At 71.5% G+C, this 80,807-nt stretch carries 78 protein-coding genes and 1 pseudogene; 38 read left to right on the top strand and 41 right to left on the bottom strand.

The window, feature by feature from the left end; translation table 11 throughout:
• Positions 1–169: 169 nt before the first annotated feature.
• Together AAW13_RS23110 and AAW13_RS23105 are read left to right on the top strand one after the other, a co-directional pair.
• Entirely contained in the window at positions 170–1,354 is a 1,185-nt protein-coding gene (locus AAW13_RS23110) for a hypothetical protein (protein WP_052768563.1), read from the top strand.
• Positions 1,355–1,560: 206 nt separating this feature from the next.
• Entirely contained in the window at positions 1,561–2,325 is a 765-nt protein-coding gene (locus AAW13_RS23105; RefSeq protein ID WP_046729827.1) for an SDR family NAD(P)-dependent oxidoreductase, read from the top strand.
• Here AAW13_RS23105 and AAW13_RS23100 read toward each other — a convergent pair.
• From AAW13_RS23100 to AAW13_RS23090, 3 genes are read right to left on the bottom strand one after another with little or no spacing between them, the layout of a single operon-like run.
• Positions 2,312–2,938 carry a TetR/AcrR family transcriptional regulator gene (locus AAW13_RS23100; protein WP_046729826.1) on the bottom strand — a complete coding sequence of 209 codons (627 nt, stop codon included), beginning with the start codon at positions 2,936–2,938 and terminating at the stop codon, positions 2,312–2,314. The genes AAW13_RS23105 and AAW13_RS23100 overlap by 14 nt on opposite strands.
• Positions 2,939–2,981: 43 nt before the next feature.
• Positions 2,982–3,311, bottom strand: coding sequence for a branched-chain amino acid transporter permease (locus tag AAW13_RS23095; RefSeq protein ID WP_046729825.1), 330 nt, complete (start codon positions 3,309–3,311; stop codon positions 2,982–2,984).
• Complete coding sequence (locus AAW13_RS23090) at positions 3,304–4,065, bottom strand: AzlC family ABC transporter permease (RefSeq protein ID WP_046729824.1); 762 nt, start codon at positions 4,063–4,065, stop codon at positions 3,304–3,306. Before AAW13_RS23090 ends, AAW13_RS23095 begins: the two co-directional genes overlap by 8 nt.
• Before the next feature lie 62 nt (positions 4,066–4,127).
• Here AAW13_RS23090 and AAW13_RS23085 point away from each other — a divergent pair, with 62 nt between their 5' ends.
• Entirely contained in the window at positions 4,128–4,586 is a 459-nt protein-coding gene (locus AAW13_RS23085) for an Lrp/AsnC family transcriptional regulator (RefSeq protein WP_046729823.1), read from the top strand.
• Positions 4,587–4,797: 211 nt separating this feature from the next.
• Here the strand turns inward: AAW13_RS23085 and AAW13_RS23080 are convergent, their stop codons facing one another.
• A complete protein-coding gene (locus tag AAW13_RS23080) occupies positions 4,798–5,460 on the bottom strand; it encodes a PH domain-containing protein (protein WP_046729822.1) in 663 nt (220 codons plus the stop codon).
• Positions 5,461–5,821: 361 nt separating this feature from the next.
• Between AAW13_RS23080 and deoC the strand changes: the two genes are divergently transcribed.
• Genes deoC through AAW13_RS23065 form a run of 3 tightly spaced genes read left to right on the top strand, consistent with a single transcriptional unit; the run spans position 5,822 to position 9,147 of the window.
• Complete coding sequence (gene deoC, locus AAW13_RS23075; RefSeq protein WP_046729821.1) at positions 5,822–6,775, top strand: deoxyribose-phosphate aldolase; 954 nt, start codon at positions 5,822–5,824, stop codon at positions 6,773–6,775.
• Between the two features lie 20 nt (positions 6,776–6,795).
• Positions 6,796–8,253, top strand: a complete 1,458-nt coding sequence (locus AAW13_RS23070) for an aldehyde dehydrogenase family protein (protein ID WP_046729820.1) — start codon at positions 6,796–6,798, stop codon at positions 8,251–8,253.
• On the top strand, positions 8,254–9,147 hold the full coding sequence (locus AAW13_RS23065) for an aldehyde dehydrogenase family protein (RefSeq protein ID WP_046729819.1): 894 nt from the start codon (positions 8,254–8,256) through the stop codon (positions 9,145–9,147).
• Between the two features lie 19 nt (positions 9,148–9,166).
• Here the strand turns inward: AAW13_RS23065 and AAW13_RS23060 are convergent, their stop codons facing one another.
• Positions 9,167–9,562, bottom strand: coding sequence for a hypothetical protein (locus AAW13_RS23060; protein ID WP_046729818.1), 396 nt, complete (start codon positions 9,560–9,562; stop codon positions 9,167–9,169).
• 127 nt (positions 9,563–9,689) lie between these two features.
• Between AAW13_RS23060 and AAW13_RS23055 the strand changes: the two genes are divergently transcribed.
• Positions 9,690–10,334, top strand: coding sequence for a uridine kinase family protein (locus AAW13_RS23055; protein ID WP_240528700.1), 645 nt, complete (start codon positions 9,690–9,692; stop codon positions 10,332–10,334).
• A 285-nt stretch (positions 10,335–10,619) separates the two neighbouring features.
• Here the strand turns inward: AAW13_RS23055 and AAW13_RS23050 are convergent, their stop codons facing one another.
• Positions 10,620–11,366: a SigE family RNA polymerase sigma factor gene (locus tag AAW13_RS23050; protein WP_046729816.1), complete on the bottom strand. Its 747-nt coding sequence runs from the start codon at positions 11,364–11,366 to the stop codon at positions 10,620–10,622.
• A 250-nt stretch (positions 11,367–11,616) separates the two neighbouring features.
• Between AAW13_RS23050 and afsQ1 the strand changes: the two genes are divergently transcribed.
• The 5 genes from afsQ1 (at position 11,617) to AAW13_RS23025 (ending at position 15,484) form a co-directional block, all read left to right on the top strand.
• Positions 11,617–12,294, top strand: coding sequence for a two-component system response regulator AfsQ1 (gene afsQ1, locus AAW13_RS23045; RefSeq protein WP_177232965.1), 678 nt, complete (start codon positions 11,617–11,619; stop codon positions 12,292–12,294).
• Positions 12,291–13,883: a sensor histidine kinase gene (locus AAW13_RS23040; protein ID WP_046729814.1), complete on the top strand. Its 1,593-nt coding sequence runs from the start codon at positions 12,291–12,293 to the stop codon at positions 13,881–13,883. The genes afsQ1 and AAW13_RS23040 overlap by 4 nt, the downstream gene beginning before the upstream one ends.
• Entirely contained in the window at positions 13,883–14,485 is a 603-nt protein-coding gene (locus AAW13_RS23035) for a hypothetical protein (protein ID WP_046729813.1), read from the top strand. Before AAW13_RS23040 ends, AAW13_RS23035 begins: the two co-directional genes overlap by 1 nt.
• Positions 14,486–14,639: 154 nt before the next feature.
• Complete coding sequence (locus AAW13_RS23030; protein WP_046729812.1) at positions 14,640–15,191, top strand: VanZ family protein; 552 nt, start codon at positions 14,640–14,642, stop codon at positions 15,189–15,191.
• Positions 15,192–15,286: 95 nt separating this feature from the next.
• Positions 15,287–15,484, top strand: a complete 198-nt coding sequence (locus AAW13_RS23025) for a PspC domain-containing protein (protein ID WP_046729811.1) — start codon at positions 15,287–15,289, stop codon at positions 15,482–15,484.
• Between the two features lie 94 nt (positions 15,485–15,578).
• Here AAW13_RS23025 and AAW13_RS23020 read toward each other — a convergent pair whose 3' ends face one another.
• Together AAW13_RS23020 and AAW13_RS23015 are read right to left on the bottom strand one after the other, a co-directional pair.
• Complete coding sequence (locus AAW13_RS23020) at positions 15,579–15,932, bottom strand: hypothetical protein (protein ID WP_046729810.1); 354 nt, start codon at positions 15,930–15,932, stop codon at positions 15,579–15,581.
• 151 nt (positions 15,933–16,083) lie between these two features.
• Positions 16,084–17,241 carry an adenosine deaminase gene (locus tag AAW13_RS23015; RefSeq protein ID WP_046729809.1) on the bottom strand — a complete coding sequence of 386 codons (1,158 nt, stop codon included), beginning with the start codon at positions 17,239–17,241 and terminating at the stop codon, positions 16,084–16,086.
• A 123-nt stretch (positions 17,242–17,364) separates the two neighbouring features.
• Here AAW13_RS23015 and AAW13_RS23010 point away from each other — a divergent pair, with 123 nt between their 5' ends.
• Positions 17,365–18,129 (top strand): alpha/beta hydrolase family protein, encoded by a 765-nt coding sequence (locus AAW13_RS23010; RefSeq protein ID WP_071659654.1) that lies wholly within the window; start codon positions 17,365–17,367, stop codon positions 18,127–18,129.
• Positions 18,130–18,202: 73 nt separating this feature from the next.
• Here the strand turns inward: AAW13_RS23010 and AAW13_RS23005 are convergent, their stop codons facing one another.
• Complete coding sequence (locus AAW13_RS23005; protein WP_046729807.1) at positions 18,203–19,156, bottom strand: LysR family transcriptional regulator; 954 nt, start codon at positions 19,154–19,156, stop codon at positions 18,203–18,205.
• Positions 19,157–19,218: 62 nt separating this feature from the next.
• Between AAW13_RS23005 and AAW13_RS23000 the strand changes: the two genes are divergently transcribed.
• Both AAW13_RS23000 and AAW13_RS22995 read left to right on the top strand, forming a co-directional pair.
• A complete protein-coding gene (locus tag AAW13_RS23000; RefSeq protein ID WP_046729806.1) occupies positions 19,219–20,487 on the top strand; it encodes an MFS transporter in 1,269 nt (422 codons plus the stop codon).
• A gap of 267 nt (positions 20,488–20,754) precedes the next feature.
• Positions 20,755–21,768 carry a sigma-70 family RNA polymerase sigma factor gene (locus AAW13_RS22995; RefSeq protein ID WP_046729834.1) on the top strand — a complete coding sequence of 338 codons (1,014 nt, stop codon included), beginning with the start codon at positions 20,755–20,757 and terminating at the stop codon, positions 21,766–21,768.
• On the opposite strand, the gene AAW13_RS22990 is transcribed toward AAW13_RS22995, so the two are convergent.
• Positions 21,652–22,038, bottom strand: a complete 387-nt coding sequence (locus AAW13_RS22990; RefSeq protein ID WP_071659653.1) for an STAS domain-containing protein — start codon at positions 22,036–22,038, stop codon at positions 21,652–21,654. The two genes, AAW13_RS22995 and AAW13_RS22990, sit on opposite strands and share 117 nt — an antisense overlap.
• A gap of 162 nt (positions 22,039–22,200) precedes the next feature.
• Here AAW13_RS22990 and AAW13_RS22985 point away from each other — a divergent pair, with 162 nt between their 5' ends.
• Positions 22,201–23,121 carry an AEC family transporter gene (locus AAW13_RS22985; protein ID WP_046729805.1) on the top strand — a complete coding sequence of 307 codons (921 nt, stop codon included), beginning with the start codon at positions 22,201–22,203 and terminating at the stop codon, positions 23,119–23,121.
• A gap of 127 nt (positions 23,122–23,248) precedes the next feature.
• On the opposite strand, the gene AAW13_RS22980 is transcribed toward AAW13_RS22985, so the two are convergent.
• From AAW13_RS22980 to AAW13_RS22945, 8 genes are all read right to left on the bottom strand, one after another.
• Positions 23,249–24,526: a thymidine phosphorylase gene (locus AAW13_RS22980; RefSeq protein ID WP_206306264.1), complete on the bottom strand. Its 1,278-nt coding sequence runs from the start codon at positions 24,524–24,526 to the stop codon at positions 23,249–23,251.
• Between the two features lie 76 nt (positions 24,527–24,602).
• Positions 24,603–25,001, bottom strand: a complete 399-nt coding sequence (locus AAW13_RS22975) for a cytidine deaminase (protein ID WP_046729803.1) — start codon at positions 24,999–25,001, stop codon at positions 24,603–24,605.
• Complete coding sequence (locus AAW13_RS22970; RefSeq protein WP_046729802.1) at positions 24,998–26,260, bottom strand: ABC transporter permease; 1,263 nt, start codon at positions 26,258–26,260, stop codon at positions 24,998–25,000. The genes AAW13_RS22975 and AAW13_RS22970 overlap by 4 nt, the downstream gene beginning before the upstream one ends.
• Positions 26,260–27,381 carry an ABC transporter permease gene (locus tag AAW13_RS22965; protein ID WP_046729801.1) on the bottom strand — a complete coding sequence of 374 codons (1,122 nt, stop codon included), beginning with the start codon at positions 27,379–27,381 and terminating at the stop codon, positions 26,260–26,262. The genes AAW13_RS22970 and AAW13_RS22965 overlap by 1 nt, the downstream gene beginning before the upstream one ends.
• Positions 27,378–29,078, bottom strand: a complete 1,701-nt coding sequence (locus AAW13_RS22960) for an ATP-binding cassette domain-containing protein (protein WP_046729800.1) — start codon at positions 29,076–29,078, stop codon at positions 27,378–27,380. Before AAW13_RS22960 ends, AAW13_RS22965 begins: the two co-directional genes overlap by 4 nt.
• A 273-nt stretch (positions 29,079–29,351) precedes the next feature.
• Positions 29,352–30,398 carry a BMP family lipoprotein gene (locus tag AAW13_RS22955; RefSeq protein ID WP_046729799.1) on the bottom strand — a complete coding sequence of 349 codons (1,047 nt, stop codon included), beginning with the start codon at positions 30,396–30,398 and terminating at the stop codon, positions 29,352–29,354.
• A 244-nt stretch (positions 30,399–30,642) separates the two neighbouring features.
• A complete protein-coding gene (locus AAW13_RS22950) occupies positions 30,643–31,674 on the bottom strand; it encodes a BMP family lipoprotein (RefSeq protein WP_046729798.1) in 1,032 nt (343 codons plus the stop codon).
• 346 nt (positions 31,675–32,020) lie between these two features.
• Complete coding sequence (locus AAW13_RS22945) at positions 32,021–33,238, bottom strand: M20 family metallopeptidase (protein WP_046729797.1); 1,218 nt, start codon at positions 33,236–33,238, stop codon at positions 32,021–32,023.
• A gap of 261 nt (positions 33,239–33,499) precedes the next feature.
• Between AAW13_RS22945 and AAW13_RS22940 the strand changes: the two genes are divergently transcribed.
• Entirely contained in the window at positions 33,500–34,156 is a 657-nt protein-coding gene (locus AAW13_RS22940; protein ID WP_046729796.1) for a class I SAM-dependent DNA methyltransferase, read from the top strand.
• A 251-nt stretch (positions 34,157–34,407) separates the two neighbouring features.
• A complete protein-coding gene (locus AAW13_RS22935; RefSeq protein WP_046729795.1) occupies positions 34,408–34,641 on the top strand; it encodes a DUF6480 family protein in 234 nt (77 codons plus the stop codon).
• 134 nt (positions 34,642–34,775) lie between these two features.
• Here the strand turns inward: AAW13_RS22935 and AAW13_RS22930 are convergent, their stop codons facing one another.
• Together AAW13_RS22930 and AAW13_RS22925 are read right to left on the bottom strand one after the other, a co-directional pair.
• Complete coding sequence (locus AAW13_RS22930) at positions 34,776–35,864, bottom strand: glutamate--cysteine ligase 2 (protein ID WP_046729794.1); 1,089 nt, start codon at positions 35,862–35,864, stop codon at positions 34,776–34,778.
• 123 nt (positions 35,865–35,987) lie between these two features.
• Positions 35,988–36,659 carry a DUF4097 family beta strand repeat-containing protein gene (locus AAW13_RS22925; RefSeq protein ID WP_046729793.1) on the bottom strand — a complete coding sequence of 224 codons (672 nt, stop codon included), beginning with the start codon at positions 36,657–36,659 and terminating at the stop codon, positions 35,988–35,990.
• 230 nt (positions 36,660–36,889) lie between these two features.
• On the opposite strand from AAW13_RS22925, the gene AAW13_RS47455 reads away from it, so the two are divergent.
• A complete protein-coding gene (locus AAW13_RS47455; protein WP_046729792.1) occupies positions 36,890–37,624 on the top strand; it encodes a helix-turn-helix domain-containing protein in 735 nt (244 codons plus the stop codon).
• An 84-nt stretch (positions 37,625–37,708) separates the two neighbouring features.
• On the opposite strand, the pseudogene AAW13_RS46910 reads toward AAW13_RS47455, so the two are convergent.
• Positions 37,709–37,902, bottom strand: a pseudogene (locus AAW13_RS46910) (hypothetical protein); the annotation flags it as partial.
• Here AAW13_RS46910 and AAW13_RS47815 point away from each other — a divergent pair.
• Positions 37,880–38,269, top strand: a complete 390-nt coding sequence (locus tag AAW13_RS47815) for a DUF397 domain-containing protein (protein ID WP_420855486.1) — start codon at positions 37,880–37,882, stop codon at positions 38,267–38,269. The pseudogene AAW13_RS46910 and the gene AAW13_RS47815 overlap by 23 nt on opposite strands.
• A 21-nt stretch (positions 38,270–38,290) precedes the next feature.
• Here the strand turns inward: AAW13_RS47815 and AAW13_RS22905 are convergent, their stop codons facing one another.
• Genes AAW13_RS22905 through AAW13_RS22890 form a run of 4 tightly spaced genes read right to left on the bottom strand, consistent with a single transcriptional unit; the run spans position 38,291 to position 43,066 of the window.
• Positions 38,291–39,433 carry a hypothetical protein gene (locus AAW13_RS22905; RefSeq protein WP_046729791.1) on the bottom strand — a complete coding sequence of 381 codons (1,143 nt, stop codon included), beginning with the start codon at positions 39,431–39,433 and terminating at the stop codon, positions 38,291–38,293.
• A 46-nt stretch (positions 39,434–39,479) separates the two neighbouring features.
• On the bottom strand, positions 39,480–40,415 hold the full coding sequence (locus AAW13_RS22900) for an N-acetylneuraminate synthase family protein (protein ID WP_046729790.1): 936 nt from the start codon (positions 40,413–40,415) through the stop codon (positions 39,480–39,482).
• Positions 40,416–40,430: 15 nt separating this feature from the next.
• Positions 40,431–41,681, bottom strand: coding sequence for an acylneuraminate cytidylyltransferase (locus tag AAW13_RS22895; RefSeq protein WP_046729789.1), 1,251 nt, complete (start codon positions 41,679–41,681; stop codon positions 40,431–40,433).
• 59 nt (positions 41,682–41,740) lie between these two features.
• The gene (locus tag AAW13_RS22890) at positions 41,741–43,066 is read right to left on the bottom strand and encodes a DUF6716 putative glycosyltransferase (RefSeq protein ID WP_046729788.1); all 1,326 of its coding nucleotides are present in this window, start codon (positions 43,064–43,066) and stop codon (positions 41,741–41,743) included.
• A 198-nt stretch (positions 43,067–43,264) separates the two neighbouring features.
• Here AAW13_RS22890 and AAW13_RS22885 point away from each other — a divergent pair, with 198 nt between their 5' ends.
• The gene (locus AAW13_RS22885; RefSeq protein WP_046729787.1) at positions 43,265–44,242 is read left to right on the top strand and encodes a glycosyltransferase family 2 protein; all 978 of its coding nucleotides are present in this window, start codon (positions 43,265–43,267) and stop codon (positions 44,240–44,242) included.
• Positions 44,239–45,573 carry an alpha-2,8-polysialyltransferase family protein gene (locus AAW13_RS22880; RefSeq protein ID WP_046729786.1) on the top strand — a complete coding sequence of 445 codons (1,335 nt, stop codon included), beginning with the start codon at positions 44,239–44,241 and terminating at the stop codon, positions 45,571–45,573. Before AAW13_RS22885 ends, AAW13_RS22880 begins: the two co-directional genes overlap by 4 nt.
• A gap of 133 nt (positions 45,574–45,706) precedes the next feature.
• Here AAW13_RS22880 and AAW13_RS22875 read toward each other — a convergent pair whose 3' ends face one another.
• Entirely contained in the window at positions 45,707–48,025 is a 2,319-nt protein-coding gene (locus AAW13_RS22875; protein ID WP_046729785.1) for a glycosyltransferase, read from the bottom strand.
• On the bottom strand, positions 48,022–49,482 hold the full coding sequence (locus AAW13_RS22870; RefSeq protein WP_046729784.1) for a glycosyltransferase family 29 protein: 1,461 nt from the start codon (positions 49,480–49,482) through the stop codon (positions 48,022–48,024). The genes AAW13_RS22875 and AAW13_RS22870 overlap by 4 nt, the downstream gene beginning before the upstream one ends.
• Before the next feature lie 262 nt (positions 49,483–49,744).
• Between AAW13_RS22870 and AAW13_RS22865 the strand changes: the two genes are divergently transcribed.
• Together AAW13_RS22865 and AAW13_RS22860 are read left to right on the top strand one after the other, a co-directional pair.
• On the top strand, positions 49,745–50,854 hold the full coding sequence (locus tag AAW13_RS22865; protein ID WP_071659652.1) for an acyltransferase family protein: 1,110 nt from the start codon (positions 49,745–49,747) through the stop codon (positions 50,852–50,854).
• 190 nt (positions 50,855–51,044) lie between these two features.
• Positions 51,045–51,956: a class I SAM-dependent methyltransferase gene (locus AAW13_RS22860; RefSeq protein ID WP_046729783.1), complete on the top strand. Its 912-nt coding sequence runs from the start codon at positions 51,045–51,047 to the stop codon at positions 51,954–51,956.
• A 99-nt stretch (positions 51,957–52,055) separates the two neighbouring features.
• On the opposite strand, the gene AAW13_RS22855 is transcribed toward AAW13_RS22860, so the two are convergent.
• Complete coding sequence (locus tag AAW13_RS22855) at positions 52,056–52,706, bottom strand: TetR/AcrR family transcriptional regulator C-terminal domain-containing protein (protein ID WP_046729782.1); 651 nt, start codon at positions 52,704–52,706, stop codon at positions 52,056–52,058.
• 71 nt (positions 52,707–52,777) lie between these two features.
• On the opposite strand from AAW13_RS22855, the gene AAW13_RS22850 reads away from it, so the two are divergent.
• Complete coding sequence (locus AAW13_RS22850; protein WP_046729781.1) at positions 52,778–54,157, top strand: FAD-dependent monooxygenase; 1,380 nt, start codon at positions 52,778–52,780, stop codon at positions 54,155–54,157.
• An 85-nt stretch (positions 54,158–54,242) separates the two neighbouring features.
• Here the strand turns inward: AAW13_RS22850 and leuE are convergent, their stop codons facing one another.
• Together leuE and AAW13_RS22840 are read right to left on the bottom strand one after the other, a co-directional pair.
• A complete protein-coding gene (gene leuE, locus AAW13_RS22845; protein ID WP_046729780.1) occupies positions 54,243–54,896 on the bottom strand; it encodes a leucine efflux protein LeuE in 654 nt (217 codons plus the stop codon).
• Positions 54,897–54,941: 45 nt separating this feature from the next.
• Positions 54,942–56,522, bottom strand: coding sequence for an acyl-CoA mutase large subunit family protein (locus AAW13_RS22840; protein WP_046729779.1), 1,581 nt, complete (start codon positions 56,520–56,522; stop codon positions 54,942–54,944).
• A gap of 95 nt (positions 56,523–56,617) precedes the next feature.
• On the opposite strand from AAW13_RS22840, the gene AAW13_RS22835 reads away from it, so the two are divergent.
• Positions 56,618–57,508: a L,D-transpeptidase family protein gene (locus tag AAW13_RS22835; RefSeq protein ID WP_046729778.1), complete on the top strand. Its 891-nt coding sequence runs from the start codon at positions 56,618–56,620 to the stop codon at positions 57,506–57,508.
• Between the two features lie 231 nt (positions 57,509–57,739).
• Here the strand turns inward: AAW13_RS22835 and AAW13_RS22830 are convergent, their stop codons facing one another.
• From AAW13_RS22830 to AAW13_RS22820, 3 genes are all read right to left on the bottom strand, one after another.
• Complete coding sequence (locus tag AAW13_RS22830) at positions 57,740–58,867, bottom strand: hypothetical protein (protein ID WP_046729777.1); 1,128 nt, start codon at positions 58,865–58,867, stop codon at positions 57,740–57,742.
• The gene (locus AAW13_RS22825) at positions 58,867–59,529 is read right to left on the bottom strand and encodes an RNA polymerase sigma factor (protein ID WP_046729776.1); all 663 of its coding nucleotides are present in this window, start codon (positions 59,527–59,529) and stop codon (positions 58,867–58,869) included. Before AAW13_RS22825 ends, AAW13_RS22830 begins: the two co-directional genes overlap by 1 nt.
• 339 nt (positions 59,530–59,868) lie before the next feature.
• Positions 59,869–60,300, bottom strand: coding sequence for a tautomerase family protein (locus AAW13_RS22820; protein WP_079178921.1), 432 nt, complete (start codon positions 60,298–60,300; stop codon positions 59,869–59,871).
• 38 nt (positions 60,301–60,338) lie between these two features.
• Between AAW13_RS22820 and AAW13_RS22815 the strand changes: the two genes are divergently transcribed.
• Complete coding sequence (locus AAW13_RS22815) at positions 60,339–61,409, top strand: DUF4331 family protein (RefSeq protein ID WP_046729775.1); 1,071 nt, start codon at positions 60,339–60,341, stop codon at positions 61,407–61,409.
• Positions 61,410–61,446: 37 nt separating this feature from the next.
• Here AAW13_RS22815 and AAW13_RS22810 read toward each other — a convergent pair whose 3' ends face one another.
• The 5 genes from AAW13_RS22810 to AAW13_RS22790 all read right to left on the bottom strand — a co-directional run bounded on the left by AAW13_RS22810 (position 61,447) and on the right by AAW13_RS22790 (position 66,780).
• Complete coding sequence (locus AAW13_RS22810) at positions 61,447–62,919, bottom strand: DHA2 family efflux MFS transporter permease subunit (RefSeq protein ID WP_046729774.1); 1,473 nt, start codon at positions 62,917–62,919, stop codon at positions 61,447–61,449.
• A 75-nt stretch (positions 62,920–62,994) separates the two neighbouring features.
• Complete coding sequence (locus tag AAW13_RS22805; protein WP_071659651.1) at positions 62,995–63,375, bottom strand: hypothetical protein; 381 nt, start codon at positions 63,373–63,375, stop codon at positions 62,995–62,997.
• A gap of 136 nt (positions 63,376–63,511) precedes the next feature.
• The gene (locus AAW13_RS22800; RefSeq protein WP_046729773.1) at positions 63,512–64,069 is read right to left on the bottom strand and encodes a hypothetical protein; all 558 of its coding nucleotides are present in this window, start codon (positions 64,067–64,069) and stop codon (positions 63,512–63,514) included.
• A 166-nt stretch (positions 64,070–64,235) separates the two neighbouring features.
• Positions 64,236–65,000: a DUF4328 domain-containing protein gene (locus AAW13_RS22795; RefSeq protein WP_052768562.1), complete on the bottom strand. Its 765-nt coding sequence runs from the start codon at positions 64,998–65,000 to the stop codon at positions 64,236–64,238.
• 130 nt (positions 65,001–65,130) lie between these two features.
• Positions 65,131–66,780, bottom strand: a complete 1,650-nt coding sequence (locus AAW13_RS22790; RefSeq protein ID WP_071659650.1) for a beta-N-acetylhexosaminidase — start codon at positions 66,778–66,780, stop codon at positions 65,131–65,133.
• 155 nt (positions 66,781–66,935) lie between these two features.
• Here AAW13_RS22790 and AAW13_RS22785 point away from each other — a divergent pair, with 155 nt between their 5' ends.
• The 9 genes from AAW13_RS22785 to AAW13_RS22745 all read left to right on the top strand — a co-directional run bounded on the left by AAW13_RS22785 (position 66,936) and on the right by AAW13_RS22745 (position 73,452).
• Entirely contained in the window at positions 66,936–67,484 is a 549-nt protein-coding gene (locus AAW13_RS22785; RefSeq protein WP_046729771.1) for a 2-oxo-4-hydroxy-4-carboxy-5-ureidoimidazoline decarboxylase, read from the top strand.
• Between the two features lie 192 nt (positions 67,485–67,676).
• Entirely contained in the window at positions 67,677–68,057 is a 381-nt protein-coding gene (gene sdhC / locus AAW13_RS22780; protein WP_071659649.1) for a succinate dehydrogenase, cytochrome b556 subunit, read from the top strand.
• Positions 68,058–68,062: 5 nt separating this feature from the next.
• A complete protein-coding gene (locus AAW13_RS22775; protein ID WP_046729769.1) occupies positions 68,063–68,545 on the top strand; it encodes a succinate dehydrogenase hydrophobic membrane anchor subunit in 483 nt (160 codons plus the stop codon).
• Positions 68,546–68,564: 19 nt separating this feature from the next.
• Positions 68,565–70,319 (top strand): succinate dehydrogenase flavoprotein subunit, encoded by a 1,755-nt coding sequence (sdhA, locus tag AAW13_RS22770; RefSeq protein WP_046729768.1) that lies wholly within the window; start codon positions 68,565–68,567, stop codon positions 70,317–70,319.
• Positions 70,319–71,098 (top strand): succinate dehydrogenase iron-sulfur subunit, encoded by a 780-nt coding sequence (locus tag AAW13_RS22765; protein ID WP_046729767.1) that lies wholly within the window; start codon positions 70,319–70,321, stop codon positions 71,096–71,098. The genes sdhA and AAW13_RS22765 overlap by 1 nt, the downstream gene beginning before the upstream one ends.
• A gap of 191 nt (positions 71,099–71,289) precedes the next feature.
• Complete coding sequence (locus AAW13_RS22760) at positions 71,290–71,700, top strand: VOC family protein (RefSeq protein ID WP_046729766.1); 411 nt, start codon at positions 71,290–71,292, stop codon at positions 71,698–71,700.
• A 94-nt stretch (positions 71,701–71,794) separates the two neighbouring features.
• Positions 71,795–72,202: a hypothetical protein gene (locus tag AAW13_RS22755; protein ID WP_046729765.1), complete on the top strand. Its 408-nt coding sequence runs from the start codon at positions 71,795–71,797 to the stop codon at positions 72,200–72,202.
• Positions 72,199–72,699, top strand: coding sequence for a thiol-disulfide oxidoreductase DCC family protein (locus AAW13_RS22750; RefSeq protein ID WP_240528697.1), 501 nt, complete (start codon positions 72,199–72,201; stop codon positions 72,697–72,699). The genes AAW13_RS22755 and AAW13_RS22750 overlap by 4 nt, the downstream gene beginning before the upstream one ends.
• 9 nt (positions 72,700–72,708) lie before the next feature.
• Positions 72,709–73,452, top strand: coding sequence for a TetR family transcriptional regulator (locus AAW13_RS22745; protein WP_046729764.1), 744 nt, complete (start codon positions 72,709–72,711; stop codon positions 73,450–73,452).
• On the opposite strand, the gene AAW13_RS22740 is transcribed toward AAW13_RS22745, so the two are convergent.
• The gene (locus AAW13_RS22740) at positions 73,453–75,864 is read right to left on the bottom strand and encodes an MMPL family transporter (protein ID WP_046729763.1); all 2,412 of its coding nucleotides are present in this window, start codon (positions 75,862–75,864) and stop codon (positions 73,453–73,455) included. It lies immediately after the preceding gene.
• Between the two features lie 175 nt (positions 75,865–76,039).
• Here AAW13_RS22740 and AAW13_RS22735 point away from each other — a divergent pair, with 175 nt between their 5' ends.
• Positions 76,040–76,729 carry a response regulator transcription factor gene (locus AAW13_RS22735; protein WP_046729762.1) on the top strand — a complete coding sequence of 230 codons (690 nt, stop codon included), beginning with the start codon at positions 76,040–76,042 and terminating at the stop codon, positions 76,727–76,729.
• Complete coding sequence (locus AAW13_RS22730; RefSeq protein WP_046729761.1) at positions 76,726–78,159, top strand: sensor histidine kinase; 1,434 nt, start codon at positions 76,726–76,728, stop codon at positions 78,157–78,159. Before AAW13_RS22735 ends, AAW13_RS22730 begins: the two co-directional genes overlap by 4 nt.
• Positions 78,160–78,190: 31 nt before the next feature.
• Here AAW13_RS22730 and AAW13_RS22725 read toward each other — a convergent pair whose 3' ends face one another.
• Positions 78,191–79,744, bottom strand: coding sequence for an ABC transporter substrate-binding protein (locus AAW13_RS22725; protein WP_046729760.1), 1,554 nt, complete (start codon positions 79,742–79,744; stop codon positions 78,191–78,193).
• Between the two features lie 222 nt (positions 79,745–79,966).
• Positions 79,967–80,807: metallophosphoesterase (locus AAW13_RS22720; protein ID WP_143145034.1), on the bottom strand; the 841-nt coding region annotated here is incomplete at its 5' end.

Raw genomic sequence — 80,807 nt, 5'->3', positions numbered from 1 at the left:
CCCCCGGCCCCTCCCCCGGCCCCGCCCCCGGCCGTCGTACGAGTCCGGGGCACCCCATCGGGTGATTTCCCGTCAGTAGGTGACCCGGGCTGCACGTGCGGCCCCGGCGGCCGGGAAACGGTGGAGCGGTAACGCCCGCGCCAACAGCCGTCGTACAGGAGCCGCCGCCGTGTCCTCGACCGCCCCCGACACCGTCCCCAGCGGGCACATCCCGGGCACCCGACGACCCGGCCCGCCGTCCGCGACGGCCCCGCGCCCCGCCCTGCGCCGGGCGGCCCCCGCCCTGGCCGGGTATCTCGCCGTCCGGTTCACCGGCCTGGCGTTCCTGGCCGTCTGGGCGCACCGGCGGCACCACGGGATCTGGCCGATGCTGGCGACGCAGTGGGACTCGCGCTGGTACCTGGGCATCGCGGACCACGGGTACGCGCACGCGCTGGGCGTCGCCTACGACCACAACAACCTCGCCTTCTTCCCGCTCTACCCGCTGCTGGTCAAGGCGGTCGCGGCGGTGACCCCGGGGACCCGGGCCAGTACCGGCCTGGCGCTCGCGTGGCTGGCCTCGCTGGCCGCCGCCTGGGGGGTGTTCGCGGTGGGCGACCGGCTGGCCGGGCGCCGGACGGGGGTGCTGCTGACCGTGCTGTGGGCGGCGTACCCGGTGGGTCTCGTCCAGTGGATGGGCTACACCGAGTCGCTTTTCACGGCGTTCGCCGCGTGGACGCTGTACGCGGTGCTGGCCGGGCGCTGGTGGTGGGCGGCGGCGGGCGCGGTGCTCGCCGGGCTGACCCGGCCGACCGGGATCGCGGTGGCCGCGGCGGTGACGGTGACCGCCCTGTTGTCGCTGCGCACCCGTTTCTCGGCGCGGGCGCTGGCCGCGGCGCTGGCCGCCCCGCTCGGCTGGTGCGCGTACGTCGGCTGGGTGGGCGCCAGGCTCGGCCGCTGGGACGGGTACTTCGCCGTGCAGCGGATGTGGCACAACGAGGTGGACGGCGGTGCCCAGACCGTGCGCTGGCTGCGGCAGCTGTTCGGGCAGGTGTCGCGACCGGAGCTGTTCCTGGTCGTGGTGAGCGTGACGATGCTGGTGTCGGTGGTGCTGTTCGGGTGCGCGGTGGCCGACCGGCAGCCGGTGCCGCTGCTGGTGTTCGGCGGGGTGCTGCTGCTGATCGTGCTGACGAGCGGCGGGGTGTACTTCCCGCGCGCCCGTTTCCTGCTCCCCGGTTTCCCGCTGCTGCTGCCGCTCGCCGGGTATCTCGCCCGCGCCTCCCGGCGCCTGCGGGTGCTCACGCTGACGGCGGCGGTGCTGGGGTCGGCGTACTGCGGGGCCTACATGCTCCTGGTGTGGCCGAGCGCGCCGTGACGGGCCGGCCGGAGGGCACCTCCGGTCACCGCCCGTCAGCCGCGCCGGCCACGGGCGGCCGGGGTGCACCCGCGCCGGCAGGACGGCGCCCCGGCGGCCTTCCCTCCCGGCGGGCCCGGCGGGCAGTTTCTGGACTTGCTGGTCCATTTTTGTCGGCGCACAGTGGGCCGCGTCCGAAGGAAATCGCGTGACGCGGAGGGTTGATCATGTCCGGGCGACTTGTGGGAAAGACCGCGCTGGTGACCGGTGCCACCAGCAACATCGGGCGGGCGATCGCGGAGGCGTTCGCCGGCGAGGGGGCGCATGTCGTCGTCTCGGGGCGGAGTGCCGGGCGGGGCACGGAGGTGGTGGACGGGATCCGCGCCCTCGGCGGACGTGCCGACTTCGTACGGGCCGACCTGGACGGCAGCGCCGATGCCTCGCGGGCGCTGGCCGAGGAGGCGGCGCGGGTTCTGGGGGGTCGTATCGACGTGCTGGTCAACAACGCCGGCATCTACCCCGGCGACGTGACCGCCGCCACCGACGAGAAGACCTTCGACCAGGTGTACGCGGTCAACGTCAAGGCCCCGTTCTTCCTGACGGCGGCCGTCGCGCCCGCGATGGCGGAGGCCGGGGGCGGGGCGGTCGTCAACCTGGGGTCCTGGATCGTGCGGCTGGGCGTGCCCGTCGGCGCGCTGTACAGCTCCACGAAGGGGGCCATGGAGACGCTGACCCGGGCCTGGGCGGCGGAGTTCGGTCCGCAGGGGGTGCGGGTGAACGCGATCTCGCCGGGTGTGGTGCTGGCGGCGGACGCCGAGGACGCCGGTGTCGCCGAGGTCATGATGAAGGGGACGCCGGCGGGCCGGATGGGCACGCCGGCGGAGATCGCGAGCGCGGCGGTGTACCTGGCGGCCGACGAGTCGTCGTTCGTGCACGGGATCGTGCTCGACGTGGACGGCGGCCGTACGACCGCGGCGGTCATCGCGGCGTAGCCGCCGGGGCGGGGTCCAGATCGCGCCGCAGGTCCGCGATGCCCTGGTCGAGGGCGGCCCGCAGGTGGTCGGAGCGTCCCGTCGACAGCAGGATGGACACGCCACCCTGGATCGCGGCGAGCAGGGCGGCGGCCCGCGCGTCGACGTCCGCACCGGCCTCGGCGCCGCTGTTCGCCCGTGTCGCGCGGATGCCCGCCGCCAGGCTCTCCTGCCACTGCCGCATCAGCTCGACGACGATCGCCCGCGCGCCCGGCGTCGAGCGCCCGACCTGGAGGAACAGCGACCCGAGCGGGCAGGTGTCACCCTGCGCCTCGTAGCGGGCGACCACCACGTCCCGCCACCGCCGCCAGTCCTCCCAGGAGTCGAGGCGGCCGAGATACGGCTGCTGGTCCTCCAGCACCTGCTCCGCCTCGAACCGCGCGACGGCGAGCAGCAGTTCGTCCTTGCCGTCCGGGAAGTAGTGGAAGAGCTGGCTCTTGCTGGTGCTGGTCCGCGCCATGACGTCGTCGAGGGTCACGGAGCCGACACCCTGCACCCGCAGCAATTCGGCGGCTCCCTCGACGATCCGGCGCCGGGTGGCCTTCCCCTTGGCCGTCAGTTCCTTGCGCTGCATCGCCCGCCCTCCGCACAGTGGACCGTGCGGTCCACTGTAGGACTCAGCCGGCGAAGAGGGTGCTGGCCAGGGCCACGCTGACGACGGTGCCGCCGACGATGCTCAGCAGGGCGTTGCGGCGCCACAGGTGCAGGCCGACGGTGGCCGCGAGCGCGGCCAGGGGCGCGATGCCGCGGGCCTGGGTCAGCGGCAGGTCGCGCAGGCAGTAGACGAACAGGATCACCATGACCCCGGCGGGCATCCGGGCGCCGAGGTACCGCACGGTCCGGCTGGCCCGCAGCGAGGCCAGGACGGTGAAGGGCAGCGCACGCAGCGCCCAGGTGACGGCGGCCGAGACGGCGACCGCGGACAGCAGGTACCGGGTGTCAGGCACGGGATTCCTCCTCGCGGCTCCGGTCCGGTCCCGTACGGCGCCGGTCCGGTTCCACGCGGCTCCGGACCAGCAGCGCCACCGTGAACAGGGTGAACGCCGCGAGCAGCAGCTGACCGGGCAGGACCACCCGCGCGACCAGGGCGCTGAGCAGCGCGAGCACCGGGGTGGGCAGGTCGCCGCGCCGGTCCCGGACGGCGTCCAGGGCCAGGACGGCGAAGAGGGCCGTCATGGCGAAGTCCAGGCCGGTGACCCGGTCGGGCACCACCGAGCCGAGCAGCGCTCCCGCGGTGGCGCCGCCGACCCAGTACAGCTGCATGAACAGCTGGAGCCACAGGATGCGCGCGCCGGACCAGGACCGGGCCCGGTCACCGGTGGTCAGGGCGTAGGCCTCGTCGGTCAGGGCGAAGGTGCCGTAGGCCTTGCCGAGCCGCCCCGGCACCCGGTCGAGGGGGAAGGACAGCGCGTAGAACACGTGTCGTACGTTGACCAGGAAGGCGGTCAGCGCGACCGTCGCCAGCGGGGTGACCGCGACGGTCAGGCCCACGAGCAGGAACTCGAACGAGCCCGCGTAGACGACCGCGGTGAACAGGCTCGCACACCACCAGGGCAGGCCGGCGTGGGTGATGACCACGCCGAAGGCGAGGCCGAGCGGCAGCAGGCCGAGCCCCACGGAGGCGGAGTCCCGCAGGGCCGCGAGCGCCTGGGGGACGGGGCGAGAGGTCTCGGCCACGGCGGCGACCGGCAGTGTGTGCATGCTGAAATTTTAGAAGAATGTTCGCCACATATGGTTACCGGTTATTCGCCTAGGCTGACTTCATGAGCAACGAAGTACAGCTGGACGCGATCGATCGGGAAATTTTGTTTCACCTGCGCCAGGACGGCCGGCTGACCAACGTCGAACTGGCCAAGCGGGTCGGCCTGACCCCGCCGCCGTGCCTGCGCAGGCTGAAGCGGCTGGAGGAGACAGGTGTCATCAGCGGCTACCGCGCCGTCGTCAACCCGGAGGCGGTCGGCCGGGGACTCGAGGTCATGATCGACATCGAGGTCTCCGCGAACGACCTCAGGACCATCGAGACGCTGGAGGAGACGCTCTCCTCGTACGAGGAGGTCGTCGAGTTCCGCCGGATGTACGGGCGCCCCGACTACTTCCTCCGCGTCGCCGTCGCCGACGACGCCGCGTACAGCGCGTTCCTCACCGGCAGACTCACCGGCCTCCCCGGCATCCTGCGCGTCGAGTCCCACCTGACGATGAAGAAGATCAAGACCGACGACTGACCCACCACCGCGCGCGAGCCGCCTCCGCCCCTCAGCCCCGCACGGCCCCACAATCCCGCAGCCCCACAGCACCCCGTACGGCCCCACAATCCCGCACCACCCCGCACGGCCCCACAATCCCGCACGGCCCCGCAGCCCCGCACGGCCCCGCAGCCCCGCACGGCCGGCCCCGCGTGGCCTCGCAGCCCCGCACGGCCCCACCCGGCAGCCGCTACCCCACCGCCAGCAGGATCGCCAGCAGCACCGCTCCCGCCACGGCCGGCGCGGCCACCTCGTAGGCCCAGCGCACCGTCACCTCGCCCCGCGCCGACTCCGCCGCCGACCGGCTCTCCAGCAGCTGCCGCAGTTCGTCCATGATCTGGTCGGCCTCCGCGCGCACCGGCCCGCCCGCGCCGTCGGTGTCCCGCACCGTCCGGAACCCGGCGCCCACCCCGACGGACCGCGGTCCCGCGGCGGCCGTCCGGCCGCGCTGCGCGTCCGCCTCGGACTTCGCCGTCCGGCGCGCCGCCCTCTTGCGGCCGCGCAGCGAGACGGGGATCGCCCACAGCTGGTACTTCGCCCCGGAACTGGCGACCACCTCGTTCGAGAAACCCGAGCGCAGGGCGGCGATCTCCGCCCACGGCAGGGTGATCACCCGGAACGGGTTGCGGATCCGCAGCCGGTCCTCGCCCGCGAACACCGCGGGGCGCAGGGTGAAGGCGGCCACCAGCGGCACGAGGAGGATCATCATGGCCAGGGCGAGCCAGGGGGTACGGCCGTGCCCGCGGATCAGCGCGTCGATGCCGAGCCAGCCGATGATGGCGAGCAGCAGTACGCCACCTACCAGGGCCATGGGCGAGCGGTAGGTGCGGTCCTTGACGAGGGGCGTGGTCATGCCGCCGATTCTGCCTCAGCCGCGCACGGCAGCGCGGTGGGGGCGTCGCCTCGGTGCACGCGTGTGGGCCGCGCGCGGGCGGTCGCGCGGTTCCTCCCCCAGCTTTCGGCCGCCCCGGTGGCGCCCCAGCCTTCGGCCGCCCCGGTGGCGCCCCAGCCTTCGGCCGCCCCATGGCGCCCCAGCCCTCGGCCGTCGCGCGGTTCCTCCCCCAGCCCTCGACCGGCCCCGTGGCGCCCCCGGCCTTCGGCCAGCCGGGGCACCCCCAGCTCCCCTCCGGGACCCCGGTCCGCCCGGTGGTGAGAAGAACCGTTCCCTCGGGGTGTACAGCCGCTACGCGCGTAGATATGCTCGGCTGGTGACCATGCCCACCACCGCACCCCACGCACTTGCTGACGTCACCGCGTCCGACAGCACGCTGCGCCGCTTCCTCCACGGGCTGCCCGGCGTCGACGCGGTCGGCCTGGAGGCGCGCGCCGCCTCGCTCGGCACCCGTTCGATCAAGACCACCGCGAAGGCGTACGCCATCGACCTCGCCATCTCGATGGTCGACCTGACGACGCTGGAAGGCGCGGACACCCCGGGCAAGGTCCGGGCGCTCGGTGCCAAGGCGGTCCGCCCGGACCCCACGGACCGTACGACCCCCGCCACGGCCGCCGTCTGCGTCTACCCCGACATGGTGGCCACCGCCAAGGAGGCGGTCGCCGGCTCGTCCGTCAAGGTCGCCTCGGTCGCCACCGCCTTCCCCGCGGGCCGCGCGGCCCTGCCGGTGAAGCTCGCCGACGTGCGGGACGCCGTGGCCGCGGGCGCCGACGAGATCGACATGGTCATCGACCGCGGCGCGTTCCTCGCCGGGAACTACCGCAAGGTGTACGACGAGATCACCGCCGTGAAGGAGGCCTGCGGGGCCGCCGCCCGGCTCAAGGTCATCTTCGAGACCGGCGAGCTGTCGACGTACGACAACATCCGCCGGGCCTCCTGGCTCGGCATGCTCGCGGGCGCCGACTTCATCAAGACCTCCACCGGCAAGGTGGCGGTGAACGCGACCCCGGCGAACACCCTGCTCATGCTGGAGGCCGTGCGCGACTTCCGGGCGCAGACCGGCGTCCAGGTCGGCGTCAAGCCGGCCGGCGGCATCCGGACCAGCAAGGACGCGATCAAGTTCCTCGTCCTGGTCAACGAGACCGCGGGCGCGGACTGGCTGGACAACCACTGGTTCCGCTTCGGTGCCTCCTCGCTCCTGAACGACCTGCTGATGCAGCGTCAGAAGCTGGCCACCGGCCGCTACTCCGGCCCCGACTACGTGACGGTGGACTGATCACCATGGCCAAGGAAAAGATGACCACCGCATTCGAGTACGCACCGGCGCCCGAGTCCCGCTCCGTCGTCGACATCGCCCCGTCCTACGGCCTGTTCATCGACGGCGAGTTCACCGAGGCGGCCGACGGCAAGGTCTTCAAGACCGTCAGCCCGTCGACCGAGGAGGTCCTCGCCGAGGTCGCCCAGGCCGGCGAGGCGGACGTCGACCGCGCCGTGCGGGCCGCCCGCAAGGCGTTCGAGAAGTGGTCCGCGCTGCCGGGCTCCGAGCGCGCCAAGTACCTCTTCCGCATCGCCCGGATCATCCAGGAGCGCTCGCGCGAGCTCGCCGTCCTGGAGACCCTCGACAACGGCAAGCCGATCAAGGAGACCCGCGACGCGGACCTCCCCCTGGTCGCCGCGCACTTCTTCTACTACGCGGGCTGGGCCGACAAGCTCGACCACGCCGGGTACGGCGCGAACCCGCGGCCGCTCGGCGTCGCCGGCCAGGTCATCCCCTGGAACTTCCCGCTCCTGATGCTGGCGTGGAAGATCGCCCCGGCGCTGGCGACGGGCAACACGGTCGTCCTCAAGCCGGCCGAGACCACCCCCCTGTCGGCCCTGTTCTTCGCGGACATCTGCCGCCAGGCGGGCCTGCCCAAGGGCGTCGTCAACATCCTCCCCGGGTACGGCGACACGGGCGCGGCGCTCGTCGCCCACCCCGACGTCAACAAGGTCGCCTTCACCGGCTCCACCGCCGTCGGCAAGGAGATCGCCCGGACCGTCGCGGGCACCCGCAAGAAGCTCACCCTGGAACTGGGCGGCAAGGGCGCCAACATCGTCTTCGACGACGCCCCCATCGACCAGGCCGTCGAGGGGATCGTCACCGGGATCTTCTTCAACCAGGGCCAGGTCTGCTGCGCGGGCAGCCGCCTGCTCGTCCAGGAGTCGGTCCACGACGAGCTGCTGGACTCCCTGAAGCGGCGCCTGTCCACGCTCCGCCTCGGCGACCCGCTGGACAAGAACACGGACATCGGCGCGATCAACTCCGCCGAGCAGCTGGCCCGGATCACCACGCTCGCCGACCAGGGCGAGGCGGAGGGCGCCGAGCGCTGGTCCCCGGCCTGCGAACTGCCGTCCGCCGGCTACTGGTTCGCCCCTACGCTCTTCACGAACGTCACCCAGGCGCACACCATCGCCCGCGACGAGATCTTCGGCCCGGTCCTGTCGGTGCTCACCTTCCGCACCCCGGACGAGGCGGTGGCGAAGGCCAACAACACCCAGTACGGCCTCTCCGCCGGCATCTGGACGGAGAAGGGCTCCCGGATCCTGGCCGTCGCGAACAAGCTGCGCGCGGGCGTCGTCTGGTCCAACACGTTCAACAAGTTCGACCCGACCTCACCGTTCGGCGGTTACAAGGAGTCGGGCTTCGGCCGCGAGGGCGGTCGTCACGGCCTGGAGGCGTACCTCGCCCCGTCGAGCCCGGAGGGCGAGCGATAAATGAACGCAGTTGACCGACTCAGTGTGCTGAAGACCTACAAGCTGTACGTCGGCGGGAAGTTCCCGCGTTCCGAGAGCGGCCGGGTGTACGAGGTGACGGACCCGAAGGGCAACTGGCTGGCCAACGCGCCGCAGTCGAGTCGTAAGGACGCCCGGGACGCGGTCGTGGCCGCGCGCAAGGCGTTCGGCGGCTGGGCCGGGGCCACCGCCTACAACCGGGGCCAGGTCCTCTACCGCGTCGCGGAGATGCTGGAGGGCCGCCGGGACCAGTTCGTGCGCGAGGTCGCGGACGCCGAGGGCCTCGGCAAGTCCAAGGCGGGCGCCGTCGTGGACGCGGCCGTCGACCGCTGGGTCTGGTACGCGGGCTGGACCGACAAGATCGCCCAGGTGGTCGGCGGGGGCAACCCGGTCGCGGGGCCCTTCTTCAACCTCTCCTCCCCCGAGCCGACCGGCGTGGTGGCCGTGCTGGCCCCGCAGGAGTCGTCCTTCCTGGGCCTGGTGTCCGTGCTCGCGCCGGTGATCGCGACCGGCAACACGGCGGTCGTCGTCGCGAGCGAGAAGTCCCCGCTGCCGGCCCTCTCGCTGGCCGAGGTGCTCGCCACCTCGGACGTGCCGGGCGGGGTCGTCAACGTCCTCTCCGGCCGTACGGCGGAGATCGCGCCGCCCCTCGCCGCCCACCAGGACGTCAACGCGATCGACCTCGCGGGCGCCGACGAGGGGCTGGCGAAGCAGCTGGAGATCGCGGCGGCCGACAACCTGAAGCGCGTACTGCGTCCACAGGCTGTGGACAACTGGACGGCGACGCCGGGGACCGACCGCCTGACGGCGTTCCTGGAGACGAAGACGGTCTGGCACCCGACGGGGTCGCTGGGAGCGTCCGGCTCCTCGTACTGACGCGCACGGAAGCGCCCCGTCAGCCCCCCAGGACCTGCCCCACCACCGGCAGTTCCCCGACTGACGGGGCCTGCGCCACAGGCCCCGTCAGCATCTTGGAGGTCAGCGGCTTGAAGTCGGCCAGCTGGGTGCCGACGCCGTTGTCCAGGGGATCTACGCCCGTGCCCGCGAGGGGGTTCGGCTTCAGGCCCGCCACCGGTCCCGTGACGTACGGCAGCAGACCGCCCACCGCGGTCAGCGCCGCCTGCGGGTCGGCGGGGCCGACGGAGGCGGGCCGGCTCCGTACCGTGTCCTGCGCGCCCTGAGGCGCCGCGGCGGCCGTCGCGGCGCCCGCGCCGAGCGCGACGGAGGCGGTCGCGAGAGCGACCAGCGCGCGCTGGGCGGTCGGGTTCGGGTGGGACGCGTGTCGGGCCATCGGTGGTGCCGCCTTCGGGTGCTCAGGGTGACAGGGTCGGCACACAGGGTAGTTGAGGTGTGAGTCACGCTCCAAAGCCGACCCGCGGGGTCGGCAGGACGCCCCCCATGCGTCAAACTGGTGTTCCGTGAGCATTCATCCTCCGCCCCCCGCCCGCGTCGTGCTGCTGTGCGGCCCCTCGGGTTCGGGCAAGTCCCTCGTCGCCGCCCGTTCCGGGCTCCCCGTGCTGCGTCTCGACGACTTCTACAAGGAGGGCGCCGACCCGACCCTGCCGCTGGTGGCGGGGAGTTCGGACATCGACTGGGACCACCCGGAGTCCTGGGACGCCGAGGTCGCGGTCGAGGCCATCGGCCGGCTGTGCGCGACGGGTTCGGCGGGCGTGCCGGTGTACGACATCGCGCTCAGCGCCCGCACCGGGGAGGAGACCCTGCACATCGGCCGCACCCCGCTGTTCATCGCGGAGGGCATCTTCGCCGCCGAGATCGTGCAGCGCTGCCGCGAACTGGGGCTGCTGGCCGACGCGCTGTGCCTCAGCCGGGGTCCGGTGAAGACCTTCCGGCGCCGTTTCCTGCGCGACCTCAGGGAGGGCCGTAAGTCGGTGCCGTTCCTGCTGCGCCGCGGCTGGCGGCTGATGCGCGCCGAACGCACGATCGTGGCCCGCCAGGTGGCACTGGGCGCGCACCCGTGCGACCGCGACGAGGCACTGACCCGGATGGCCGCGGCAGCGGTGGGCCGGCAGACCCGGGACCGGACCCAGGCACCGGCCGCGTGACGGCCGTGTCCTGGCGGTAGAAGAAAAGCGGGCCGCAGAAGAAAAGCGGGGGTAGAAGAAAAGCCGGAGTAGAAGAAAAGCGGGACTGGACGGACCCCCCGGCCCTCCAGTCCCGCTTCCCCCGTCGCTCCGCCGAACACCCCCGTGTCCCCCGTGGCGGAGCTCCCCCGTGCTTACCCCGCGAGTCCCCCCGGACCCGCTTTCCCCCGTGGTCCCCCCGGACCCTCCCCCGGGCCCCTGTCTCCCCCGGTTTCCCCGTCGGGATCCCCCCGGATCCCCTTACCTTCAGGCGACGAGCTCCCCGAAGGCGTTCTCCTCGTCACGGCCGAAGCTGAGGACCTCGTCCTCGCGCAGCCGGCGGAGCGACCGCCAGATGCTGGACTTCACCGTGCCGACACTGATGTCGAGGATCTCCGCGATCTCCGGGTCCGTGCGGCCCTCGTAGTAGCGCAGGACCAGCATGGTGCGCTGGAGTTCGGGGAGCCGGGCGAGCGCCTGCCACAGGACGGCGCGCAGCTCGGTGCCGCTCATCGCGTCCGTGTCGCCGGGCGTCTCCGGCAGTTCCTCGGTCGGGTACTCGTTGAGCTTGCGGCGCCGCCAGGCGCTGATGTGCAGGTTGGTCATGGTCCGCCGCAGGTAACCGCCGACGGCCGCCTTGTCGCTGATCCGCTCCCACGCCCGGTACGTCGAGAACAGCGCGCTCTGCAACAGGTCCTCGGCCTCGAAGCGGTCGCCGGTCAAGTGGTAGGCGGTCGCGTACAGAGAGGCGCGGCGCTCCTGGACGTAGGCGGTGAACTCCGCCTCGGTCAGCGAGCGGCGCTCCCCCGTGTCCTCCCCGTATGCGGAGCCCCCGGTGCCCCCGCGCGGCTCCCCCGTGCCGCCGTCGACCACCGTCATGTAACCGGTGTGCTGACGCCCGGTGCCGCGAGCGCACCCCCGCCCGCTCACGGCACCGGACTTCTCGGAACCCCGGTGCACGTCGTGCAGACGCGTGATCACTGCGCTGGTGCTGTGACCGATCAGCGTGTTCATCTCGCGCCCCCCGTCGTGGACTTCCGGTAGTTCGGTCTGCCAGGCTCCGCGCCGCCCGCTCGCTTGCCTGTGCCGAGAACTCTGCCGGGCCACCTTCACGGCCGTATCCGCCGACTGTCACAGACCTGTCACAGGGGTCCGGCACAGAAGGGCCACAGCGGTCGCACAGGGGACGGGGCTACGGAGGTTTCCCGGCAGCTCCGAGCAGTACAGGTCGTACGACGGGGCCCTCATGGGCCAGAATGAGCCCGTGCCTTCCCTGTTGCTGATCGAGGACGACGACGCCATCCGAACGGCCCTGGAGCTCTCACTGACGCGCCAGGGGCACCGGGTGGCCACCGCTGCGACCGGTGAGGACGGTCTGAAGCTGTTGCGCGAGCAGCGGCCCGATCTGATCGTCCTCGACGTCATGCTGCCCGGGATCGACGGGTTCGAGGTGTGCCGGCGCATCCGGCGCACGGACCAGTTGCCGATCATCCTGCTGACCGCGCGCAGCGACGACATCGACGTGGTGGTCGGGCTGGAGTCCGGCGCCGACGACTACGTCGTCAAGCCCGTCCAGGGGCGGGTGCTGGACGCGCGGATCCGGGCCGTGCTGCGGCGTGGCGAGCGGGAGTCCACCGACTCGGCGACCTTCGGCAACGTCGTCATCGACCGTTCCGCGATGACCGTGACGAAGAACGGCGAGGACCTCCAGCTCACGCCGACCGAGCTGCGGCTGCTGCTGGAGCTGAGCCGGCGGCCGGGGCAGGCGCTGTCCCGGCAGCAGCTGCTGCGGCTGGTCTGGGAGCACGACTACCTCGGTGACTCCCGGCTGGTGGACGCCTGCGTGCAGCGGCTGCGCGCCAAGGTGGAGGACGTGCCCTCGTCCCCGACCCTGATCCGTACCGTGCGCGGTGTCGGCTACCGCCTGGACGCCCCTCAGTGACGGACCGGCACGAGGGTTTCCGGGGCTGGGCCTCGGATCGCAGGGGAGCCGTGTCCCGGCTGCGCTTCACCAGTCTGCGGCTGCGGCTCGTCGTGGTCTTCGGGCTCGTCGCGCTGACCGCCGCCGTGTCCGCGTCCGGCATCGCGTACTGGCTCAACCGAGAGGCCGTGCTCACCCGTACCCAGGACGCGGTGCTGCGCGACTTCCAGCAGGAGATGCAGAACCGGGCCGGGGCGCTGCCGGTCCACCCCACCCAGGACGAACTCCAGCGCACGGCCGGGCAGATGGCCAACAGCAGTCAGCGCTTCAGCGTGCTGCTGGTCGGCGAGGACGCGAACGGCAAGGTGGCGTACGGCAATTCGGGCGGGCTCAGCGGGTTCGCGCTGGACGACGTGCCCGACTCGCTGCGCAAGGCCGTCGACAAGCAGCAGAAGGTCACCGAGAACAACCGGTCGGCGTACCACCTCTACTGGCAGCGGGTCGTGGACCACGGGACGCCGTATCTCGTCGCCGGGACGCGGCTGATCGGCGGCGGCCCGACCGGCTACATGATGAAGTCCCTGGAGCCGGAGGCGAAGGACCTCAACTCGCTGGCCTGGTCGCTGGGCATCGCGACGGCCCTGGCCCTGATCGGTTCCGCGCTGCTCGCCCAGGCCGCCGCCACGACCGTGCTGAAGCCGGTGCACCGGCTGGGCGTCGCCGCGCGGCGGCTCGGCGAGGGCAAGCTGGACACCCGGCTGCGGGTCTCCGGCACCGACGAACTCGCCGACCTGTCACGGACGTTCAACGACGCGGCGGAGGCGCTGGAGAAGCGGGTCGACGACATGGCGGCGCGCGACGACGCGTCCCGCAGGTTCGTCGCCGACATGAGCCACGAGCTGCGGACCCCGCTCACCGCGATCACCGCCGTGACGGAGATCCTGGAGGAGGAGCTGGAGGCGGAGTCCGGGTCGATCGACCCGATGATCGAGCCCGCCGTCCGGCTGGTGGTCAGCGAGACGCGCCGGCTCAACGACCTCGTCGAGAACCTGATGGAGGTCACCCGCTTCGACGCCGGCACGGCCCGTCTCGTCCTCGACGACGTCGACATCGCCGACCAGATCACCGCCTGCATCGACGCCCGCGCCTGGCTGGACGCGGTGGACCTGGACGCCGAGCGCGGCATCCACGCCCGCCTCGACCCGCGCCGCCTCGACGTCATCCTCGCCAACCTGATCGGCAACGCCCTCAAGCACGGCGGCTCACCGGTGCGGGTGTCGGTGCGCATGGAGCAGCAGGAGGGCGGGGATCTGGTGATCGCCGTACGCGACCACGGGCCCGGTATCCCCGAGGACGTGCTGCCGCACGTCTTCGACCGGTTCTACAAGGCCAGCGCCTCCCGGCCGCGCTCCGAGGGCAGCGGTCTCGGCCTGTCCATCGCGACGGAGAACGCCCGTATCCACGGAGGCTCGATCACCGCCGCCAACTCCCCCGAGGGCGGCGCGGTCTTCACGCTCCGGCTGCCCCGGGACGCCTCGGCGCTGACCGAGGAGACCAAGGACGCCGGTGACGCGGGGAACGCCGGGGTCGCCGGAGAGAAGGGCGTCTGATGCAGGTACGGAGACTCGTGGGCGTCGCCGCGCTCGCGCTGACGCTCGCCGGGTGCGGGATCCGGGCGACCGAGGTGCCGACCGACTTCGGCGGGGCGCCGTCGCGGGTGCCGTGCTCCATGTCCCAGCCCGACCTGCCGGCGCAGACCTCGCAGGGGGTGCCGGTGCAGGTGTTCCTGCTGTGCGGGGCCTCGCTGGTGACCGTCGACCGGGCGGTGCGTGTGCCCGACGGCACGGCGGACGCCAAGCGGCGGGTGATCGTCGCGCAGGGCCTGCTGGACCAGCTCGCCGAGACGCCGTCGGCCGCCGAGAAGGACGCGGGCTACACGACGTACGTGCGCGGCGGGATGAGCGTCGGCGGACCGCGGCGCGGGGACCCGGACGACACGCTGCGGCTGAGCACCTCGCCGCCGCAGCTGACGTCGTACGCGCTGGCCCAGATCGTGTGCACGTTGTCCGACTCGGCGGCCGCGGAGGGCGACGGGTCGGTGATCCTGGGCGGGCCGGGGACGGAGCCGTTGCTGCGGTACGCGTGCACGGACGCGGTGCGGAACTCTCCGAGCGGGAACCGGCCGCCGTCCACCGAGGTCGCTTCCGGGTGAGGGGGGCCGGGGCGCCTCACGGGGTGCCGCCTGGGGTTGTGCGGCGAGTGCGGGTGGCGGGTGGCTGTTCGCGCAGTTCCCCGCGCCTCTGAAGGAGCGCTTCGGTTGCCCTTTTTCCGGAACCGTTCGGGTGCGCGGGGGCGTCTTGGGGGGCGTGCAGCGTCAAGGGTTCATCGGCGGCAGCGCCGCGATCCGGGTCCGTGTGGCAGGGGGTGTCCTCCTTGCCGCACACCTCGCGTTCGTCGCCTGGCTGATGCTGCGCCCGCTGGACGTGCCCTGGGTGATGCCCGCCAACCTGCACCCGTTCGCCGGCATCCGGGCCGACCTGGCGCTGGGCCCGCGGGAGGCGGCGCACCGGATCGGTGAGGGGCTCGCGCTGCTGGCGCCGCTGGGTGTGCTGCTGCCGGCGGTGCACGGCCGGCTGCGGGTCTCCCCGCTCGGTTCGCTGGTCGCCACGGCGGCCGCGGCCGCCCTGATCTCGCTGGGCATCGCCCTGTTGCAGACGGGGGTGCCCGGGCGGGTGGTGGACGTCGACTCGATTCTGCTGAACACCGTGGGTGTGGTCGTCGCGCACCTGGCGGTGGTTCCGGCGTCCCGCGCCCTGCTCCGCCGCAGGGACCGGCGGGAGCGGCCGTCCGCCGTCCTCCAGGAGGACGCGGCTCAGGGTCGTACCCCGACGATTCCCAGGGTCGGGATCGCTCCGTAGAGCGACGCTTCGACCCGGTTCGGCTCCGTAGCGTAGTGGGCAGACGAGAGGCCGTACGGGCCGACTCGCACCGGACGCTCACGAAGGAGCCGCAGATGTCCAGCCTCGCCCGCCCCACCCACGGCCGCATGATCGGCGGAGTGTGCGCCGCGCTGGCCCGGCGCTTCGGCACCTCCGCCACGACGATGCGGGTGATCTTCCTGCTGTCCTGCCTGCTGCCGGGTCCGCAGTTCCTGCTCTACATCGCCCTGTGGATCCTCCTCCCCTCCGAGGAGAAGGCCGCCGCCTGGTGACACCGCCTGGTGACACCGGGGAGCTGACGCCGTCGGGGCGCGCCGGAGGAGTCCGGGGCGCCCCGACGGCGTTGCCGTCCGGCTGGGGAGAGGATCAGCCGAGCGGAATCCCGTTGACCGGCAGGCCGTGCGTGGGCAGGCCCTGCACCGGCAGTCCGCCGAGGAGTCCGGCGGCGGGCTTGGTCGGGCCGCCGGCGAGCACCTGCCGGACGGCCGGCTGGACGGCGGTCAGGCCGGTACCGAGGGCGTTCTGTCCCTGCGCCATGGCCTGCCCGGCACCCGGCAGCGCCTTGGAGACGTTCTCGGCCGGCAGCGTCTTGGTGACGGTGTCCAGGGCCTGGGAGGAGTCCGGGACGGCCGGGGCCGCGTTGGCCGCGCCCGCGCCGACAGCGGCGAAGGCGGCACCGAGGGCGGCGACACCGAGGGTCTTGGCAGCAGACTGCTTCATCGTAAATGCGTCCTTGGAATGCGGTGACGGGGATCGACTACAAGCCGAGCGGTCCACGACCGTAAACACGGCCCACCACCCGCCGCAAACACCGAAATGCGGACGGCTTGTGAAAGCCCGTCCGCATTCCGCGCCCCGCCCCGATGCCCGGTCAGCCCTCCGAGTCGGCAGAACCGCTGGTGGAGGCGGTCCCCCGGAACAGCCATTCGGATTTCAGCTCTGCATATCCGGGCTTCACCACGTCATTGATCATGGCGAGGCGTTCATCGAAAGGAATGAACGCTGATTTCATCGCATTGACGGAGAACCACTGGAGGTCGTCGAGCGTGTAGCCGAACGCCTCGACGAGATGCTCGAATTCCCGGCTCATGCTGGTGCCGGACATGAGCCGGTTGTCCGTGTTGACGGTCGCGCGGAAGTGGAGCCGGCGGAGCAGTCCGATCGGATGGCCCGCGTAGGAGTCGGCGGCCCCGGTCTGGAGGTTGGAGCTGGGGCACAGCTCCAGCGGGATCCGCTTGTCACGGACGTAGGAGGCGAGCCGGCCGAGCTTGACCGTGCCGTCCTCGTGGACCTGGATGTCGTCGATGATCCGCACGCCGTGCCCGAGCCGGTCGGCGCCGCACCACTGGAGGGCCTGCCAGATGGACGGCAGCCCGAAGGCCTCGCCGGCGTGGATGGTGAAGTGGTTGTTCTCGCGCTTGAGGTACTCGAAGGCGTCGAGGTGCCGGGTGGGCGGGTGGCCGGCCTCGGCACCGGCGATGTCGAAGCCGACCACGCCCAGGTCCCGGTAGCGGTTGGCGAGTTCGGCGATCTCCAGCGAGCGGGCCGCGTGCCGCATGGCGGTGAGCAGGGCGCCGACCCGGATCCGCCGGCCGCTCTCCCGCGCCAGCGCCTCGCCCTGCCGGAAGCCCTCGTTGACGGCCTCGACGACGTCCTCCAGGGTCAGCCCCTGTTCCAGGTGCTGTTCCGGGGCGTACCGCACCTCGGCGTAGACGACGCCGTCCTCGGCGAGGTCCTCGGCGCACTCGCGGGCGACGCGGACCAGCGCGTCCCGGGTCTGCATCACGCCGACGGTGTGCGAGAAGGTCTCCAGGTAGCGCTCCAGGGAGCCCGAGTCGGCGGCCTCACGGAACCAGATGCCGAGCTTGTCCGGGTCGCTCTCGGGGAGTTGGGAGTAGCCGGTCTCCCGGGCGAGGTCGGCGACCGTACCCGGACGCAGGCCGCCGTCGAGGTGGTCGTGCAGCAGAACCTTGGGCGCCCGGCGGATCTGCTCCGGCGTCGGGGTGTTCGCGGTGCTCTGGCTCGTCATTTCCGCACTCTAACTCCTACGCGCGTAGATCGCCCGGTGGTCGGCTGTTTCCCGTTCCGTCGATACCCAACGGTGACCCCACGGACGGGTCAAGTGCACCGCGTCTTCTGACACTGTTCTGTCATGGCACAGCAAGCGACCCCGGTGCGAACGGCCAGACTGGGCAGGGCAGTCGGCCAGGAGCCGACGACGGTGACCGGAGCGGTCCTGCTGCTCCCGGGCGGCGAGGAGAACTCCGCCCGCAAGCCGTCCCCCGTATGGGCGACGACCCTGGTACGCGCGCTCGGCCGCCGGCTCGCCCGCGACGGCCGCGACGAGGGGCTCGCGGCGCATGTCGTCCACTACCGCTATCGCGGCTGGAACGGCAGCGAGGCGCACCTCGCCGGCGACGCCGACTGGGCGGCCGACGAGGTGGTACGACGGTACGGCGACGTGCCCGTCTGCCTGCTGGGCGTCGGGATGGGCGGCCGGGCGGCACTGCGGGCGGGAGGCCACGAGGCCGTCAACTCCGTCGTGTCCGTCGCCCCCTGGCTGCCGGAGACGGACATGGCGGCACCTGAGGAACCGGTTCGGCAGCTGGTGGGCCGGCGGGTGCTGGTCGTACACGGCACGAACGACGAACGGACCGATCCGGAGCTGTCGTTCCGGCTGGCGGCACGGGCGAAGAAGGCCAACCGGGAGGTGTGCCGGTTCGAGGTGCACTCCGACGGCCACGGGCTGCACCAGCACCGGGACGAAGTCCTCGCTCTCGCTTCGGACTTCGTCATGGGGGCGTTGTACGGGCACGCGGTGTCGCGGCCGGTGGAGGACGCGTTGGCGGCGCCGCCGCCGATCGGGCTGCGCATGCCGCTTGCCGCGGGCTTCGGCCGGTCGCTCCGCAAGGGCTGATGAACCGTTTCGGGGTGCGGGTCGTGTGTGCCTGGTCGCGCGGTTCCCCGCGCCCCTGAGGGAGCGCTGTCCCCTAGGCGGGAAGCAAGCTGCCCCTTCTGGAGAGCAGGAACTTCTTGAAGGCGGCCACCGGCGGGGTGTCCGGGTGGCCGTCGAGCCATGCCACGCCGATCTCCCTCGCCGCCCTCGGGGCCGTGACCGTCAGTTCCGCGACTCCCGGGCGGGGGAAGACGGGGGGCGGGAGGAGGGCCACCCCCAGCCCCGCCGCGACCAGGCCCCGCAAGGTCTCCGCCTCCTCGCCCTCGAAGGCGATCCGCGGTCTGAAGCCCGCCTCCGTGCAGAGGTCGTCGGTGATGCGGCGCAGGCCGTAGCCCGGTTCCAGGGTCACGAAGGTCTCGTCGGCCGCCTCGGCGAGGCGGACCCGGCGCCGGGCCGCCAGACGGTGGTCCGCCGGGACCACCAGGCGGAGTCTCTGTTCGTCCAGGCGGCGGGCCACCAGATCGGGCGCGTCCGGGACCGGAGAGGTGAGGCACAGGTCGAGCTCCCCCGCGCGAAGCTTCTCGATCATCGCCTCGCCGTAGTTCTGGACGAGGCTGAAGCGGATGCGGGGGTGGTCGACCCGGAACGCCTGGAGCAGGCCGGGAACCGTCTCCGCGCCCATGGTGTGCAGGAAGCCGAAGGCGACCTTGCCGGTGGTGGGGTCGGCGTCGGCGCGTACCTCGTCGGCGGCGCGCTGCACCTCGCCGAGGGCGCGTTCGACCGAGGTGAGGAAGGTACGGCCGGCGGGGGTCAGGGAGACGGTGCGGCCGTGCCGGGTGAAGAGGTCGACGCCGAGGTCGTCCTCCAGGCGGGCCATCGCACGGGACAGGGTGGACTGGGGGACGCTCAGTTCCTGCGCGGCCCTGGTGACGTGCTCGGTGCGGGCCACGCCGGCGAAGTACGCGAGGCGGGGAGCCAGCAACATCGTCATGTCTTCTGTGTCACTGGACGGTGACAGGCGCGCGGCTGACCTCTGCTGATGCTCCATGGGAACGATTATGACGATTCCATGCATTGGACGGATGAAGAGGGGGTCCGTACGTTCGAGGCATGTCTCCCGCCAGTACCGGGGCGTCCATCACCGTGGGCGCCGTCCCGTCCGTCCCCGCCGCCGACTCCCGTCTGACCCCGGGCGGTCCCGGCTACCGCCGGATGAGCTTCGCGCTCTTCCTCGCCGGTGTCGCGACCTTCGCCCTCCTCTACTCCACCCAGGCGCTGCTGCCGCTGATCTCCGACGGCTTCGGGGTCAGCGCGAGCGACGCGAGCTGGACGGTGGCGGCGGCGACCGGCGGTCTGGCGCTGTTCGTCATCCCGATGAGCGCGCTCTCCGAGCGTTTCGGCCGTCGTACGGTCATGACCGGCTCGCTGGCGGTGGCGGTGACCGTCGGCCTGCTGGTCCCCTTCGCGCCCTCGCTGGGCGTGCTGGTCGTGCTGCGCGGCGTCCAGGGCGCGGCGCTGGCCGGTCTGCCGGCCTCCGCGCAGGCCTATCTGGCCGAGGAGGTCCGCCCGAAGGCGCTGGTCACGGCGATCGGCCTGTTCGTCGCGGGGAACAGCGTCGGCGGGATGAGCGGCCGGGTCATCACCGGCTGGGTGGCACAGGAGTGGGGCTGGCGGACCGCCGTCGGCACCATCGGCGTGATCGCCGTCGGCTGCGCGGTCGCCTTCCGGCTGCTGCTGCCCGCGCCGCGGCACTTCACGGCGGGCTCGCTGCACCCGCGCCGGCTGCTCGGCACGGTCCGCGACCACCTGGCGAACCCGCTGCTGCGCCGCCTGTACGCGATCGGCGCGCTCTTCATGACCGTCTTCGGCGGTGTCTACACGGTGATCGGCTACCGCCTGACCGAGGAGCCCTTCTCCCTCCCCCAGGGCATCATCGGCTCGATCTTCCTGGTCTACCTGGTGGGCACGGTCTCCGCGTCGACGGCCGGGCGTCTGGTCGGCAGGCTCGGCCGCCGGGGCGCCCTCTACCTGGGCGGCGGCACGACGGCCACGGGTCTGCTGCTGTCCCTGGCCGACTCGCTCCCGCTGGTCCTGCTGGGCCTGGTCCTGATCACCGCGGGCTTCTTCGCGGGCCACGCGGTGGCCTCCTCGGCGGTCAGCCACACGGCGACCCACGGCCGCGCCCAGGCCTCGGCGCTCTACCAGTCCGCTTACTACATCGGCTCCAGCGCGGGCAGCACGGTCGGAGCGCTGGCGTTCCACGCGGAGGGCTGGTCGGGCACGGTCGGCATCGGCCTCCTGGCGATAGCGGGCGTGGTGACCATCACGGTCCTGGGCTCGGTGGCGGCCCGCCGCAGTGTGATGGCCAACGCCCACTGACCGCCACCCCGCACGAAAGCACCCCACACGAAAGCGCCCCGCAGGGAAGCGCCCCGCGCTGGAGCGCCCCAAAGGGGCGCGGGGAACCGCGCGACCGGCCCCCACCGCGCCGCACCCGCCACCGAACCCCGCACCTCATCCCCATAGGCGACCCACTCCCACCTGCACGTTCTGCGACTTCGGGCGCCGTTGTCAGTCCCCTGCGCTAGCTTTCAAGTGCTGGAGCGCGAAGGCGCGCGAAAAAGCCACGTGGGGTGGGTGGACGGCATGACCGACAGCACGGCGACCGCGGAACTGGACGTCGCACTGGAGAAGCACCGGACCGAACTGACCGGCTACTGCTACCGCATGCTCGGTTCGTCGTTCGAGGCCGAGGACGCCGTCCAGGACACCCTGGTGCGGGCCTGGCGCAGCTACGACAAGTTCGAGGGCCGTGCCAGCCTCCGGTCGTGGCTGTACCGGATCGCGACCAACGTCTGCCTGGACATGCTGAACGCGGGCAACAAGCGGGCCCGGCCGATGGACCTGAGCGAGTCGACACCGCTCGCCCGGGCGGCGCTCTCCCCCCGGCCCGACAACACCTGGCTGGAGCCGGTGCCCGACGCCCGCGTGCTGCCCACCGTGGACGACCCGGCGGAGGCGGCCGTGGCCAAGGAGTCCATCCGGCTGGCCTTCATGGCCGCGCTCCAGCAGCTGCCGCCCAAGCAGCGGGCGGTGCTGATCCTGCGCGAGGTGCTGGCCTGGAAGGCGAGCGAGGTCGCCGAACTGCTCGGCACCACGGTCGCGTCGGTGAACAGCGCCCTCCAGCGGGCCCGGGCCACGCTGGCGGAGCAGCAGCAGTCGGGTGCCGGGGCCGAGGTGTCCGACGCGCTCGACGAGGAGCAGCGGAAGCTCCTTGAGCGCTATGTCGCGGCTTTCGAGGGGTACGACATGACGGCGCTGACGGCACTCCTCCACGAGGACGCCATCATGACGATGCCGCCGTTCGACCTGTGGCTCACGGGTCACGACGACATCGCCGGCTTCATGACCACCATCGGCTCGGCCTGCGAGGGTTCACGCCTGTTCCCGGTCCAGGTCAACGGCCTGCCCGGGTTCGCCCAGTACAAGCCCGACCCGGACACCGGCGGCTGGACCCCGTGGTCGATCCAGGTCCTGGAGATCTCAGCCGGACGGCTGACCGGGTTCCACTTCTTCCTCGACACCAAGCGCTGGTTCCCGCTCTTCGACCTCCCTCTCCACCTGGATGCGGAGTCCGACGAACCGGAGCAGGGAGCGTAGGGCGGGATCGGGGTCCCGCAGCCGGATCCGGCCGCCGGCCCGGCGGGCGGTCAGCTCCAGCCGGGCCAGCAGGTCGACGACCGCGAGGCCCGGCGGTCCGAGGCCGCCGACGTCGCAGACGACGACCCGGGCCCTGCCGCCCCGCAGCAGCGCCCGCACGTCGTCGCAGAGCCCCGGCACCTCGTCCCTGGCGACGGGGCCGGACAGCGTCAGTACGGCGGGGGTCACGGCATCCACGAGCGGTAGACCGGGGACGGTCTGACAACTCATCGGTGAGTCCCGCGCGGCCGCGCGCGGCCCGCGCAGATCACAGGGATCGCAAGGATCACAAGGTTGACCTGCACCTGACTTGCACCAGAGGGTCAGGTGTATGCGCCACAGACCAGCACCCGCCCGGACACCCGACGGCCTCGCGCCCGCCCTGGGGGCGCGGTGCAAGGGGTACTGAGCGGCTTCGCGGTGATCGCGATCGTGATCGCCGTCGGTTATCTCCTCGGCCGTGGCGGCCACCTCGGTGCGAACGGCCGCGAGGTCCTCACCAAGCTCGCCTTCCACGTCGCCTCCCCCGCGCTCCTGTTCACCACTCTCGCGAAGGCCGACCTGGCGGTGATCTTCTCCAGCCGCCTCCTGGTGACGGCCCTGTCCACGGCAGCGGCGGCGGGCGCGTTCACGGCGGTGGGTGTCGTACGGGGCTGGGGTGTGGGCCGTACGACGATCGGCGCCCTGTGCTCCAGCTACGTCAACTCCGGCAACCTCGGCATCCCGATCGCGGTGTACGTGCTGGGCGACGCGTCCCTGGTGGCCCCGGTACTGCTGTTCCAGGTGGTGCTCCTGACCCCGGTCGCCCTGACGGTCCTCGACCTGTCGGGCGCGGGCGAGAAGGGCCCCTGGTGGCGCCGCCTGCTGACGCCGCTCCGCAACCCGATAGCCGTCGGCTCCCTCACCGGCGTCGTGGTCTCGGGTCTCGGGATCCACGTGCCCGGCCCGGTCATGGACCCGCTGACCCTGATCGGCAACATGTCCGTCCCGGCGGTCCTGCTGGCCTTCGGCATCTCCCTGCGGGGCAGCACGCTCCCCGGCCGGGGCCGCGACCGCCACCCGGTGTTCCTGTCGGTGGCCCTGAAGGCGGTGGGGCAGCCGCTGGCCGCCTGGGTCCTGGCGTCAGCCGTCTTCGACCTGCACGGGGCGCCCCTGCTCGACGTGACGGTGACCTCGGCACTGCCGGCCGCCCAGAACCTGTACACGTACGCCGGCACCTACCGGGTCGGCGAGGAACTGGCCCGCGACTCGATCCTGCTGTCGACGGTGCTGTCGGTACCGGTACTCGTCGTGGTGGCGGCGCTGCTGGGGTGACGGACCGGTCGGTCGACGGGGAACCCACCGGCGTCGACCGTGACGCCGAACGGGACCGGCGCAGGTCCGCCGGTCCCGTTCATCCGATCGAGCCGTGACACCGGCGGCCTCCGGCCGCGGGTCCTGGTCAGGCGATACGTTCCAGGACCACCGGCGACGCGGTGAACTCCGTGCCGGCCGGCGCGATGTCGTAGGAACCCTCGACCGCCTGGAGTGCGTACTCGAAGCGCTCCGGGGTGTCCGTGTGGAGGGTGAGGAGGGGCTGGCCGGCGGTGACCGTGTCGCCGGGCTTGGCGTGGAGTTCGACGCCCGCGCCCGCCTGCACCGGGTCCTCCTTGCGGGCGCGGCCCGCGCCGAGGCGCCAGGCGGCGACGCCGACACCGTAGGCGTCGAGGCGGGTGAGGACGCCCGCGGCGGCGGCCTTCACCACGTGCTGCTCCTTCGCCACCGGCAGCGTCGCGTCCGGGTCGCCGCCCTGGGCCGCGATCATCCGGCGCCAGACGTCCATCGCCGAACCGTCGGCCAGCGCCTTCGCCGGGTCGGCGTCGCGGATGCCCGCCGCGTCCAGCATCTCCCGGGCCAGCGCGAGGGTCAGCTCGACCACGTCCGAGGGGCCGCCGCCGGCGAGCACCTCCACCGACTCGCGGACCTCCAGGGCGTTGCCCGCCGTGAGGCCGAGCGGGGTGGACATGTCGGTGAGGAGCGCGACCGTCTTCACGCCGTGGTCGGTGCCGAGGCCCACCATCGTCGAGGCCAGCTCGCGGGCGTCCTCGATGGTCTTCATGAAGGCGCCGGTGCCCACCTTCACGTCGAGGACCAGGGAGCCGGTGCCCTCGGCGATCTTCTTCGACATGATCGAGGAGGCGATCAGCGGGATCGCCTCGACCGTGCCGGTGACGTCACGCAGGGCGTAGAGCTTCTTGTCGGCGGGGGCCAGGCCGTCGCCCGCCGCGCAGATCACCGCGCCGGTGCCGTCCAGCACCGACAGCATCTCCTCGTTGGAGAGCAGGGCGCGCCAGCCGGGGATCGACTCCAGCTTGTCGAGGGTGCCGCCGGTGTGGCCGAGGCCGCGGCCGGAGAGCTGCGGGACGGCCGCGCCGCAGGCGGCGACGAGGGGCGCCAGCGGTAGCGTGATCTTGTCGCCGACGCCGCCGGTGGAGTGCTTGTCGGCGGTCGGGCGGGACAGCGAGGAGAAGTCCATGCGCTCGCCGGAGGCGATCATCGCGGCGGTCCAGCGGGCGATCTCGCGGCGGTTCATGCCGTTGAGGAGGATGGCCATCGCGAGCGACGACATCTGCTCGTCGGCCACCTCGCCGCGCGTGTACGCGTCGATGACCCAGTCGATCTGCTCGTCGCCGAGCTCACCGCGGTCCCGCTTGGTGCGGATGACGGAGATGGCGTCCATGGCCATGACGTTCCCTTCGGAGCATTGCGAAGCGCACGGCCCCTCCGCGCGGACGGGCGGGAGGGGCCGTACGGGGTTACTTGGTGAGGTGGGCCGGCCCGAAGGCCTGGGGCAGCATCTCGGAGAGGGGCAGGACGCCCTGAGGGGTGTCCAGGAGGAGGTCCGGGCCGCCGAACTCGTAGAGCAGCTGGCGACAGCGGCCGCACGGGACGAGGAGCCCGCCCGTGCCGTCCACGCAGGTGAAGTGGGTGAGCCGGCCGCCGCCGGTGCGCTGGAGCTCGGACACGAGGCCGCACTCGGCGCACAGCCCCAGGCCGTACGACGCGTTCTCCACGTTGCAGCCGGACACCGTGCGGCCGTCGTCCACCAGGGCCGCGACCCCGACCGGGAAGCCGGAGTACGGGGCGTAGGCGTGGGACATGGCCTCCCGCGCCTCGGCCCGCAGGGATTCCCAGTCGAAGGCGGCGGCGGTCACTTGCCCTGTCCCTTCCGGTACGGCAGGCCGTCCGCCTTGGGCATCCGCAGGGACTGCGCGGACAGCGAGAGGACCAGCAGGGTCACGAGGTACGGGGTCGCGGTCACGAGCTGACGCGGGACCTCGTTGGTGGAGGCGTACCAGACGAACATCAGGACCGAGACGACGATCGTGATGACGGCGGGGACGTACTTCTTGCGCCAGGCCTGGTAGGCCGCGCCGGCCACCAGCAGGATGGCGATCAGCAGGATCAGCGCGTGGACGTTCACCGTGCCGCCGCGCAGGTTGAGGCTGTCGGTGTAGCCGAACAGGCCGGCGCCGAGGGCGAGGCCGCCCGGCATCCAGTTGCCGAAGATCATCGCCGCGAGACCGATGTAACCGCGGCCGGCCGTCTGGCCGTCCAGGTAGACGTTCGAGGCGACGATGGAGAGGAACGCGCCGCCCAGGCCGGCGAAGCCACCGCTGATGATCACCGCGATGTACTTGTACTTGTAGACGTTGACGCCGAGGGACTCGGCCGCGACCGGGTTCTCGCCGCAGGACCGGAGGCGGAGGCCGAAGGCCGTGCGCCACAGCACCCACCAGGTGACCGGTACCAGGGCGACCGCGACGACCGTCAGCGGGGACAGGTCGGTCAGCAGACCGCCGACCAGGCCCGCGATGTCGGAGACCAGGAACCAGTGCTTCTCGTTGAGCGTGTTCAGCCAGTCCGACAGGCCGGGGACGCTGAAGGTGCCCAGTGAGTCGATCGGCGGGGACTGCTTGGAGGAGCCGCCCACCGCGTTCTCGAAGGTGAACTTCGAGAGGTAGCGGGTGGCGCCCAGGGCGAGGATGTTCAGGGCCACACCGGAGACGATGTGGTTGACGTTGAAGGTGACGGTGGCGACGGCGTGCAGCAGGGCGCCGAGCGCGCCGCCGAGGATGCCGAAGACGACGCCGACCCAGGGGCCCCACTGGTAGCCGGCCCAGGCGCCGAACCAGGTGCCGAGGATCATCATGCCTTCGAGGCCGATGTTGACGACGCCCGCGCGCTCGGCCCACAGACCGCCGAGGCCGGCGAGGCCGATCGGGACGGCGAGGCGCAGCGCGGTGGACATCTGGCCGGTCGAGGTGATGCCCTCGGCGCCGGTGATGATGCGCACGGCCGAGGTGAGGACCAGTACGCCCGCGATGACCAGCAGGAGTACCGGGAGCGACATTCGGCGGCCGCCCTTGCCGGGCTGGGTCGCCTGCGGCTTGGCGATGGTCGCGGTGGACATCAGGCCGCCACCTCCTTCTTGGTGTTCTGGGCGGCGGCCGCGGCGAGCTCCGCGCCGACCTGGCGCTGCTGGCGGCGCAGGCCCCACTGGCGTACGGCTTCGTAGGAGATGACGACGGAGAAGACGATCAGGCCCTGCATGATCGTGGCGATCTCCTTCTCGTACGCCACCGGGGTGGCGTAGTCGAGGGCGGGCGAGGCCTTGTCGAGGAAGGCCCACAGGAGGGCGGCGAAGGCGATGCCGCCGGGGTTGTTCCGGCCGAGCAGGGCGATGCCGATGGCGGTGAAGCCGAGGCCGGCCGGGAAGTCCAGGCTGTAGGTGTGCGAGTCGCCGAGCAGCAGCGGGAGGCCCGCGAGGCCGGAGACCGCGCCGGAGATCAGCATGGAGACCAGGACCATGCGCTTGGCGTCGACGCCGGAGGCCGCGGCGGCCGACTCGGAGGCGCCGGTGGCGCGCAGGTCGAAGCCGAAGCGGGTGCGGTTGAGGACCACCCAGTAGGCGATGCCGAGGGCGATGGCGACGAAGACCATGCCGTAGATCTCGCCGACGTCGGAGCCCAGGTCGATGCCGGGGAACCAGCCGGACTTCTTCATCACGCCGGTCGTCATGTTGTTGCCGACCTGGACGCCCCACACGTTCGAGAGGGTGATGTAGCCGATGAGGCTGGTGGCGATGGCGTTCAGCATGATCGTGGCGACGACCTCGCTGACTCCGCGGGTGACCTTGAGGACGCCCGCGATGCCGGCCCAGAAGGCACCGGTGAACATGGCGACCAGGAGCAGCATCGGGATTTGCAGCGCGGCGGGCAGGCCGATGTTGGCGCCGACCACGGCCGTCATCACGGCGGCGAGCCGGTACTGGCCGTCGACGCCGATGTTGAACAGGTTCATCCGGAAGCCGAGGGCGACCGCGATGGCCGCGATGTAGTACATCGCCGCCTGGTTGATGATCAGGACCTGGATGTCCGAGTACGGCAGCTGCTGGAGCATCAGCACGTACGGCTCGAACGGGTTGCGGTTCGAGGCCAGCAGCACGATCGACGTCAGCGCGATCGCCAGGACGAGCGCGATGACCGGGCCGGCCACCGCGAGGAGCACCCGCTCCTTGTCGAACTTCTTCATCGGTCCTGGTCCTCCCCGGACACATCGTTCGCGTCGTGATGTTCCAGGTGGCCGGTGGCGGCACCTGTCATGGCCGAGCCCAGTTCCTCGGGCGTGATGGTGGCCGGGTCGGCGTCCGCGACCAGCTTTCCGTCGAAGATCACTCGCAGGGTGTCCGACAGGCCGATCAGCTCGTCGAGGTCGGCGGAGATCAGCAGCACGGCCAGGCCCTCGCGGCGGGCGTCCCGGATGCGGTCCCAGATCTGCGCCTGCGCGCCGACGTCCACACCGCGGGTGGGGTGGGCGGCGATCAGGAACTTCGGGCTGTGGCTCATCTCGCGGCCGACGATCAGCTTCTGCTGGTTGCCGCCGGAGAGGGAGGCGGCGGTGACGTCGATGCCGGGGGTGCGGACGTCGTACTCCTCGACGATCCTGCGGGTGTCGGCCTGGGCGCCCTTGATGTCCAGCCAGAAGCCCCGCGCGTTGGGCTTCTCGGTGACGTGGCCGAGAATGCGGTTCTCCCAGAGCGGGGACTCCAGGAGCAGACCCTGGCGGTGCCGGTCCTCGGGGATGTAGCCGACGCCGGACTCGCGGCGCTTGCGGGTGGCCCAGCCGGTGATGTCCTCGCCGAGGAACTCGATCGCGCCGGAGTCGGCGTGGCGGGTGCCGATGAGCGCGTCGATCAGCTCGGTCTGGCCGTTGCCCTCGACGCCGGCGATGCCCATGACCTCACCGGCGTGGATGGTGAAGGTGACGTCGTCCAGGACGCGCTTGGCGGCGCCGGGGGTGGAGGCCTCGGTGAGCACGTCGGCGCCCGCGGTGGCGCCGGCCGAGCCGACGGTCGCGGTCTCGGGCTGGGCGCCGACCTCACCGAGGGAGGCGATGCCGCCGCCGGCGTAGACGGTGAGGTTCCGCACCGTGATGACGGCCTGGTCGGTGACGGTGGACTCGGCGGTCTCCGGGGTGGGCAGTTCGCTGCCGACCATCAGCTCGGCGAGCTGGCGGGGGGTGGTCTCGGAGGGGACCGCGGTGCCGACGGTCGTACCGCGGCGGATGACGGTGATGTCGTCGGCGACGGACAGCACCTCGCCGAGCTTGTGGGAGATGAAGATGACCGACAGGCCCTCGGACTTCAGCTCGCGCAGGTTGTCGAAGAGCGCGTCGACCTCCTGCGGGACCAGGACGGCGGTGGGCTCGTCGAGGATCAGGGTCTTGGCGCCGCGGAAGAGGACCTTGAGGATCTCCACGCGCTGCCGGTCGGCGACACCGAGGTCCTCTACCAGGACGTCCGGGCGGATGCCGAGGCCGTACCGGTCGGAGATCTCCTTGATCTTCTTCCGGGCGTTGCCGCCGATGCCGTACAGCTTCTCGCTGCCGAGCACGACGTTCTCGAGGACGGTCAGGTTGTCTGCCAGCATGAAGTGCTGGTGGACCATGCCGATGCCGCGCGCGATGGCGTCGGCCGGGGACGAGAAGGTGACCTGCTCGCCGTCGACCGCGATGGTGCCCTCGTCCGGCTTCTGCATGCCGTAGAGGATCTTCATCAGGGTGGACTTGCCGGCACCGTTCTCCCCGACGAGGGCATGCACGGTGCCCTTGCGGACGGACAGGTGGATGTCGTGGTTCGCCACGACACCCGGGAATCGCTTGGTGATCCCCGCCAGCTCGACCGCGGCTGTCGTCTCTGCGGTGAGCGGAGGGCTGCTGGACGCGTCGATGGCGCACTCTCCTAGGGAAAGGGGCCGCTCTACGCGCGTAGCGCCCCTGCTTTAAATAGTGCCCGGACCTGACCGAGCTTTTTTGACTCTCGATCCGTTCCGAGCATTCTGCCGCGCGAACGGGATGCGTTCCCCGCCGTAGATCGTCCTGTGATGCCGGATCTACGGCAGGGGCACGGGAGGAAGATCCTGCCCGCACCCCGTTCCGTGGCCGTAACGCTGCCATTACAGCGTTCTTTTGGCCATGCCTACGACATGGTCATGACCGCCGGGTCAGGAGGTCTTGACCACGATGGAGCCGTCCTTGATGCCGGCCTCGGCCTTCTTGAGCGCGGCCTGGATGTCGGCGTTGTTCTTGAAGGCCGGGTTGGAGTCGGCGAGGCTCACACCGCCGGTGGCCAGGCTGGCGCGGATCTCACCGGTCTCCGGCTTGCCGTCGTGGACGGACTTGGCCAGGTTGTACACCGCACCGGCGACGTCCTTCATGGCCGAGGTGAGGATGTAGTCCTTGTACTTGGCCAGCGCGTCCTGCTTGTACTGGTCCGAGTCGACGCCGATCGCCCACACCTTGTGCGCGGCGGCGGACTGGATGACACCCTGCCCGGACAGGCCGGCGGCGGCGTAGACGACGTCGGCACCGGCGTCGATCTGGCCGTCCGCGGCGGTCTTGCCCTTGTCCGGGCTGGAGAAGCCGCCCTCGGCCGCGGTCTCGGTCAGGTACTGCGACTTGACCTTGACGCCCTTCTTGGTGTCCGCGACGCCCTGCTCGAAGCCCGCCTCGAACTTGTGGATCAGCGGCACGTCCACACCGCCGATGAAGCCGACGGTGTTGCTCTTGGTGGCCTTGGCGGCGGCGACCCCGGCCAGGTAGGACGCCTGCTCCTCGTGGAAGACGAGGTCGGCGACGTTGTCGGCCTTGATGGTGTTGTCGTCGATGATGCCGAAGGTGACCTTCGGGAACTTCGCCGCGACCTCCTTGACGGCCGGCGCGTACGAGTAGCCGACGCCGATCACCGGGTTGTAGCCGGCCTTGGCCAGGGTCTCCAGACGCTGGGCCTTGTCCGCGTCGGACTCGCCGTCCTGCGGCTCGACGGCGGTGGACTTGTAGCCGTACTGCTGGTCGGCCTTGTCCATGCCGGAGGTCGCGGCGTCGTTGAAGGACTGGTCGCCCTTGCCGCCGACGTCGTAGGCGAGGGCCAGACCGAGGTCCTTGCCCTTGCTGGCGGAGGACGAGGTGGACGAGCTGCCACAGGCAGAAACAGTGGCGGCAAGGGCTGCGGTTGCAACGCCCGCAACCGCGATACGGGACACCCGGCGCATGGAACTTGACTCCTTTGTGCAAGCGCCCAAACCGAGCGCTGGTTCCGCCGCAGCGTAACGCGCGTAGACCAGACGGAAAACCCCCAATGTCCGGTCCGTTATCTAGCTGTGGCCACACTCACGGCCAAGGTTACGCACAGCAGTACGCCCCTTGCGGGAGGCAAGGGGCGTACGGACTGCGACGGCGCGCGGGTGGCCTTACCCGTGGGTAGGGCCGGTCACCCGGCGCCGCCCGCGGGCGGCGTCACTTCGTGTTGACGGTGACCTTGCCGTCGATGATCTCCTGCTTGGCCTTGTCGACGGCCGCGACGACCTTGGTGAGGGCCTTGTACTTCGGGTTGGTGTCGGCGAAGCCGACGCCACCGGTCTTGAGGGTGCCCTCGACGACACCGCTCTCCGGCTTGCCCTCGTGGACGGACTTCACGAGGTCGTACACCGCGCCGCCGACGTTCTTCAGGGCGGAGCCCAGGATGTAGTCCTTGTACTTGGCGAGCGCGCTCTGGTTGTACTGGTCGGAGTCGACGCCGATGGCCCAGACCTTGGCGGTGGCGGCGGCCTCGATCACGCCCTGGCCGGAGAGGCCGGCCGCGTGGTAGATGACGTCGGCGCCGGCGTCGATCTGGCCCTGCGCCGCGGCCTTGCCCTTGTCGGGGCTGGAGAAGCCGCCCTCCTGGGCCGTCTGGGTCAGGTACTGCGACTCGATCTTGATCTTCGGGTTGACGGACTTGGCGCCCTGGTCGAAGCCCGCCTCGAAGGTGTGGATGAGCGGTACGTCGACACCGCCGATGAAGCCGATGTGGTTCTTCTTGGTGGCGGACGCCGCGGCCACACCCGCGAGGTACGACGACTGCTCCGCCGCGAACACCATGTCGACGACGTTGCTCGCCGTCACCTCGTTGTCGTCGATGATGCCGAAGGTGATCTTGGGGTACTTGGCCGCGACCTCCTTGACGGCCGGCGCGTAGGAGTAGCCGACCCCGATGATCGGGTTGTAACCGGCCCTGGCCAGCGTGTCGAGGCGCTGCACCTTGTCGGCGTCGGACTCGCCGTCCTGCGGCTCGATGTCCCGGCCGCTGATGCCGAAGTCCTTCTCGGCCTTCTGGAAGCCGGCGTAGGCGGCGTCGTTGAAGGACTGGTCGCCCTTGCCGCCGATGTCGTACGCGAGGCCTATGCCCTTGCCGTTGTACTTGCCGGACGAGGTGGCGGTGGTGTCACCGCTGTCCTGGCTGGACTTGCCGCACCCGGCGGCCGCGAGGGCGATGACGGCGACGGTCACCGCGGCTTTGGAGAACCTGGTCCTCCGAGAGACAGAACGCACAGCACGTACCCCTTCGTCCCCACGGCACCGTCACCGGCCCGCTTGCCCAACCGGCCACCTGCGGTGGCGATTTCGGCGCACAGTAACGCGCGTAGAAGCGGAGGGGAACGGGGTTTCTCCGGGCCGTTATCGAACCGTGCCGACTCCGGGTTACAAGGAGGGACCACCGGTTACGGCAGGGTGACACAAGGGGGCGAAGAGGTGCCGATCGGGCACCTCTTCGCCCCCTGCGGTGAACCGGTGTCGGGACGGACGGCAAGGTGACCGTTTCTCCCGCCAGCTGATACGACTTCCGTCGATACGACTACCTGGTCGCGTCGATCAGGGCCGCGGCGGTGAACAGCTCCACGCCGACGGTGATGGCCCGCTCGTCCGCGTCGAAGTCACCCTGGTGCAGATCGCGCACGGTCCGCTCGCCCGGGGTCCGCACCCCGAGCCGCGCCAGCGCGCCGGGCACGTGCTCCAGGTACCAGGAGAAGTCCTCGCCGCCGAGGCTCTGCTCGGTCGTCTCGATGGAGTCGGAGCCGCGGCGGGCGATCATCGCGTCCCGCAGCAGTTCGGTGATCACCGGGTCGTTGACGACCGGCGGCACCCCGCGCACGTAGTTGATCTCGGACTTGGCCCGGTGCAGCGTGGCGACCTCCTCGACGGCGGCGTACACCACGTCCGGCGCCTGCCGCCAGGCCTCCAGGTCCAGGCAGCGCACGGTGCCGGACAGCTCGGCGTGCTGCGGGATGACGTTGGGCGCGTGCCCGCACTCGATCCGCCCCCAGGTGACGGCGAGGCCGCTGCGGGTGTCCACGCGCCGCCCGATGAGCGCCGGCACGTCGACGGCCACCCGGGCGGCGGCGGTGACCAGGTCGGTGGTCAGGTGCGGCCGTGCGGTGTGGCCGCCGGGGCCGTCCAGCGCCACCTCGATCCGGTCGCAGGCGCTGGTGATGGGGCCGGTCCTGAGCCCGATCCGCCCCGCGTCCACCCGGGGGTCGCAGTGCACGGCGATGATCCGGCCCACCCCGTCCAGCACCCCCTCCTGGATGGCGTCGGCGGCACCGCCGGGCAGCACCTCCTCGGCGGGCTGGAAGAGCAGCCGCACGGGCCGCGGCAGCCGCCCCTGCCGGTGCAGGTCGGCGAGGACCAGGCCGGCGCCCAGCACCACTGTCGTATGCACGTCATGCCCACAGGCGTGCGCCCGGTCCGGCACGGTGGACCGGTACGGGGACTCCGTCTTCATGTCCGGGATGGGCAGCGCGTCGATGTCCGCGCGCATGGCGAGCACCGGCAGCCCGTCCCCGACCGGGCCGATGTCACAGAGGAGCCCGGTCCCCGACGCGAGGACACGCGGTCGGAGTCCGGCTTTCTCCAGCCGCTCCTTGATCGCGGCCGTGGTGCGGAACTCCTGGTTGCCTAGCTCGGGGTGCATGTGCAGGTCGCGGCGGAAGGCGACGAGTTCGGCGTGCAGCTCCTCGCTGAGCACGCCGGGGAGCACATCCCCGGGGAGGTCGGCCTCGGACTCTAGGGACATCAATTGGTTCACCCTCTGAAGGGTAGGACGCCCGAAGGGTCAACTGACCCGAGATCAACAAAAGTTCAGCCCCTTAGGGGAAGAAAATCTGACCGGGAAGGTATGACCTCGGACGTGGCTGGGTAACACGTATGTTTCCTCTTCCACGCATACCACGTTCGGCTACGATCACGCCGGTTCTGTCCAAGGATCGAAACGGGACCGGACCGGTCCTTCGACTTGGCCACGCGAGGCCCTGCCCGCCCGGTAGCGTGCGCGACCGTGACGGACTCGGACACGACCGACTTCATAGAGACCACCCGTACGTCCTACGACGCGATCGCCAAGGACTACTCCGCCGCCTACCCCGGCCTCCCCGACCGCCCCGTGGACATGTCCATGATCGGCGCGTTCGCCGAGCTCGTGAAGGCGAACGGCACCGCGCCGGTGGCCGACCTGGGCAGCGGCCCCGGCGACATCACCGCCCACGTGAACGGCCTGGGCGTGCCGGCCTTCGGCATCGACCTCTCGCCCGCGATGGTCACGCTGGCCCGCGAGGCCCACCCCGGAGTCCGCTTCCACCGGGGCTCGATGACGTCCCTCGACCTGCCGGACGGGACCCTGGGCGGCATCCTCGCCCTCTACTCGATCATCCACATCCCCGACGCCCACCTGCCGGCGACGTTCGCCGGCTTCCACCGCGTCCTGGTCCCCGGCGGCCACGTCCTGCTGGCCTTCCAGAAGGGCGAGCAGCCCGGACTGCACCTCACGGAACGCTTCGGCCACGAGATCGACCTCCGGTATCACTGGCGCCCCGCGTACGCGGTGGGCGACATGCTCGTGAAGGCGGGCCTGGACGTGGCGGCGACCCTGATCCGCGAGCCGGTCGAAGGAGAGACGTGGCCACGGGCGTTCGTCCTGGCCCGGAAGCCGAGGTAGCGGGGTAGCAGGAGCGGGGTAGCCGGGGTAGCGGGGGCGCGGGAGCGCGGGGGTGGTCCGAGGTGCCGGAGCAGCCGAGGCGCCGACGCAGGGCGGCGGCCGGGGTGCGTGAAGCGGGCGACGCGGCCGGGGCGCGTGAAGCGGGCGACGCGACCAGGGCGCGTGAAGCGGGCGACGCGACCAGGGTGGGTGAATCGGGCGAAATGCGATTTATGGCCGATGATCCGGGCCGGGCGGGGGACTCGGGGGGCATGAGTTACGTGAACCCAGATCCGGAGCCCGAGCGGACGACCGGGCTGGAGCCCGGCGGTGGTGTCCCGCCCGGCGAGACCCCGCCCGCCGAGAGCAGCCTGCCAGGGGCCGGGCCCCAGGAGACACACAATCCGACCAAGGGCTGGGCCAAGGGCCCGCTGACCCTGATCCTGCTGCTCGTCGCGCTCGTAGCGGCCTTCTTCCTGGTCTACGCCCTGGTCCTGATCCTGTAGCCCGGCGGGGTGCCGCCCGAGGCCTGGGTGCCGACTCAGGCCTCGGGTGCCGGCCCGAGGCCTGGGGTGCCGGCCCGAGGCATGGGGTGCCGACGCGGAGCCTGGGTGCCGGCCCGAGGCATGGGGGTGCCGGTTCAGGCCTGGGTGCGGCGCGCGCATTCGGTGACGACCTCTCGCAGGCTGTCGGTGCGCTCCAGCAGCCCGCGCTGTTCGTCGGCGCCGTTGCCGTGCCGCAGCAGCCGTTCGAGTTCCTCCCGGACGGTGGGGAGATCACCGGTGTCGGTGAGGGCGTCCCCGAGGTGCTCCAGCAGCGTGCCCACCACTTCCCGGGCCGGCCGGGGCCGCAGGGTGACGGGGTCGAGCAGTTCCCCGCCGAGCCCCGAGCGGGCGGCCCGCCAGGCGGCGAGCCGTATCAGGCTCACGCCGTGGTCGACCGGCTCCTGCCCGGCCCGCCACTCCCGTGCCGCGGTCTCCACCAGCGCCCGGGTCAGCGTGGCCACGAGCACGGCCGTCTCGGCCCGCAGGCAGACGTCGGAGACCCGGATCTCCACGGTCGGATAGCGCCGGGCCAGCCGGGCGTCGAAGTAGACCATCCCCTCGTCCAGGATGACGCCGGTGGCGACCATGTCCTCGACCAGGCGGTGGTAGCGCGCCGGCGACCCGAACAGCTCCGTCGGCCCGGCGGACGGCCAGCGCATCCACACCCGGCTGCGGTAGCTGGCGTGGCCGGTGTCGCTGCCCTGCCAGAAGGGCGAGTTGGCGCTGATCGCGACGAGCACCGGCAGCCACGGCCGCAGCCGGTCCAGCACCGCCACCCCTTCCTCGTCCGACTCCACGGAGACGTGCACATGGCACCCGCACACCAACTGCTCGCGGGTGGAGATGCCGTACTGCTCGGCCATCCACTGGTAGCGCCGGCTCACGCTGACGGAGGGGCTGACCGGCAGCGGCGACGTGGCCAGGGCGGCGACCGAGCTGCCGAGTTCCCCGGCCAGCCTGGCGGCCTCCTTGCGGCACCGGACGATCTCCTCCCCGAGGTCCGCCATGTCCGACTGCGGGTGGGTGGCGAACTCCAGCATCTGGCCGTAGAGCTCCTTCTCGAACACGTCCTGCCCGGGATCGGCCAGCGAGGCCCGCGCCAGCACCGCCGCGGCCAGTGCCGTCGGCTCACCGGATTCCGGGTCGACGAGCAGGAGCTCTTCCTCCACACCGACGGTACGCACGCCCCTCAGCCCCTCCGTCCGTGCCGCGACCGGGCGCGGCAGATTTTTCGTAACCCCCGACTTCCCAGGCCGGCGCCCGCGACACCTGAGGGTGCGCGGAGCGGCCGGGAACGGGCGGGGCGGTCACAGGCTGCGCGCGGTGATGTCGCCGTAGGAGGTGGTGGCGGCGATGTTCAGGCCGGCGTCGGCGCCGTCGGTGTTCCGGAGGGCGTTGTCGATCCGGCCGTAGGCGGTGCCGGCGTCCAGGGTGGCGGAGACCCCGCGGGCGGCGCCGACCGCGATGTCACCGTGCTGGGTGTTCAGCGTGACGGTGCCGCGGACGGCCTCGGCGATGCTGATGTCGCCCTTCAGGGTGCTGATCTCCGCCGCGCCGCCCAGCCGGCCGACCTGGATGTCACCGGCCTGGAGGGTGAGCCGGGCGTCACCGGTCTCGTCGAGCTTGACCGTGGCCTGCGCGCCCTCGAAGGTGACGTCGCCGAGCCGTCCCACGCCGCGGAGTTCGGCGAGCGCGGCCTTCGCCTCGACGCGGGAGCCGGCGGGCAGCTGGACGGTCACCTCGACGGATCCGGAGTCGCCGAGGATCCGGCTCCCGGCCGCCGGGACCCCGATCCGCAGGACGCCGTCGGCGCAGGAGACCTCGATCCGCTCGGCCGCCTTCACGTCACGGCTCCTGCCGGGGTCCGCGGGCCGGACCTCGACGGTGGTGTCGGCACGGTCGGCGGCGATGAACCGGATCTGTCCCGCGGGGATGTCCAGGACGGCGGAGACGGGGGCGGGGGTGTCGAACTTCTGCATCGTGCGCTCCTTGGACTGGTTGGACTCGTTGTTTCCGACGACACAAACGCTACGTTGCGTTCACCATTCCAGCAACACGTTTGTTGCATCGGAACCCTATAAGTAAAGCTCACAGCACACATTTCGTTGCAACGAGTATGAACCTAATGCAACAATCGCTCTCCATCGCGTTGCAATGAATTGAGAATGAACGCTATGCTGGCGCGGTCACGGATCACGAGGGAGGCCCCATGCCGGGAGGCAGACTCACCCAGCAGGAGCGTCAGCAGATCGCACTGGGGCTGGCCGACGGCCTCGCCTACGCGGAGATCGCCCGCCGGCTCGACCGTCCGACCTCGACCGTCACCCGCGAGGTCATGCGCAACGGCGGCCCCACCGGCTACCGCGCCGATTTGGCCCATCGCGCCACCGAACACCGCGCGCACCGCCGTCGGCCGACGACCGCCCCCCGGGCCCCGGAGGCGGCGGCCCACGGACGTGACACCGAGGTCGTGCGCGAGTACGAGGAGGCGTTCACCACCCTGCTCATGCAGCAGGGCCTGCCCAGGATGATGTCCCGGGTGCTGACATGCCTCTACACCACCGACTCGGGCAGCCTCACCGCGTCGGAACTGGTCCGGCGTCTTGAGGTCAGCCCGGCGACCGTCTCCAAGGCGACCTCGTTCCTCGCGACCCAGGGCCTGATCCGCCGCGAGCGTGACGAGGGCCGCCGCGAACGCTACGTCGTGGACGACGACGTCTGGTACACGGGCATGATCGCCGCCGCCCGGTCCAACACCCTGCTCGCCGAGACCGCACGGCGGGGTGTCGGCGTCCTCGGGCCCGACACCCCGGCCGCCGCCCGCCTGGAGAACATCGCCCGCTTCGTCGACTTCGTGGCCGAGAGCATGACCCGCGCCGCGGAACAGGCCCGCGACATCCTCTACACGAGACCCGCTCCGACCGCCCCGACCCCGGACAGCTGACCTGGCACAGGAAAGTCACCGGCCAGGAAGCGGACGGCCCCCCACGCTCACTCCCCGGCGAACAGCTCCACGGCGTCCGAGACGGGTCATCGCCGAAAGCACCGCGAGGGGTACGTCCCGTTCGGCCTCCCGGGCGTCCGGATCACCGGCACGTTGTCCGGTCCCAGCACCAGCGGTCGCACGACCAGCGACTCCCACCCGGGAAAGCCGAGCTCGATCGGCCGCGACGCCCACTTCGCCGTCGTCCTGCTCTGTGTGGTCACGATCAGCACCGGCTCGTACGAGCCCCGGCCCCTCCTCTTCGAGGTCCGCCACTCGCTTCAACGATCCCGGCGGCTCCGGGGGCCCGGGACACGCGTCCCGGGCCCCGTCCGCACAACGCCCACCGGGAAGCGGCGAACCCTGAGCGCGGCCGCGCCCTTCGTGTGCCGCACCGCGTCGGAGACCAGCTCCGCGGCGAGGAGTCGGTGGAAGTCGTCCTGCTCCGGTGGCGGCGACGGCAGCAACTGCCTGGAGATCGTCGCTCGCCCCACCCGCGTGTCCGTTCGTGGCTCGAAGGGCCCGGCCGTGGGCGTTCTCGCCTTTTCGGTCGGGTCCTTCGTCGGATTCGTCGCCGCTCTTGAGGCCGGTGCCCCGCGCCGCTGAGACGGGGCGCGGGGCGTGGCGTCACGCCGGTGCGGTGGCCACCGATGCCAGGCGGTGGACGTCCTTTGCGGTGCCCGTGACGCCGGAGAGGAAGCCCTGGGCTCGGGGGGAGGCGTGTTCTGTCAGCCAGGTCGGGTCGATGTCGCAGACGGCGACGCGGACGCCGGTGCCTGCCAGGGCGAGGGGGAGCGTGTGCACGACCGTCGAGGGGAAGCTCAGGATCGTACGGCCGATCGGGCCCCGGCGGGCGATCAGCTCCAGCGGCAGATCCGGGCGGACTATCTCCAGGCCCGTCTCGGCGGCGAGACGGTGGAGTTTGTCCGTGCTCTCGCGGCGGTGCGCGAAGTAGCGGGTGGCGCCGTGGGCCTTGGCGAGGGTCTGGACGGCCTCCAGGTACCGTTCGCCGTCGACCACGCCGGTCTCCACCAGGGACGTGCCGACCATGTCGGCGCCCTTGGTGATGCGCGGCGGGCCGAAGCGGGCCCGGGTCCAGCCGAAGTCGTTCGCGGTGACCGTCACGCCCTGCGGTGTGTCCGTCATCGGCATGGAGGAGAAGACCTCGACACGGCGGCGGTCGCTGGGGGTGAGGCGGCGGCGGGCGGAGGAGGAGACCGGCGCGAAGAGAAGGTCCCGGGCGCCGGGTCTGCCGCCCTTGCGGTGCCAGCGGACCAGGCGTTCGCCGCGGGCCAGCTGGGCGACGAACTCCATCGTCGCGGTGCCGTCGTCGACCACGACCAGGTCGCGGGCGCGGGTGATCGTCAGGAGGAGCTGTACGTAACGGGAGAAGGGGTCCCCCATGACGATGCGGTCGGCCCGGCGGAGCGAGCCCGCCAGGCCGCCGATCGTCTGGAAGGGGGCGGTGGTGCCGCCGCGCGCCTCCTCCCAGCGGACCCGGTAGCCCTCGTCCCGGGCCAGGTCCGCCATCCGGCGCAGCTGGCCCCGGGTCATGGGGTCCGTCGGGGACAGGACGACGATCGTGAGTTCCGCGCCGGGTGCAGATATGCCGGACACCGAGCGCCGTACCTGGCCGGGTACGGTCGGCAGCGGCTCCGCCGACCCGCGCAGGGCGTGGACATGCGCCCACTCCAGCACGTTCAGCAGCTGCACCGGACTCTCGACGAACGCGAGTGTGTGGGGGCCGGTGTTCCCGGCGCGGGGGCTCATCGACGTACGACCGTCCCGTCGTCGTAACACATCAATCAGACTCGGCTCAGACCTGGACCGGCTCGCCGGCGGCCGCGGCGATCTCCGCCTCGGCGACGACACCGGTGACGCGGCGCAGCTTCTTCATCGGGCCGAGCTCGGAGTCGTAGACCTTCTTGACGCCGTCACCGAGGGACTCGGAGATGATGCGGATGTCGCGGACCAGGCGCGTGAGGCCCTGCGGCTCCACGGAGGCGGCCTGGTCGGAGCCCCACATGGCGCGGTCGAGGGTGATGTGGCGCTCGACGAAGGTGGCGCCGAGGGCGACGGCGGCGAGGGTGGTCTGAAGGCCGGTCTCGTGGCCGGAGTAGCCGATCGGCACGTTCGGGTACTCCTTCTCCAGCGTGTTGATCACGCGGAGGTTGAGCTCGTCGGCCTTCGCCGGGTAGGTCGAGGTGGCGTGGCACATGAGGATGTTGTCCGAGCCGAGGACCTCGACCGCGTGGCGGATCTGCTTCGGGGTGGACATGCCCGTGGAGAGGATGACCGCGCGGCCGGTGGCGCGCAGCGCCTTGAGGAGCTCGTCGTCCGTGAGGGAGGCGGAGGCGACCTTGTGGGCCGGGACGTCGAACTTCTCCAGGAAGGCGACGGCCTCGGTGTCCCACGGGGAGGCGAACCAGTCGATGCCACGGGTCCGGCAGTACTCGTCGATCTGGCGGTACTCGTCCTCACCGAACTCCACGCGGTGGCGGTAGTCGATGTAGGTCATGCGGCCCCAGGGGGTGTCGCGCTCGATGTCCCACTGGTCGCGCGGGGTGCAGATCTCCGGGGTGCGCTTCTGGAACTTGACGGCGTCGCAGCCGGCCTCGGCGGCCACGTCGATCAGCTTGAAGGCGTTCTCCAGCTCACCGTTGTGGTTGATGCCGATCTCGCCGCAGATGTAGACGGGCTTGCCGGGGCCGACCTCACGGGAACCGAACTGGCGCAGACGGGAGTTGCTCATGACTGTGGGGTGTCCTTACTTCGGGAGGGAATCGAGAGAGGGGCCGAGGATCCAGCTGGCGATCTCTCGGATCGCGCCGTCACCGCCGGGGAGGCTGGTGACCGCGCGTGCGGCGCCGCGTACGACGTCGTGGGCGCTCGCGACCGCCACGGGCCAGCCGGCTACGGCGAAGCACGGGAGGTCATTGACGTCGTTTCCGACGTAGAGCACGCGCTCGGGAGCGATGCCCTGCTCCTCGCACCACTGCTTGAGTGCGAGGTCCTTGCGGTCGATGCCGTGCAGGACCGGGATCCGTAGTTTCCGGCCCCGGGCGGCGACGACCGGGTTCTGCTCCGTGGAGAGGATCAGCATCTTCAGCCCGCTCCTGCGCAGGGCGGCGATGCCGAGTCCGTCGCCGCGGTGCACGGAGACGAACTCCTTTCCATCGGCGTCGATCAGCACCCGGTCGTCGGTCTGGGTGCCGTCGAAGTCCAGTACGACCGCGTCGACGTCGTCGGCGGTCGGGAGGGCGCCGGGGCGGTCCGCGTCGAAGAGCGGGGCCAGGGCGCGGGCGCGCGCGAGCTCGTGGTGGTCGTCGATCTCCAGGACGCGCGCGGGGTCGGTCCGCACCAGTTCGGTGTGGCCGAAGAAGCGGTGCCGGTGCTCGCGGAAGCCGTCGGCGCGCATCGCGTAGGCGGCGCCGGTCTCCAGGAAGTCCTGGGGGCGGTCCTGGCGGCGCGGGCGGAACGACTTGTCGTGGTTGACGCCGAAGCCACCGCTGACCGAGGCCTCCTCGGCGCCGACCGGAACCGGGGCGTGCACCTCGTCGCGCCAGACGAAGCCGTGGAACGGGGCGACGGTCAGGGCCGTGTCGGCGCCGTTCTCGACGACCGCGCCGGCCACCCCGTCGATGTCCTCGCGGACGATGAAGGGGCTGGTGCACTGCACGAGCAGGACCACGTCGACCGGGGCGCCGTGCAGCGCCTCGTGGGCGTCCATGGCGTGCAGGACGGCGGCCTCGGAGGTGGCGGTGTCACCGGCGATGGCGGCGGGGCGCAGCACCACCTCGGCGCCGGCGGAACGGGCGGCGGCGGCGATGGCCTGGTCGTCGGTGGAGACGACCACGTCGGTCACCAGGCGGGAGGCGACGCACTCGCGGACCGCGCGGGCGACCAGCGGGATGCCGCCGACCGGGGCGAGGTTCTTCGCGGGCACGCCCTTGGAGCCGCCGCGGGCGGGGATCACGGCGAGGACGCGGGGCAGTGCGGGCCCTGCGGGGTGGGACATCGGCTCTGTTCCTTCAAGTCCGTCAGGCGCCGGCGACGCCTGGTTCGGGATCCGGTCGCTCACAGCTCTCCCATTCGTCGGATCACGGGGGCCACCCGCTGGACGCCGTGGCGGTAGGCGCCGCGTGCTGCCCGGCGCACGATCTGGCGGACGGGTCCCGGGGCCTTGTCGGCGGCTGGTGCGCCGGGCAGCGGGACACCGTCGGGGCCGAGGTGGTGGCGGGCCAGGATGCCGGGCAGGTAGCCGGGCGCGGTCTCGGGTGTGTAGTACGGGTTCAGGGGCGGCAGCCCGCCGTGCCGGGCGAGCAGCTTCGCGATGCGCTCACGGCCGGCGTCGAAGGCCCGCTCGTAGGAGGCGCCCCCGGCGGCGACGCCCTGGCGGGCCACCCACTCGGCGTCGGGCGCCGGGCGGTGGCCGGCGTCGAGCTGGTCCCAGGAGGCGAGGCAGCCGGAGCCGACGAAGTGGTGGTTGCCGAGCGTCTCGCGGATGCCGAGGTCGGTGAGGAGCACGGTGGGGATCCGCCGGTGCAGGGCTTCCAGGGCGGCCGTCGAGCTGACCGTGACCAGCAGGTCGGTGTGGTCGAGCACCTCGCCCATGTGCCCGTACACCAGCCGGAAGTTGGCGGGCACGTCCTTGCCCTGGACCAGCTTCTGGTACGGCAGTTCCTCGATGTGGGTGGTGTGCTCGCCGGGCTTGGAGCGCAGCTTCAGCAGCACTTCCCGCTCGGGGTGCCGGCGGGCGTGCTGGATCAGCCGGTCGAGCAGGTAGGTGCGGTCCCTGCGGCTGTCCGGGACGGACGGCTGGGCCGCGAACACCACGGTGTAGGGCTGGTGTTCGCCCTCGTAGGGCGCTCCGCCGAGGAACGGCAGGGCGACCTCGGTCACCGCGGTGGAGTCGGCGCCGACCCCGTCGTAGACCGCCCGGAAACGCTCCGCGTCCTGGCGGGAGTTGGCGAGGACCAGGTCCGCGCCGTGCCGCAGCAGCAGGCCGTCGGCGAGCTTCTCGTAGACGACGCCGACATAGCCGGTGACGACGACGGGCCGCTTCTCACGGCCGGCCCAGGCGGCCCGCAGCCCGTGCAGCATGGCCTGCACACCGCCGCCGACGAGGGAGAGGACGAGGATGTCGTACGACTGCTGCTCCATCTCTCTCAGGAACTCGACGGACGTCACCTCGCGGAGCGAGTCCGCGTGGACGCCGACCTCCTGGAGCTGGCGGGCGGTGGGGGTGGCACGGCCCCGCAGGAGGTAGCCGTCGAGCCGGACGTCCGAGTCGTCGCTCTCGTCGGGGATGAGGCGCTTCGCGGTGAGCGCGCCCCACTTCCACCGAGTGTCGGAATCCGCCAGGACGGCCACCCGCAGGGTCTTCGTTGCACTTACTGGCACACCGAAGACGCTAGGAAGCCATTCCGAGGATCTCCCGAACCCGAATCCAACAAAGGGTTAACAACACATCGCCGAATGGCGAATCAGCCCGGGATCAGCCGTCAAAAAGACCCGGTTCACGACCTCGCCACATGTCGTTCACCTCGTATCAAGGCTGGAGTCAAGACGCACGACGGGGTCTCCTCTAACGTCCCTCACGTGGTCAAGCTCTCCGTCATCGTGCCGTTCTACAACGTGCAGCAATACGCGCCCGACACCCTGAGGAGCCTGCGTGCGAACGCGCGTGAGGACTTCGAATTCATTCTCGTCGACGACTGCTCGACCGACGGGACGCCAGAGATTCTCGCGCGAGCAGAGCGCGAGCTGCCAGGCGCGGTCCATGTCAGACACGAACAGAACGGAGGTCTGGCCACCGCGCGCAACACGGGCATCGACAGGGCGCGCGGCGAGTACGTGACCTTCCTGGACGGGGACGACTGGCTCGCACCGGGCTACTACCCGGACCTGGTGGCCGCGATCGAGTCGCTGGGCTGCGACTTCGTCCGTACCGACCATGTGCAGTGCACCGCGCGGGCCCGGCTCGTGACCCGGGTGCCGGTCGGCCGGCGGAACGTCGTGATGAACCCGCGGGACGCCATCCTGCCCGCCGACCGGTCCACCTCCGTCGACTACGCCTACGCGTGGGCGGGTGTCTACCACCGTCGTCTGGTGGACAAGGGACTCGTGCATTTCACGGACGGACTGCGGACGGCCGAGGACCGGCCGTGGATCTGGAAACTGCACCGGGAGGCCGAGTCCTTCGCGGCGGTGAACCTGCTCGGCGTCTTCTACCGGCGTGGCGTAGCCTCGTCACTCACGCAGATCGGTGACGTCCGTCAGCTCGATTTCATTCGCGCGTTCGACCAGGTGATCGAGGAAACCGCACAGGACGCCGACGCGAAGGAACTTCTGCCGAAGGCCGTCCGTACGTATTGCGCCATCATTTCCCATCACCTGGGATCCATCGAAAGGTTCGAGCCCGCGGTGGCGAAGAAGCTGAAATCCATGAGTGCCGCCGCGCTGCGGCGCATGCCGCAGGACGTGCTGGACGAGGCCCTGGACTCGATGGACCTCCAGCGCGCCACCAAGCTGCGCCGGCTGCGCCGCCGTCCCGCCACCGCGGGAGCCGCCGCGTGACCACCCAGATCTTCCAGGCGTCCACCCTCTACGGCACCGCCACCCTCGCGGCCGCCCTGGACTCCGGCGCCTTCCGCCCGGCCGACCGGCGCATCCTGCTGGTCTGCAACAACGCGGCGACCCCCGAGACCACCCCGGGCCTGGACGAGGCGCCCGGCTTCGAGCGGCTGCGCGACCGCTTCGACGACGTGATCTCGTACAACGAGACGATCTTCCCGTTCCATCCGGGCGGCTGGGCACCGCGCGTGGAGGACTTCCCGCTCTGGGAACGCTTCCTGCGTCACGAGTGGCAACTGGGCGACGACGACGTGGAGTTCGCCGTCGAGTCGATCCAGGTGAACCCCTCGCTCAGCCTCACCCAGATCTTCACCGGCGCCCCGGTCACGGTCTACGCCGACGGCCTGATGAGCTACGGCCCGACCCGCAACAAGATCGACCCGCTGGTCGGCACCCGGGTGGACCGGGTCCTGCACCTGGACCTGGTGCCGGGTCTGAAGCCGCTGCTGCTCACCGAGTTCGGCGTCGACGGCGAGGTGGTGCCCACCGCGGCCTTCACCAAGGTGCTGGCCGAACTCGCGCCCAGCGGTGACGGACTGCCCGGCATCGAGGAACCGGCCCTGCTGCTCGGCCAGTACCTCTCGGCCCTCGACATCCTCACCCCCGCGCAGGAGGAGAACCTGCACGTGCGGATGTTGAAGGGCGCGGTCGGACTCGGCCACACCAAGGTCGTCTTCAAGCCGCACCCCTCCGCCCCGGCCCGGTTCGCCCGGACCCTGGAGCAGGAGGCCGAGAAGCTCGGGGTGGAGCTCACGGTCCTGGACACCACGGTCCTCGCCGAGGTGCTCTACCAGCGGATGCGCCCGGCCCTGGTCGTCGGCTGCTTCTCCACCGCGCTGCTCACCGCGTCCGCGCTGTACGGCCTGCCGACCGCCCGGGTCGGCACCGACACGCTCCTCGACAAGCTCACGCCGTACGAGAACAGCAACCGGGTCCCGGTCACCGTCGTCGACGCGCTGGTGCCCGAGCTCTCCGACCGCAAGGCGGTCGAGGAGCAGCGTTCCGGCATGAGCGTCGAGGCGCTCGGCGAGCTGATCCGCGCGGTGGGCTTCGCGATGCAGCCGAAGATCTACCCGCAGCTGCGCGCCGGGACCGAGCGCTACCTGAGCAGGCATCTGAACGACCGCACCATCCGTTACTTCAAGCGCAAGCGCCTGACCTCGCTGGGGCTGCCCGGCGGGGTGCCGGCGCAGCTGGCGTTCCTGCCGCGCAACGCGACCGTGCGGCGGATGGCCCGCAAGGCACGTAATCTGCGGCGGGTCGTGCGGAAGTAGGTTCCGCGGGGAACGCCGTGTCATGTCGTCTGCGACTCCATCGTGGCTTGTCGCGCAGTTCCCCGCGCCCCCGGACGGCGGCTGCGCCGCCGGTCAGGGGCGGGTCCGGATCACCGGGCCCGCCCCTTCGGCGTCACCTGCCCAGGATCTTCCTGATCGTGGCGCGGTTCTCCTCGGTGACCTTCCAGAGCTGTTCCTGCCGGTCGTGGACGTCGGCGACCGTGCGGCTGTGGTTGTCGAGGATGCCGATCGCGCGCTCGGCGAGGATCTCGCCGAGGTCGCGCTCGTGGACCGAGACACCCCACTCGGGCCGCTCGATGTCGTTCAGGAAGTACGCCATCTTCGGGTGCGAGATCAGCGAGACGATCGGGGTGCCGACCCCGAACGGGATCATGCCGGCGTGTCCGCGCATGCCGATGACCAGGCGGGTCTTGGCGTACGTCTCGCGGATCTCGTCGTTGGAGAAGTCGTACATCGGGATCACCGGCAGCGAGATGCCGTGCTCACGGCGCAGGTCGAAGGCGATCTTCTCGTCGTCGAGGGAGTGCGCGACGCACTTGACCTCGGTGTGCTCGCCGATCTTGCGGACCGCCTTGGCCATCTCCGCGAGGAAGTGCCCGTAGTCGTGGCCGAAGCGCAGCCCCGCGCGGTCGTAGGCCGCGTTGAGCATGACCGTGTCCTCGCGGTACGCCGGGTCGGTCCAGCCGGCCACCAGCTGCCGCATGACGGTGGTCGGACAGGGCTGGAAGACGACCTTGTCCTGGAGTTCGGGCGGGAGCATGCCGCGCACCTTGGCGATGGAACCGTGGTTGCGCAGGCCGAAGAAGGAGGACTTCTCCACCAGCAGCCGCAGGCTCTCGTTGAACCGCTGGGCCCGGTATGACTGGCCGTCGAAGGCGTTGAAGCCGACCGCGTAGATCATGATCGGGACGTCGATGGCGCGCAGGTGCTCGTCCGGGACGTTCCACTGCCAGGCGCTGTTGCCGTTGGGCATGGTGTCCGGGATGAACAGCCCGCCGCCGCCGATGACCAGGCCCCGGCGGGCGTTGACCCGCTCCACGGCCGCCCTGTCGAAGTACCGGTGGGCGTGCACGGAGTGCCAGCGCCGGGAGGTGGTGTCCGGGCCGAAGCCGAGCCGGACGGTCTCCGGGAGGAGCTTGTCGCCCGCGTTGCCCTGCCGGTCCATGTAGAAGGCGACGTGCGCCAGCTGGTCCTCGGCGCTGCCCTGCTCCTGGGAGGGGACGGCGGCGGCGCGCTGCGCCCACAGGCGGCTGGAGCGGTGCGTGGGGTCGACGGTGAGCCCGGCGGTGGCGTACCTGAGGGCCTCGGTGTTGTCGCCGTGCACCCAGGCGATCTGGGCGAGCCGCGCGAAGGCGGTGGCGGCCCGGTTGGGGGCGGCGGTGGCGAGCAGCAGCTGCGTCTTGGCCTCCTCGTAGCGGGAGACGCTCATCAGGGCGTGGCCGAGCACCTCGTGCGGCCAGGCCTCGTCCAGCGGGACGCGGACGCTGCTCATGGTGTCGACGGCGTCCTGGTAGTCGCCGGCCGCGATGTGCGCGGCGGCCACCTTGCGGGCGATCTCGACGTCCCCGGTGCGCTTGACGTGCGGGGTGCCGAAGTGGACGACCAGGTCGTGGTGGAGGCCGCCGGAGGAGGCGAAGTAGGCCGCGTGGAACTCGGCGTCGGTCAGCTCGAACCCGCGCCAGCGCTCCTCGGCCTGCGCGTAGCCGGCCTCGCCGCCCTGCCAGGGCTTGTGCCGCCCGGTGAAGTGCAGGATCTTCGTGTCCTCGGGGACCGGGAGGTCGCCGGAGAGCCGCCGCTTGACGAAGTTGTACTTGGCGTCGAGGCGGACGAAGTCGCCGTCCAGGACGGCGTTCAGGATGCCCTGGTCGTGCTTGTCGAGCTCGTACTCGCCGCTGCGCCCGGTCTTGTCGATCTTCGCGCAGAACTCGTCGGACAGGTACTCCTTCTGGATCACCAGGAGACCGGAGTTCAGCTTGTGCTGCCCGTAGAAGAACTGCGGGACGGCCGCGAGACCCTCGCGGAGCTCCAGGAGCTCGCCGAGACCGCCGAGGACCACCATGTCGGTGTCCAGGGTGATCACGGTGTCGTAGTCGCGCAGCCGGAAGATGTCGAGGATGAAGTACGCCTTGCGGACCAGGTAGTTGTCCTGGTCGCCCTTGACGTACGAGTCGTAGTGCGTGTCGTTCACGCGGCGCAGCACGATGCGCGGGTGCAGGGCGCGGATCTTCGCTATGGAGGCCGGGCGCAGGTCGTCGTAGAGGACGACGAAGTCCTCGCAGACGCCGGGGTTGGACAGGGCGAGGCTGCGCAGCAGGACCAGGAAGCCGGGCAGGTAGTTCTCGTCCACGTAGGACGCGAAGGCGACCCGGCGCTTCTTGGTGAGGGCGCTCGCGTCCGTGTTCGGGGTCGCCGGGGTGAAGGTGGTCGTCATCGCAGGGAGATCCTCATGTCGGTCACGCTCTGGGCCCGCTGCATGACCCATGCCTTCTCGCTGGTGTATTCGTGCACGGAGGTGATGGCCAGCTTCATGGCCTCCTGCACGCGGTACGCGCCGCTCTCGTAGAAGTCGAAGCCGATCAGGTCCAGGGTCGGGCTGACGTCCAGGAAGTCCAGCAGCCACAGCATGTTGAACCCGGAGGTCGGGATGCCCGACCAGGTCTCGGTGCTGATCTGCCCGATGTTGCGCATCGGCCAGCGCAGCGACTCGTCGCCGAGGAACTTCTGCGCGCCGGGCACCAGCTTGTTGCGCAGCGAGTGCTTCCAGTCGCCGGAGACGCCGCCGAAGACCAGCCGGGTGGTCACCGGCTTCTCCCAGTTGAAGGCGTGCTTGTGGATGCTGACGTGGATGTCGGTGCGCTCACCGGTGTGCTTCGGGTCGATCTTGTACGAGTTGAAGCGCACGACCAGGTCGTAGTCGTCGATCTGCTTGCCGATGCCGCCGGTGCCCACCCGGCCGGAGTTGGCGATCAGGCAGACGGACTTGCCGGCGATCTGGTTGCGGAACTCGCCGAGGCTGAGCCACTGCACGCCGTCGACGGTCGGGTCGGCGACCGGTCCGCGCATCCGGACGCGGCGCTGCTCGGCGTAGAGCGCGACGACCTCGGTGAGCCCGGCGTCGTCGCCCTCGGCGAGCCGCAGGTCCAGGTACTGGCTGAGCAGTTCCTGCCGGTCGTTCACCGGGGCCTCGTCCGCGGTGAGCGCGAGCAGGGCGCCGACCAGGCGGGGCTCGGCGGCCTGCCAGTCGCCGGCGGCCTGGAGGGCGAGTCCCTCGGCCCAGGTGGCGGTGGCGGGCGCGGCGGTGTGCTCGGTGGCGGTGGGCACCTGGCGCTGGAGGAGGGCCAGGAGTTCGTTCTCGCGTTCACCGGCGCGACGCAGTCCGCTGATCCGGTTGGCGACGCCGAAGCCGTCGTCGGCGGTGAGTTCGAGGTAGCGCTCGTAGGCCTCGACGGCCTCGCTCTCCTCGCCGAGCGCCTCCAGGATGCGGGCGCGCAGCCGCCAGCCGGCGCGGGAGTTCCTGCGCTGGGCGAGCACGGTGTCGCTGATCACCAGCGCGAGGTTCAGCTCGTCGTTGTAGCCGCACTCCAGGGCCTTGTTGGCGACCGCGAGCAGAGCGTCCAGCAGGTCGTTGTTGATGCCTCCGGACGGGGACGTGGCGCCCTTCACGGCCCGCTTCAGCAGGGCGGTCGCACCGCCGGCCGGGGCGGGTGCGGGGGCGGTGGTGCCTTCCGTGGCGACGACCACGAGCAGCTTGCGCAGCTGCTCGGCGAGTTCGGCGCGACGCCGGTCGAGGCTGCCGACCACTTTGCCGCTGTGCACGGCGCAGGCATGCAGGCAGTCGTCCAGCTCCCCTCCGCGCGCAGGTGCCCGCCTGTTCTGGACCCTCGTCATAGCTCTCCTGATTTTGCCAAGCAAAGCTTGTGTAATCGCTGTGTGTGGTGAGGTGACCCGCACCGGGGGGATGGATGGAGAAACTAGGAAGCCAAAACGACCATATGGTTAACGAATCCCGACTGGTAAGAGAATGGTTAGGAGGTTCACCGCGGCCTTCCTATGATTCGCCCAGGTGACGGTATGGGGCTTCCCACGTCCCGGCGACAGCGCGAACAGATCGGATGATTAACCGCCCGGCCCCGGGTAGGCGTCTCGGACCATGTCTCTCGCCTCCCCCACAACGGCGCCCCCGCCTGCGCGGATCGCCCTCGCCCCGGCCCCGCCCGGACGGCCCCGCCCCCGGCTTCTCGCCCTCGACGGACTGCGGCTGCTGGCCGCCCTGATGGTCTGCCTCTACCACTACGCCGGCCGCGGCGGAGTCGTCTCCGCGTCCTGGCACCAGAACCCCGCCCACGTCTTCCCGACCCTGTCCCGGGCGGCCGTCTACGGCTGCCTCGGCGTCGAGTTCTTCTTCGTCATCAGCGGTTTCGTGATCTGCATGAGCAGTTGGGGCCGCTCGCTCGGCGACTTCTTCCGCTCCCGCGTCGCCCGCCTCTACCCCGCCTACTGGGTCGCCCTGTTGCTGGTCACCGGCGCGTCCCTGGTCCTGCCCGCCGTCGTCCACGCGGTCCGGCTCGACGAGTTCCTGGTCAACCTGACGATGCTCCAGCAGCCGATGGGCGCACCCCGCGTCCTCGGCGTCTGCTGGACCCTGTGGGTCGAGGTCCGCTTCTACGCCCTGTTCGCCCTGACCGTCGTCCTGCCGGGGGTCACCTACCGCAGGGTGGTGCTGTTCTGCTCGGTGTGGACGCTGGCCACCGTGCTCTCCACCGCGGCCGGCGGCCCCTGGACCGAGCTGGTCGTCATGCCCGGGTACGCCCCGTACTTCATCGGCGGCCTGGCCCTCTACCTGGTCCACCGCTTCGGCAACCAGGCCCTGCCCTGGGGCATCGTGGCGCTCTCCTGGATCCTCGGACTGCGCATGGCCACCGAGGGGTTGTGGCACCCCGGAGCCCCCCGCGACCCCTACGTCACGATGCTGGTCGTCACCCTGGCGTACGCCGCGGTGGCGGCGGTGGCCGCCGGCTGGACCCGGTGGGCGGCCTGGCCCTGGCTGACCACGGCCGGGGCGCTGACGTACCCCTTCTACCTGGTCCACGAACACCTCGGGTGGTTCGCGATCCGGGTGCTGCACCGCGGCTGGGGCCTGCCGCCGTGGCCCACCCTCGCGCTGACCGTGCTCACGATGCTGGGACTGGCCTGGCTGATTCACCGCTTCGTGGAGACACCGTTCGGACCGAAATTGAAGAGGGCATTGAAGAACTCGTGATTCCGGGAACTCGCGATTCCGCTCGAATTCACCCTTCGTTAACGTGAGGCGAACTTGGCCCGCCGTTCATCTCTCCGTTGGTTTCGCAGCGGTACGGCGGGCAGGCACCGTGGAGACCGCGCGGACGCACAGGTGTCGCGCAGGATTTCCACAGGCTGCCGATCGCGTATCGAGGGAGTGCCTCCTCCGTATGGCCACCACCCAGGAAACGACCCCGACCCGACTGCCCCGCCGTCTCGACGACGTCCCCGGTTGGTTCCCCGTGCTCGACCAGCTGCTCTTCGACTGGTTCCTGAGCCGCCAGGAGACCTCCGGCATGCGCGGCGACCTCCTGGAGGTCGGGGTCTACATGGGCAAGAGCGCGATCTTCACCGGGCGGCACCTGCGGCCCGGCGACGGGTTCACCGTGTGCGACCTCTTCGAGGGCGACGCGCCCGACGACGCGAACCGCGCCGAGTCCACGAAGTCGTACAGCAAGCTCACCCGGCGCGTGTTCGAGGAGAACTACCTCGCCTTCCACGACGAACTCCCCCGGGTGCTCCAGGGGCCCAGCTCCCTCGTGCCGGACGAAGTCCCGCCCCGCTCCTGCCGGTTCGTGCACGTCGACGCGTCACACCTGTACGAGCACGTGCACGGGGACATAGCGGCGGCGCGCGAACTGCTGCTGCCGGACGGGATCGTGGTCCTCGACGACTTCCGCTCCGAGCACACGCCGGGCGTCTCCATAGCCACGTGGGAGGCGGTCCTCAACGGGGACCTGCGCCCGATCTGCATCAGCACCCAGAAGCTGTACGGGACGTGGGGCGACCCCGGGCCGGTACGGGAGGAGCTGATCGAGATGGTCCGGGGGCGGACCGACTGCCACCTGAGCACGCAGGAGGCGGCGGGGCACCAGATCATCCGGCTGAAGTCGAAGGGGATGGCCGCGCCGGAGTTCCCGTTGTCGCGGTACGCGGACGCGCCGGCACCTCCGGTGGAAGCGCCGGTCTCCGTGGTGCCGGCGGTGCCGGCGGTGGCGCGGCGGCGGAGCCGGGTGCGGCGGGTGGCTGTCGATCTGCTGCCGCCGGTGCTGACGCGGGCGATACGGAAGGCGATGAGGTAGCGCAGCGCCCAGGAGGGGTCGGGCGTTCCGTCGCGGGCGGCTGCGGGTTTCGTGGTGGCCGGTCGCGCGGTTCCTCGCGCCCCTGCGGGCGCGCCGCACTCACGAGGCCATGTAGCGCACGCCGATACCGGCGATCACCAGCTCCAGGCCCTCGTCGAAGTGGTCGGTGTAGTGGGTGAAGATCTCTTCGCCCGCCGCCGCCGAGAGTGGGAAGTCGGCCAGCAGGCGGGCGCGTTCCGTCATGTCGTAGCCCTCCCGGCGCTCCCCCGGGAGGGGCTCCACGCCCTGCTCCTCGGTGACGAAGCCGATGGTGTAGGCGTGCACCGTGCGGCCCGCCGCCACCGCCTGGGCCAGCGTGAAGCCCGCCTCCGTCAGGACGCGCAGGTTCGCCTCCTGCTCGTGGGCGTGGTCGATGCCCGTGAAACGTGAGCCGCTGTAGACCTTGGCGCCGTCGCGGTAGCCGAGCAGGGCCGTGCGCAGTCCCCGGCCCACCGCGCGCAGGCGGTCCTGCCAGGTGTCGGCGGGGTCCAGCACCCGGCCCGCGACCATCCGGCGGTACATCTCGGTCGCCATCTCGTCGAGCAGCGCCTGCTTGTCCTTGAAGTGCCAGTAGAGGGCCGGCGCCTTGACGTCCAGTTCGCGGGCGATGGCGCGCAGGGTCAGGCCGTCCAGGCCGGCCTCGTTCAGCAGGCGCAGGGCCGTGTCGGCGACCCGCCTGCGGTCGAGGGGCGCGCGTCGTTCCGTACTCACACTTGACAGCTTAACAGCGTTAAGGGCAGCCTTGGCGTCGACGGCACTTAACGGCGTTAAGGAGAAATGTGATGGATGTTCTGATCGTGGGCGCGGGGCCGACCGGACTCGCCCTCGGCATCGACCTCGCCCGGCGCGGGGTGGACGCGCTCGTCGTGGAGGCCGGCGAGAAGCTGTTCCCGGGCTCCCGGGGCAAGGGGATCCAGCCCCGCACCCAGGAGGTCTTCGACGACCTAGGGGTGCGCGACGCGATCCGCGCGGCCGGCGGGCTCTACCCGCCCCGGCTGCTCTGGAAGAACGGCGAGCGGGTCGCGACGGAGCCGATGTTCGACGAGGTCCCGGCGGACGAGGGGGCGCCGTACAACGAGCCGCTGATGGTCGCGCAGTGGCGGACGCAGGAGGTGCTGTACGCACGGCTGCGGGAGCTGGGCGGCCGGGTGGAGTTCGGGCACGCGGTCACGGACGTGGCGCAGGACGCGGACGGGGTGACCGCCCGCTTCGCCGACGGCACGGCCGTCCGGGCCCGGTACCTGGTGGCGGCCGACGGCGGGCGGTCGGCCGTACGGCGGGCGGTCGGCGTCGGGATGACCGGCGAGCCGGTGGACCCGAACCCGTTCCTGGTGGCCGACCTGCGGGTCAGGGGCCTCGACCGGGACCACTGGCACACCTTCGCCGGCGACGACGGGACCGGCGTGGCGCTGTGCCCGCTGGCCGGCACCGAGGACTTCCAGCTGGGCGCGAAGCTCCCGGAGGGCACCCGGCCCGAGCTGTCCCTGGCGGGGATACGGCGGCTGGTCTCGACGTACAGCCATCTCGACCCGTCGGACGTCACCGAGCTGCGCTGGGCCTCCGACTTCCGGCCCCGGGCCGCCCTGGCCGACCGGTTCCGGGTGGACCGGGTCCTGCTCGCCGGAGACGCGGCCCACGTGCACTCGCCGGCCGGCGGGCAGGGCCTGAACACCAGCATCCAGGACGCCTACAACCTGGGCTGGAAACTGGGCGCGGTGCTCGCCGGCCGGGCCGCGGACACGCTCCTCGACACCTACGAGGAGGAGCGCCGCGCGAACGCCGCCGCGATGCTGGACCTCACGACCGGCGTCCACCGGGGCGAGGTGCGGCGCGGGGAGGCGACGGTCCAGCTGGGACTGGGCTACCGGGAGTCGTCGCTGTCGGAGGAGACCCGGACCGACCCGGGCCCGGTGCGGGCGGGCGACCGCGCGCCCGACGGGCGCGACGCGGCCGGGGTGCGGATGTTCGACGCGTTCCGGGGCCCGCACTGGACGCTGCTGAGTCCGGCACCGGTCGAGGGCTTCGGCGGCCGGCCGGCCCCGGAGTCGTACGGTCCGGGAATCTTCCTGGTCCGTCCGGACGGCTACGTCGGCTGGGCCGGCGACACGGCCGACGGGCTGCGCGAGTACGCGCGGCGCACCGGGGCCCTCGACGCCGCCTAGGTGTGCTGTCCGGACAGGTTGGTGACGCGAGGCAGGCGGGACCTTCGCGACACGCCCTCGGGCGGGGAGGACCGCGGAGTGCGGCTCAGGCGCTGGCCAGCGTCAGCTTGACCGCGAAGCCGAGGAACAGCACGCCGGCCGCCGAGGTGGCCGTCGCCGACAGCCGCTTGCGCCGCCGGAACGCGTCGGCCAGCCTGGTGCCGCTGAAGATCAGGGCGCTGAGGTAGAGGAAGCTGGCCACCTGGGCGAAGGCGCCGAGGACGACGAAGGACAGCGCCGGATAGGCGTACCCCGGGTCCACGAACTGCACGAAGAAGGCGACGAAGAACAGGATCGCCTTGGGGTTGAAGAGGCTGATCACCAGGGCCCGCCGGTAGGGCCGCTCCGGTCCGGGCGCGGCGGCCGGCACCGCTTCCGGCGCCACGCGCAGCTTCCGGGTCCGCCACATCCGCAGGGCCGCCCGCAGCATGCCGACCGCGAGCCACGTCAGGTAACCGGCGCCCGCGTACTTGACGATCCCGAACAGCACGGCGTTCGCCTGGAGCAGCGAGGCCACCCCGGCCGCCGACAGCGTCATCAGCACGGTGTCCCCGCACCACACCCCCGCGGCGGCCGTGTAACCGGCCCGCACCCCCTGCCGGGCGGCGACGGACAGCACGTACAGCGAGTTGGGCCCGGGCAGCAGGACGATCAGGACGAGTCCTGCCAGGTAGGTGGGGAGATCGATGACACCGAACATGGGAAGCAGTGTCGCACGGGGGTACGAAGACGCCTCCGCCGCCGGTCAGAAGGCGTCGACGGGGACGTGCACGCCCCACACCGAACGCAGTGCGTCGCACACCTCGCCGACCGTCGCCCGGGCGCGCAGCGCCTCCTTCATCGGGTGGAGGACGTTGCCCTCGCCCTCGGCGGTCCGCCGCAGAGCGTCCAGGGCGACGGTGACGGCCGTCCGGTCGCGTCCGGCGCGCAGTCTCCGCAGGCGGTCCGCCTGGCGGGACTCGACGGCCGGATCCACGCGGAGCGGTTCGTAGGGTTCCTCCTCGTCGAGGTGGAAGCGGTTGACGCCGACCACCACCCGGTCGCCCGCGTCCGTCTCCTGGGCGATGCGGTAGGCGTTGCGCTCGATCTCGGCCTTCTGGAAGCCGCGCTCGATCGCGCCCACCGCACCGCCCAGTTCCTCGACCCGCCGCATCAGCCCCAGGGCCGCCTCCTCGACGTCGTCCGTCATCCGCTCCACGGCGTACGAACCGGCGAAGGGGTCCACGGTCGCGGTCAGGTCCGTCTCGTGGGCCAGCACCTGCTGGGTGCGCAGGGCCAGCCGCGCGCTCCGGTCGGTGGGCAGCGCGATCGCCTCGTCGAAGGCGTTGGTGTGCAGGGACTGGGTGCCGCCGAGGACCGCGGCCAGCGCCTGGACCGCCACCCGGACCAGGTTCACCTCCGGCTGCTGGGCCGTCAGCTGGACGCCCGCCGTCTGCGTGTGGAAGCGCAGCATCCGCGACCTGGGGTTGCGCGCGCCGAACTCCTCCCGCATCACCCGGGCCCAGATCCGGCGCGCCGCACGGAACTTGGCGACCTCCTCCAAGAGGGTCGTCCGGGCCACGAAGAAGAAGGACAGGCGGGGTGCGAAGTCGTCGACGTCCATCCCGGCCGCGATCGCCGTGCGCACGTACTCGACGCCGTCGGCGAGCGTGAAGGCGATCTCCTGCACGGGGGACGCGCCGGCCTCGGCCATGTGGTAGCCGGAGATGGAGATGGTGTTCCACCTCGGGATCTCCGCCCGGCAGTACCGGAAGACGTCCGCGGTCAGCCGCAGCGACGGCTGGGGCGGGAAGATGTAGGTGCCGCGCGCGATGTACTCCTTCAGCACGTCGTTCTGGACGGTCCCGGTCAGCGCGGCCGCCGCCACCCCCTGCTCCTCCGCGACCAGCTGGTACAGCAGGAGCAGCACGGCGGCGGGGGCGTTGATCGTCATCGACGTCGAGACCCGGTCCAGCGGGATCCGGTCGAACAGCACCCGCATGTCCTCGACCGAGTCGACCGCCACCCCCACCTTGCCGACCTCGCCGTGCGCGAGGGGCGCGTCGGAGTCGTGGCCCATCTGGGTGGGCAGGTCGAAGGCGACGGACAGCCCGGTGGTCCCGTGGGCGATCAGCTGCCGGTAGCGGGCGTTGGACTCGGCCGCCGTGCCGAAACCGGCGTACTGGCGCATCGTCCAGGGCCGGCCGGTGTACATCGTCGGGTGGACGCCCCGGGTGAAGGGGTACGACCCCGGGTCGCCCAGCTGGCGGGCCGGGTCCCAGCCCGCCAGGGCCGCCGGGCCGTAGACGGGCTCGACGGGCAGTCCGGACTCCGACTCTCGGGTCATGGCGGGTGACCTCCGCGACAGGCCGGCCGATGCCTCCGGCCCTTCCCACCATGCCCCCTTGTTCGGCGGCGGTCACGCGGGGAAGCATCCACGGCATGAAGGTCTCGGGGTACTCAGGGATCGTCGGGCGGCCCGCCGTCGCGCTCGCCTCGGCCGCCGTACTCGCCGGGCTGGCGGCCCTGTGCGGATGCACCGTGCAGCCGCCGGACGGCAACGGCAAGGGGCACTCGCCCGTCCACATCGAGCTTCCGCCCAGCACGCCGGCCGGCACGGCGGCACCGGACCGCACCGCACCGGCCCCGGCGACCACGCCGGCCGCCGCGCCCACCCCGTCCGCCGTCGAGACGGTGCCGCCGCACATCGTGTACACGCGCGGCGACACCGGCACCGGCGTCCGCGGCCTCCAGGCCCGGCTGCGCCAGGTCGGCTGGCTGTACGACGGTCCCACCGGGACGTACGACGACCTCACGACGGAGGCCGTCAAGGGGTTCCAGGGAAAGCGCGGGCTGCCCCGGACGGGTGAGACCGACGCGGTGACCTGGCGGCGGCTGGTGGGGATGACGCACCGGCCGGGGAAGTGGGAGCTGTACCTGATGGGCGGTCAGCCGGCCGCCGCGCCGGACCCGCGGTGCCTGACCGGGCGGGTGCTGTGCATCAGCAAGACCAGCCGGACGCTGCGCTGGATGATCGACGGGCGGACGGTGTCCACGATGTCGGTGCGGTTCGGGGCGCAGTACACCCCGACCCGGGAGGGCGTGTTCCACGTCTACTGGAAGTCCCGCCACCACGTCTCGACGCTCTACCACTCCCCGATGCCGTACGCGCTGTTCTTCAGCGGCGGCCAGGCGGTGCACTACTCGTACGACTTCGCGGCCCGCGGGTACGCGGGCGGCTCGCACGGGTGCGTGAACGTACGGGACGAGGCGGCGATCGCGGACCTGTTCGCGCAGGTACGCGGCGGCGACAAGGTCGTCGTCTACTGGTGAGGCGCGGGACCGGAGAGGTTCGGGGCGCGGGCGGGACCGGGGGAACGTGTCCCGCCCGCGCCAATGCACGAGCCGCAGGTACGGGGGGAACCCCGGCTCTGTGCGACGGCCGATGACCAGTCGGCTCACTCAGTACTGCGCCGCCTGCTCCGAAAACGTCACACCCTGCGGGAAAAAAGTTCAGCGACTTTCAAAACCGCAGGTCAGCGGTCAGAGAGCGCTGTACGTCGGTCAGAGAGCGCTGTACGTCGGGGAGGGCACGCTGACGGGCCGGTTCGGCGCCAGGGGCACGAACGCCGTCGGGGCGGGGGTGGCCACGCCGTCCTGGCGGGGGTCGTTGCCACCGCCGCCGGCACCATCGCCCCGGCCGGGCCGGCCGTCACCGGCACCGCCCTGTCCGTTGCCGTCGCCCTGACCGCCTTGACCGCTCTGGCCGCCCTGATCGCCCTGGCCGCCTTGATCGCCCTGGGCGCCGGGGCCGCCCTTGCCGTCGCCCGCCGCGCCCTTGCCGCCGTTCTCCCCGGTGTCGAGGACGGCCGCGCAGAACTTGTCGATGCGCCCGGCACCGCCCGCGAACCGCTCCAGGGCGCGTCTGCGGCCGGCGTCCAGGGAGGTGCCGTTCCGCACGGCACGGCAGGAGGCGAGCGCACCGCTCCAGCCGTTCCTCGGCGTGCCCGCGGAACCGGTGTCCCGTTCCTTCGACCTGCCGGACGCCCCGGGCGAGGGCTGCCCGGAACCGTTGGACGGCTCGCCTGACCGGGGTGCGTCGCTCTCGCCGCCGAGCAGGGACTCGGGCGAGGGCGAGCCCTGCGGGCGCTGGGTGGTGCCGGCGGTGGAGACGGAGGCGGCCGGCCCGGGACGGTCGTCGCGGAACGGGGTGGGCAGTACCCCGGTGCCGGCGGCCACCGCGACCCCGCCGAGCATGCCGACGGTCAGCGCGGCGGCGAGGCCGAGGCGCGCGGGCCGGGCCCAGTGCGAAGCCCGGGACGAGCGGGCGGCAGCGGACGCGCGGGAGCCGGCACCGAGGCGGAAGAGACCCGCGTCGCCGCTCTGCCCGGTCCTGCCGGTCCTGTCGGTGCCGCCGGTGCTGCCGGTCCTGTCAGTGCCGCCGGATCGAGAAGCCACCGCGACCCGCTCGTCCTCGGCGGATTCGCGCGCTTTGCGGAACGCAGCCAGCGCCGCCTCCTCGCCGGGGAGTTCGGCGGCGGCCGGCGTGCACCGCGCGGAGAGCGCACCGAGCGTCCCGGCAAGACGTTCTGCCTGGTCACGGGCGGATTCATCGACGGCTTCGAGCGACTCACCGCGCAGCAGACGTTCCGCCGTCGTCCGGTTCAGCCACTTGTACTGCTCGTCGGCCATCACATGTCCTTCTGCGTCCGCGAACGCGTATGCGTCACACTGGCGGACGTCACCGCACGATCTTTCGGTTCTCGCTGCGGCGGAAGGGCGTCGAGGACGCCCGCCCCCTCGGGGTCCGCGCCGAGGAGTTCGGCGAGTCTACGCAGCCCCCGGTGCGCCGCCGTCCGGACGGCACCGGCGCGTTTGCCGAGGGTGTCGGCGGCGGTCTTGGCGTCCAGGCCCATCACGACCCGGAGCACGACCGCCTCGGCCTGGTCCTGGGGCAGCCGCGCGATCAGGGAGAGGGTGGAGTCGGTGGTGAGCGCCTCGATGGCCTCGTCGGCGGTGTCGGAGTCGGCGGCCCGGCCGGTCAGTTCCGTCTCGTCGCCGCCGATCGCGGGGCGGCGGCCGCGCATCCGTATGTGGTCGAGGGCACGGTTGCGGGCGATCCGCGCGGCCCAGCCGCGGAAGCGGTCCGCGTCGCCGCTGAACCGGTCGAGGTCACGGGCGATCTGGAGCCAGGCCTCGGAGGCGACGTCCTCGGCGTCCGGGTCACCGACCAGCGTTCGGACGTATCCGAGCAGGCGGGGCTGCACCGCGCGGTAGACGACACGGAACGCGGTTTCGTCTCCGTCCTGTGCAGCACGCACCGCGGCGGTCAACTCCGCGTCGTCCCCCAGCACCCGATACCTACTTTGCGCCCGGACCGGCGCCGCTCTCGCGGTCGTGGTCCTGGCCGTCGTGGTTCCTCAATTAATGGTTGCGGTAGTCGGGACGCAGATGGTTGCGGTGGTCATGCGTCCTCCGCGGCCCGGCGCGAACTGCACGTTACGCACTGAAACCGCTCGTCGTCCACGTCCGTACAAGATGCAACTAACTCGTGACGCCGTGGGGTGTGACAGAAAACGCAGTCAAGGCGCTGAACAGAGTACGGGCCGCCGCGCGGTCCGTGCCGCGCGACGGCCGGGGCCTCTCCTGTGGGGGGTGGCGGCCCCGGCCGTTGCTTCGGTGTGACGGAGAGGTCAGCCGGGGATGGCCAGGTCGCCCTCGATGTACTGGGCGCGCCCGAAGGCGAAGGACCAGTCCTGGGGGCCGTTCTCGAAGATGTTGACGAAGACGTCCTCACCGGGGACCCCGAGGGGTTCCAGCCGGGCGGCGACGGTACTGAAGAGCCGTTGCTTGACCTCGGTGGTGCGCCCCGACTGGGTGAAGATCTGGATCATGACGAGCCCGCGGGTCCGCTCGAAGCCGAGGCCGGCGTCCAGGGCGATGACGTGGTCGGCGTCGTGCTCGGTGACGATCTGGAACCGGTCCCGTTCGGGGATGGCCAGCACGTCCACGATCGCCTGGTGGGCCGCGTCGGCGATCGCCCGGGTACCGCTTGAGCAGAACTGCTCACGACACGGGCGCCGGGCCCGATCGAGGCTCGTGCCATGCCGCCGCTCCGGCGGCACCGGCGATCCGGTCCGGACCCACCGGCTGAGGAACCCTCATGTCGCACCACCTCGACTCGCCCGCCGCCCGCCAGGACGTCCGGCTCGACATCACCGACCTCTACGTCTTCCGCGGCGAGCGCGGCACCGTGTTCGTGCTGAACGTCAACAACTCCATCACCGGCCCCGACGCCCCGCAGGGCTTCCACCGCGAGGGCCGCTACGAGTTCCGGATCGACGCCGACGCCGACGCCCGCCAGGACGTCGTCTACCGCTTCACCTTCGGCGAGCCCGGCCCGGCCGGCGCACAGCCCTGGGCCCTGCACCGGCTGACCGGCGACAACTCGCGCGACGACCACGCCACCGGCACCGAGATCGCCACCGGCGTCACCGGCGTCACCGGCGGCACCGGCGCGGAGGTCGCCGGACGTGCCGGAGAGCGGGTCTGGGCCGGCCGCGCCGGCGACCCGTTCTGGATCGACCACGACGTGCTGGCCGCCGTCGGCGAGGCCTTCGGCCACGGCGAGCGCGCGGACCTGTCCGGCTGGGACCGCGGCAAGGCCGCCAACGTGTTCGCCGGGCAGACCGTGCACTCCCTCGTCCTGGAGGTCCCCGACGAGGAACTGCTGCGGCACACCGGCGGCGCTCCCGCCCTCGGCGTCTGGGCGGTGAGCGTCCTGGCCACCGACGCCGGGGGCTGGCGGCAGATCCAGCGCGCCGGCCACCCGATGTTCCACCCGGTCTTCAGCCAGCACGACCCGGAGCTCGGCGACCGCTACAACTCCACGCGGCCCGACCAGGACGAGGAGCTGTACTCCGACTTGACAGCCCGCCGGATCGCCGATGTCGTGGCCGCCTACGGCACGGCCGAGAACCCGCGCTCCTACGGGGAGGCGGTGACCGCCTTCCTCTTCCCCGATGTCCTGCCCTACCGTGTCGGCAGCCCGGCCGGGTACGGCTTCGCCGGCTGCAACGGCCGCACCCTCACCGACAACGTGGTCGACGTGATGTTCAGCCTCGTCACCAACACCCCCTTCGACGCCGGCCTGACCAAGGACTGCGTCACCGCCCGCCCGACCGACGCCTTCCCCTATGTCGCACCGGCCGCCCGGCCGGCCGCGGACCGGTGATCGTCCGGCCTCCGCGTGGCCGTCGGCGCACGGCCCGTCAGGTGGCCGAGTCCACCGGTTCGGGTGTCCGTTCCTGCGCGGCCTGCGCGGTGGGCGCCCGGTCCGCGTTCACGACCACTCCGGCGATCAGCGCGCCCAGCAGCAGCGCCGCCATCGCCCACCAGGTGGCCACGTTGAAGCCGTGCACCGCGGCTCTGGCCTCCAGCAGCGCCCGGTTCGGGATGCTCGCGGCATGGGCGGTGGCGTACCGGGTGGTGACGCTCGCGGCGATCGTGTTGAGCAGCGCCGTACCGATCGAACCGCCCACCTGTTGCGCGGTGTTGAAGGTGGCGGAGGCGGCGCCCGAGTCGCGGGCCGCGACCCCGCCGGTGGCCAGCGAGACGGAGGTCATCATCGCCGTGCCCATGCCGAGGCCGAGCATCAGCATCCCGGGCAGGATGTGCGAGGCGTACGCGGGCTCGACCCCGACCTGGGCTATCAGCGCGAGCGCCCCCGCCGCCAGCAGCAGTCCGGGGACCATCAGCAGGCGGGGCGGGACCCGGTGCAGCAGCCGGGCGGCGACCTGCGTGGAGCCGGTGACCATGCCGACGGTGATGGGGAGGTAGGCGACGCCGGTCTTCACGGGCGAGTAGCCGAGGACGCGTTGCATGTAGTACGTCAGGAAGAGGAAGACGCCGAACATGCCGATGGTCACCAGCAGCACGGTGAGGAAGGCGCCGACGCGCTGCCGGTCGCGTACGACGGTCATCGGGAGCAGCGGCACCCGGGCGCGGGTCTGCCAGAGCCCGAAGAGGCCGAGCAGGACCACCCCGCCGATCAGGAGCGCCAGGACCAGGGCGTCGCCCCATCCCCGGGACTCCGCCTCGGAGAAGCCGTAGACCAGGGCGAGCATCCCGGCGGAGCCGAGCAGCGCGCCGGGCACGTCGAGCCGGGCGTCGGGGTGCCGGCCGCCGCCGGACAGCAGCACATAGGCGCCGGCGAAGGCGACCAGCGCGATCGGCACGTTGACGTACAGGCACCAGCGCCAGTCCAGGTACTGGGTGAGGAAGCCGCCCGCGAGCAGCCCGACCGCGGCACCGGCGCCGATGATCGCGCCGAAGATGCCGAACGCCTTCCCGCGTTCCTTGGGGTCGGTGAACGTGGTCGCGAGCAGCGAGAGCGCGGCCGGGGCGAGCAGCGCGGCGAACACGCCCTGGAGCGCCCGCGCGCCGAACAGCATGCCCTGGTTGACCGCGGCGCCGCCCAGCGCGGAGGCTGCGGCGAAGCCGAGCAGGCCGGTCATGAACGCGGGCTTGCGCCCGGCCAGGTCGGCGATCCGGCCGCCGAGCAGCAGCAGCCCGCCGAAGGCGAGCGTGTAGGCGGTGATCACCCACTGCCGGTTGCCGTCCGACATGTGCAGGGCGACCTGGGCGGAGGGAAGCGCGATGTTGACGATGGTCATGTCGAGCACGACCATCAGCTGGGCCAGTGCGATGACGACCAGAGCCCACCAGCGTCGGTTGTCGGCCATACGCCAATCGTGCTACTCCGCGCCCTACTTGGGAACGCCCGCGTCTCTTATTACGTTGTTTTTGCCGAAGTCGCGCTACCTCACGGCGTCCCGGCACAGCAGCCGCAGCGAACCGTCGCCGCCGTAACAGCGCCGGGCCTCGTCGATCGGATCCCAGAGCCGGCCGTCGGGGGTGCGGATCCAGTGGTCACCGCCGGACGCCCACCACTCGGCGCCGGACTGACGGGCGATCACCTCACCGGCGTAGGCGCCGAGTCCGCGCAGCATCTCCCGTACCGCGTCGTACGGCGCACCCTCGACGCGCACCTCCTCGATCAGCCGGTCGACCCGCCACAGGCTCTGCGCCGAGTAGTCGAGCCGGACCCGCGCGCCCTCGCGCATCATGGCCACCGCGTCCGCCGCCCACCGGACCGGCTTGGCGGCGGCATGCGGCCTGGTCTGCTGCTGTGCTGTCACATAGTGGGCTGTCACATAGGGGAGAGCGGGGTCAGCGGCGTTTTCGTCACCCGGATCCGGGGCGTTCCGGCAACCGGTGCAGGACCCCCGCAGGTCCGCCGCAGCTCCACCGCACCGCGCACACAGTTCCCCGGGCTCAGCCGAGTCCGCGGGCCCGCCGGGAGACCACCGCGCGCAGCACCCGGCGGCCCTCCGTGGACACGTCCAGCGCCCGCCGCAGCCCGGCCGCGCCGTGCCCGGCGAGCAGTTCGAGCACCGTGACCTGCCGGCGCAGTTCGGCGGCGACCAACGGTGACATGCCCTCGGTGCCGCCCTCGCGGCGGGCGTCGACCGAGGGGGCCGGGTCCGCCGCGGGGTCGAGGAGCCGGTGGATCTGGAGCGAGGCCACGGAGCACCCGTCGGCCCACAGCCGGATGCCGTCGGCCTCCTGCGAGGCGGGCGCGGCGTCGAGCATCCGGCGCGCCAGCGCCTCGGCCCCGTCAGCACCGGCGCCGGTCCCCGGCCCGCCGGCGAGGGAGCCGCGCGCCTTCTCCAGTCCCTCGCTCCAGTCGGAGCCGTCGGCGAGGCTCGCCCACAGGGGGCGCAGCACCAGGTCGTCCCCGCCGAGCAGCGGCACGCACCGATCCAAACAGGCCAACCCGGCGGCGGCCAGTCCGCGTTCATCGGCCTGCGCGATCAGCTCCACCAGGCTCATCCCACGCCTCCCACAACGGTACATACCAAGGCGCCGACCTATACGGAGCCCGCACTTCCCCTAACTGCGTGCGAGGGACCGGGAGTGTCACAGCGGCATCCGGCCCGGCGGACCAGGGAACCTCAGGAAAGGGTTTTCAGCCAACAGGGCCTACGGCCGGGGCGGATCAGAACGCGGCCGGGGCGGTGCCCGCCGTCGCCTTCTCGTGCTGCATCCGGGTCAGCCGGACCACGAGGAGGATCGCCAGGACGGCGGCGGCGATGTCGAAGGTGTCCGAGACGAGCATCTCCCCGGCGTCCGCGTGGGCCCAGGCCGCTCCCTCGGCGTCACCGCGGTCGCTCCGCGCCAGCCGTCCGATGAGCAGGGAGCCCAGCCACGTCGTCCACCAGGCGTTGATCAGCGCATGCGAACGGGTCGTGCCCCACGGGGCGCTGGCGTCCCAGATCTCGCAGGTGATCCGGCGCGGGAACCACAGGTTCACCAGCGGCACGAACCAACCGCCGACCGCCCAGCCCGGCTTGAGGCTGTGTCCGAGCGGGTCGAACACCTGGGCGTTGGCCCGCACCCGGTGGAACCAGCACAGGTACACGATCACGCAGGCGACCGTCGTCACGGCCTGCGCGGAGGCCGCGAGGGCGTAGAGCGCGTCGGCGCGGTCGGCACGGTCGAACACCTCGGCTCCGGTGGCGCCGGCCGCGAGGTCGCCCGTGGCGTCGTACCGGAGGAAGCCGGCCCCGAGGGCGAACAGGTCGGTGGCGACGACCACGCCGAGCAGTGCGGCGGCGGCCCGGCCGAGGCCGACCGGCGAGCGCAGCCAGAGCCCCGGCGAGCCGCCGAACACCGCCCGGGGATCCGGCGATTCGCCGAGGCAGCGGTGGCACAGCGCGGCGCCGGGCGCGGCGGCGAAGTGATGACAGCGGGCGCAGATCAAGACGGTCCCCCCGGGGCGTCGGGCGCGCGGCCCTCCCCTGGTCCGCGCGCGGAAGCGGAACATACGGCCCGTGAGTGACGTACGTCCACCCTCGGGGCCGCCCGCGTCGGCGGCCCCGCAGCCGCCCGGATCAGCCCAGCCTGTTCGCGAGGCCCTTGAAGTCGGTCCAGGACATCACCGGGGTGCCCGGATCCCAGAGCTTCTGGACGGTGGCCCGCAGCGGCATCCGGATGCCGGCGGCGACCTGGTCCTGGGTCTGGGAGTTCGCGAGGTCGCACCAGACCGCGAAGGTGCCGCCGAGGATCTGGGAGTCGTAGGCCGCGGGCACGGCGGAGGTGCCGCGCAGCACGCGCGGGGTCCACTGCTCGTAGATCCGCTGTCCGGTCGGGTAGACGAAGGTGTTGGGCTCGCCGAGCACGTAGTAGAGGTACTCGTCGTTGTAGTTGAGCACCTTGCGGCCGGCGCTCAGGTACTCGGCCGGCTGCCGGGCGCCGATCTCCTTGCCGGTCCAGTAGCCGACCTGGAGGTCCTTGGCCGGCTGCACGGAGGTGTGGCGGAAGAAGCCGTCGTTCCAGGCCCGCAGGGTGCGGCCGTGGGCGCGGACGGTGTCGGCGCGGGCGTTGAGCCAGCCGGTGGTGAGGTCGGCGACGGTGCCCGAGGCGCCGTAGGCCTGCCGGGCGGCGGCCGCGAGCTGCGGGTAGGAGGCCTGCGGGTCGGCGACGGTCAGGGCCTGGTACTCGTCGCCGCCGAGGTTCCACCAGGTGCCGGGGAAGAGGTCGGCGTACTCGCCCAGCAGATCGTCGACGATCTTGGCGGAGGCCGGCTTGGAGATGTCGATGGCGCCCCTGGTGGCGATGCCCCGCGCGTTGCGCAGCTGGAGGTCGGGGTGGGCGGCGAGGACGGCGCCGAGGTGTCCCGGCGAGTCGATCTCGGGCACGACCTCGATGTGCCGGCCGGCCGCGAGCGCGACGATCCGCCTGACCTGGGCCTTGGTCAGGTGGTCCCGGGAGACGATCTCGGGATGGGTGCCGGACTCGATGCGGAAGCCCTGGTCGTCGGAGAAGTGCAGCCCCAGCTGGTTGTACTTCAGGTCGCCCAGCTCTCTTATCCGGGCCTCGATCCACCCGGCGGAGAACGGCTTGCGCGCGATGTCCAGCATGAACCCGCGCTGCGGCTTGGCCGGCCGGTCCCGTACGACCCCCTCGGGTGCCGTGCCGCTGCCGTGCACCTCCTGCTTCAGCGTCCGGGTCCCGTAGAACACGCCGGCGTCACCGGGCCCGCTGATCCGCACCGACCCGCCGCGCACGGTCATGGTGTACGACTCCGGGTCCCCCGTCCCGCCGAGGTCCAGCCGCAGGTCACCGGTCCGGACGTCCTCGTCCGCACCCTTGCGGCCGGCGTACGACAGTCCGAGCTCGCCCGCTATCAGCCGCCCCTCGTCGACCAGCGCCGGGTCGCTCACCACGACCCGGTAGCCCTTCTCGGGACGCCAGCCGGGCCCGCGGGCGGCCGTGTGGGACCGCACGGCCGGGATGGTGAGCGGTGCCTTGGAGAGGGGATAGCTGCGGGTCGGCGTGGGGGTGGGGCTCGCGGTCCGCTCGCCGCCGGACGGCTGCCGGGCCGATCCCGCGGCCTCGCCGCCGTTGCCGCCACCGCCACCGGAGGCGGCCCACACCCCGATACCCGTGCCGAGCGCGACGGTTCCCACGAAGGCCGCGGCTACCACCGCGCGCCTCCGCGCGACCTGTCGTGTCGAGGGCCTGCGCCTGTGCTGGCTCACTGTGACAACTTACGACGCGGCGACCGCACGATCGTCATCCACCCGCTCCGAAACTCTCCCGTCCGGGTGAAATTGCAGCAACCAACCGACACATCGTGAACGTCCTCGATAACGTCAACGACACTTGTCCCACAGCATCCCCTGCCACATCGCTCGTGACGCGAGGACCCACGCTGCCCGCCCATCGCCCGTCCCGTCTCCCTTCCCCGCTGGACGCCTTCAACGCCGCCCCTGCCGACGAGGCCGGCGCCCTGCTCCTGCACTGCCTGCACAGCCTGCGCTGGGCCCGCCGCATCACCGAGCACCGCCCGTACCCGGACGTGGACTCCCTGCTGGCCGCGGCGGACGAGGCGACGTACGACCTGTCCCCCACGGACATCACGGAAGCCCTGGCCGCCGAATCCCTGCCGGACCTCCCCGAGGACACCTACTCGGCGGCCACCACGGCCCTGACCGCGGCCCACGCGGCTTACGAAGCCAAATTCGGACACGTGTTCGTCATCTACCTGGGCGGCACTCCGCCCGAGGAGCGCTTGGACTGCGTCCTGGCGGGCATCTACGCCCGTTCGAAGAACGACCCCGAGGACGAGCGGGTGACGTCCGTCGAGCAGCTCCGGCGCCTTGCGGCGGGGCGCCTGCTTGCGAAACTCAGGGGCGCGGGAAACTGCGCGACCAGCCACCCACAACCCGCACCCGGCGCATAACGGCACAACCCACCCCGGATGCCGCCCGGCTAACCCATCCGCGTGCCACTTTGATCACACCGGTAGGCCCGGCGTAAGCCCAGCGCGAGCGCCTCGCTACGATGCTGGGGGCCGGTGGACCGTACCCGGCCGGGCCCGACCGACACCCACAAGCCGGCGCGGCCCCGATACCCCGCTCCCGGAGGGACTTCCGTGCCGGCTGGAACGCTGTACCGCGGCCGGGAAGGAATGTGGTCCTGGGTGGCTCACCGAGTCACCGGCGTCCTCATTTTCTTCTTCCTGTTCGTTCACGTGCTGGACACCGCTCTCGTCCGCGTCTCCCCCGAGGACTACGACAAGGTCGTAGCCACGTACAAGACGCCGATCGTCGCACTGCTGGAGTACGGCCTCGTGGCCGCCATCCTCTTCCACGCCCTCAACGGCCTGCGCGTCATCGCCGTCGACTTCTGGTCGAAGGGCCCGCGCTACCAGAAGCAGATGCTCTGGACGGTCGTCGGTGTCTGGGTCGTCCTGATGGCCGGGGCCGTTTACCCCGTTCTCGGCCACGCCGCTCGTGTCCTGTTCGGGAGCTGACGCAGATGTCGACCACTGAATCCCCCGCAGCCGGCGTCGGCCCCGTCGAGGGCGCCCCCCTCTTCGACGTCGACAACCCGGCCCCCCTCATCGAGGCCCCGCGCAAGCGCACCAAGAAGACCCCGCGCTCCACCCGCGGCAACTTCGAGATGGCCGCCTGGCTGTTCATGCGCCTGTCCGGCGTCGTGCTGGTCGTGCTGGTCCTCGGCCACCTGCTGATCCAGCTGGTGCTGGACGGCGGCGTGTCGAAGATCGGCTTCGCGTTCGTGGCCGGCCGCTGGGCGAGCCCGTTCTGGCAGGTCTGGGACCTCCTCATGCTGTGGCTCGCGATGCTGCACGGAGCCAACGGTCTGCGCACGATCATCAACGACTACGCGGAGCGCGCGAACACCCGGCTGTGGCTGAAGGGCCTGCTCTACACGGCCACGGTGTTCACCATCCTGCTGGGCTCGCTGGTGATCTTCACTTTCGACCCGAACATCCGCTAGGCACGGGGCTGCGAGAATCATGAAGATCCACAAGTACGACACCGTCATCGTCGGCGCCGGTGGCGCGGGCATGCGCGCGGCCATCGAGTCCACGAAGCGCAGCCGCACCGCGGTGCTGACCAAGCTCTACCCCACCCGCTCCCACACGGGCGCCGCGCAGGGCGGTATGGCCGCCGCGCTCGCCAACGTGGAGGAGGACAACTGGGAGTGGCACACCTTCGACACGGTCAAGGGCGGTGACTACCTGGTCGACCAGGACGCCGCCGAGATCCTGGCGAAGGAGGCCATCGACGCCGTCCTCGACCTGGAGAAGATGGGCCTGCCGTTCAACCGGACGCCCAACGGGACGATCGACCAGCGCCGCTTCGGCGGTCACAGCCGCAACCACGGCGAGGCGCCGGTCCGCCGGTCCTGCTACGCGGCCGACCGCACCGGCCACATGATCCTCCAGACGCTGTACCAGAACTGCGTCAAGGAGGGCGTGGAGTTCTTCAACGAGTTCTACGTCCTGGACCAGCTGATCACCGAGGTCGACGGCGTCCGGAAGTCCTCCGGTGTGGTGGCCTACGAGCTGGCGACCGGCGAGATCCACGTCTTCCAGGCGAAGGCCGTCATCTACGCCTCCGGCGGCACCGGCAAGTTCTTCAAGGTGACGTCGAACGCGCACACGCTGACCGGTGACGGCCAGGCCGCTGTGTACCGCCGCGGGCTGCCGCTGGAGGACATGGAGTTCTTCCAGTTCCACCCGACCGGCATCTGGCGCATGGGCATCCTGCTGACGGAGGGCGCCCGCGGTGAGGGCGGCATCCTCCGCAACAAGGACGGCGAGCGCTTCATGGAGAAGTACGCGCCGGTCATGAAGGACCTCGCGTCCCGTGACGTCGTGTCCCGCTCCATCTACACGGAGATCCGGGAGGGCCGCGGCTGCGGTCCCGAGGGCGACCACGTCTACCTCGACCTCACCCACCTCCCGCCGGAGCAGCTGGACGCGAAGCTCCCGGACATCACCGAGTTCGCGCGCACGTACCTCGGCATCGAGCCGTACACGGACCCGATCCCGATCCAGCCCACCGCGCACTACGCGATGGGCGGCATCCCGACGAACGTCGAGGGTGAGGTCCTCATCGACAACACCACCGTCGTCCCGGGCCTGTACGCGGCGGGCGAGGTCGCCTGCGTGTCGGTGCACGGCGCCAACCGTCTCGGCACCAACTCGCTCCTGGACATCAACGTGTTCGGCCGCCGGGCGGGCATCGCGGCCGCCGAGTACGCACACGGCCACGAGTACGTGGAACTCCCGGAGAACCCGGCCGAGTTCGTGGTCGCCCAGATCGAGCAGCTGCGCTCCTCGACGGGCAACGAGCGGGTCGCCACGCTCCGCAGGGAGCTTCAGGAGACCATGGACGCCAACGTCATGGTGTTCCGCACCGAGCAGACGATCAAGACGGCGGTCGAGAAGATCGCGGAGCTGCGCGAGCGCTACAAGAACGTCTCGATCCAGGACAAGGGCAAGCGGTTCAACACCGACCTGCTGGAAGCGATCGAGCTCGGCAACCTGCTGGACCTCGCCGAGGTCATGGCGGTCTCCGCGCTGGCCCGCAAGGAGTCCCGCGGCGGTCACTACCGCGAGGACTACCCGAACCGCGACGACGTCAACTTCATGCGCCACACCATGGCGTACCGCGAGGTGGGCGACGACGGCACCGAGTCCATCCGTCTCGATTACAAGCCGGTCGTGCAGACCCGCTACCAGCCGATGGAGCGTAAGTACTGATGGCAACCCCCGTTCTGGACAAGGCGGACGCGGCCGGCCAGCCCGAGCCCGGCTTCGCCGACTCCCCCTACATCACGGTCACCTTCCGGGTCCGCCGCTTCAACCCGGAGGTCTCCGCGGACGCCGTCTGGGAAGACTTCCAGCTGGAGATCGACCCCAAGGAGCGCGTCCTCGACGGCCTCCACAAGATCAAGTGGGACGTCGACGGCACGCTGACGTTCCGCCGTTCCTGCGCGCACGGCATCTGCGGTTCGGACGCGATGCGGATCAACGGCAAGAACCGTCTCGCCTGCAAGACGCTGATCAAGGACATCAACCCCGAGAAGCCGATCACGGTCGAGCCCATCAAGGGCCTCACGGTCCTGAAGGACCTGGTCGTGGACATGGAGCCGTTCTTCCAGGCGTACCGGGACGTCATGCCCTTCCTCATCACGAAGGACACGAACGAGCCCACGCGTGAGCGTCTCCAGTCCGCCGAGGACCGCGAGCGCTTCGACGACACCACGAAGTGCATCCTCTGCGCCGCCTGCACCTCCTCGTGCCCGGTCTTCTGGAACGACGGCCAGTACTTCGGCCCGGCCGCCATCGTCAACGCGCACCGCTTCATCTTCGACTCGCGTGACGAGGCCGGCGAGCAGCGCCTGGAGATCCTGAACGACCGTGACGGCGTGTGGCGCTGCCGCACGACCTTCAACTGCACGGACGCCTGCCCGCGCGGCATCGAGGTCACCAAGGCGATCCAGGAGGTGAAGCGAGCGCTGATCACGCGCCGCTTCTGACTCCCCCGCCGCACCACCACGAACAGGGCCCCCTCCTCCCAAGGAGCGGGGCCTTTTTCGTGGGATCCGCCGCACCCTCCGTGCGGTGTTTCCCGGTGGCCGCTTCGGTGCCTCGCCTCAACGAGTGACGAGGGGGGCGTCCGTCGTTCCGGTCCGCCGGCGTCGTCGGGTCGGGCATCTAGCCTGACGGTATGTCAGATGAAGAGTCGTACGAGCTGCTCGGGTTCGACAACGTGCTGCTTCCGGTCGGGAGTCTCGCCGATGCCGTGGCCTTCTACGAGCGTGCCGGGTTCACGGTCGGGTTCCGGTTCGACGAAGGGGGGATCGCGCTGCTGAAGGTCGGCGGCGAGACGCCCGGGATCCTGCTGCGGGCCGAGGAGGGGCTGGGGCATCGCACACCGGTGTGGGCCGCGCCGCGGGTGTGGCTGGAGGTGCCGGACGCGCGGGTCGCGGCCCGGCGGCTGACGGACGCCGGGATCCTGGTCCTCGACGAGCCGTTCTCCGTCGCCACCGGCTGGACCGTGGAGATCGCCGACCCCTGGGGGAACGTCCTCGGGTTCACCGACTACAGCAAGCGGCCGGCGCTCGCGCGGCGGGCGTGAACGGGGTCACTCCGCAATCGAGTTGAACACGTTCAAAAGCAGGTCTACAGTCATCCCTGTCAGCGTTTTGAACGCGTTCAAGAAGGGGTGGGGCATGGACCGTACCGTCATCGCCTACGTCATCTACCTGCTCGTCAGCATCGGCCTGACCGTGTGGGTGGCCCGCACGCTCAGCCGCAACGGGCGGATCTTCCTCTCCGACGTCCTGCACGGGAACGAGCAGCTCGCCGACGCCGTGAACCACCTGCTGGTGGTCGGCTTCTACCTGGTCAACCTCGGCTTCGTCGCGCTGTACCTGCACACCAGTGACACCATCGACGACACCCGCGGCATCTTCGAGGCCCTGTCGTCCAAGCTCGGGGTGGTGCTGCTGGTGCTCGGCGTGATGCACCTCGGCAACGTGTACGTGCTCAACCGGATCCGCCGACGCGGGATGATGGAGAAGGAACAGCTCCCGCCCGTCCCGCCGCAGGGCTGGACGGCACCGGCGGCCGGGGCGTGAGCACCGTGCCGACGACGGGGAACCGGGACGCCGTCCGCGTCCCGGTTCACGGGCTCACCGTTCTCTACGACGCCGAGTGCGCCCTCTGCACCCACCTGCGCGACTGGCTCGCGCGGCAGCCGCAGCTGGTGCCGCTGGAGCTGGTGCCGGCGGGTTCCGACGAGGCCCGGGCCCGCTTCCCGGAGCTGGACCACTCCGCCACCTTCGACGAGGTCACCGTGGTCGGCGACGCCGGGCAGGTCTACCGGGACACCGCCGCGTGGATCGTGGTGCTCTGGGCGCTGCGGGAGCACCGGCCGCTCGCCCACCGGCTCAGCACCCCGGCCGGGGCCAGACTGGCACGGGGGGCGGTGCTCGCCGCCGCCTGGTGGCGGGGCGGGCAGGGTGGCGGCGACGGCAGGCCCTTCCGGCGGCAGGACGGCTGGGTGTACGAACCCGGTATCGGGTGGATATACGACCCTCCGGGCTGTGCCGGTGGCGTCTGCGCGACTGGTTAGGCTCTGTCCGTGTCCGCGAAGAACGACGGTCCCGTCGAGGCCGGTGCCCCCAGCAAGTCCGAGCAGACCCGCGCGCTGATCCTGGAGACGGCGATGCGGCTGTTCCGGGAGCGGGGCTACGAGAAGACCACGATGCGGGCCATCGCCACGGAGGCGGGGGTCTCGGTCGGCAACGCGTACTACTACTTCGCCGGCAAGGAACACCTGATCCAGGGCTTCTACGACCAGCTCGCCGCCGAGCACCGGGCGGCGGTCCGCGAGGTCCTGGACCGGGAGACGGACCTGGAGGCGAGGCTCTCGGGAGTGCTCAAGGTGTGGCTGGACATCGCCCTGCCGTACCACGAGTTCGCGGTCCACTTCTTCAAGAACGCCGCCGACCCCGACAGCCCGCTCAGCCCCTTCTCCCCGGAGAGCGAGCACGCCCGCGAGGAGGCGATCAGCGTGCACCGGGAGGTGCTCGCCGGGGCGAGGACCAAGGTGGCTCCGGAACTGCGGGACGTGCTGCCGGAGTTGATGTGGCTCTCGCAGATGGGTCTGGTCCTGTACTGGATCTTCGACCGGACAGAGGGCCGGGAGCGCAGCTACCGGCTGGCCGAGCGGGGGGCCCGGCTGACCGCGCGAGGCGTCTCCCTCGCGCGGTTCCGGGTGCTGCGGCCGCTGGTGCTGGAGGTCCACGAGCTGTTCACGGACTTCCTGCCGGGGATGACCCGGGTGCTGCCGGACCCGGCGGCCCAGGGGCGCCGGGACGGCTGATCACTTCCGGTTGACCGCGTCCACCCCGTCCTCCGCCAGCTCCACGTCGTACACGAGCGGCCCCTGGCCCACCGTCACGTGGTGGGCCTCCGAGCCGTACGACGGTGCGGTCACCGCCAGCAGGTAGGCGCCCGGGGCCGGGACCGAGACGATGTAGGAGCCGTCGGCCAGCGACGACACGTGGTCCAGCCGACGGCCGCCCCCGGACGTCAGCGTCACCGACGCGCCCTCCACCGGGTCACCGTCCGGCGTGCGGACGAGACCGTGCACCACCGAGGCCGGGCCGGCCGGCTCCCCCGGCTCCGGGGTCTCCTCCGCCGGCTCCACGGCCAGGTGCGGCAGCCGCTTCTCCAGCCAGCCCGGCAGCCACCAGTTGGCGGCGCCCAGCAGGTGCATCGCCGCGGGCACCAGGGCCGTACGGAGGATGAAGGCGTCGAGCGCGACCGCCGCCGCCAGGCCCACGCCCGCCATGGCCGCGCCCGAGTCGCCGCTGAGGACGAAGGCCAGGAAGACACAGACCATGATCAGGGCGGCGGAGTTGATGACCCGGCCGGTCTCGGCCAGCCCGACCCGCACCGCCCGCGCGTTGTCCCTGGTGTGCACCCACTCCTCGTGCATCCGGCTCACCAGGAACACCTGGTAGTCCATCGACAGGCCGAAGAGCAGGGAGAGCATGATGACCGGGAGGAACGCGTTGATCGGGCCCTCCTTGCCGAGGCCCAGCAGGTCCAGGCCCCAGCCCCACTGGAAGACCGCGACCAGGACGCCGAAGGAGGCCGCCGCCGCGATCAGGTTCATCACGGCCGCCGTCAGCGGGACGACCAGGGAGCGGAAGGCGACCAGGAGCAGCAGGAAGCCCAGCCCGATGATCGTCGCGACGAAGAGGGGCAGCCGGTCGCCGGTGACCGAGGCGAAGTCCTTGGAGACCGCCGTCACCCCGCCGACGTGCGCCTGCGCGCCCGCCTTCGGGATCACCCGGTCGCGCAGGGTGTCGATCAGGTCGTCCGTCTCCTTGGACTGGGGAGAGGTGGTGGGGACGACCTGGATGACCGTCACCCCCTTGGCGGGCGGCAGCTGGGCCACCCGCGCGACTCCCGGGGTCGACTCCAGGCCCTGGACCAGCCGTGCCGTGTCGCCGCCCACGCTGACCACCTGGAGGGGGCCGTTGAAGCCGGGGCCGAAGCCCTCGGCGAGCAGGTCGTAGGCCTTCCTGGTGGTCGTGGACGCGTCGTCGTTGCCCTGGTCGGTGGCGCCGAGGCGGAGGGAGAGGACGGGGACGGCGAGCACCGCCATCACGACGAGCGCCAGAGCCGCGATACGGCGGGGGCGCTTCTCGACGTTCGCCGACCAGCGGGCCGCCAGGCCGCTCGCCCGCTCCGGCTCGGGGCCCTCGGCGGCCAGCCGGCGGCGCTGGCGGCGGCTGAGGACGCGCGGGCCGAGGAAACCGAGCAGGGCCGGCAGCAGGGTGGTGGCCGCGAGGACGCTGAGGACGACCGTGAGGGACGTGCCGATGACCACGCCGTCCAGGAAGTGCAGCCGGGTGACCAGCATGCCGGCGAGCGCGATGCACACCGTGCCGCCCGCGAACAGCACGGCCCGGCCCGAGGTGTTGAGGGCGGTGACCGCCGACTCCTCCGGGTCCAGGCCGCGCAGGATGCCGCGCCGGTGCCGGGTGACGATGAACAGGGCGTAGTCGATGCCGACACCGAGGCCGATCAGGGAGGCGAGCAGCGGGGCGATGTCGGGGATGTCGGTGGTGTGGCTGAGCAACTGGGTGGAGAACAGGCCCATGCCGACGCCGAAGACGGCGATCGCGATGGGCAGGGTCATCGCGAAGAACGACCCGAAGGCGAGGAAGAGGACGACCGCGGCCGCGATGATGCCGACCATCTCGGACAGGCCCTGCGGCGGCTCCTGGACGCGCTGCACGGCCTGGCCGCCCAACTCGACCTGGAGGCCGTTGCGTTCGGCGTCCTTGGCGGTGTCGAGGACCTGCTGGATCTGCTCCTTGGGGATCTCGTTGGCCCGCTTGGTGAAGGTGAGCTGGGCGTAGGCGATCGTGCCGTCCCCGCTGATCTGCGCCGCGCCCTGCGGACCGGCGTAGGGGCTGGTGACCGCGCCCACGCCGGGCAGCTTCGCGATCGTGTCCAGGGCGGGCCCGACGCGGTCCCGGACCGCCGGGTCCTTCACCGAGCCGTCGGTGACCCGCCACACCACGGTGTCCGTGTCACCGGAGGTCTCCGGGAAGGCCTTCTGCATCAGGTCGTACGCGCTCTTGGAGTCCGTGTCGGGAAGGGAGAAGACGTTCGCGTAGTTCGTGCCCGCCGCCGAGGCCGAGAAGCCCACTCCCAGCAGCGCCCCCACCCACAGCAACAGGACCACCAGCCGGTGCCGATAGCACCACCGTGCCAATGCCGTCACGCTCAACAGCTCCTTGTCGTAAATCACTTCGGTCGGTCGGTCCCCCAGGTCCTGGGCAACAGGATCGGCAGCGGGCCGCCCGGCGGGACACGCGGCGCGCATGACTCTCAAGGAACTCCAAAGCTGCGCGCCCCCGGGCGGCGGCGGGGGCGCCGATACTGGGGGCATGACGGCTCCAGGCAGCACCGTGCTGATCGTGGAGGACGAGCCCAGCATCGCGGACGTCCTCGCCATCGCCCTGCGCTACCACCGGTTCGAGGTGATGACGGCCGGCACGGTCCAGGGCGCCCTCGCGCTGGCCGAGCGCACCCGCCCGGACGCGGCCCTGCTCGACGTGATGCTGCCCGACGGCGACGGCCGGGCGCTGGCCCGCGAACTACGCGTCCGCCGGCCCGACCTGGCCCTCGTCTTCCTGACCGCGCGGGACGCCCCGGCCGAGATAGTCGGCGCCCTCGGCTACGGCGACGACTACATCACCAAGCCCTTCAACATCGACGAGGTCGTCGCCCGGATCGGCGCGGTGCTGCGCCGCACCCGCCCGGCCGACGTCATCCAGCAGCGGCCGCCCCTGCGCTACGGCGACCTGGAACTGGACGAGACGACGTACTCGGTGCACCGCGCGGGCCGCACGGTCGAGCTGACCCCCACCGAGTACGCGCTGCTGCGCTTCCTGGTGCGCAACGGCGGCCGGATCGTGCCCAAGGAGCAACTGCTCAGGCACGTCTGGCAGTACGAGCACGCGCCCTCGGACTCGACCGTCGTGGAGACGTACATCAGCTATCTGCGCCGCAAGCTCGACACCCTGGGACCGCCGGTGATCACCACCCGGCGGGGTGTCGGATACGGCCTGGCATGAGCCTGCGCGACCGCCGTCACCGGCACGGCGTGCACTCGCTGCGCGGCAAGCTGACCCTGGCCAACGTCGGGCTGCTCGCCGTCGGCATCGTGGTGGCGACCACCGTGAGCATCATGGGCATGCGGCTGTACCTGCTCGACCAGGTGGACTCCGAACTGCTCAAGACGCGTACCTCGCTGGGGAGTTCGGGCCTCACCCTGCGGCAGGTCGACTCGCTGACCGCGCTCGGCGTGGTCCGCGAACGGATCACCCCGGCCGAGTCCGACCCGACACCGGACTCGATCTTCACCGTAGTCGACACCAAGGGCGACCCCCTCACCGTCTTCGACATGAAGCCGACCGGGGCCCAGCGCGCGCTCGCGGCCGCCGTGCCCGACCCGCGCGCCCTGGTCGCCGCGCCCGGCCCGCACGACGTCGACGTGCACGGCGCGGCCTACCGGGTGACGGCGACCCGGCTGGCCGACGGCCCCTACATCCTGCTGGCCACCTCGACCGAACTGCTGCACAAGGGCATAGCCAAGGCGCTCCGGCTCGACTTCGCCGTCGGCACGCTGCTGCTCGCGCTGCTGTGCTGTCTGACCATGTACAGCGTGCGGCGACGGCTGCTGCCGCTGGAGGACATGGTGGAGACGTCGTCCGCGATCGCCGAGGGCGACCTCACCCGGCGGGTGCCGTCGAGCCACCATCCGACGCAGGAGGTCGAGCAGTTGCGGCTCGCCCTCAACTCCATGCTGCACCAGGTGGAGACGGCGTACCGGACGCGTGAGCACAGTGCGGCACAGCTGCGCCGGTTCGTCGCCGACGCCTCGCACGAGCTGCGCACCCCGCTCGCCGCCATCCGCGGCTATCTCCAGCTGTACGACCAGGGGATGCTGAGCGAGCCGGGGGAGCGCCGGCGGGCCTGGGACCGGATGCACGGCGAGGTGGACCGGATGGGGCGGCTGGTGGACGAGCTGCTGCTGCTCGCCCGGCTCGACCAGCGGCCGGAGCTCCGGTTCCGGCACGTCGACGTGAGCCGCCTGGTGCGGGACGCGGCGGAGGACCTGCGGGCCCAGCAGCCGGCGCGGCGGGTGGTCGTCTCGGCCGACGGGGCGGTGCTGGTACGGGCCGACGAGTCAGGGCTGCGGCAGGTGCTGGGGAACCTGCTGGCCAACGTCCGGGTCCACACGCCGGTCGGCGCCGCCGTGCGCCTGGGCGTGGAGCGGGCGGACGGAGCGGTGCGGGTGTGCGTCGCCGACGAGGGGCCGGGGCTGGCGGACGCGGACGCGGCACGCATCTTCGACCGGTTCTTCCGGGTGGGGGGCGGCGAGGGCAGCGGGCTGGGGATGGCGATCGTGCAGGGGGTGGTGGAGGCGCACGGGGGTGAGGTGTGCGTGCGCACGGCACCCGGCGAAGGGCTGGCCGTGACGGTCACGTTGCGGTCGGACTGAGCCCCGGGCGCGGCCGGCCCGGGGCGGCCCGTCAGAGCCAGCCCAGACTCCACAGCCGGAACACGCCGGTGCTGTCCGTGAGGTACTGGGCGCCGACCACTTCCTCGCTGCTGAGGACGTAGTCCGTGCGCTGCCACAGCGGGATCAGCGGCACGTCGTCGGCGACGTCCGTCTGGACCTTGCGGAAGTCCTGCTCGGCCTGGCTGCGGTCGGCGTACCGCTGGCTGTTCAGCAGCAGATGGTCCACGGCCTTGTTGCTGTAGCCGGTGCTCATCACGGAGTCGCTGCCGACCAGGGAGGCGCCGAAGGTGTCCGGGTCGGGGTAGTCGGCGACCCAGCCGACCGCCCAGGCGTCCATCTTGCCCGCGGCCCACGACTTCTGGAAGTCGGTCCACTCGTAACCCTTGACGTCCACCTTGAACAGGCCGCCCGTCTCCAGCTGCTTCTTCAGGGCGGCGGCCTCCTCGGCCCCCGCGCCGTGCCCGATGCCGTAGCCGAAGGAGAACTCGACCGGGGTGCTGACGCCGGCCTGTGCCAGGAGCGCCTTCGCCTTGGCGACGCTCTGCTCCGGGTAGGAGTCGAAGAACGACGTGGTGTGACCGGTGAGGCCGGTCGGGATCAGCGAGTACAGCGGCTCCACCGTGCCGTCGTACACGGTCGAGGCCAGCTGCTCGCGGTTGACCAGCCAGGCGAGGGCACGGCGGACCAGCACGTCGTGCAGGGGCGACTTGTCGCGGGTGTTCAGGTACAGGTTGCGGGTCTCGGAGCTGTCGGACTCCAGGACGCGCTGGTCCGGGTCGCTCGGCGAGAGCTTGGAGACCATGGCCGGCGGCAGCGTCCGGGTCGCCACGTCGACGCGCTTGGCCTTGTAGGCGGCGGCGAGCTTGGCCGAGTCCGGGTAGTACCGCAGGTCGATGGGGCGTCCGGTGCTCAGCGCGCCCTGGTAGTGGCCGTTGGGCCGCAGGACCGCCTGCTTGTCCTTGGTGTACGAGGTCAGGGTGTACGGGCCGGTGCCGTCCACCGACGTGCCGGTGCGCAGGCCGTCGGCCGGGTACTTGTCGCGGTCGACGATCGCGCCGGCGCCGGTGGCCAGCTTGAACGGGAACGTCGCGTCCGGGGACGACAGGTGGAACGTGACGTCCTTGCCGCCGGTGGTCACCGAACCGAGCGTGGCGAACAGGGACGCCGGACCGACATCGGAGTTGATCTTCTTGACCCGGTCGAAGGAGTACTTCACGTCCTCGGCGGTCATGGTCCGGCCGCTCGGGAAGGTGATCCCGTCGCGCACCTCGCAGCGGTACGTCCGGAGCGTCGAGTCCGTGAAGGAGCAGCTCTGGGCCGCGTCCGGGACCGGCTGGACACCGCCGGGCTCGAAGGTGAGCAGCGTCTGGAACACGTTGTTGTACAGCGCCCAGGACCCGGCGTCGTAGGCGCCGGCCGGATCGAGCGAGGTGACGGCGTCCGTCGTGCCGACGGTGATCGTCTTGTTCTTGTTCCCCTGCGCCGGCAGCAGCTGCCAGCCGCCGATCCCCACGATCGTCAGGACGACGAGCGTGACGAGAATCCGCATGCGAACAGATCGCATGGTTGGTGCCCTCCCCAGGACCCGCACGGGCCCGTCCCGTCCCGGCCGGGGCCCTCCGCAAACGCCACTCCCCTAAGTGACGCGGCTCACCTAATCACAGGTGTTTCATGTGGGGGAAGAGCGATCTGACTAGATGAGGAAGAACTTACCGAGCGCTCGTTTCCGCCGGATTTCACAGTGTCTTCACAGACTCGGCGAGGGTGCGGCGGGGTCGGTTCTCGGTCAGGCCCGCTTGGACGCGAGTTCGATGACCGTGATGTCCGAGGGGGCACCCACACGGGTCGGCGGACCCCAGGCACCGGCACCCCGGGAGACGTAGAGCTGGGTGTCGCCGTAGCGGTCCAGACCGGCGACGGTCGGGTTGGCCGCCGCGGCGATGAAGTTGCCCGGCCAGAGCTGGCCGCCGTGGGTGTGGCCGGAGAGCTGGAGGTCGACGTGGTGGCGGACGGCCTCGTGGATCTGGACGGGCTGATGGGCGAGGAGCACGCAGGCGCGGGCCGGGTCGCGGCCGGCGAGGGCACGGTCGAAGTCGGGGCCCTGGCCGGTGCTCTCGCCCGCGATGTCGTTCACCCCGGCGAGGTCGAAGTGGGCCAGTTCGGTGCGGGCGTTCTCCAGGGGGTGCAGGCCCAGACGGCGAACCTCCTCGACCCACTGGGCGGCCCCGGAGAAGTACTCGTGGTTGCCGGTGACGAAGTACGCGCCGTGCCGTGCCGACAGCTGGGCGAGGGGGGCGGCGGCCGGGCCGAGGTCCTTCACGCTGCCGTCGACGAGGTCGCCGACCACCGCGATCAGGTCGGGCTGGGTGGCGTTGACGGTGTCGACGACCTGCTGCGCGAAGCCTCGGCCGAGGATGGGGCCGAGATGGATGTCGCTGACCACGGCGATGCGGTAACCGTGGGCGGCACGCGGGAGTTTGGCGAGGGGGACGGTGACGCGTTTCACGCGGGGGCCGCGGAGGACGCCGTAGGTGCCGAGCCCGACGGTGGCCGTGGCGGCGGTGGCGGCTGCGCCGCCCACGACCCGGGAGACGAAGAGCCGGCGGCTGGGGGCGGGTGTGGGGGCC

This window comes from Streptomyces humi (assembly GCF_001005085.2).
Taxonomy (GTDB): domain Bacteria; phylum Actinomycetota; class Actinomycetes; order Streptomycetales; family Streptomycetaceae; genus Streptomyces; species Streptomyces humi.
This window is presented reverse-complemented; position numbering and strand designations above follow the sequence as displayed.

Excerpts from the sequence above, each read along its gene's own strand:
- AAW13_RS23105 (WP_046729827.1), top strand. The coding sequence starts at position 1,561 with ATGTCCGGGCGACTTGTGGGAAAGACCGCGCTGGTGACCGGTGCCACC.
- AAW13_RS23100 (WP_046729826.1), bottom strand. The coding sequence starts at position 2,938 with ATGCAGCGCAAGGAACTGACGGCCAAGGGGAAGGCCACCCGGCGCCGG.
- AAW13_RS23090 (WP_046729824.1), bottom strand. The coding sequence starts at position 4,065 with ATGCACACACTGCCGGTCGCCGCCGTGGCCGAGACCTCTCGCCCCGTC.
- AAW13_RS23085 (WP_046729823.1), top strand. The coding sequence starts at position 4,128 with ATGAGCAACGAAGTACAGCTGGACGCGATCGATCGGGAAATTTTGTTT.
- AAW13_RS23080 (WP_046729822.1), bottom strand. The coding sequence starts at position 5,460 with ATGACCACGCCCCTCGTCAAGGACCGCACCTACCGCTCGCCCATGGCC.
- deoC (WP_046729821.1), top strand. The coding sequence starts at position 5,822 with ATGCCCACCACCGCACCCCACGCACTTGCTGACGTCACCGCGTCCGAC.
- AAW13_RS23070 (WP_046729820.1), top strand. The coding sequence starts at position 6,796 with ATGACCACCGCATTCGAGTACGCACCGGCGCCCGAGTCCCGCTCCGTC.
- AAW13_RS23065 (WP_046729819.1), top strand. The coding sequence starts at position 8,254 with ATGAACGCAGTTGACCGACTCAGTGTGCTGAAGACCTACAAGCTGTAC.
- AAW13_RS23060 (WP_046729818.1), bottom strand. The coding sequence starts at position 9,562 with ATGGCCCGACACGCGTCCCACCCGAACCCGACCGCCCAGCGCGCGCTG.
- AAW13_RS23050 (WP_046729816.1), bottom strand. The coding sequence starts at position 11,366 with ATGAACACGCTGATCGGTCACAGCACCAGCGCAGTGATCACGCGTCTG.
- AAW13_RS23035 (WP_046729813.1), top strand. The coding sequence starts at position 13,883 with ATGCAGGTACGGAGACTCGTGGGCGTCGCCGCGCTCGCGCTGACGCTC.
- AAW13_RS23025 (WP_046729811.1), top strand. The coding sequence starts at position 15,287 with ATGTCCAGCCTCGCCCGCCCCACCCACGGCCGCATGATCGGCGGAGTG.
- AAW13_RS23020 (WP_046729810.1), bottom strand. The coding sequence starts at position 15,932 with ATGAAGCAGTCTGCTGCCAAGACCCTCGGTGTCGCCGCCCTCGGTGCC.
- AAW13_RS23015 (WP_046729809.1), bottom strand. The coding sequence starts at position 17,241 with ATGACGAGCCAGAGCACCGCGAACACCCCGACGCCGGAGCAGATCCGC.
- AAW13_RS23010 (WP_071659654.1), top strand. The coding sequence starts at position 17,365 with ATGGCACAGCAAGCGACCCCGGTGCGAACGGCCAGACTGGGCAGGGCA.
- AAW13_RS23005 (WP_046729807.1), bottom strand. The coding sequence starts at position 19,156 with ATGGAGCATCAGCAGAGGTCAGCCGCGCGCCTGTCACCGTCCAGTGAC.
- AAW13_RS23000 (WP_046729806.1), top strand. The coding sequence starts at position 19,219 with ATGTCTCCCGCCAGTACCGGGGCGTCCATCACCGTGGGCGCCGTCCCG.
- AAW13_RS22995 (WP_046729834.1), top strand. The coding sequence starts at position 20,755 with ATGACCGACAGCACGGCGACCGCGGAACTGGACGTCGCACTGGAGAAG.
- AAW13_RS22990 (WP_071659653.1), bottom strand. The coding sequence starts at position 22,038 with ATGAGTTGTCAGACCGTCCCCGGTCTACCGCTCGTGGATGCCGTGACC.
- AAW13_RS22980 (WP_206306264.1), bottom strand. The coding sequence starts at position 24,526 with ATGGACGCCATCTCCGTCATCCGCACCAAGCGGGACCGCGGTGAGCTC.
- AAW13_RS22970 (WP_046729802.1), bottom strand. The coding sequence starts at position 26,260 with ATGTCCACCGCGACCATCGCCAAGCCGCAGGCGACCCAGCCCGGCAAG.
- AAW13_RS22965 (WP_046729801.1), bottom strand. The coding sequence starts at position 27,381 with ATGAAGAAGTTCGACAAGGAGCGGGTGCTCCTCGCGGTGGCCGGCCCG.
- AAW13_RS22955 (WP_046729799.1), bottom strand. The coding sequence starts at position 30,398 with ATGCGCCGGGTGTCCCGTATCGCGGTTGCGGGCGTTGCAACCGCAGCC.
- AAW13_RS22945 (WP_046729797.1), bottom strand. The coding sequence starts at position 33,238 with ATGTCCCTAGAGTCCGAGGCCGACCTCCCCGGGGATGTGCTCCCCGGC.
- AAW13_RS22935 (WP_046729795.1), top strand. The coding sequence starts at position 34,408 with ATGAGTTACGTGAACCCAGATCCGGAGCCCGAGCGGACGACCGGGCTG.
- AAW13_RS22925 (WP_046729793.1), bottom strand. The coding sequence starts at position 36,659 with ATGCAGAAGTTCGACACCCCCGCCCCCGTCTCCGCCGTCCTGGACATC.
- AAW13_RS47455 (WP_046729792.1), top strand. The coding sequence starts at position 36,890 with ATGCCGGGAGGCAGACTCACCCAGCAGGAGCGTCAGCAGATCGCACTG.
- AAW13_RS22905 (WP_046729791.1), bottom strand. The coding sequence starts at position 39,433 with ATGAGCCCCCGCGCCGGGAACACCGGCCCCCACACACTCGCGTTCGTC.
- AAW13_RS22900 (WP_046729790.1), bottom strand. The coding sequence starts at position 40,415 with ATGAGCAACTCCCGTCTGCGCCAGTTCGGTTCCCGTGAGGTCGGCCCC.
- AAW13_RS22895 (WP_046729789.1), bottom strand. The coding sequence starts at position 41,681 with ATGTCCCACCCCGCAGGGCCCGCACTGCCCCGCGTCCTCGCCGTGATC.
- AAW13_RS22875 (WP_046729785.1), bottom strand. The coding sequence starts at position 48,025 with ATGACGACCACCTTCACCCCGGCGACCCCGAACACGGACGCGAGCGCC.
- AAW13_RS22870 (WP_046729784.1), bottom strand. The coding sequence starts at position 49,482 with ATGACGAGGGTCCAGAACAGGCGGGCACCTGCGCGCGGAGGGGAGCTG.
- AAW13_RS22865 (WP_071659652.1), top strand. The coding sequence starts at position 49,745 with ATGTCTCTCGCCTCCCCCACAACGGCGCCCCCGCCTGCGCGGATCGCC.
- AAW13_RS22860 (WP_046729783.1), top strand. The coding sequence starts at position 51,045 with ATGGCCACCACCCAGGAAACGACCCCGACCCGACTGCCCCGCCGTCTC.
- AAW13_RS22850 (WP_046729781.1), top strand. The coding sequence starts at position 52,778 with ATGGATGTTCTGATCGTGGGCGCGGGGCCGACCGGACTCGCCCTCGGC.
- leuE (WP_046729780.1), bottom strand. The coding sequence starts at position 54,896 with ATGTTCGGTGTCATCGATCTCCCCACCTACCTGGCAGGACTCGTCCTG.
- AAW13_RS22840 (WP_046729779.1), bottom strand. The coding sequence starts at position 56,522 with ATGACCCGAGAGTCGGAGTCCGGACTGCCCGTCGAGCCCGTCTACGGC.
- AAW13_RS22835 (WP_046729778.1), top strand. The coding sequence starts at position 56,618 with ATGAAGGTCTCGGGGTACTCAGGGATCGTCGGGCGGCCCGCCGTCGCG.
- AAW13_RS22830 (WP_046729777.1), bottom strand. The coding sequence starts at position 58,867 with ATGGCCGACGAGCAGTACAAGTGGCTGAACCGGACGACGGCGGAACGT.
- AAW13_RS22815 (WP_046729775.1), top strand. The coding sequence starts at position 60,339 with ATGTCGCACCACCTCGACTCGCCCGCCGCCCGCCAGGACGTCCGGCTC.
- AAW13_RS22810 (WP_046729774.1), bottom strand. The coding sequence starts at position 62,919 with ATGGCCGACAACCGACGCTGGTGGGCTCTGGTCGTCATCGCACTGGCC.
- AAW13_RS22800 (WP_046729773.1), bottom strand. The coding sequence starts at position 64,069 with ATGAGCCTGGTGGAGCTGATCGCGCAGGCCGATGAACGCGGACTGGCC.
- AAW13_RS22775 (WP_046729769.1), top strand. The coding sequence starts at position 68,063 with ATGTCGACCACTGAATCCCCCGCAGCCGGCGTCGGCCCCGTCGAGGGC.
- sdhA (WP_046729768.1), top strand. The coding sequence starts at position 68,565 with ATGAAGATCCACAAGTACGACACCGTCATCGTCGGCGCCGGTGGCGCG.
- AAW13_RS22765 (WP_046729767.1), top strand. The coding sequence starts at position 70,319 with ATGGCAACCCCCGTTCTGGACAAGGCGGACGCGGCCGGCCAGCCCGAG.
- AAW13_RS22760 (WP_046729766.1), top strand. The coding sequence starts at position 71,290 with ATGTCAGATGAAGAGTCGTACGAGCTGCTCGGGTTCGACAACGTGCTG.
- AAW13_RS22755 (WP_046729765.1), top strand. The coding sequence starts at position 71,795 with ATGGACCGTACCGTCATCGCCTACGTCATCTACCTGCTCGTCAGCATC.
- AAW13_RS22735 (WP_046729762.1), top strand. The coding sequence starts at position 76,040 with ATGACGGCTCCAGGCAGCACCGTGCTGATCGTGGAGGACGAGCCCAGC.
- AAW13_RS22730 (WP_046729761.1), top strand. The coding sequence starts at position 76,726 with ATGAGCCTGCGCGACCGCCGTCACCGGCACGGCGTGCACTCGCTGCGC.
- AAW13_RS22725 (WP_046729760.1), bottom strand. The coding sequence starts at position 79,744 with ATGCGATCTGTTCGCATGCGGATTCTCGTCACGCTCGTCGTCCTGACG.